At 69.3% G+C, this 109,274-nt stretch carries 116 protein-coding genes, 1 pseudogene and 1 riboswitch (1 of these 118 cut by a window edge); of the genes and pseudogenes, 51 read left to right on the top strand and 66 right to left on the bottom strand.

From position 1 onward, the window contains the following. Positions 1 to 650: the beginning of a serine hydrolase domain-containing protein gene (locus ABZX12_RS17355; protein ID WP_355694143.1), read on the bottom strand. It extends 721 nt beyond the left edge of the window; the window shows 650 of its 1,371 coding nt (coding positions 1–650); its start codon is at positions 648 to 650; its stop codon lies off the left edge, out of view. Positions 651 to 830: 180 nt separating this feature from the next. Beyond that, positions 831 to 2,504 carry a phenylacetic acid degradation protein PaaN gene (gene paaN, locus ABZX12_RS17350; RefSeq protein ID WP_355694142.1) on the bottom strand — a complete coding sequence of 558 codons (1,674 nt, stop codon included), beginning with the start codon at positions 2,502 to 2,504 and terminating at the stop codon, positions 831 to 833. Positions 2,505 to 2,575: 71 nt separating this feature from the next. Here paaN and paaI point away from each other — a divergent pair, with 71 nt between their 5' ends. From paaI to ABZX12_RS17325, 5 genes and pseudogenes are all read left to right on the top strand, one after another. Next, complete coding sequence (paaI, locus tag ABZX12_RS17345; protein WP_355694140.1) at positions 2,576 to 3,007, top strand: hydroxyphenylacetyl-CoA thioesterase PaaI; 432 nt, start codon at positions 2,576 to 2,578, stop codon at positions 3,005 to 3,007. Further along, positions 2,997 to 4,094 (top strand): annotated as a pseudogene (pcaF, locus tag ABZX12_RS17340) (3-oxoadipyl-CoA thiolase); the annotation flags it as partial. The gene paaI and the pseudogene pcaF, both read left to right, overlap by 11 nt. 67 nt (positions 4,095 to 4,161) lie before the next feature. Further along, on the top strand, positions 4,162 to 4,488 hold the full coding sequence (locus ABZX12_RS17335) for a hypothetical protein (protein WP_355694303.1): 327 nt from the start codon (positions 4,162 to 4,164) through the stop codon (positions 4,486 to 4,488). A gap of 111 nt (positions 4,489 to 4,599) precedes the next feature. Then, complete coding sequence (locus ABZX12_RS17330; RefSeq protein WP_355694138.1) at positions 4,600 to 5,121, top strand: DinB family protein; 522 nt, start codon at positions 4,600 to 4,602, stop codon at positions 5,119 to 5,121. Positions 5,122 to 5,197: 76 nt separating this feature from the next. After that, complete coding sequence (locus ABZX12_RS17325; RefSeq protein WP_355694137.1) at positions 5,198 to 5,824, top strand: TetR/AcrR family transcriptional regulator; 627 nt, start codon at positions 5,198 to 5,200, stop codon at positions 5,822 to 5,824. Between the two features lie 3 nt (positions 5,825 to 5,827). On the opposite strand, the gene ABZX12_RS17320 is transcribed toward ABZX12_RS17325, so the two are convergent. Then, positions 5,828 to 9,070 (bottom strand): BTAD domain-containing putative transcriptional regulator, encoded by a 3,243-nt coding sequence (locus ABZX12_RS17320; RefSeq protein ID WP_355694135.1) that lies wholly within the window; start codon positions 9,068 to 9,070, stop codon positions 5,828 to 5,830. Between the two features lie 85 nt (positions 9,071 to 9,155). On the opposite strand from ABZX12_RS17320, the gene ABZX12_RS17315 reads away from it, so the two are divergent. Continuing rightward, positions 9,156 to 10,508 carry a serine hydrolase domain-containing protein gene (locus ABZX12_RS17315; protein ID WP_355694134.1) on the top strand — a complete coding sequence of 451 codons (1,353 nt, stop codon included), beginning with the start codon at positions 9,156 to 9,158 and terminating at the stop codon, positions 10,506 to 10,508. Here the strand turns inward: ABZX12_RS17315 and ABZX12_RS17310 are convergent. From ABZX12_RS17310 to ABZX12_RS17290, 5 genes are all read right to left on the bottom strand, one after another. Next, a complete protein-coding gene (locus tag ABZX12_RS17310) occupies positions 10,505 to 10,948 on the bottom strand; it encodes a VOC family protein (protein ID WP_355694133.1) in 444 nt (147 codons plus the stop codon). The genes ABZX12_RS17315 and ABZX12_RS17310 overlap by 4 nt on opposite strands. A 51-nt stretch (positions 10,949 to 10,999) precedes the next feature. Continuing rightward, positions 11,000 to 11,812 (bottom strand): ABC transporter permease, encoded by an 813-nt coding sequence (locus tag ABZX12_RS17305; protein ID WP_355694132.1) that lies wholly within the window; start codon positions 11,810 to 11,812, stop codon positions 11,000 to 11,002. Next, positions 11,809 to 12,789, bottom strand: a complete 981-nt coding sequence (locus tag ABZX12_RS17300) for an ATP-binding cassette domain-containing protein (RefSeq protein ID WP_355694130.1) — start codon at positions 12,787 to 12,789, stop codon at positions 11,809 to 11,811. Before ABZX12_RS17300 ends, ABZX12_RS17305 begins: the two co-directional genes overlap by 4 nt. A gap of 88 nt (positions 12,790 to 12,877) precedes the next feature. Further along, entirely contained in the window at positions 12,878 to 14,194 is a 1,317-nt protein-coding gene (locus tag ABZX12_RS17295; protein ID WP_355694128.1) for an MFS transporter, read from the bottom strand. Continuing rightward, positions 14,191 to 14,922 (bottom strand): GntR family transcriptional regulator, encoded by a 732-nt coding sequence (locus ABZX12_RS17290; protein WP_355694126.1) that lies wholly within the window; start codon positions 14,920 to 14,922, stop codon positions 14,191 to 14,193. Before ABZX12_RS17290 ends, ABZX12_RS17295 begins: the two co-directional genes overlap by 4 nt. 255 nt (positions 14,923 to 15,177) lie before the next feature. Between ABZX12_RS17290 and ABZX12_RS17285 the strand changes: the two genes are divergently transcribed. Further along, positions 15,178 to 16,587 carry a S8 family serine peptidase gene (locus ABZX12_RS17285; RefSeq protein WP_355694125.1) on the top strand — a complete coding sequence of 470 codons (1,410 nt, stop codon included), beginning with the start codon at positions 15,178 to 15,180 and terminating at the stop codon, positions 16,585 to 16,587. A gap of 553 nt (positions 16,588 to 17,140) precedes the next feature. Here ABZX12_RS17285 and ABZX12_RS17280 read toward each other — a convergent pair. Continuing rightward, positions 17,141 to 17,971, bottom strand: a complete 831-nt coding sequence (locus tag ABZX12_RS17280) for a DMT family transporter (protein ID WP_355694123.1) — start codon at positions 17,969 to 17,971, stop codon at positions 17,141 to 17,143. Positions 17,972 to 18,096: 125 nt separating this feature from the next. Between ABZX12_RS17280 and ABZX12_RS17275 the strand changes: the two genes are divergently transcribed. Next, positions 18,097 to 18,507 (top strand): hypothetical protein, encoded by a 411-nt coding sequence (locus ABZX12_RS17275; RefSeq protein ID WP_355694121.1) that lies wholly within the window; start codon positions 18,097 to 18,099, stop codon positions 18,505 to 18,507. Here the strand turns inward: ABZX12_RS17275 and ABZX12_RS17270 are convergent. Both ABZX12_RS17270 and ABZX12_RS17265 read right to left on the bottom strand, forming a co-directional pair. Continuing rightward, positions 18,490 to 19,446, bottom strand: coding sequence for an NAD-dependent epimerase/dehydratase family protein (locus ABZX12_RS17270; RefSeq protein WP_355694119.1), 957 nt, complete (start codon positions 19,444 to 19,446; stop codon positions 18,490 to 18,492). The genes ABZX12_RS17275 and ABZX12_RS17270 overlap by 18 nt on opposite strands. Then, positions 19,443 to 19,871 carry a MerR family transcriptional regulator gene (locus ABZX12_RS17265; RefSeq protein ID WP_355694117.1) on the bottom strand — a complete coding sequence of 143 codons (429 nt, stop codon included), beginning with the start codon at positions 19,869 to 19,871 and terminating at the stop codon, positions 19,443 to 19,445. Before ABZX12_RS17265 ends, ABZX12_RS17270 begins: the two co-directional genes overlap by 4 nt. Positions 19,872 to 20,021: 150 nt before the next feature. Between ABZX12_RS17265 and ABZX12_RS17260 the strand changes: the two genes are divergently transcribed. Then, positions 20,022 to 20,855: an SDR family NAD(P)-dependent oxidoreductase gene (locus ABZX12_RS17260; protein WP_355694116.1), complete on the top strand. Its 834-nt coding sequence runs from the start codon at positions 20,022 to 20,024 to the stop codon at positions 20,853 to 20,855. Positions 20,856 to 20,930: 75 nt separating this feature from the next. Here the strand turns inward: ABZX12_RS17260 and ABZX12_RS17255 are convergent, their stop codons facing one another. The 3 genes from ABZX12_RS17255 to pdhA are packed head-to-tail and all read right to left on the bottom strand — an operon-like array spanning position 20,931 to position 24,370. Beyond that, positions 20,931 to 22,328: a dihydrolipoamide acetyltransferase family protein gene (locus ABZX12_RS17255; RefSeq protein ID WP_355694114.1), complete on the bottom strand. Its 1,398-nt coding sequence runs from the start codon at positions 22,326 to 22,328 to the stop codon at positions 20,931 to 20,933. Further along, the gene (locus ABZX12_RS17250; RefSeq protein WP_355694112.1) at positions 22,328 to 23,305 is read right to left on the bottom strand and encodes an alpha-ketoacid dehydrogenase subunit beta; all 978 of its coding nucleotides are present in this window, start codon (positions 23,303 to 23,305) and stop codon (positions 22,328 to 22,330) included. The genes ABZX12_RS17255 and ABZX12_RS17250 overlap by 1 nt, the downstream gene beginning before the upstream one ends. A 3-nt stretch (positions 23,306 to 23,308) precedes the next feature. Continuing rightward, positions 23,309 to 24,370: a pyruvate dehydrogenase (acetyl-transferring) E1 component subunit alpha gene (gene pdhA / locus ABZX12_RS17245; protein WP_355694301.1), complete on the bottom strand. Its 1,062-nt coding sequence runs from the start codon at positions 24,368 to 24,370 to the stop codon at positions 23,309 to 23,311. A gap of 552 nt (positions 24,371 to 24,922) precedes the next feature. On the opposite strand from pdhA, the gene ABZX12_RS17240 reads away from it, so the two are divergent. Beyond that, positions 24,923 to 25,861 (top strand): EamA family transporter, encoded by a 939-nt coding sequence (locus tag ABZX12_RS17240; protein WP_355694110.1) that lies wholly within the window; start codon positions 24,923 to 24,925, stop codon positions 25,859 to 25,861. A gap of 507 nt (positions 25,862 to 26,368) precedes the next feature. Continuing rightward, a complete protein-coding gene (locus ABZX12_RS17235) occupies positions 26,369 to 26,962 on the top strand; it encodes a hypothetical protein (protein WP_355694108.1) in 594 nt (197 codons plus the stop codon). 127 nt (positions 26,963 to 27,089) lie between these two features. On the opposite strand, the gene ABZX12_RS17230 is transcribed toward ABZX12_RS17235, so the two are convergent. After that, entirely contained in the window at positions 27,090 to 27,800 is a 711-nt protein-coding gene (locus ABZX12_RS17230; protein ID WP_355694107.1) for an SDR family NAD(P)-dependent oxidoreductase, read from the bottom strand. Between the two features lie 3 nt (positions 27,801 to 27,803). Next, entirely contained in the window at positions 27,804 to 28,883 is a 1,080-nt protein-coding gene (gene hisC / locus ABZX12_RS17225) for a histidinol-phosphate transaminase (protein WP_355694105.1), read from the bottom strand. Positions 28,884 to 29,039: 156 nt separating this feature from the next. Here hisC and ABZX12_RS17220 point away from each other — a divergent pair, with 156 nt between their 5' ends. After that, positions 29,040 to 29,912: an arginine deiminase-related protein gene (locus ABZX12_RS17220; protein WP_355694103.1), complete on the top strand. Its 873-nt coding sequence runs from the start codon at positions 29,040 to 29,042 to the stop codon at positions 29,910 to 29,912. 596 nt (positions 29,913 to 30,508) lie between these two features. Here ABZX12_RS17220 and ABZX12_RS17215 read toward each other — a convergent pair. Together ABZX12_RS17215 and ABZX12_RS17210 are read right to left on the bottom strand one after the other, a co-directional pair. Beyond that, positions 30,509 to 31,126 carry an S-layer protein gene (locus ABZX12_RS17215; protein WP_355694101.1) on the bottom strand — a complete coding sequence of 206 codons (618 nt, stop codon included), beginning with the start codon at positions 31,124 to 31,126 and terminating at the stop codon, positions 30,509 to 30,511. Positions 31,127 to 31,145: 19 nt separating this feature from the next. Next, positions 31,146 to 32,798: a phage tail tip lysozyme gene (locus ABZX12_RS17210; RefSeq protein WP_355694099.1), complete on the bottom strand. Its 1,653-nt coding sequence runs from the start codon at positions 32,796 to 32,798 to the stop codon at positions 31,146 to 31,148. A 173-nt stretch (positions 32,799 to 32,971) separates the two neighbouring features. On the opposite strand from ABZX12_RS17210, the gene ABZX12_RS17205 reads away from it, so the two are divergent. Then, on the top strand, positions 32,972 to 33,640 hold the full coding sequence (locus ABZX12_RS17205) for a GntR family transcriptional regulator (protein ID WP_355694097.1): 669 nt from the start codon (positions 32,972 to 32,974) through the stop codon (positions 33,638 to 33,640). 100 nt (positions 33,641 to 33,740) lie between these two features. Here the strand turns inward: ABZX12_RS17205 and ABZX12_RS17200 are convergent, their stop codons facing one another. The 8 genes from ABZX12_RS17200 to ABZX12_RS17165 form a co-directional block, all read right to left on the bottom strand. Beyond that, positions 33,741 to 35,789, bottom strand: coding sequence for a hypothetical protein (locus tag ABZX12_RS17200; RefSeq protein WP_355694096.1), 2,049 nt, complete (start codon positions 35,787 to 35,789; stop codon positions 33,741 to 33,743). A gap of 115 nt (positions 35,790 to 35,904) precedes the next feature. Next, positions 35,905 to 37,119: an enolase C-terminal domain-like protein gene (locus tag ABZX12_RS17195; protein WP_355694094.1), complete on the bottom strand. Its 1,215-nt coding sequence runs from the start codon at positions 37,117 to 37,119 to the stop codon at positions 35,905 to 35,907. Continuing rightward, positions 37,116 to 37,862, bottom strand: coding sequence for an SDR family oxidoreductase (locus tag ABZX12_RS17190; RefSeq protein WP_355694092.1), 747 nt, complete (start codon positions 37,860 to 37,862; stop codon positions 37,116 to 37,118). The genes ABZX12_RS17195 and ABZX12_RS17190 overlap by 4 nt, the downstream gene beginning before the upstream one ends. Positions 37,863 to 37,878: 16 nt before the next feature. Next, entirely contained in the window at positions 37,879 to 38,688 is an 810-nt protein-coding gene (locus tag ABZX12_RS17185; protein ID WP_355694090.1) for a carbohydrate ABC transporter permease, read from the bottom strand. Next, entirely contained in the window at positions 38,675 to 39,601 is a 927-nt protein-coding gene (locus ABZX12_RS17180) for a sugar ABC transporter permease (RefSeq protein WP_355694088.1), read from the bottom strand. Before ABZX12_RS17180 ends, ABZX12_RS17185 begins: the two co-directional genes overlap by 14 nt. Continuing rightward, positions 39,598 to 40,872, bottom strand: a complete 1,275-nt coding sequence (locus ABZX12_RS17175; RefSeq protein WP_355694086.1) for an extracellular solute-binding protein — start codon at positions 40,870 to 40,872, stop codon at positions 39,598 to 39,600. Before ABZX12_RS17175 ends, ABZX12_RS17180 begins: the two co-directional genes overlap by 4 nt. A gap of 18 nt (positions 40,873 to 40,890) precedes the next feature. Further along, complete coding sequence (locus tag ABZX12_RS17170; RefSeq protein WP_355694084.1) at positions 40,891 to 41,598, bottom strand: FCD domain-containing protein; 708 nt, start codon at positions 41,596 to 41,598, stop codon at positions 40,891 to 40,893. Further along, a complete protein-coding gene (locus ABZX12_RS17165; protein ID WP_355694082.1) occupies positions 41,595 to 42,698 on the bottom strand; it encodes a DUF4185 domain-containing protein in 1,104 nt (367 codons plus the stop codon). Before ABZX12_RS17165 ends, ABZX12_RS17170 begins: the two co-directional genes overlap by 4 nt. A gap of 103 nt (positions 42,699 to 42,801) precedes the next feature. Here ABZX12_RS17165 and ABZX12_RS17160 point away from each other — a divergent pair, with 103 nt between their 5' ends. Both ABZX12_RS17160 and ABZX12_RS17155 read left to right on the top strand, forming a co-directional pair. After that, the gene (locus tag ABZX12_RS17160; protein WP_355694080.1) at positions 42,802 to 43,188 is read left to right on the top strand and encodes a phage holin family protein; all 387 of its coding nucleotides are present in this window, start codon (positions 42,802 to 42,804) and stop codon (positions 43,186 to 43,188) included. Next, on the top strand, positions 43,188 to 43,610 hold the full coding sequence (locus tag ABZX12_RS17155; RefSeq protein WP_355694079.1) for a low molecular weight protein-tyrosine-phosphatase: 423 nt from the start codon (positions 43,188 to 43,190) through the stop codon (positions 43,608 to 43,610). The genes ABZX12_RS17160 and ABZX12_RS17155 overlap by 1 nt, the downstream gene beginning before the upstream one ends. Here the strand turns inward: ABZX12_RS17155 and ABZX12_RS17150 are convergent. Both ABZX12_RS17150 and ABZX12_RS17145 read right to left on the bottom strand, forming a co-directional pair. Beyond that, on the bottom strand, positions 43,601 to 44,800 hold the full coding sequence (locus ABZX12_RS17150; RefSeq protein WP_355694077.1) for a pyrophosphate--fructose-6-phosphate 1-phosphotransferase: 1,200 nt from the start codon (positions 44,798 to 44,800) through the stop codon (positions 43,601 to 43,603). The two genes, ABZX12_RS17155 and ABZX12_RS17150, sit on opposite strands and share 10 nt — an antisense overlap. Before the next feature lie 76 nt (positions 44,801 to 44,876). Then, entirely contained in the window at positions 44,877 to 45,320 is a 444-nt protein-coding gene (locus ABZX12_RS17145; RefSeq protein ID WP_355694075.1) for an Lrp/AsnC family transcriptional regulator, read from the bottom strand. A gap of 87 nt (positions 45,321 to 45,407) precedes the next feature. Between ABZX12_RS17145 and ABZX12_RS17140 the strand changes: the two genes are divergently transcribed. Continuing rightward, the gene (locus tag ABZX12_RS17140; RefSeq protein WP_355694074.1) at positions 45,408 to 46,301 is read left to right on the top strand and encodes an EamA family transporter; all 894 of its coding nucleotides are present in this window, start codon (positions 45,408 to 45,410) and stop codon (positions 46,299 to 46,301) included. Next, complete coding sequence (locus tag ABZX12_RS17135; RefSeq protein ID WP_355694072.1) at positions 46,298 to 47,272, top strand: TIGR03560 family F420-dependent LLM class oxidoreductase; 975 nt, start codon at positions 46,298 to 46,300, stop codon at positions 47,270 to 47,272. Before ABZX12_RS17140 ends, ABZX12_RS17135 begins: the two co-directional genes overlap by 4 nt. On the opposite strand, the gene ABZX12_RS17130 is transcribed toward ABZX12_RS17135, so the two are convergent. Continuing rightward, entirely contained in the window at positions 47,231 to 48,244 is a 1,014-nt protein-coding gene (locus tag ABZX12_RS17130) for an acetamidase/formamidase family protein (protein WP_355694071.1), read from the bottom strand. The two genes, ABZX12_RS17135 and ABZX12_RS17130, sit on opposite strands and share 42 nt — an antisense overlap. Before the next feature lie 99 nt (positions 48,245 to 48,343). Between ABZX12_RS17130 and ABZX12_RS17125 the strand changes: the two genes are divergently transcribed. Together ABZX12_RS17125 and ABZX12_RS17120 are read left to right on the top strand one after the other, a co-directional pair. Further along, positions 48,344 to 49,036 (top strand): response regulator transcription factor, encoded by a 693-nt coding sequence (locus tag ABZX12_RS17125; RefSeq protein ID WP_355694070.1) that lies wholly within the window; start codon positions 48,344 to 48,346, stop codon positions 49,034 to 49,036. Further along, positions 49,033 to 50,613 (top strand): HAMP domain-containing sensor histidine kinase, encoded by a 1,581-nt coding sequence (locus ABZX12_RS17120; protein WP_355694068.1) that lies wholly within the window; start codon positions 49,033 to 49,035, stop codon positions 50,611 to 50,613. Before ABZX12_RS17125 ends, ABZX12_RS17120 begins: the two co-directional genes overlap by 4 nt. A 33-nt stretch (positions 50,614 to 50,646) precedes the next feature. On the opposite strand, the gene ABZX12_RS17115 is transcribed toward ABZX12_RS17120, so the two are convergent. Continuing rightward, the gene (locus ABZX12_RS17115) at positions 50,647 to 50,973 is read right to left on the bottom strand and encodes a MerR family transcriptional regulator (protein WP_355694067.1); all 327 of its coding nucleotides are present in this window, start codon (positions 50,971 to 50,973) and stop codon (positions 50,647 to 50,649) included. Between the two features lie 613 nt (positions 50,974 to 51,586). Between ABZX12_RS17115 and ABZX12_RS17110 the strand changes: the two genes are divergently transcribed. Continuing rightward, positions 51,587 to 52,990, top strand: coding sequence for a trypsin-like peptidase domain-containing protein (locus ABZX12_RS17110; protein ID WP_355694065.1), 1,404 nt, complete (start codon positions 51,587 to 51,589; stop codon positions 52,988 to 52,990). A 66-nt stretch (positions 52,991 to 53,056) separates the two neighbouring features. Here ABZX12_RS17110 and ABZX12_RS17105 read toward each other — a convergent pair whose 3' ends face one another. After that, positions 53,057 to 53,926, bottom strand: coding sequence for an alpha/beta hydrolase (locus ABZX12_RS17105; RefSeq protein WP_355694064.1), 870 nt, complete (start codon positions 53,924 to 53,926; stop codon positions 53,057 to 53,059). A gap of 259 nt (positions 53,927 to 54,185) precedes the next feature. Here ABZX12_RS17105 and ABZX12_RS17100 point away from each other — a divergent pair, with 259 nt between their 5' ends. Further along, positions 54,186 to 54,887, top strand: a complete 702-nt coding sequence (locus ABZX12_RS17100) for a pirin family protein (protein ID WP_355694063.1) — start codon at positions 54,186 to 54,188, stop codon at positions 54,885 to 54,887. 117 nt (positions 54,888 to 55,004) lie between these two features. Here the strand turns inward: ABZX12_RS17100 and ABZX12_RS17095 are convergent, their stop codons facing one another. The 3 genes from ABZX12_RS17095 to ABZX12_RS17085 form a co-directional block, all read right to left on the bottom strand. Beyond that, positions 55,005 to 56,498, bottom strand: coding sequence for an FAD-dependent monooxygenase (locus ABZX12_RS17095; protein ID WP_355694061.1), 1,494 nt, complete (start codon positions 56,496 to 56,498; stop codon positions 55,005 to 55,007). Then, complete coding sequence (locus ABZX12_RS17090; protein WP_355694059.1) at positions 56,495 to 57,049, bottom strand: hypothetical protein; 555 nt, start codon at positions 57,047 to 57,049, stop codon at positions 56,495 to 56,497. The genes ABZX12_RS17095 and ABZX12_RS17090 overlap by 4 nt, the downstream gene beginning before the upstream one ends. Before the next feature lie 70 nt (positions 57,050 to 57,119). Beyond that, entirely contained in the window at positions 57,120 to 57,449 is a 330-nt protein-coding gene (locus ABZX12_RS17085; RefSeq protein ID WP_355694057.1) for an L-rhamnose mutarotase, read from the bottom strand. Between the two features lie 229 nt (positions 57,450 to 57,678). Between ABZX12_RS17085 and ABZX12_RS17080 the strand changes: the two genes are divergently transcribed. Both ABZX12_RS17080 and ABZX12_RS17075 read left to right on the top strand, forming a co-directional pair. After that, positions 57,679 to 59,580 carry a penicillin-binding transpeptidase domain-containing protein gene (locus ABZX12_RS17080; protein WP_355694056.1) on the top strand — a complete coding sequence of 634 codons (1,902 nt, stop codon included), beginning with the start codon at positions 57,679 to 57,681 and terminating at the stop codon, positions 59,578 to 59,580. Positions 59,581 to 59,643: 63 nt separating this feature from the next. Then, complete coding sequence (locus ABZX12_RS17075; protein WP_355694054.1) at positions 59,644 to 59,979, top strand: zf-TFIIB domain-containing protein; 336 nt, start codon at positions 59,644 to 59,646, stop codon at positions 59,977 to 59,979. Positions 59,980 to 60,009: 30 nt separating this feature from the next. Here ABZX12_RS17075 and ABZX12_RS17070 read toward each other — a convergent pair whose 3' ends face one another. After that, positions 60,010 to 60,420 (bottom strand): PaaI family thioesterase, encoded by a 411-nt coding sequence (locus ABZX12_RS17070; protein WP_355694052.1) that lies wholly within the window; start codon positions 60,418 to 60,420, stop codon positions 60,010 to 60,012. Between the two features lie 31 nt (positions 60,421 to 60,451). On the opposite strand from ABZX12_RS17070, the gene ABZX12_RS17065 reads away from it, so the two are divergent. From ABZX12_RS17065 to ABZX12_RS17040, 6 genes are all read left to right on the top strand, one after another. Further along, positions 60,452 to 60,916 carry a GNAT family N-acetyltransferase gene (locus tag ABZX12_RS17065; RefSeq protein ID WP_355694051.1) on the top strand — a complete coding sequence of 155 codons (465 nt, stop codon included), beginning with the start codon at positions 60,452 to 60,454 and terminating at the stop codon, positions 60,914 to 60,916. 277 nt (positions 60,917 to 61,193) lie between these two features. Further along, entirely contained in the window at positions 61,194 to 62,198 is a 1,005-nt protein-coding gene (locus ABZX12_RS17060; protein WP_355694049.1) for an ATP-binding cassette domain-containing protein, read from the top strand. Further along, on the top strand, positions 62,195 to 63,007 hold the full coding sequence (locus ABZX12_RS17055) for an ABC-2 family transporter protein (protein ID WP_355694048.1): 813 nt from the start codon (positions 62,195 to 62,197) through the stop codon (positions 63,005 to 63,007). Before ABZX12_RS17060 ends, ABZX12_RS17055 begins: the two co-directional genes overlap by 4 nt. Next, positions 63,004 to 63,825, top strand: a complete 822-nt coding sequence (locus ABZX12_RS17050; protein WP_355694046.1) for an ABC-2 family transporter protein — start codon at positions 63,004 to 63,006, stop codon at positions 63,823 to 63,825. Before ABZX12_RS17055 ends, ABZX12_RS17050 begins: the two co-directional genes overlap by 4 nt. Positions 63,826 to 63,843: 18 nt before the next feature. Next, complete coding sequence (locus ABZX12_RS17045) at positions 63,844 to 64,923, top strand: DNA polymerase IV (RefSeq protein WP_355694045.1); 1,080 nt, start codon at positions 63,844 to 63,846, stop codon at positions 64,921 to 64,923. A 121-nt stretch (positions 64,924 to 65,044) separates the two neighbouring features. Further along, positions 65,045 to 66,046, top strand: a complete 1,002-nt coding sequence (locus tag ABZX12_RS17040; RefSeq protein WP_355694044.1) for an Abi family protein — start codon at positions 65,045 to 65,047, stop codon at positions 66,044 to 66,046. Between the two features lie 24 nt (positions 66,047 to 66,070). Here ABZX12_RS17040 and ABZX12_RS17035 read toward each other — a convergent pair whose 3' ends face one another. Continuing rightward, on the bottom strand, positions 66,071 to 66,949 hold the full coding sequence (locus ABZX12_RS17035; RefSeq protein ID WP_355694043.1) for an aminoglycoside phosphotransferase family protein: 879 nt from the start codon (positions 66,947 to 66,949) through the stop codon (positions 66,071 to 66,073). A 346-nt stretch (positions 66,950 to 67,295) separates the two neighbouring features. Here ABZX12_RS17035 and ABZX12_RS17030 point away from each other — a divergent pair, with 346 nt between their 5' ends. Further along, positions 67,296 to 68,312, top strand: coding sequence for a Fic family protein (locus ABZX12_RS17030; protein ID WP_355694041.1), 1,017 nt, complete (start codon positions 67,296 to 67,298; stop codon positions 68,310 to 68,312). Between the two features lie 55 nt (positions 68,313 to 68,367). Here ABZX12_RS17030 and ABZX12_RS17025 read toward each other — a convergent pair whose 3' ends face one another. Both ABZX12_RS17025 and ABZX12_RS17020 read right to left on the bottom strand, forming a co-directional pair. Further along, the gene (locus tag ABZX12_RS17025) at positions 68,368 to 69,210 is read right to left on the bottom strand and encodes an amidohydrolase family protein (protein ID WP_355694040.1); all 843 of its coding nucleotides are present in this window, start codon (positions 69,208 to 69,210) and stop codon (positions 68,368 to 68,370) included. Positions 69,211 to 69,223: 13 nt separating this feature from the next. Next, positions 69,224 to 70,315: a mandelate racemase/muconate lactonizing enzyme family protein gene (locus tag ABZX12_RS17020; protein WP_355694038.1), complete on the bottom strand. Its 1,092-nt coding sequence runs from the start codon at positions 70,313 to 70,315 to the stop codon at positions 69,224 to 69,226. A gap of 111 nt (positions 70,316 to 70,426) precedes the next feature. Here ABZX12_RS17020 and ABZX12_RS17015 point away from each other — a divergent pair, with 111 nt between their 5' ends. From ABZX12_RS17015 to ABZX12_RS17000, 4 genes are read left to right on the top strand one after another with little or no spacing between them, the layout of a single operon-like run. Beyond that, the gene (locus tag ABZX12_RS17015) at positions 70,427 to 71,134 is read left to right on the top strand and encodes a GntR family transcriptional regulator (RefSeq protein WP_355694036.1); all 708 of its coding nucleotides are present in this window, start codon (positions 70,427 to 70,429) and stop codon (positions 71,132 to 71,134) included. A 15-nt stretch (positions 71,135 to 71,149) separates the two neighbouring features. After that, positions 71,150 to 71,998 (top strand): fumarylacetoacetate hydrolase family protein, encoded by an 849-nt coding sequence (locus ABZX12_RS17010; RefSeq protein ID WP_355694034.1) that lies wholly within the window; start codon positions 71,150 to 71,152, stop codon positions 71,996 to 71,998. Positions 71,999 to 72,035: 37 nt separating this feature from the next. Further along, the gene (locus ABZX12_RS17005; RefSeq protein ID WP_355694033.1) at positions 72,036 to 72,647 is read left to right on the top strand and encodes a class I SAM-dependent methyltransferase; all 612 of its coding nucleotides are present in this window, start codon (positions 72,036 to 72,038) and stop codon (positions 72,645 to 72,647) included. Beyond that, positions 72,644 to 73,021 (top strand): VOC family protein, encoded by a 378-nt coding sequence (locus tag ABZX12_RS17000; RefSeq protein WP_355694031.1) that lies wholly within the window; start codon positions 72,644 to 72,646, stop codon positions 73,019 to 73,021. The genes ABZX12_RS17005 and ABZX12_RS17000 overlap by 4 nt, the downstream gene beginning before the upstream one ends. A 6-nt stretch (positions 73,022 to 73,027) precedes the next feature. Here ABZX12_RS17000 and ABZX12_RS16995 read toward each other — a convergent pair whose 3' ends face one another. From ABZX12_RS16995 to ABZX12_RS16960, 8 genes are all read right to left on the bottom strand, one after another. Beyond that, complete coding sequence (locus ABZX12_RS16995) at positions 73,028 to 73,408, bottom strand: hypothetical protein (RefSeq protein ID WP_355694030.1); 381 nt, start codon at positions 73,406 to 73,408, stop codon at positions 73,028 to 73,030. Continuing rightward, the gene (locus ABZX12_RS16990; RefSeq protein ID WP_355694029.1) at positions 73,405 to 74,646 is read right to left on the bottom strand and encodes an alpha/beta hydrolase; all 1,242 of its coding nucleotides are present in this window, start codon (positions 74,644 to 74,646) and stop codon (positions 73,405 to 73,407) included. Before ABZX12_RS16990 ends, ABZX12_RS16995 begins: the two co-directional genes overlap by 4 nt. Positions 74,647 to 74,712: 66 nt before the next feature. After that, the gene (locus ABZX12_RS16985; RefSeq protein WP_355485200.1) at positions 74,713 to 75,102 is read right to left on the bottom strand and encodes a hypothetical protein; all 390 of its coding nucleotides are present in this window, start codon (positions 75,100 to 75,102) and stop codon (positions 74,713 to 74,715) included. Positions 75,103 to 75,158: 56 nt separating this feature from the next. Next, positions 75,159 to 75,530: a hypothetical protein gene (locus ABZX12_RS16980; protein WP_355694027.1), complete on the bottom strand. Its 372-nt coding sequence runs from the start codon at positions 75,528 to 75,530 to the stop codon at positions 75,159 to 75,161. Further along, positions 75,527 to 76,633 (bottom strand): alpha/beta hydrolase, encoded by a 1,107-nt coding sequence (locus tag ABZX12_RS16975; RefSeq protein ID WP_355694025.1) that lies wholly within the window; start codon positions 76,631 to 76,633, stop codon positions 75,527 to 75,529. Before ABZX12_RS16975 ends, ABZX12_RS16980 begins: the two co-directional genes overlap by 4 nt. A 57-nt stretch (positions 76,634 to 76,690) precedes the next feature. Then, positions 76,691 to 77,245, bottom strand: a complete 555-nt coding sequence (locus ABZX12_RS16970; RefSeq protein ID WP_355694023.1) for a histidine phosphatase family protein — start codon at positions 77,243 to 77,245, stop codon at positions 76,691 to 76,693. After that, positions 77,242 to 77,994 carry a CbtA family protein gene (locus ABZX12_RS16965; RefSeq protein WP_355694021.1) on the bottom strand — a complete coding sequence of 251 codons (753 nt, stop codon included), beginning with the start codon at positions 77,992 to 77,994 and terminating at the stop codon, positions 77,242 to 77,244. The genes ABZX12_RS16970 and ABZX12_RS16965 overlap by 4 nt, the downstream gene beginning before the upstream one ends. Positions 77,995 to 77,999: 5 nt before the next feature. Next, the gene (locus ABZX12_RS16960) at positions 78,000 to 78,197 is read right to left on the bottom strand and encodes a CbtB domain-containing protein (protein ID WP_355694019.1); all 198 of its coding nucleotides are present in this window, start codon (positions 78,195 to 78,197) and stop codon (positions 78,000 to 78,002) included. 56 nt (positions 78,198 to 78,253) lie between these two features. Then, positions 78,254 to 78,320: riboswitch (cobalamin riboswitch) on the bottom strand. Positions 78,321 to 78,631: 311 nt separating this feature from the next. Here ABZX12_RS16960 and ABZX12_RS16955 point away from each other — a divergent pair. Next, positions 78,632 to 79,273 carry a LysE family translocator gene (locus ABZX12_RS16955; RefSeq protein ID WP_355694018.1) on the top strand — a complete coding sequence of 214 codons (642 nt, stop codon included), beginning with the start codon at positions 78,632 to 78,634 and terminating at the stop codon, positions 79,271 to 79,273. Here the strand turns inward: ABZX12_RS16955 and ABZX12_RS16950 are convergent. From ABZX12_RS16950 to ABZX12_RS16935, 4 genes are all read right to left on the bottom strand, one after another. Then, positions 79,254 to 80,627: an MFS transporter gene (locus tag ABZX12_RS16950; protein WP_355694016.1), complete on the bottom strand. Its 1,374-nt coding sequence runs from the start codon at positions 80,625 to 80,627 to the stop codon at positions 79,254 to 79,256. The genes ABZX12_RS16955 and ABZX12_RS16950 overlap by 20 nt on opposite strands. Before the next feature lie 38 nt (positions 80,628 to 80,665). Further along, positions 80,666 to 81,031: a DUF1304 domain-containing protein gene (locus ABZX12_RS16945; RefSeq protein ID WP_355694014.1), complete on the bottom strand. Its 366-nt coding sequence runs from the start codon at positions 81,029 to 81,031 to the stop codon at positions 80,666 to 80,668. Positions 81,032 to 81,126: 95 nt separating this feature from the next. After that, a complete protein-coding gene (locus tag ABZX12_RS16940) occupies positions 81,127 to 82,035 on the bottom strand; it encodes a hypothetical protein (RefSeq protein WP_355694013.1) in 909 nt (302 codons plus the stop codon). A gap of 63 nt (positions 82,036 to 82,098) precedes the next feature. After that, the gene (locus ABZX12_RS16935) at positions 82,099 to 83,490 is read right to left on the bottom strand and encodes a DEAD/DEAH box helicase (protein WP_355694011.1); all 1,392 of its coding nucleotides are present in this window, start codon (positions 83,488 to 83,490) and stop codon (positions 82,099 to 82,101) included. A 379-nt stretch (positions 83,491 to 83,869) separates the two neighbouring features. Here ABZX12_RS16935 and ABZX12_RS16930 point away from each other — a divergent pair, with 379 nt between their 5' ends. Beyond that, positions 83,870 to 84,379: a DinB family protein gene (locus tag ABZX12_RS16930; protein ID WP_355694009.1), complete on the top strand. Its 510-nt coding sequence runs from the start codon at positions 83,870 to 83,872 to the stop codon at positions 84,377 to 84,379. A gap of 11 nt (positions 84,380 to 84,390) precedes the next feature. Here ABZX12_RS16930 and ABZX12_RS16925 read toward each other — a convergent pair whose 3' ends face one another. Genes ABZX12_RS16925 through ABZX12_RS16915 form a run of 3 tightly spaced genes read right to left on the bottom strand, consistent with a single transcriptional unit; the run spans position 84,391 to position 85,889 of the window. Continuing rightward, entirely contained in the window at positions 84,391 to 85,059 is a 669-nt protein-coding gene (locus ABZX12_RS16925) for a TetR family transcriptional regulator (protein WP_355694007.1), read from the bottom strand. Next, the gene (locus tag ABZX12_RS16920; RefSeq protein ID WP_355694005.1) at positions 85,019 to 85,441 is read right to left on the bottom strand and encodes a DCC1-like thiol-disulfide oxidoreductase family protein; all 423 of its coding nucleotides are present in this window, start codon (positions 85,439 to 85,441) and stop codon (positions 85,019 to 85,021) included. Before ABZX12_RS16920 ends, ABZX12_RS16925 begins: the two co-directional genes overlap by 41 nt. Next, positions 85,434 to 85,889 (bottom strand): hypothetical protein, encoded by a 456-nt coding sequence (locus ABZX12_RS16915; RefSeq protein ID WP_355694004.1) that lies wholly within the window; start codon positions 85,887 to 85,889, stop codon positions 85,434 to 85,436. The genes ABZX12_RS16920 and ABZX12_RS16915 overlap by 8 nt, the downstream gene beginning before the upstream one ends. A gap of 110 nt (positions 85,890 to 85,999) precedes the next feature. Here ABZX12_RS16915 and ABZX12_RS16910 point away from each other — a divergent pair, with 110 nt between their 5' ends. The 3 genes from ABZX12_RS16910 to ABZX12_RS16900 all read left to right on the top strand — a co-directional run bounded on the left by ABZX12_RS16910 (position 86,000) and on the right by ABZX12_RS16900 (position 88,972). Beyond that, positions 86,000 to 87,037, top strand: coding sequence for an amidohydrolase family protein (locus tag ABZX12_RS16910; RefSeq protein ID WP_355694003.1), 1,038 nt, complete (start codon positions 86,000 to 86,002; stop codon positions 87,035 to 87,037). Beyond that, the gene (locus tag ABZX12_RS16905; protein ID WP_355694001.1) at positions 87,034 to 87,393 is read left to right on the top strand and encodes a nuclear transport factor 2 family protein; all 360 of its coding nucleotides are present in this window, start codon (positions 87,034 to 87,036) and stop codon (positions 87,391 to 87,393) included. The genes ABZX12_RS16910 and ABZX12_RS16905 overlap by 4 nt, the downstream gene beginning before the upstream one ends. A gap of 142 nt (positions 87,394 to 87,535) precedes the next feature. Next, the gene (locus tag ABZX12_RS16900) at positions 87,536 to 88,972 is read left to right on the top strand and encodes an ankyrin repeat domain-containing protein (protein ID WP_355694000.1); all 1,437 of its coding nucleotides are present in this window, start codon (positions 87,536 to 87,538) and stop codon (positions 88,970 to 88,972) included. On the opposite strand, the gene ABZX12_RS16895 is transcribed toward ABZX12_RS16900, so the two are convergent. Further along, entirely contained in the window at positions 88,938 to 90,041 is a 1,104-nt protein-coding gene (locus tag ABZX12_RS16895) for an ionic transporter y4hA (protein WP_355693998.1), read from the bottom strand. The genes ABZX12_RS16900 and ABZX12_RS16895 overlap by 35 nt on opposite strands. Before the next feature lie 64 nt (positions 90,042 to 90,105). Here ABZX12_RS16895 and ABZX12_RS16890 point away from each other — a divergent pair, with 64 nt between their 5' ends. Continuing rightward, positions 90,106 to 90,612 carry a GNAT family N-acetyltransferase gene (locus ABZX12_RS16890; RefSeq protein WP_355693996.1) on the top strand — a complete coding sequence of 169 codons (507 nt, stop codon included), beginning with the start codon at positions 90,106 to 90,108 and terminating at the stop codon, positions 90,610 to 90,612. Continuing rightward, positions 90,609 to 91,448 (top strand): hypothetical protein, encoded by an 840-nt coding sequence (locus tag ABZX12_RS16885; RefSeq protein WP_355693995.1) that lies wholly within the window; start codon positions 90,609 to 90,611, stop codon positions 91,446 to 91,448. Before ABZX12_RS16890 ends, ABZX12_RS16885 begins: the two co-directional genes overlap by 4 nt. 3 nt (positions 91,449 to 91,451) lie before the next feature. Here the strand turns inward: ABZX12_RS16885 and ABZX12_RS16880 are convergent, their stop codons facing one another. Next, positions 91,452 to 92,339 (bottom strand): LysR family transcriptional regulator ArgP, encoded by an 888-nt coding sequence (locus tag ABZX12_RS16880; protein ID WP_355693993.1) that lies wholly within the window; start codon positions 92,337 to 92,339, stop codon positions 91,452 to 91,454. Between the two features lie 73 nt (positions 92,340 to 92,412). Here ABZX12_RS16880 and ABZX12_RS16875 point away from each other — a divergent pair, with 73 nt between their 5' ends. Together ABZX12_RS16875 and ABZX12_RS16870 are read left to right on the top strand one after the other, a co-directional pair. Continuing rightward, positions 92,413 to 93,009, top strand: coding sequence for a LysE/ArgO family amino acid transporter (locus ABZX12_RS16875; RefSeq protein WP_355693992.1), 597 nt, complete (start codon positions 92,413 to 92,415; stop codon positions 93,007 to 93,009). A 15-nt stretch (positions 93,010 to 93,024) separates the two neighbouring features. Continuing rightward, the gene (locus tag ABZX12_RS16870; RefSeq protein WP_355693990.1) at positions 93,025 to 93,828 is read left to right on the top strand and encodes an MBL fold metallo-hydrolase; all 804 of its coding nucleotides are present in this window, start codon (positions 93,025 to 93,027) and stop codon (positions 93,826 to 93,828) included. Positions 93,829 to 93,935: 107 nt separating this feature from the next. On the opposite strand, the gene ABZX12_RS16865 is transcribed toward ABZX12_RS16870, so the two are convergent. Then, complete coding sequence (locus ABZX12_RS16865) at positions 93,936 to 94,847, bottom strand: SDR family oxidoreductase (RefSeq protein WP_355693989.1); 912 nt, start codon at positions 94,845 to 94,847, stop codon at positions 93,936 to 93,938. Between the two features lie 47 nt (positions 94,848 to 94,894). Between ABZX12_RS16865 and ABZX12_RS16860 the strand changes: the two genes are divergently transcribed. Then, the gene (locus ABZX12_RS16860; RefSeq protein WP_355693987.1) at positions 94,895 to 95,572 is read left to right on the top strand and encodes a TetR/AcrR family transcriptional regulator C-terminal domain-containing protein; all 678 of its coding nucleotides are present in this window, start codon (positions 94,895 to 94,897) and stop codon (positions 95,570 to 95,572) included. Here ABZX12_RS16860 and ABZX12_RS16855 read toward each other — a convergent pair. Then, a complete protein-coding gene (locus ABZX12_RS16855; protein WP_355693986.1) occupies positions 95,509 to 96,423 on the bottom strand; it encodes a DMT family transporter in 915 nt (304 codons plus the stop codon). The genes ABZX12_RS16860 and ABZX12_RS16855 overlap by 64 nt on opposite strands. Positions 96,424 to 96,458: 35 nt before the next feature. Beyond that, positions 96,459 to 97,661, bottom strand: coding sequence for an MFS transporter (locus ABZX12_RS16850; RefSeq protein ID WP_355693984.1), 1,203 nt, complete (start codon positions 97,659 to 97,661; stop codon positions 96,459 to 96,461). A gap of 107 nt (positions 97,662 to 97,768) precedes the next feature. Between ABZX12_RS16850 and ABZX12_RS16845 the strand changes: the two genes are divergently transcribed. Continuing rightward, the gene (locus ABZX12_RS16845; RefSeq protein WP_355693983.1) at positions 97,769 to 98,644 is read left to right on the top strand and encodes a hypothetical protein; all 876 of its coding nucleotides are present in this window, start codon (positions 97,769 to 97,771) and stop codon (positions 98,642 to 98,644) included. Here the strand turns inward: ABZX12_RS16845 and ABZX12_RS16840 are convergent. From ABZX12_RS16840 to ABZX12_RS16825, 4 genes are all read right to left on the bottom strand, one after another. After that, positions 98,631 to 99,023 (bottom strand): GNAT family N-acetyltransferase, encoded by a 393-nt coding sequence (locus ABZX12_RS16840; protein WP_355693981.1) that lies wholly within the window; start codon positions 99,021 to 99,023, stop codon positions 98,631 to 98,633. The genes ABZX12_RS16845 and ABZX12_RS16840 overlap by 14 nt on opposite strands. Then, positions 99,020 to 99,772 (bottom strand): phosphotransferase, encoded by a 753-nt coding sequence (locus ABZX12_RS16835; protein WP_355693979.1) that lies wholly within the window; start codon positions 99,770 to 99,772, stop codon positions 99,020 to 99,022. Before ABZX12_RS16835 ends, ABZX12_RS16840 begins: the two co-directional genes overlap by 4 nt. A gap of 45 nt (positions 99,773 to 99,817) precedes the next feature. Next, positions 99,818 to 100,174 carry a helix-turn-helix transcriptional regulator gene (locus ABZX12_RS16830; protein WP_355693978.1) on the bottom strand — a complete coding sequence of 119 codons (357 nt, stop codon included), beginning with the start codon at positions 100,172 to 100,174 and terminating at the stop codon, positions 99,818 to 99,820. A 169-nt stretch (positions 100,175 to 100,343) separates the two neighbouring features. Next, entirely contained in the window at positions 100,344 to 101,492 is a 1,149-nt protein-coding gene (locus ABZX12_RS16825) for a PLP-dependent aspartate aminotransferase family protein (protein ID WP_355693976.1), read from the bottom strand. 132 nt (positions 101,493 to 101,624) lie between these two features. On the opposite strand from ABZX12_RS16825, the gene ABZX12_RS16820 reads away from it, so the two are divergent. Continuing rightward, on the top strand, positions 101,625 to 102,116 hold the full coding sequence (locus ABZX12_RS16820; RefSeq protein ID WP_355693974.1) for an Lrp/AsnC family transcriptional regulator: 492 nt from the start codon (positions 101,625 to 101,627) through the stop codon (positions 102,114 to 102,116). 3 nt (positions 102,117 to 102,119) lie between these two features. On the opposite strand, the gene ABZX12_RS16815 is transcribed toward ABZX12_RS16820, so the two are convergent. Together ABZX12_RS16815 and ABZX12_RS16810 are read right to left on the bottom strand one after the other, a co-directional pair. Further along, positions 102,120 to 103,139, bottom strand: a complete 1,020-nt coding sequence (locus ABZX12_RS16815) for an LLM class flavin-dependent oxidoreductase (protein ID WP_355693972.1) — start codon at positions 103,137 to 103,139, stop codon at positions 102,120 to 102,122. A 30-nt stretch (positions 103,140 to 103,169) separates the two neighbouring features. Beyond that, a complete protein-coding gene (locus ABZX12_RS16810; protein WP_355693970.1) occupies positions 103,170 to 103,697 on the bottom strand; it encodes an NAD(P)H-dependent oxidoreductase in 528 nt (175 codons plus the stop codon). Positions 103,698 to 103,879: 182 nt separating this feature from the next. On the opposite strand from ABZX12_RS16810, the gene ABZX12_RS16805 reads away from it, so the two are divergent. The 4 genes from ABZX12_RS16805 to ABZX12_RS16790 all read left to right on the top strand — a co-directional run bounded on the left by ABZX12_RS16805 (position 103,880) and on the right by ABZX12_RS16790 (position 107,856). Then, entirely contained in the window at positions 103,880 to 106,126 is a 2,247-nt protein-coding gene (locus ABZX12_RS16805) for a helicase (RefSeq protein ID WP_355693968.1), read from the top strand. A gap of 41 nt (positions 106,127 to 106,167) precedes the next feature. Then, positions 106,168 to 106,311 (top strand): hypothetical protein, encoded by a 144-nt coding sequence (locus ABZX12_RS16800; RefSeq protein WP_355693966.1) that lies wholly within the window; start codon positions 106,168 to 106,170, stop codon positions 106,309 to 106,311. Positions 106,312 to 106,390: 79 nt separating this feature from the next. Continuing rightward, positions 106,391 to 107,056 carry a hypothetical protein gene (locus tag ABZX12_RS16795; RefSeq protein WP_355693964.1) on the top strand — a complete coding sequence of 222 codons (666 nt, stop codon included), beginning with the start codon at positions 106,391 to 106,393 and terminating at the stop codon, positions 107,054 to 107,056. 257 nt (positions 107,057 to 107,313) lie between these two features. Continuing rightward, complete coding sequence (locus ABZX12_RS16790; protein WP_355693963.1) at positions 107,314 to 107,856, top strand: M23 family metallopeptidase; 543 nt, start codon at positions 107,314 to 107,316, stop codon at positions 107,854 to 107,856. A 2-nt stretch (positions 107,857 to 107,858) separates the two neighbouring features. On the opposite strand, the gene ABZX12_RS16785 is transcribed toward ABZX12_RS16790, so the two are convergent. Next, positions 107,859 to 108,308, bottom strand: a complete 450-nt coding sequence (locus ABZX12_RS16785) for a YdeI/OmpD-associated family protein (protein WP_355693961.1) — start codon at positions 108,306 to 108,308, stop codon at positions 107,859 to 107,861. Between the two features lie 89 nt (positions 108,309 to 108,397). Between ABZX12_RS16785 and ABZX12_RS16780 the strand changes: the two genes are divergently transcribed. Next, complete coding sequence (locus tag ABZX12_RS16780) at positions 108,398 to 108,754, top strand: VOC family protein (RefSeq protein ID WP_355693960.1); 357 nt, start codon at positions 108,398 to 108,400, stop codon at positions 108,752 to 108,754. Between the two features lie 241 nt (positions 108,755 to 108,995). On the opposite strand, the gene ABZX12_RS16775 is transcribed toward ABZX12_RS16780, so the two are convergent. Beyond that, entirely contained in the window at positions 108,996 to 109,226 is a 231-nt protein-coding gene (locus tag ABZX12_RS16775; RefSeq protein ID WP_355485124.1) for a hypothetical protein, read from the bottom strand. Positions 109,227 to 109,274: the final 48 nt, after the last annotated feature.

Below are 109,274 nucleotides of genomic sequence, written 5' to 3'. Positions count from 1 at the left end.
TACGACAACGCGCTGTACCCGGCGGCGTACTCGGCCAGCCGGGACGGGTCCAGCTCCGGGCCGAGGCCCGCCAGCCCGAGCTTGCCGACGATCGCGCTCTGGACGTAGGCGTTGTACGACGTACCGCTCGCGGCCTCGATCACGAGACCGAGCAGGCCGTAGCCGATGTTCGAGTACTTGAAGCGGTCGTTCTCCGGGATCACGGCCGACGACGCCTGCCGCAGTACGTCGAGCAGCTGGTCGCGGTCCGGGAAGCTCCGGGACAGCTGCCACCAGTCGGCGTCCAGGCCGTCGCGCGTGACACCGCCCGCGTGCGCGAGCAGCTCCCGGACCGTCCGCTGGCCGAGCGGCGTACCGACGATCTCGGTGACGTGCTGCTCCGCCTTGTCGTCCAGCCGCAGCCGGCCCTGTTCGACCAGTTGCAGCACGGCCGTCCCGGTGAACGTCTTGGAGTGCGACGCGATCCGGAACAGGTGCTGCTCGGTCAGCGGTACGTCGTTCTCCACGTCGGCGAGACCGTACGCGCCGGAGAACGCGACGGCGTCTCCGGCGTACACCGCGGCCTGGACCCCAGGGACCCGCTGGTAGTGCTGGTTGAACGCCAGCCAGCTGTCGTAGTAGGCGAGCACCTCGGTCAAGCTCTGGGTCACGACGGTCTCCTGGACGGATCGGCGGATGGAGATCAGAACGGCGGTTCAGTCATACCTTCCGCCTCAGGGTCAGCTCAACGACGCTTCGCCAGCAACTCGAGCACCGCGAGTCCCGCGAAGCGGAGGGCCAACCCGGCGACCAGCAGGGCGAGGGTCGTGCCTGATCATCCCGCGAGGCGATCACCCAACGTGGCGGCGTGACTGAATGACGCGGAACCGTCCCGCGACGTAGGCGCCGTCGGTGTAGGTCGCGTTCGCGGCCGGGTTCGCGCCGGTGCCGTGGAAGTCGCTGAAGGCGGCCGACTGGTTCACGAAGACCTGGCCGGTGAGGTTCTCCGAGAGGGCGACACCGGCGTCGAGCGCGGCCTCGCGGGCCTCCTCGAGAACCTTCTCGTCGGTCGAGTAGATCCCGGCCGTCATCGCGCCGTCCTCGGTGACGGTCGAGCGGAACACGTCGATCGACTGCGCGGTGTCGGCGGTCTTGACCAGGAAGGACACCGGACCGAAGCACTCGCGGGAGTACACCTCGGCGTCCTTGGCGTCGATCGCGACGAGCAGCGGCGTCCGGACGACCGCATCCGGGAAGGCCGGGTGCTCGATCGCGCGGGACGCCAGCACGACGTCGCCGTACTCGTCGGCGAGCTCGAGGCGGCTGATCACGGCCTGGTTGACGATGCCGCCGAGGATCTCGACCGCGCGGGCGTCGTCGCCGAGCAGCTTGGAGATCGCCGTCGCGATCCCGGCGCCGACCTCCTCGAAGGACTTGTGGCCCTCGTCGGTCTCGATCCCGCCGGCCGGGACGAACAGGTTCTGGGTGGTGGTGCACATCTGCCCGGAGTACAGGCTCAGGGTGAAGGCGAGGTTGTTGCAGAGTGCCTTGAAGGAGTCGGTGGAGTCGATGACGACCGCGTTCACGCCGGCCTTCTCGGTGAACACCGTCGCCTGGGTGGCGTTCTGCTCCAGCCATTCGCCGAACTCGCTGCCGCCGGTGAAGTCGATCAGCTTCACCTCGGGCCGGGTCGCCAGCGGCTTGGCCAGGCCGTCACCGGCCCGCTCGGCGGCCAGGGTGACCAGGTTCGGGTCGAAGCCGGCCTCGGCCAGCACCTCGCGGCACACGTCGACGGTGATCGCCAGCGGCAGCACGGCCAGCGGATGCGGCTTCACGACCACCGCGTTGCCGGTGACGAGGGACGCGAACAGGCCGGGCCACGAGTTCCAGGTCGGGAACGTGTTGCAGCCGATCACCAGCGCGACACCGCGGCCGGTGACTGTGAACGTCTTCTCCATCCGGATCGGGTCGCCCTTGGCAGGCTTCTCCCAGGTCGCGGTGGCCGGGTAGCGGCTCATCTCCTCGTACGCGTACGCGACCGCCTCCAGCGCGCGGTCCAGCGCGTGCGCGCCGCCAGCCTGGAATGCCATCACGAATGCCTGACCACTGGTGTGCTGCACCGCGTTGGCCAGCTCGAACACCCGCTTGTGCAGCCGGTCGAGGATCTCCAGCGTGACTCCGGTCCGCCCGTCGATCCCGGCCCGGCGCCAGTCCGCGAGACCCTGCTGCGCAGCGGTCAGCAGTTCGTCCAGGCCGTCCTCGACCATCCGGGGGTACGAGACGTCCATGCTGATGCCGTACGGCGACTGCTCGGTCACGACCGTGCCGCGCGCGCCGGGGATGTCGAGCGCGTACGTCGTCCCCAGGTGGGCCTCGAAGGCCGCCTTGCCGTCGGCCGCCGCGGTCTCGCCGTACACGCGGGGGCTGGGCGACTCCGGGAACGCGGAGTGGTACCCGCGGTCGTGGATCGCCTTCAGCGCGCCGTTCAGGCGGTCGCGATGGGTTGAGAGCAGGTCGGTGGTCATGGCTGCGATGTTACAGTCGTTGACGCGATTCGGACACCGGTGTCACAAGGCTCTTCTCGATTGGGCGGCGTATGGACGACTTGGCGGCGCGCGTGGCCGCGGCGATGTGGGCGGAGGACACGGCCAGCGCCGGGCTGGGGATGCGCCTGGTCGCGGTCGGCGAGGGCACCGCGCGGCTCGAGATGACGGTCCGCGAGGACATGGTCAACGGGCACGGGATCGCGCATGGTGGATTCGTGTTCACGCTGGCCGACTCGGCGTTCGCGTTCGCCTGCAACTCCCGCAACCGGGTGACGGTCGCGCAGGCCTGCGACATCGTGTTCGTGGCCCCGGCCCGCCGCGGCGACCTGCTGGTCGCCGACGCCCGGGAGCGCACCGCGTTCGGCCGGAACGGGATCTACGACATCACCGTCACCCGCGGCGACGAGGTGATCGCCGAGTTCCGCGGCCGCAGCCGCCAACTGTCCGGAACGATCCTTTCGGAGGAAGCAAATGAGTCGTGAGGCCTTTCTCGTCGACGGCGTCCGGACGCCGATCGGACGGTACGGCGGCGCGCTGTCGGCGGTCCGCCCCGACGACCTGGCGGCGCACGCGATCTCGTCGCTGCTGAACCGGACCGCGCTCGACCCCGCACTGATCGACGACGTGATCCTCGGCTGCGCGAACCAGGCCGGCGAGGACAACCGCAACGTCGCGCGGATGGCGGTGCTGCTCGCCGGGCTGCCGGACTCGGTCCCGGGCACGACGATCAACCGGCTCTGCGGATCGGGCCTGGACGCGGTCGCGGCCGCCGCCCGGTCGATCATTGCCGGGGACAACGAGATCGTGGTGGCCGGCGGGGTGGAGTCGATGTCGCGGGCGCCGTTCGTGATGCCGAAGGCGACGACCGCGTTCTCGCGGCAGGCCGAGGTGTTCGACACCACGATCGGGTGGCGCTTCGTGAACCCGGCGCTCAAGGCGCAATACGGGATCGACTCGATGCCGGAGACGGCCGAGAACGTCGCGGCCGAGTTCGGGATCAGTCGTGCGGACCAGGATCTCTTCGCCCTGCGGTCGCAGCAGCGGGCCGCCAAGGCGCAGGCCAACGGGCGGCTTGCCGAGGAGATCGTCGCGGTCGACGTGCCGGGGAAGCGGGGTGCGGTGACCGTTGTCGATGTCGATGAGCATCCGCGGGAGACCTCGCTCGAAGCTCTGGCCGGTCTGAAGACTCCGTTCCGATCGCCTGGGACTGTGACGGCCGGGAATGCTTCGGGGGTGAACGACGGGGCGGCGGCTTTGCTGGTGATGAGCGGGGAGGCCGTGGAGGAGCACGGGGTCACGCCGATTGCCCGTGTGGTGGGGACGGCGGCGGCCGGCGTACCGCCTCGGATCATGGGGATCGGGCCGGCGCCCGCGACGCGGAAGGTGCTCGATCGCACCGGCGTCGCGCTGTCGGATGTCGAGGTGATCGAGCTGAACGAGGCCTTCGCGTCGCAGTCGCTCGCCGTACTGCGGGAGCTCGGCCTTCCCGACGACGCCGACCACGTCAACCCGAACGGCGGCGCGATCGCCCTGGGCCACCCGCTCGGGATGTCCGGCGCCCGCCTCGCCCTCACCGCGGCCCTGGAGCGACCTCACCCGCCTGCTCCCCGGCACCGCGCGCCCCGGCCTGCGCCGGATGGAGAAGATCACCGGCCGCACCGACGACATGATGATCGTCCGCGGTGTGAACGTCTTCCCCACCCAGATCGAGGAGCAGATCCTCCTGGTCGAAGGCCTCACCCCGCACTACCTCTGCGTCCTGACCCGCCCCCACCGCCTCGACGAACTCACGGTCCAGGTGGAAGCGGCCCCCGACCTCACCGACCGCACCACCGCCGCCACAGCCCTCGCTCGCCGCATCAAGGATCGAGTAGGGGTCACCGCCGCCGTCGAGGTCGTCGACCCGCACGCCCTCGAACGCTCCCTGGGCAAGGCCAAGCGCATCCGGGACGACCGCCACTAGCGGCGGGTCAGCCGAGCATCCCCGCAAGCCGACCTTGAGCCCTCACCGACCATTCCGGGCCGCCGTAAATGGTTGGTCGGTGCACAAAGTCCAGCGGTACGGTGCGCACATATGACTCGAGTAGAACGGCCGCCGCTGACTGCGGACGAGCGCACACAGTTGATCGGATGGCTCGACCTGCAGCGGTCCTTCGTCCGGATGAAATGCACCGGGCTCAGCGCGGAAGATGCCCACCGCAAAGTCCTGCCGACCTCGCCGCTGATGACACCGGCCGGACTGGTCGCGCACCTGCGCTGGGTCGAGTACACCTGGTTCCAGATGGGGATCGCCGGCGTCCCGGACACCGGCCAGACGCCGTGGACCGAGGACGGGCACGTCGACGCGGAGATGTTCGTCGACGACGTACCGATCGCGCAGTTGCTGGACGAGTACGACGAGGAGTGCCGTCGCTCGAACGCCACCATCGCCGACCTCTCCCTCGACGTCGTCGAGCGCGGCCGCCCCGCGGAGGAGGCCGCGTCACTGCGGTTCGCGCTGTGCCACATGATCGAGGAGACCGCGCGGCACGTCGGCCACCTGGACATCATCCGGGAGCTGATCGACGGGGTGAAGGGCTACACCGAACCGGAGTGACGCAACCCGGTTACGCCCGCGCCGAGGGGTGGATAGGATGTCCGGCATCTGGCACGGGGTAGCGACAAGAGGTGTGATGAGGGAACCCTCCGTACGCCGTTATTCCGGGCGGTCAGTCGAGGAGTGGAAGGCCGCGCGCCGGGAACGGCTACTGGCCGCCGCGCTCGAACTCTTCGGGACCGAAGGATATCCGGCGACATCCGTGGAACGCCTGTGCACACAGGCGAAAGTGTCCACCCGGCACTTCTACCACGAGTTCCAGAACAAGGAGGCCGTGCTGCTCGCGGTGCACGCGCAGGTGATCGAGCTGGCGGTCCGGAGCACCGGCGACGCACTCCGCCGGACCGCGGACCGGCCCGTCCGAGAGCGGATCGCGGCGGCCGTCGACTCGTACCTGCGGACGATCATGAGCGACCTCCGGCGGGCCCGGATCTCGTTCGTCGAGGTGGTCGGCGCGAGCCCCGCAGTCGAGGAGCAGCGGATCGCGTTCCGCGACCTGCTGATCAGGAACGTCCGGGACCTCGGCGACACCGCGGTCGAGCGCGGCGAGATCAAGCGCAAGGACTTCCGGTTCCTCGCACTGGCATTCTTCGGCGCCGTCAACGCGGTCGTCCACGACTGGATGCTCACCGAGCCCCGGCCGCCGGAGCAGAAGGTCCAGAACTCACTGCGCGACCTCGCGGTTCAGCTCATCACTGCTTAGGGCCTAGTCGGTGTAACGCTTTCGCAGTTCGGCGATCGCGTCGGCGCGGGTCAGGGCGGCGCCGTCGCCGTACGCCGTCTCGTACTGTTCGTTGCCGAGGGCATCACGCAGGCCGTCGACGAGTCGCCGGACGTCGGCGTCGGGGATCGCGCGCGTGCCCTTCAGAGCAGCGGCGAGACCGAGAGCGCGAGCGGCCGCCGTCAGCTCGACGGTGCGGGTGCCGGCGGCCAGCACCAACGCGTCCACCGTGTTCTCGAGGACGCCCGCCACGACCGGCATGTCGTCCGTGGTGAGTGCCAGCTGGACCGCCTCGCGACCGCGCCTCAGCGCCCCCTCGATGTCGCCGGTCGACGCGTAGATCCGGCTCAGCTGCGAGAGCAGCGCGGCCTGACCGTGCGGTGCGACCCGCTCCGCAGCAATGTCGAGCATCGAATAGCCGCGCTCCGCGAGCTCCTTCGCCTCGTCGAAGCGGCCGGTGCGGTGCGCGAGTCGCGCGAGTCCCATCAGCGCCATCGACTGGCTGCCGCGCGAGCCGGTCTCCTCGGACAGCTGCATGGCACGCTCCAGATCGGCCCGCGCGTCGTCGTACTCGCCGAGCTCGATCCGGCTCATTGCGCTACTGCCGAGCAGTTGGGCAACGCCTTCCGTCGTACCGAGCTCCTCGACGAGCCGCAGCGCCTCGGTCAGCGACTCCAGCGCCTCGGCGTGCTCCCCGTGGCCGGCCTGGTAGCCCGCGAGGCCGCGCAGCGCCATCGACATACCGAACCGGTCGCCGAGCTCGCGGAAGCCGTCGAGCGCGACGGTCAGGTTGACCGCCATCTCCTCGATCTCGCCTTCGTTCTCGCGGAACATCGCGCCGCACATCACGCCCATGTTCCGGATCCAGGGATCCGGGTGCCGGCCGGCGGCCTCGAGCTCGGCGAAGCAGGTCGCCTTGTCCCGCCGGATCGCCGCCCACACCGCGTTGGTGAACAGGCCGATGCCGGAGTCGACGAGCATCCGGTGCCGACGGGTCATCCAGCGGACCGTCGCGAGTCCACGGATCATCTGCTGGAAGGACGTCGCCGGGTCCTCCTCGGTGGACATCCGGCCGAGCGCGAGCAGGTACAGCGCCTCGGCCCTGTCCAGCGGAACGGTCGGGCCGGGGACGGCGAGGGCGGCCTGCATCCAGCTCACCGCTTCGGCGGGGCGGCCGCTCATCGTCCAGTACTCACCGAGCACGGCGACCATCTGGACGGCGACCCGTGCCGAGCCGACGTCGATCGCCGTCCGCAGGGCGTCGAGCAGGTTCTCGTTGTCGGCGGTCAGGCGGGCAATCCACTCGATCTGCTCACCGGTCCGCAGCTTCGGTCGCGCCTGCCGCAGCATGCGGCTGAAGTAGGTCCGGTGCGCGTGGCGGAAGCGCTCGGACTCACCGGAGGCCTTCAGCTGCTCGGCGCCGTACGCACGGACCGTCTCCAGCATTCGATAGCGCACGGACCGCTCGTCTGCGGCCGCCTCGACCAGTGACTTGTCCACCAGGGACGCGAGCACCCCGAGCACGGACTCGGCGGGGATGCTCTCGTCGCTGCAGATCTGCTCCGCGGCCTCGAGCGTCGCACCGCCCGAGAACAGTGAGAGTCGCCGGGCGACGGCCTGCTCGTCCGGGTCCAGCAGGTCCCAGCTCCATTCCACTACCGCACGCAGGGTCTGGTGGCGCGGCAGGGCGGTCCGGGAGCCGCTGGTCAGGAGCCGGAACCGGTCCGCGAGCCGGTCCACGATCTGCGGCGGGGTCAGCGCCCGCAGCCGGGCCGCCGCGAGCTCGATCGCCAGCGGCATACCGTCCAGCCGCCGGCAGATCTCCGCGACCGCCTCCCGGTTGGCGTCGGTCAGCTGGAAGTCAGGACGTACGGCGCGGGCGCGGTCAACGAACAGCTGCACGGCCGGGTACTCGTCGGCGGCTGCGTCCTCCGGGGGCATCCCGAGGGGACCTACCGGATGCAGGTGCTCGCCGGGGATGCTCAGCGGCTCGCGACTGGTGGTCAGCACCCGTAGCCGCGGGCAGGACGCGAGGAGCGAGTCGACAAGTCCGGCGACCTCGTGAACCAGGTGCTCGCAGTTGTCGAAGACGAGCAGGATGCGCCGGTCACCGATGACCTCGACGAGTCGCAGGGTCGCTGCGCGGCTGGTCGGGATGTGCTTCGGCGCAAGGCGCGCCGGGGCCATGTCGACGTACTCGCTGGCACCCAGCGTGGACAGGACGGTGGGCGCCACATCAGCCGCGTCACCGAGCGGCGCAAGCTCTACGAACCAGATGCCATCGCCGGACTGGCCTACCAGCGAGCGCCCGGTCTCGGTGGCCAGTCTGGTCTTTCCGGCACCCCCTGGTCCGACCATTGTCACCAAGCGGGTCCCGTTGCTCAGCAGACGCGTCAGCTCGGCCACGTCCTCCCGGCGGCCGACAAAGCTGGTCAACGGAGCACGCAGGTTGCTGCGGGGCGCTACGGGCGCCGGCACGGCGGCGGTCTTCGCAGCCGGGTCTACTGCGTCGCCACGTAGTACAGAGACGTGGAGATCGCGCAGACGTGTGCCGGGGTCAGCGCCCAACTCGTCGGCCAGGGTGGTGCGAATACGTTCGTACGCCGCCAGGGCCTCCGCCTGGCGACCGTCGGCGTACAAGGAGCGGATCAGAAGCTCGTGGACGCGCTCGCGGAGCGGATGGGTGACAGCCAGATGCTCCAGGTCGCTGGTCAGGTCGCGGGCACGGCCGGAACTGACCGCAGCCTCGGCCAGGTCCTCCGACGCGGCCAGGCGCAGCTCCGCGAGCCGGTCCGCCTCGACCGCGGCGAACGGCAGGTCACGGAGGTCGGTCAGGGCGTCGCCGCGCCACAGCTTGTCGGCCTGGGTCAGGAGCGTGTGCGCCTGCTCCGGGTCGGACGTGAGCAGCGCGCGCCCTCGCCGTACCAGCTCTTCGAACTGGAGGGCGTCGACGCAGTCCGGTCCCAGCGTCAGGGTGTAGCCGGCGGGGCCGGACTGGACGGAGACGCTCGACTCGGTGGCCGGCAGACTCGCCCGCAGGCGCGACACGAGGGACTGCAGAGCGTTCGCGCTCGGGGCCTCGCTGCCCCACAGTCCGTCGACCAGGGTCTCGACGCTCACCGGCCGTCCGGCGCTCAACGCCAACCGCGCGAGCAGCCCGCGCAGGCGGACGCCGCGGATGTCGAGCGGAGTCCCATCGGCCGCCCACATCGCGAGAGGCCCAAGCACCGCTATGCGCACCCCACCAGCCTCGCACATCCAGCCGACCAAACACCCGTGCCTTTTGTCATCTGGCGGCTTAAGGTCGGGGGTCGTGACTGAAATCGCCGCGCAGACCCAGGTCGCGCTCTCCAGAATCGTCGCTGAACGTCAATCCAAGGGCAGGGTGCCGGGCGTGGTGGGCGCTGTTGCCCGCGCCGGTTCGCTGGCCTGGTCTGCCGGGATCGGATCGGCGGACTTGGACAAGCCCGGTGTTCCGCCGACCGCGGACACCCAGTTCCTGATCGCGTCGCAGAGCAAGACGCTGACCGCGGTGGCGATCATGGCGCTGCGCGACGAGGGCAAGCTCAGCCTCGACGACACGATCGAGAAGCTGATCCCGGACAGCACGCACGAGGGCATCACCGTGCGGCAGATGCTCAGCCACGCCAGCGGCATGCAGCGCGAGCCGGTCGGCGACGTGTGGGACCTGATGAAGTTCCCGTCCCGGGAGGAACTGGTGCCGGGCTGGAACGCGGCGGAGCGGATCGGCAAGCCGCACCACCGCTTCCACTACTCCAACCTGGTGTTCTCGCTGCTCGGCGAGATCGTCGCGCGGCTCGACGGCCGGTCCTGGTACGACGCGGTCAAGGCGCGGATCCTGGACCCGCTGGAGATGCGCCGGACCACGGTCGGGATGGACGGCGGGCCGGCGCAGACCGGGTACTACGTACCGCCGTGGTCCGACGTACCGGTGCGCGAGCCGTTGCTGGACATCGGCGCGATGGACGCCTGCGGCGGGCTGGCGTCGACCGCCGAGGACCTGGCGAAATGGGCCATGTTCGTCGCGAACCCGGTCGACGAGGTGCTGTCGAAGGACACCCTCGACGAGATGTGCCAGGTGCAGATCATGGCCGACGTGGACCGCTGGCAGCTCGCCTTCGGGCTCGGGTTCATGCTGCTGCGCCGCGGCGACCGGCTGTTCGTCGGCCACGACGGTGGCATGCCGGGCCACATCACCTCGACCTTCGTCGACCGCTCGTCCGGTACGGCGGGAATCGCGCTGTTCGGTTCCACGTCGTCGCCGGCGCCAAGCGCGCTGGCCACCGACCTGATCATCAAGGTCCTGGAGGACGACCCGCTGCCGCCGGAGGCCTGGGTCCCCGGCACCTCGGTCCCCGACGAGCTGTCCGGCGTCCTCGGCACCTGGTTCTCCGAGGGCTCGCCGTTCGTGTTCTCGGTGAAGCAGGGCGTCCTGGAGGCGAAATCCCCGGCCGCCGCCGAGTACCAGTCCCCCGCCGTCTTCGAGCGTCTGTCCGAGGACGTCTACCGCACCGTCTCCGGCCGCGAGACCGGCGAGCTGCTGCGGATCACCCGGGATCCGGCCGGCCATCCCACAAAGTTGCACTGGGCAACTTACCTCTGCACCCGTGAGCCGTTGTCCTTCGGCGAACTCAGCGACGTCTAGACCACGCAGAAGTCGTTGCCTTCAGGGTCTGCCATCCAGAGGTGGTCGAGCTCGGTCGAGTTGTCCATCAGGACTTCCCGGACCACGGTGGCGCCGACTTTGGTGAGGGTTTCCGCGGTGGCGCGAATGCGTTGCTCGCGGAGGTCTTGCGGCTCGGCACGGCCGCCGGCCACCTGGAGGTCGAGGTGCAGGCGGTTCTTGACCGTGCGCGGCTCGGGGACCTTGAGGAAGGAGATGGACGGCAGCACACCGTCGGGATCGGAGATCGAGGCGCCGTCGCCCCACTCCTCCTCGGGAACCTTCAGGTCAGTGAACCAGGCCTCCCAGGTGTCCCAGCCCGGCGGCGGATCCGACTCCGTGTAGCCGAGCGCCGTGCACCAGAAGCGCGCGACCAGCGCCGGATCGGCACAGTCGATGGTGAGCGTCCAGTTGGTCGTCATACGACCACTCTGGCGCTCACCACCGACATTCGCTGAGATCAGGTACGGCGATCAGGTACGGCGGCGATAGGCGCGGATCGCCAGCGGGGCGAAGAACGCGACCAGGCCGACCATCCAGGCCAGCGTGATCAGCAGCGGCTTCTCGATCGGGCCGCCGAGCATCAGGCCGCGCATCGTGTCGACCAGGTACTTGACCGGGTTGACCTTCACGAACGCCTGCAGGAAGCCGGGCAGCGTGTCGGTCTGGACGAACACGTTGCTGCCGAAGGTGAGCGGGAACATCACCAGGAACGCGACGCCCTGCACACCCTGGGCGGTCTTCAGCGACAGGCCGAGCCAAACCCAGATCCAGCACATCGACAGCGCGAAGGCCAGGACGACCACCAGCGCGAGGAGGCCGTACCCGACGCCGTTCTGGAACCGGAAGCCGAGCGCGAACCCGGTCCCCATCAGGATCACGATCGACAACGTGTACCGGACCGCGTCGCCGAGCACCGCGCCGACCAGCGGCGCCACGCGGGCGATCGGCAGCGACCGGAACCGGTCGAACACACCCTTCGCGAAGTCGTCGTTCAGCGCGACGCCGGTGCCCATCGTGGAGAACACGACCGTCTGCACCAGCAGACCGGGCAGCAGGAACGGCAGGTAGTCGCGCCAGCCGGCGCCCTGCGCGATCGCCCCGCCGAACACGAACAGGAACAGCACCAGGAAGATGATCGGCTGGAACGTCACGTCCGCCAGCGCTTCGGGGTTCTGCCGGATCCGTACGACGTTCCGCCAGGCCAGCGTCAGGCTCTGCTGCACCCAGGCGAACGGATTGGCGCGCCTGGCGACGTGCGCCGGCTCGAGTGTTGCGGTGGTCATCGGCCCACTCCTTCCAGGATCTTCTGCTCTTCGGCGGTGTGACCGGTCAGCGCCAGGAACACCTCGTCCAGGCTGGGCAGCCGCAGCGACAGCTCGGTCACCGCGATCCCCGCCTCGTCCAGCCGCCGTACGACGACCGGCATCGACGAGCCGTCCGTCACCGGCACGCTCACCAGCGCGTTGACGACGTCGACGGACGGCCGGGTGCCGACCGACTCGGCGACGATGGCCGCGACCCGCTCGAGATGCGCGGGCTCCGCCGGACGGACGTCCAGCGACTGCTTGCCTGCCTGCGCTTTCAGCTCGGCCGGCCGCCCGTTCGCGACCACGGTGCCCTTGTCGAACACCACGATCGAGTCGGCCAGTGCATCGGCCTCTTCCAGGTACTGCGTGGTGAGCAGGACCGTGGTCCCGTCGAGCACCAGGTTGCGGACCGTCTCCCAGACGCCGTTGCGGGCGTGCGGATCAAGACCGGTCGTGGGCTCGTCCAGGTACAGGATGCTCGGGTTTCCGACCAGGCTCGCGGCCAGGTCGAGCCGGCGGCGCATACCGCCGGAGTACGTCTTCGCGATCCGGTCACCGGCGTCGGTCAGCTCGAACCGCTCCAGCAGCTCGTCCGCCTTGGCGCGGGCCTGCGGCCGCGAGTACCCGAGCAGCCGGCCGATCATGATCAGGTTCCGGCGGCCGGACATGTCCTCGTCGACCGACGCGTACTGCCCGGTCAGGCCGATGATGCCGCGGACCTTGCCCGCGTCCCGGACGACGTCGTACCCGCCGACCGTGGCGTGACCGCCGTCCGGCCGGAGCAGGGTGCCGAGGATGCGGACCGCGGTCGTCTTGCCGGCGCCGTTCGGGCCGAGGACCCCGAGAACGGTGCCGGTCGGCACGCTCAGGTCGACGCCGGCAAGCGCGGTCGTATTGCCATATTTCTTGACCAAGCCGACCGCCTCGATGGCGACCTGGTTCGTTGTGGTCATCGGTTCCTCCCAGTGGACTCACTTCACTGGGATTACCGTGCCGCGGTGCTCTGGCACCGGCCTGGCACTCCGCTGTCAGGCCGCTGTCTCAGCCCTTCAGCGGGACGATCTGGTTGGCGAGGAGCGCCTGGTACGCCTCCGGGTTGTAGCGCGCCAGGTGACCGCGGGCCTTGCGCCGGTACTTGAGGATCTGCCGGGTGCCGATCGCCCACAGCACATACTGGAACGCAAGTGCGAACTTGAAGTCGTCGATCGACTGCGGGGCGCCACCGGACGACGCGTCGAGCAGGACGCCGACCATGCCGATGCAGATCAGCGTGGCGATGAAGCCGCCGGTGTTGACCATCCCGTTGGCCGCACCGAACCGTGTCGTCGGGTTGAAGGTCCGGGCGTAGTCGAGCCCGAGCATCGAGCCCGGTCCGCCGGCAGCTTGTACGACGATCAGCAGCAGGAGCACCGGCAGCGGAGCACGCCCCGGCCAGAGCAGTACGACGGTCCACATGACCACGGAGCCGGCGATCACCGCCAGCACGATCCAGGACCGGTAGAACGGGAACTTGGCGGCATACCGTCCGACCAAGGGTCCGTAGCAGAGGCCGGCCAGCACCGGAATGATCAGCATGGCCGCAGCGGTCGTCGGAGCGAGTCCTTGCCCCTGCACCAGGAACGGGAAGCCCCAGAGCAGGCCGAACGTGCTGCCGGAGAAGCTGGTGGTGAAGTGCGTCCACAGGCCGAGCCGCGTGCCCGGCTCCTTCCAGGCGCGGCGCAGGTTGCGCTTCACCTCGTGCAGCGGCTGCTTGGCGCGGCGGAGCGGCTCGTCGTACGGGGTGTTCTTGACGAGGAACAGGACGAGCAGTCCAGTCACCACGCTCAGCAGGCTCGCGGCGGCGAACGTCGGCGTCCAGCCGAAGGCATGGAAAGCAGCAGCCATCGGCACGGTCGACATGATCGCTCCGAGACCACCGAGCATTCCGGTCGCCTGCGACATCACCGGCTGGCGTAGCGCGGGGAACCACGACATGACCACACGCAGCACGCTGATGAAGACCAGGGCGTCACCCACGCCCAGTACTGCGCGTGCGGCGAGCGCGGCGGGGTACGAGTCGACCAGGCTGAAGGCTGACTGCGCTACGAAGAGCAGACCGGACGCAGCGATCAGCAGACGCTTGGAGCCGTACCGATCGAGCAGCACGCCCACCGGCACCTGCATCGCGGCGTACACCGTGAGCTGGACGACCGTGAAGCTGGCCAGGGCGGATGCGGAGATGTCGAAGCGCTCGGCGGCCTGCAGTCCGGCGACGCTCATCGAGCCGCGGTGCAGCACCGTCACGAGGTACGTCAGGACAGCAGTGGCCCACACCGCCCAGGCTCGCCGTCCGCCCAGGGGGAAGAGAAGTTCGGTCACCGAGTGCCCCGCAGATCTGTCGCGGCCTCGGCGATATGAGCGACGACGAGCTCGCGGAAGCGTTTGACGCTGTTGCCGCCGAGCGCGTCGATCATCTCCTGGTGCGCGCTGATCGACTTGTCCATCCGGGCCGGCTGCACCTCGATACCGGGCACGCCCATCCGGACCTGCCGGTCCCGCAGGCTGTTGTAGAGCTTGGCGAGGATCTGGTTGCCGGCGGCACCGACGATGGCCTCGTGGAACGCGCGGTCCGCCTCCAGGAAGCTCTTCGCGTCCCCGGTCCTGCGACAAGCGCGCATCTCGTCGACGCGCTGCGTCAGGGTCTCGATCAGCTGCTTGCGGCGCGGCCACACCTTGGCGGCGGCGTGCGTCTCGATCAGCTCGCGGGCCTCGAGGACGTCCTCGATCTCCTGCGGCAGCACCGGGAGGACGAGCGCGCCCTTCTTCGGGTACAGCTTGACGAGGCCGGACTCCTCCAGGCGCAGCAGCGCCTCGCGCACCGGCGTACGGGAGACGCCGACCGCCGTCGCGAGCTCACCCTCGGTGAGCAACTCGCCGCCGGGATACGCCCGGTCCAGGATCGCGGCCTTCACGTACGCATACACGCGCTCGGCCGCGGGGATCTTCTCCACCCCCGGCGCCGCCTCGACGACCACGCGAGCGATCTCCGCGGTCTCGTCACCCAACACCAACGCGTCCGGCGCCTGCACCGGCTCCCCGCTTGCCACTGAACTCCCACCCATACGACTCGTATCTGTGTTGCATCTATCTTACACACACAGGTAATCCACCGCGGCCGGCCGATATTCCCCAGCTTGTCCACGAGTTATCCACAGGCAGATCCACAGGATGTGGGCAACGGAGCGTCATGCAGGGTTTCCCTAGCGTTGTGGATGAACGACTCCGCCGATCGGCGATTCGTCCTAGAGTCTCGGGTTACCGGCCTGGGCCCGTCCGCCTGGGCGTTGCCCTGAGGAGGCACCTTGTCCCGAACGTCCCGTCCCCGCCGGCTGGCGGCCGGCCTGTCCGCCGCCGCGCTGGCGTGCGTGTCCCTGGCCGCCGCGACCGAAGCCACCGCCGCCACGGCCGGCGCCACCGCGGCCGGTCCGCTGATGAACTACGTGGTCAACACGAAGGCCACGCCGGGTCACGTCCGCAAGGCCGAGGACGCGGTCAAGGACGCCGGCGGCACCGTGCTGACGTCGTACCGGCAATTCGGTGTGGTCGTCGCGCAGTCGACCAACCCCAACTTCCGGACCGACATCCGCGCAACGCACAACGGGCGTGAGGTGCAGTCCGTCGGCGCCACCCGGACCGCCGCGGTCAGCGAAGGCCCCGGCGGGCTGAACGGCATCGACGACGCCGAGGCGACCCCCGTCCTCGACCCGCGCGAGGGCGAGCAGTGGGACATGGTCCAGATCAAGGCGGACCAGGCGCACGCGGTCACCGACGGTTCCCGGAGCGTCCTGGTCGGCATCAACGACAGCGGCGTCGACGACACCCACCCCGACCTCGCGCCGAACTTCGACGCCGCCGACTCGGTCAGCTGCGTGGACAACGGCGTGCCGGACACCACCACCGGCGCGTGGCGGCCGACGACCAGCTCGCACGGCACCCACGTCGCCGGCACGGTCGCGGCGGCCCGCAACGGCGTCGGCATCGTCGGCGTCGCGCCGGGCGTACGGATCGCGTCCGTCAAGGTCGTGAACGACGACGGCTTCATCTACCCCGAGTACTCGATCTGCGGGATCGTGTGGGCCGCGCAGCACAACATGGCCGTGACGAACCACAGCTACTTCATCGACCCGTTCGAGTTCTGGTGCAAGGACAACGGCGACCAGGGCGCCGTACAGGAAGCCGTCCGGCGCGCGTACGCGTGGGCGACCGACCAGGGCACGCTGTCGGTCGCGGCCGCCGGCAACTCGAACTACGACCTGTCCAACAAGACCACGGACAGCAACAGCCCGAACGACACGACCTCCGTCACGCGGACGATCAACAACGACTGCCTCGACATGCCGACCGAGCTGCCCGGCGTCATCACCGTCGCCAGCACCACTCAGGCCCGCGCGAAGAGCAGCTTCTCCAACTTCGGCCTGAACAAGATCGACGTCGCCGCCCCCGGCAGCTCGATCCTGTCCACCCTCCCCGGCAACCGCTACGGCCTCGCCAGCGGTACGTCGATGGCCTCGCCGCACGTCACCGGCGTCGCGGCCCTGATGAAGTCCACCCACCCGTGGTGGGGCCCGCGCGACATCGAACGAGCCCTCCACCACGAAGCCGACGACACTGCCTGCCCCACCACCCCCGACCCCCGCTGCACTGGCACCACCACCAACAACGCCTTCTACGGCGAAGGCATCACCGACGCCCTCGACGCCGTAACCCCCTGATCCGAGCGGGGGTCCCCCGCCCGGGACCCCCGCTCACACTTACCCCGCAGGTGGAATCAGCCCCACGCGCCGACTACGCACGACTCCTTCGTCGCCGCGCTGCGCGCTGCCGCCTGCCTTCTGCTCGCTGGCGCCCGCGGCACGGCTGGATGCTTCGTGAGGTGAATGTAGGTGGCGCCCCGGGGGGACCGCAGAGACTCAGGATCGTCCTAGCGATCGTGGCGGAGGCGGCGGGTCGACCACGCGTTGTGGGCCTCCGCGGTCGCGGGTGTACTTCTCGTAGTCCACGAAGTGGCGGCGTCGGCTGAGATAGTGCGGGTAATGCTCGAAGTGCCAGCGGCACCCTTCAATGAATTCTTGGTGGTCGTCCAAGCCGAGCCGCGTGCACAGGCGGGAGAACTCCTCCAGCCCCGCCAACATCTCGTGACACTCGGAGGCGGTGGCAGCATGTGGCCCGCCGAGAACGCCGGCCGGCAGTTCGTGCACCGCGTAGGTAAGCCAATCGCGGTCACGCCAGTAGCGATCGCGATCAGTCTCTGCGCTCACCGCCTGATCAGCCCGTGGTGATCAGGATGATGCCGGCGACTACTACGGCTGCGGCGGCGGCTCGTTTGGGGCCGAAGCGTTCGTGGAAGAAGAGGGCGCCGATGATGGCGCCGAAGATGATGCTGGTTTCGCGGAGGGCGGCGATGGCGGCTAGGGTGCCGCGGGTTTGGGCCCAGAGGACGAGGCCGTAGGCCGCCATCGAGACGACGCCGCCGGAGAGGCCGGAGAGGATCGCGGGGCGGGGCAGGTCGAAGGCGCGCGGGCCGCGCCAGGCCAGGACCGCGAGCGGGATCGCGAAGCCTTGCAGCATGAAGACCCAGCCCATGTAGGTCGCCACCGGCATCTTGTGGACGGCGACCCCGTCGACGACCGTGTACGACGCGATCATCAGCCCCGTGCCGATGGCCGCGAACAACGCCGGGACCTGACCACGCCCCGGCCGCCCGATGAAGACCAGCGCGATCAGACCTGCCGACACGAGGAGTACGCCGGCCAACTCCAGCACAGCCAGCGTTTGGTGCAGTACGACGATCGACACCACAGCCACGACCCACGGCGACGTACCGCGGGCCAACGGATACATCTGGCTGAACTGCCCCAGCTGGTACGACGCCAGCAGCCCACCCAGATACGCGACGTGCAACAACGCCGACGCGATGATGTATCCCCAAGTCCCGGCCGGCGGCAATCCCATCACCAGCACCGCGACGAGCCCGATCACCCCGGCCGCGAGCTCGAACAACGCCAGCCCGGCCACCCGATCCGGCGCCCCGTGAGCCATCGCGTTCCACGTCGCATGCAGAACCGCCGCCCCGAGCACCACCAGGATCACCAGCACCGCCCCACCTTCTCACCGGCCGGCGGACGAGGTCAGGTGGATTAGGCCCTGCGCGGTACCGAACGACAGGTAGTGCACTCGAATACGCCGTACACACAACCAGCCCTCACGCTCAGGTGCACTAGGTGCCGACCGAGCACGACCTGTCCGCCGGTACCGATGACAGCAGCCAAGGGCAAACCCTTCATCATGGCTGGGTGGAGATCTCGGCCGAGCATCGTCTGTATGACGCGGCGGCGCGTTGCCCCGCGGATCCGCACTGGGCCGACGCCGCACGTCCGATCGAAGCCGCCACGCAGGCGCTTGTGGACGGACTCGACTCGCCCGCCCTGGTGTCGCTGGTCGTCGAAGCCGAGAAGTTCCAGGTCTTCCTCCGCTTCCCGATCAAGGAGCCGGAGCGGCTTGCCGACGAGATACTGCGTACTCTTCGGCAGCCGCCCGGACGCTGGCGGGCAACGTTCCACTCGATGGTGGCCGGTCGCCGCGGCCGCCCGTCCATGGCCGGCCGGCGGTGGCGTTCAGAGGACGTCTGGTGACCACAGGCCGAGGTCGCGCAGGCTCTCAGCGGTTTCGGTGATGGTGGTTTCGACGTCGCGAGGCTGCCAGCCGAGGGCGCGGGCGCGGTCGTTGTGGATGATCGGGCGGGGCAGATCCGGCCCTGGCGCTTCTTCCACAGGAGTCGCGACGCCGAGGCTGCGGTGCAGTATCCGGGCGATCTCGAGGAAGCTGACCGTCGGACCGTTGGCGACGGCGAGGTAGCGGTTGCCTGCGGCGTCGGGTGCGGCCATCGCACGGACGTGCAGGTCGGCCACGTCGCGGACGTCGACCACGCCGAAGCGGGCCCGCGGGACGACGTCCAGTGACCCGTCGAGCATCATCTTGATCAGCTGGGTCGACGAGCGCAGGTCGGCGGTGAGCGTCGGTCCGAAGATGCCGGTCGGGTTGACGACGACCAGTTCGGTGGAACCGTCACGCATCAGGTCCCACGCGACGCGCTCGGCGATCGCCTTCGAGCGCGGGTACGGCGCGAGCCCCGGCGTCTCGGGATCCGTCCAGTCCGCCTCGGTGAATTCGGCCCCGGGCTTCGGCGTGTACCCGACCGCGGCGAACGAGGAGGTCAGCACGACCCGCCGCGCGCCGGCGTCCCGCGCCGCCCGCAGCACGCGCAGCGTCCCCTCGCGCGCCGGGACGATCAGCTCGTCCGGATCCTCGGGCTGGGCGACCGGGATCGGCGAGGCGACGTGATGGATCTCCGCACAGCCGTCGACCGCGGCCTTCCAGCCGTCGTCCGACATCAGGTCCGCCTCGACGAATTCCAGGCCCGCGTCGTCGGCGCCACCACGCCGTACGGCCGCCCGCACCGAGGTGGAGCGGGCCGCCGAGCGCACCGTCGTACGGACCGAGTGCCCGTCACGCAGGAGCCGCGCGATCAGGTGTGTCGCCAGGTATCCGGAACCACCCGTGACCAGGATCATCGCAGCTCACCCACCACGGGCACGAGCCGGCGGATCGCCTCGGCCTCAGCGGATTCGTCGCCGCGATCACGGGCGTCCCAGAGCTCGGCCTTCCCGCGCAGATACGCGAGCCGGACGCGCTGGGCCGCGATCTCGGCCTCGATCCGTTCCGCGTGCCGCAGCAGCAGATCGCGCTGCTCAGCCGCGGCCTCCCGCCCACGCGAGCGATTGGCAAGGTACGTCCGCATGTCCTCGATGCTGACGCCGGCCGCGCGCAGACAGGCCAGTGCTTCGAGCGTGTCGACGTCCGTACTGCGGTAGCGCCGATGCCCGCTGCTCTCGTCCCGGCCGATCGGGCCGACCAGCCCGACGTCCTCGTAGTACCGCAGCGTCGGCTCGCTCAGCCCGCTGCGGCGCGCGACCTCTTGGATGGTGAAGCTCGTCATGCCGTCCACGCTCACACACTTCAAGCGCTTGAGGTCAACACTCCTGGTCCCGCGTCCGCTGTGCCCGGCGTCACGTCCGTCGGCTGTCACAGGGATCGTGTGGCCGGCACCTCATGGTCGAAGGAAGGATCTAGAGAACGGATGGACATCATGAGCAAGGTCTGGTTCGTCACCGGTTCGTCGCGTGGCTTGGGGCGCAACTTCGTCGAGGCTGCGCTGTCCCGAGGCGACAAGGTGGCCGCGACAGCCCGGAACGTCGAAGGTCTCGAGAACCTGGTCGCCGCGTTCGGCGACGCTGTGCTCCCGCTGGAGCTGGACGTGACCGACAGGGACTCGGTGTTCGACGGCGTTCGGCGGGCTGTCGAACACTTCGGGCGGATCGATGTCGTCGTGAACAACGCCGGATATGCACAGATCGGCGCGATCGAAGAGCTGACCGAACAGGACCTCCGCGACCAGATGGAGACCAATCTGTTCGGTGCGGTCTGGGTCGTTCAGGCCGTGCTGCCGCACCTCCGCGCGCAGGGTGCGGGCCACATCGTCCAGTTGTCCTCGGCGGCCGGGATCGTCGCGATGCCGCTCGGCGGCGCGTACCACGCCTCCAAGTGGGCGCTGGAGGGACTCAACGAGGCCCTCGCGGGCGAGGTCGCGGACTTCGGTGTCAAGGTCACCGTGATCGAGCCGGCCGGGTACGCGACCCGCGACGGCAAGAACCCGAACCCGCTCGACAACGGGCACGTGGCCGAGCCCAACCCGGCGTACGACGGGCTCCGTCGGCGTCTCGGTCAGCTCGTGGGGAAGCAGCCGGCCGGGGATCCGGCCGCGGCGGCTCAGGCACTGCTCGAGCTCGTCGACGCCGACAACCCGCCGCTGCGGGTGCTCTTCGGGCAGGGCTTCTACCCGATGATCGAGCAGGCGTACGCCGACCGGCTGAAGACGTGGTCGGACTGGCAGGACTTCTCCGCCCGCGCCCACGCCCGCTGAACGCGGCGCCGCCGGCCTGGGGAGGATCCCGTCCCTGTTCGGGTAGAAGATCCTCCCCAGCTTCGCCGGTCGGGGTCAGAACATCAGTGCGCGGGCCGGGTCCTCGAGGATGCCGGCCACGTCGGCGAGGAAGGTGGAGCCCTTCTCGCCGTCGATCAGGCGGTGGTCGAACGACAGCGCGAGCGTCGTGATCCAGCGCGGGACGATCTCGTCGTCCACCACCCACGGCTGCTTGCGGACCGCGCCGAACGCGAGGATCGCGGCCTCGCCCGGGTTGATGATCGGCGTCCCGGCGTCGACGCCGAACACGCCCACGTTGGTGATCGTGAACGAGCCGCCGGCCTGGTCGGCCGGTTGGGTCTTGCCCTCGCGGGCGGTCGCGACCAGGTCGTTCAGCGCCCGGCACAGGTCCGGCAGGGTGAGCGCGTCGGCGCCCTTGATGTTCGGGACGATCAGGCCGCGCGGGGTGGCCGCGGCGATGCCGAGGTTGACCGCGCCCTTGTAGACGATCTCCTGGGCCTGTTCGTCCCAGGCCGCGTTGACGATCGGCGTACGGCGGGCCGCCAGCGTGACCGCCTTCGCGACGATCAGCAGTGGTGAGACCTTGAGGTCCCGGAACGCCTTGTCGCCCTTCAGTCGCTCGACCAGCTCCATGGTCGCGCTGACGTCGACGGTGATCCACTCGGTCACGTGCGGCGCGGTGAACGCGCTGGCGACCATCGCCTGCGCCATCACCTTCTGCACGCCCTTCACCGGTACGCGTGTGTCCTCGCGCCCGCTGACCACAGGCTCGTACGTCGAGGCAGCCGGCGCCTCGACCGGAGCCGCGGCGTGGGCCTCCACGTCCGCGCGGGTGATCACACCACCCGGCCCGGTCGGGGCAACCGCGGCCAGGTCGATCCCCAGGTCCTTGGCGAGCTTCCGCACCGGCGGCTTCGCCAGCACATGCACAGACCCGTTGCCCCCGGCAACCGGCGCCGGGGCAGGGACGGGGGCAGCCGGTGTGCTGGCGGCCGGCGCTGGGGCAACAGCAGCAGGTGCCGGCTGGACGGCCGGGGTCTGCGGCGCGGCGGGTGCGGCGGCAGGAGCGGCTGCGGGTTTGCGGGCTCGGCGTTTGGCTTCGGTGGTCTTGGGGCCGTAGCCGACCAGGACCGCCGTACGGCCGCCGGATTCCTCCGGTTCCGGGACCGACGGGACCATGTCGTCGGCCAGGGCCTCGGCGGCTTCGGCGGATTCGGTCTGCACGGAGATGATCGGCGTACCGACCGGGACCGTTTCGCCTTCCGGTACGAGGAGCTCGGCCACGACGCCCGCGAACGGGACCGGCAGCTCGACCAGCGACTTCGCGGTCTCGATCTCGACGATGGTGTCGTTGAGCTTGACCGTGTCGCCGGGCTTGACCTTCCAGCTGACGATCTCGGCTTCGACGAGTCCTTCGCCGACGTCGGGGAGACGGAACTGCTGGACGCCCATCAGTACCCCATCACCCGGTCGACGCCGTCCAGCACCCGGTCGAGGTCCGGCAGGTAGTCGTCCTCCATCCGCGACGGCGGGTACGGCGTGTCGTACCCTGTCACCCGGAGCACCGGCGCCTCGAGGTGGTAGAAGCACTCCTCGGTCACCCGCGCCGCGATCTCCGACCCGGGCCCGAACGAGTACGGAGCCTCGTGCACGACGACCGCCCGGCGCGTCTTCTTCACCGACGCGAAGATCGTCGCCAGGTCGAACGGCGCGATCGTCCGCAGGTCGATGACCTCCAGGTTGCGGCCGTCCTCGACCGCGGCCTCGGCCGCCTGCAGGCAGGTCTTCACCATCGGCCCGTAGCAGAGCAGCGTCGCGTCGGTGCCCTCGCGGACCACCTTGGCCTTGTGCAGCGGCAGCGCCGGCGGCACGGATTCGTCCAGCTCGGCCTTCTCGTGGTACCGGCGCTTCGGCTCGAAGAACACCACCGGGTCGTCGGACTCGATCGCCTGCTGGATCATCCAGTACGCGTCGACCGGGTCGCCGCAGGAGATCACCTTGAGCCCCGGCACGTGCGCGAACAGCGTCTCCGGCGACTCCGAGTGGTGCTCGACCGCGCCGATGCCGCCGCCGTACGGGATCCGGATGACGACCGGCATGATGATCTTGCCCATCGACCGGTAGTGCATCTTCGCGACCTGGTTGATGATCTGGTCGTACGCCGGGAACACGAACCCGTCGAACTGGATCTCACACACCGGCCGGTAGCCGCGCAGCGCCAGACCGACCGCGGTGCCGATGATGCCGGACTCGGCCAGCGGGGTGTCGATCACCCGGTCCTCGCCGAAATCCTTCTGCAGCCCTTCGGTCACCCGGAACACGCCGCCGAGCTTGCCGATGTCCTCGCCCATCACGACGACCTTCGGGTCCTTCTCCATCGAGGCCCGGAGCCCGGCGTTGATCGCCTTGCCGAGAGTGATCTTGGTCATCGCTCAGGCCTCGCCTTCGAACGAAGCGGCGTACGCGGCGAACTGCTCCCGCTGCTCGGCCAGTTGCGGCGTCTCGTCGACGTAGACGTTCTGGAAGAAGTCGGTGAGCACCGGGTCGGGCAGCGCGAGGCAGCCGGCCCGCAGTTCGGCCGCGACCTTGTCCGCCTCGGCGTCGACGTCGTCGAAGAAGTCGTTGCCGACACCGGCGTGCCGGGTCAGGTAGGCGTGCACGCGCTCGATCGGGTCCTTGAGCTTCCAGTGCTCGAGGTCCTCGTTCAGCCGGTACTTCGTCGGGTCGTCCGAGGTGGTGTGCGCGCCCATCCGGTACGTGTAGGCCTCGATCAGCGACGGCCCGCTGCCCTCGCGGGCGCGCTTCAGGGCCTGCTGCGTGACGGCGTACGTCGCGAGCACGTCGTTGCCGTCGACGCGGACGCCGGGGAAGCCGAAGCCGGCGGCGCGCTGGTACAGCGGGATCCGGGTCTGCCGGTCGATCGGCTCCGAGATCGCCCACTGGTTGTTCTGGCAGAAGAACACCACCGGCGCGTTGAACACCGAGGACCAGATGAACGCCTCGTTCACGTCGCCCTGGCTGCTGGCGCCGTCACCGAAGTACGCGATCGTGGCCTCGCCGTTGTCCGGGTCGCCGACCGCGTGGTCGCGCTGCTGGCCCATCGCGTACCCGGTCGCGTGCAGCGTCTGCGCGCCGATCACGATCGTGTACAGGTGGAAATTGTTGTCCTTGGGGTCCCACGCGCCCTGGTCGACGCCGCGGAACAGGCCGAGCAGGTTCAGCGGGTTGACGCCCTGGCAGAACGCGACGCCGTGCTCGCGGTACGTCGGGAAGACCATGTCCTTCTTGTTCAGTGCCCGGCCGGAGCCGATCTGGGCGGCCTCCTGGCCGAGCAGCGACGCCCACAGCCCGAGCTCACCCTGGCGTTGCAGGGCGGTCGCCTCGGCGTCGATCCGGCGGACCAGGACCATGTCCCGGTAGAAACCCTCGATCGCCTCGTCGTCCAGGTCGAACGAGTAGTCCGGGTGCTCGACGCGCTCGCCTTCGGGCGTCAGGAGCTGGACGAACTCGACCTCTTCGGAGGCCTGGGGCGGACTGACCGGCGCCTCGTGGGGCGCGAACACTTCCGGGGCAGGGCCCGGGACAGACTCACTCACATGCACTCCTCGGGTTCGAGCGCGGGATCGCCGCGACCGCAACGTTGCACGGGGACCGGCCTCTTCAGCCGGGTGAGGCTACGGCAGGTCCGCGTGGATCCAGGGTTGATGCACTGCTGGCAGTGGACCTCCTCACTGGTCTCACTCCCATCTTGCCGGACACCGTACCGACCGGGTGCCTGATCCGCTAACTGTCTGGACTCCGGCAGGTACGGCGGTACCGAAATCGGTCTCGCGGTGAGACACCAGTCCATCCACTGGTCCGGTCGGCACGCTCATATGACAGCGATCGAGCATCTCGACGAGAAGTGTCACAACTTGGTTGCGGCCCCTCGGCGTGGCGGGAAACCGCTGGCTACTGGCCGGATATCGCCTTGCGGGCACCGCACCCCAGCCGTAGCGTAAGCATCGTTCTTGCAAAACGCCCATGACACTTCGAGGAGTCGCACGATGGCCACATCCGCTCCGGCCAGAGTGGCCGAGACCGGTTCCCGGACGGCCTCGGGCGCGATGATCTGGACCGCGCTCGCCGTCGTCTACGTCGTCTGGGGCTCGACGTACCTGGCGATCCGCGTGGTGGTCGAGGCCGAGATCCCGCCGATGCTCGGGATGGCCGCCCGGTTCCTGACCGCGGCGCTGCTGCTGGCGACCGGGCTGGCCCTGAAGTCCGGCTGGCAGCGGCTGCGGATCACCCGCCGGGAGGCCGTCGGCGCGGCCACGGTCGGTGTCCTCCTGCTTGCCCTGGGCAACGGCGCGGTCGCGGTCGCGGAACAGACCGTGCCCTCCGGGCTCGCGGCGTTGCTGGTCGCGGCGATCCCGTTGTGGCTGATGCTGCTACGGGTCGGCGGCGGTGAGCGGCCGCGGGCGATGACGTGGGTCGGCGTACTGATCGGGTTCGGCGGGGCGGCCCTGCTCGCGTTGTCAGGTGGCAACACGAGCGCGAAGCCGCTCTCGGTGGCGATCCTGGTCGGCGGCACGATCTGCTGGGCGATCGGCTCGCGGTACGCGCCGCGCCTCGGACTGCCGCGGGACCCGCTGGTGACGGCGCTCTACGAGATGGTCTTCGGCGGTACGGCGATGGTGCTGCTCGCCGTACTGCGCGGCGAGCCGGGGCGGCTGCACCTCGACCGGATCCACGGGAGCGGGTGGATCGCGCTCGCGTACCTGGTGGTGTTCGGGTCGCTGCTCGCGTACACGGCGTACTCGTATCTGCTGGCGAACGCGCCGATCTCGCTGGTCGGCACCTATGCCTATGTGAACCCGGCGGTCGCGGTGTTCCTCGGCTGGCTGATCCTGAGCGAGACCCTGACCTGGCAGATCCTGCTCGGCGGCGCGGTGATCATCGTCGGCGTCGCACTCGTCGTCACCGCGGAGCGCCGGCGCCGGTAACGCGCCGGGCCCTCCGGGCCTCGCGGCCCGCGGACAAAGGAAAGACCCGGGCCCAAGGGACCCGGGTCTCCCACCGCTGCCGATGCGCGCGGCAGCGGGTCTGGCCGCCGGTCGCGCCCTGCCCCGAAAAAACACGGCACGAAACTCCGGCAATGCTTCCAACATATTCCGACGAATCGTGCTATTGCCAATTCGGCAGCCACCGAGCCCACCGAAACAATCTTTCCGATTCACCGGGCGTCCGTCACCCGCGCTGACTCAACGACGCACCCGGATCGTGGTTACGGGTCCTTTCGTTTCAACTTCCGCTCACTCTCCCGGCCGCTCCACTAGCAGCAAGTTGCCTGGTCAGCAGCGGGTTTCGCTGTCCCGTCAGGGAACTCATCACCGCGCGGCTATGTACTCCGGCGCCGCCGAAATAGTTGACAAAAAAGTTTGTAACCGGGGCTGCCAGGTGTCGTTACCACTAAGACGAATCCGTCAAAACCCGAAAGGAAACCTGGCATAATGCAGGTAACTCGTAAGATCGTCGCCGCCGCGGCAGTGGCGACCGTTGCCACCCTCGGCCTGGCCACCGTCGTGAGCGCCAACGTTCTCGACGACGCGCAGCAGAAGGCTCAGGTCACGGGCCTGGCCGACGCGGTCTCCTCGGCCAGCAAGGGCTACGACGAGGGCCACGCTCGCTGGTGGGGCATGCACAAGGACGGCTCGCTGGTCGCCATCGACCGCAACGACCTCGGTGCGTTCCAGGCCTGCCACAACCTCGGTTCCGCCACCGGCGTCGGCGGCAACGTGCCGGCGGACAACATCACCGGCATCATCGGCTGGGGCAACGACGGCAACAGCGTGACCGCCGTCAAGACCTGCGAGCAGGACAACGAGCAGAACCGCAAGTGGTACAAGGCTGACGGCAACGGTGTCGTCTCCGTGAGCGACAACAAGCTCGGCCCGTGGCAGGTCTGCCACAACGAGATCTCGGGCACCGGCATCGGCGGCAACGTGCCGCTGACGAACCCGACCGGCATCCTGGGTCTGGACAACGACGGCAACTCCGTCGACTCGCTCAAGACCTGCGAGCAGAGCAACGAGCAGAACAACTGACCCTCCCTGGTCAGTGATGCAGGACCCGAAAGAGCCACCTCGGTGGGGTGACTGATTCGGAGCAACACCGCGGCGCCGGGAGCAAGCCTCACTCCTCCCGGCGCCGCTTCTTCGTCTCTGGCCGCACTCAGAGTTTGCGGAGGTCGACGCAGGAGCCGTTGGGGAGGTCCCGGGTGAGCAGGGACCAGATGCCGGTCGCCGCCGCCTCGGGGGTGGTCAGGGCGCCGGTGCGTTCGAGCTCGAGGAAGCGGCTCACGGCCGGGAAGACGGTCTCGTCGGTCGCGCGGATCTCGGACTGCATGGCGGTGTCGACAACGCCCGGCGCCACGGCGATGACACGGCAGCCGCCGGCGGGCTGTTCCTGACCGACGGTGCGGACCCAGTGCTCCACTGCTGCTTTGCCCGCGTTGTACGACGACCAACCGGCGTACGCCGAGGTCGCGGCACCCGAGGAGAGCATGATCAGGTGGCGCTCGCAGGTGAGGTGCGCAGACGCGCGGAGGAACGCGGCGCCGAGGACCTGCGGCGCGGCCGAGTTCAGCAGGACGGCCCGGTTGTAGGCCCCCGGATCCGCGGCGGCCGCCGGGCCGATGGGCGTGATCGTGCCGGCGTTGTGGATGAAAACCACGCGCTCGCCGTCGTACGCCGCCAGCTCCTCGGCGAACTGCGCCGCGATCCGCGACCAGTCGGCGGGATCCGCGAGATCGGCCTTGAAATGCTCGGCCGGGCCCCCGCTACGGGAGACGTCGATGATCCGGGCGTCCGGGAAAGGCGCCGCGGCGGCCAGCGCGGCACCGATCCCGGCGGAAGCCCCGGAGATCCAGACGAGACTACTCAACGGTCACGCGCGCCAGGCGCGGGCGACCTGCAGGAACAGATCGTTGGCCTCGCGTTCGCCGATGGTGACGCGGACGCCTTCGCCGGGGAACGGGCGGACCGAGACCCCCTCGGCCTGGACCGCCTCGGCGAATCTGACCGTGTCCTCGCCCAGGTCGAGCCAGACGAAGTTCGTCTCCGACTCCGGCACGTCCCAGCCGGCGGCCCGGAGCGCGGCCATGACCCGCTGCCGCTCCTCGACCAGGGCGTCGACGCGCTCCAGCAACTCGTCCTCGACACCGAGGGACGCGATCGCGGCCGCCTGGGCCACGTAGCTGACGCCGAACGGGAGCGCGCACTTCCGGATCGCGGCGACGACGTCCGGGTGACCGATCGCGTACCCGACCCGGAACCCGGCCAGCCCGTACGCCTTCGAGAACGTCCGCAGGACGAGCACGTTCGGCCGGTCGCGGTACAGCTCGACGCCGTCCACGACGTCGGTCTCCCGGACGAATTCGCGGTACGCCTCGTCGATCACGACCAGCACGTTCGACGGTACGGCGTCGAGGAACGCGACCAGCTCGTCGCGACGTACCACCGGGCCGGTCGGGTTGTTCGGCGTACAGACCAGCACGACCTTGGTGCGGTCGGTGATCGCGGCCTCCATCGCCTTGAAGTCGTGGCGGGCCTCGGCGGTCAGCGGGACCTTGACCGATGTCGCGCCGGTCAGCTGCACCGCGATCGGGTACGCCTCGAACGAGCGCCAGGCGTAGATCACCTCGTCACCGTCGGCGACCGTCGCCTGCAGCAGGTGGTACAGCAGCGCGACCGATCCGGTCCCGACCGCGAGATCGCTCACCGGTACGCCGAACCGCGCGGACAGCGCCTCGAGCAGCTCGACCGCGCCCATGTCCGGGTACCGGTTCATGTGCGCCGCGGCCTCGGTCGCGGCGGCGAGCACCCCGGGCAGCGGCGGGTACGGGTTCTCGTTGCTGGACAGCTTGTACGTCGGACGGCCGTCGGAGCGCTCCGGCGGACGGCCGGGCTTGTAAGCCGCGACGTCGTCCAGACAGGCGCGAAAGCGAACCTCGTTGTCAGGGGTCATGCCCGCAGGTTAGTCCTTACCGATTCGGAGAACCACCCTGTCCGGAGCGACCTGCCGCGGGGGTTTGACTCCGGGTACGCCGAGCCTCAAACTGACTGATTGTCGGACAATCAGGGGATCTGGCGATCAGGTCTCAACGGTCGTGGGAGGGTGTTCATGGCACAGCCGCTGGAGTGGGGTCGTCGGTATCTGATGGTTCGGCCGGACCACTTCCGGATCGACTACGTGATCAACCCGTACATGTCGACGCACGACCAGCCGGACCCGGCGCTGGCGCTCAAGCAGTGGGAGTCGCTGCGACAGGCGATTGTGGACGCCGGCGGCGAGGTCGAGGTGCTCGAGCAGCGCGAGGACTCGCCGGACATGGTGTACGCGATGAACCTCGGGCTGACGTCCGCGGACGGGCGCGCGATGCTCTCGCACATGCGGTTCGAGCCGCGCCGGAAGGAGTCGCTGAGCGCGGCCGACTGGTTCACCGGGAACGGGTTCCGGCTCGAGCGGACCGGCGGTGAGGGCGTCGGGGCGCACTTCGAATCCGGCGACGCGTTCGTGTTCGGCGACAGCCTGGTCGTCGGGTACGGACCGCGGACCGAGGTCGAGGCGCTCAAGCAACTGGCGACCGAGTGGAACATCCGGGTGCGCGGGCTGCGGATCGCGCACGAGGGGATGTACCACCTGGACCTGCCGTTCTGCCCGGTCGACAGCACGCACGCGATGGTCTACCCGCCGGCGTTCGACGCCGCGAGTCAGGCCGAGTTGTCCGGGATCGTCCCGGACCCGATCGTGCTGACCGACGAGGAGGCGTTCGCGTTCAGCGGGAACTCGATCGTGGTCGGCGAGACGATCATCATGCCGGCCTGCTCACCACGGCTGCACGAGATCTTCACCGGGCTCGGGTTGCGCGTCGTCGTGCTGGACCTGTCCGAGTTCCACAAGGGCGGCGGCTCGGCCCGCTGCCTCACCAACCCGCTCGACTTCCCGCTCACCCCCATCACCACCTCAGGCGGCGAACTCATCCTCCCCGCCTGACGACGCCAGTGCTCGCCCCCTGTCCTTCCGCTTCGAGGGTATCCGGATCGAGCCCGATGGCCTGCGGGTTTTCCACAGGTTCACTTGGGTCGTTAGGTGGCTGTGCGCGTCAGTGGGGTACTACGTGCTGGTGATCCGTCCGGCCTAGCCCGGCCGATGTCCCGCTCTTTCCGCTCGACGACCAGGTCCGGGCGTCGAGTCGTGGCGAAAGGCTGGGCGGCGGTTCGCCGAGTCGTGGAAAACGGCTGGGCGAATACAGCCGAAACTCACGACTCGGCGAGCCGAAGCCAGGCCGGGGCTGGAGCCGAAGCCGGGCCGGGCGCCGAAGCCGGGCCCGGGCCGAAGCCACGCCGGGGCCGAAGCCAGGCCGGGCGCCGAAGCCACGCCGGGGCCGAAGCCACGCCGGGGCCGAAGCCCAGGCCGGGCGCCGAAGCCAGGCCAGGGCCGGGAGCCGAAGCCGGGGCCGAAGCCCAGGCCGGGGCCGAAGCCAGGCCCGGGCCGGGAGTCGAAGCCAGGCCCGGGCCGGGAGTCGAAGCCAGGCCGGGGCCGGAGCCAGGGCTGGGGCGACGTCGGAGTCGTCGCGGGGGGGCGGGGGGCTATTTGTCGGTCTTCCAGATGATGTCGAGGGTGTTGGGGTCCCAGCCGTAGCCCTTGATCCACTGGAGGGCCTTGGTCTTGGCTTCGGGGGTCCAGGTCTCGATGACGATGGAGATCGCCTCGGGGTTGTTCGGGTCGGACTTGGACTTGGTGTAAGTGGCCTGGAAGCCGGGGCCGATGTACGGCAGCTGGCCGAGGATCGGGTACTTCTCCTTGAGGCGCTGCTGGATCTGGTCGTACTTGCGGCCGGCTTCGGCCTCGAGTTCGCGCTCCTGCTCGGGGTTGTTCTTCGTCCACTCCCGGCCCTCGGCGCTGTTGGCGTACAGGTACATCTTGTAGGTGAGCGGGTCGCTTCCGGACGTGAACTTCTCGGTGTAGCTCTGGAAGCCGCGTCGCGAGCCCACCAGGGTGTGCTCGCCTTCCTTGATCTTGACCTCGCCGTTCGCCGGGATCTGGTGACCGTCGAGCGTCAGGGTGAGGTCGTTCGGGATCGACGTCACGCTCAGCGTCGTCTTCGATCCGCCGCCGCGGAACAGCACGACGCCGCCGATCACGATCAGCACGACGGCCAGCGCCACGACGCCGATCATGAAGGGCCGCCGGTTCTCCTCCAGCATCCGATGCTCCTGTCCTTGCTCAGCTCGCCGGTTGTGGCGCGTTCTTCAGCCGGTAGACCGTGAAGTTGCCGGAGCCTCCGCCGACGTCGTACAGGTAACCCGCCTGCGGCACGTGACCGTGGAGCGAGGCCGATGCGGCGTTGTAGCCGCCGCCCTCCTTGCCCCACGGACCCACGAACAGGTAGGTGTGGCCGGGCCCGTTCAGGATGTCGCCCGGCTTCATGCCGCCCGGGGGCTCGCCGTGCCACCAGTCGTACTTGCCGGAGCCTTGCAGATATGTCCTCTGGACATCGGTTCCGACATTCGGGTAGTCCTTGTCGGCGCCGCTCATGTGCATCACGGTCGCGACGAACCGGCCGCAGTCACTGTACGGGTCTTCGCCGCTGGAGCCGTCGTTGTACTTCTCCATCGCGTCGACGTACTCCTTCTTCGCAATGCTCGCGTCGACACCGTTGTGGCCGTCCTCCGGCCAGGCGAGGTTCTTCGCGACCTCGGCGATGTTGCCGCTGCCGGCGCCGCAACCGCCCCCGGTGCTGGCTGCCGCGTCTCCACCCCCGGCGGGTGCCGAGCCGGCGAACTGGTCGAACACGTGCCGCGCGTTCGCCTTGCGCTCGGCGTACCGCTCGTGGTTCGGGTTCTCACTGCCGGCGAACCGCTCGAACATGTGCCCGAACTGGTACGCGGCGTCCTCGACCGAGGTTGCTCCCTTGATCGCCCGCCCGGCGGCCCCTTCCGCGAGCGGCGGGTCGCCGTTGAGCTGTTTGACCAGGAACTCCAGCTGGTAGCCCAGCGAGGCGATCTTCTCGTCCGGGACACCAGCGTCCCGGGACGGGTTGATCATCTTGCCGGCCGGTGTCCACTGCACGATGCCCCAGCCGAGCGAGGAGTTGACCACCGCGTTCGGCATGCTGACGGTGCCCGGGCTCGTGCCCTGCAGGCGGGCCGGCTCGACGCTCGACTCGCTGATCATGTTCCCGACGATGCCCGCGGCCTGCTCCTTGGAGTAGCCGTTCTGGACGAAGAAGTTGAACGCCTTCTGCTGGTTGTTGGCTCCGGAGAGGTTGCCGTCGACGCAGCTGCAGCCGCCGCCCTTCGAGGTGTCGATCTCGAACAGGTTCTCTTCCGGCTTCGGGACGATCGACCATTTGTTGTTGTTCTCCTGGTCGGCCCACATCTCCCAATGCAGGTGCGCGCCGGCGAGCCCGACCGGAGCCCCCTGGCCGTCCGTCCCCTCGTTGCCGACGCCGGCCGTGCCGATCACGTCGCCGCGCTTGACCTGGGCGCCGTTGGCGACGCTCACGGTCTTCAGGTACTTGTACCGCGTCTCGACGCTCTCGAGGGTGACGGTGTCCCCGTTCTTCGAGGCCATCCGGATCCGGACCTCGTGCGCCGAGGCCGCGACGACGTTGCCGTCGTGCGACGCGTAGACCTTGGCGTCCTCGTCGACCTTGAAGTCGTAGCCCTGGTGGAAGATGGTCCACTCGCCGTCGATCTGGTGCCGATCGGTCGGCCAGCCCATCATGGGTTCGTCCTGGGCGTGCTGGGCGCACTGCGCCTCGGCCGAGTCCAGCCCGCCGAGAACGCTGAGCAGCATCAGCAGGACGATGACCAACGGCAGCAACAACACCAGCCCGATCGCACCGAGGAGCTGAGCCGGACTGATCTTTCCCACGCTCTGCTCCTCGCTGCTCCGAGTGGCTCCCCGCGCCGGTCCGCGGGAAGGGGCGGCCACTAGAGGGAAATGCTGCCCGAAAACCGGGTCATGATGTCGGAAGTTATCCACAGGCAGGTGTCCGGGGCCGGGTCGGGCGCGACAACGCGCCGGGTGTGGACGAGAATCTCGGTATGTACGAACGGCTGCGGGTGGACCGCTCGACCACGGTGGACCGGGTGGTCGACGCGCTGCGGGCCGCCCTGTTCGCCGGTGACCTGCAGCCGGGGACGCCGCTGCGCGAGCAGCCGCTCGCCGAGGCGCTCGGGGTTGCCCGGAGCACCATTCGCGAGGCGATGACCATGCTGGTCACCGAGGGACTCGCGGTCCGGGAGCCGAACAAGGGGGTCAGCGTCGCGATCCTGCACCCCGCGGCGGTGGCCGACATCTGCCGCGCCCGGTTCGTGCTCGAGTCCGCCGGGATCCGAGCCTGGTACGACGCCGACGAGGCGGCCCGGGAGCGGGTCCGGGAGGCGATGCGGGTGTTCGCCGCGACCGCCAAGGACGGCGCGGACCCGGAGGCGATGACCGAGACCCACCTGGCCATCCACCGCAGCCTGGTCGCGCTGACCGGCAGCGAGCGGCTGATCGCGACCGCCGACTCGATCACCGGTGAGGCCAGGCTCGCACTGGCCCGGGTGGACGCGCTGCGGCAGGACGCGCGCCAGCAGGTCGCGTCCCACCGCAAGCTCGTCCGGCTGCTCGAGCGTGGCGAGCTCGACGAGTGCGTCGAGGAGCTCCGCCATCACCTCGCCGGCGCCGAGGAATCGCTGCTCGAAGCCATCGCGATGCCCCCGGGCTGATCCCCCATTTGGCTGGCTGACCCATCAAGTGAGGGGTTCTACACCTCTGTTCAGGGTGTAGAACCCCTCATTTGCCTGGCGAGCCAGGCAAATTGGCTGGCTAGCCAGGCAAATGGGAGGGGGTGAGGCCGTCGGCTGTCACGTCGTACATGTTCGAGCCGACTCGGAGGCCGGTCAGGCGGGCGTCCGGGTCGAGTGCTGCGACCTGCGGGCTGGCGGTCACCGTGCCGTCCAGGGCGACCTCGATGCCGAAGATGCCCTCCAGCACCAGGCTGACCCAGGCGCCGGACGACGAGCAGGACCAGTCGATCAGGTACGGGAACTGCGGCGGCGACTTCCGTGCCCCGCCGGCCATCACCGGCTGCGCCTCCTCGACGAAGTGCGCCTGCCCGCACGGCCCCTGGTTCGCCGTCCGGGCGAGACCTGGCAGCCAGTCCAGCAGTACGTCACCCCGCCCGAGCGCGAACAGTGCGCGCCCAGCATCCGCCGGCCACGCCGGGTACGCCCCGTTCCACTGGTGGTCCGGCCGGACACTGAACGCGGCGTCGGCGTCGTACGGCGACAGCGCGCGCATCCAAGTCGGCGTCTGAAGCTCCCGCTGGAAGAACGAGACCATCTCGGCGCACTGCGACTCGGACAGGTCGTCGGGGATCGTCGTACCGACGATGTTGAAGTCGTAGCAGTGCCGGACCGGGACGAGCGACCCGTCGGGCTGCCGTGCGTGCCAGAAGCCCTTGCCCTCGACGTACAGCTCGTTGACGTGGCCGGCCTGCGCGGAGGCCTCCTTGCGCAGCAGAGCGGCACGGTCCGCGTCACCCGAGCGGTCCGCGATCTCCGCGGCGACCCGCATGCACCACACGTTGGCCGCGTTGAAGCTCGCCACCTCGTGCACGTAGCTGCTGACACACTCCAGCAGGTTGTCGATGCCGCCGTAGTCGGCCAGCGCATGGTCGCCGCGCAGCCCGCGCCAGGCGGTGGCCCACTCGTGCACATGGTCGCCGACCGTCTTCGGCCCGACCGTCGCGTCGAGGAACGCGTCGTCCCCGGTGAAGCGCACATAGTCGCGCACCAGCCGGGTCATGGCGAAGTCGTTGACCGAGTACCAGTAGCCGACCGGTCCTCCGGTCAGCCACTCGGTGCCGAAATGCTTGTGCGTGTCCAGGTCGATCCAGTGCTCGATGTGCTTGCGCATGGGCGCCGGGTCGAGCAGGGCATGCGTGAGCGAAGACAGGCTGTAGTCCCAGATGAACGTCGTGGTCTGCCAGTACCGCGGCATCAACGTGTCGTACGTCCGGCCGAGCACGCTGGCCGGGTTGTCACGCCGGAACCAGATGACCCCGAGCACACCCCACCAGTACAGCTTCCGCAGCGCCTCGTTCGACGTCTCCAGCACCGGCAGCGAGCCGCTGAACCCGTCGCTGGACGGGTCGAAGGCGTCCGCGATCGCCACGTCCCACATGCTCTCCGCGACCGAGATCACCGCAGGTACGTCGGCCACGCAGACGTCGAAGTGCTCCGTCGCCTCCTCCAGCGACCCGGCCAGCACATGCACGTACGACAGCCGGCCGTGCCCACGCTCGTCCAGCACGACAGTTGCCTCGAGCACGGACCTGTCCACGGTGCCGGGCACATCAAGACCTTGCACACTGACAGCAGATCCGGACTCGCCGCTGCCGACAACCCGATTGTCGACAACCGACAGCGTGTTCACCTCGGACGGCGGCTCCGGGCGCAACCAGCCGGCGGACGAGCGCGTCGCGGTGCTGGCCAGCGAGAACCCCAGCTGGACTGACCGTCCCGGTGTGCCCGAGATGTCCAGCTGGACGACCACGGCCGTGCGGCCGGGGGCGCAGGCGGTCGTGGTGCGCAGGTCGAGGCCGTCGACCGAGGTGGAGCGCACGACGCAATCCGGGCGCCACACCACCTCGACCGTGCCGCCGTACGAGCAGGCCAGCCGACCGTCGACGTACAGCTGTCCGGTGATGGTGTCGCCGTGCGAGTACGGCGGGAAGTTCACGCTCCGGATGGCCATCACGTCGTGGTCGACCTGTGCCGTGCCCAGGAAGTTCGTCAGCCCGGGCGGGTTGAACATGTCGTCGTAGGTGTGGGTGAGGACGTCGCTGGCCAAGTCGGCGCTGCGCGGGATCATGGGGCCTCCCGGTCTGGACTGAGGAGTGGAGGGAGCGAAGCGACTGGAACGACGAGGGAAGACCGGGAGTTACAGCCCCATGATCCGCCGAGCGGCAGCGAGGCATTCAATACAGTCATGAAGGATCGGCCCAATCGGTGTTCGGTAGCAGGGGGTACCAGTCCGGGCGGGCCGGATCGCGGTCGTACGGGTACGGGCCGAGCTCGCGGAACAGCTCGGCGTACTCGGCCAGCTTGTCGCGGTCCAGCTCCACGCCCAGGCCGGGCGCGTCCGGGACCGCGATCGCGCCGTCGGCGTACGCGAGCTTGCCGCCGGCAATGATGTCGTCGCGCAGGTGGTGGTAGTGCGCGTCCGCGGCGAACGACAGGTTCGGGACGACGGCGCCGAGGTGCAGCATCGTCGCGAGCTGGATGCCGAGCTCGCCGGAGGAGTGCACGGCGACCCCGAGCTGGAACGTTTCGCAGACGCCGGCCGCCTTGACGCACGGCCGGATGCCGCCCCAGAACGTCGTGTCCAGCAGGATCACGTCGACCGCGGGGTCGCGGACGTTGGCGGCCAACTGCTCGAAGTTCACCACCACGGTGTTGGTGGCGAGCGGGATCGGCGTCTTCTCGCGGACCCGGCGCATCCCGTTCAGGCCCCAGGTCGGGTCCTCGAGGTAGTCGTTGTCGAGGTCCTCGATGCCGCGGGCGAACCGGATCGCCTCCTCGACGCCGAACGCCCCGTTCGGGTCGAACCGCACCCGGTGCCCCGGGAAGGCCTCGGCCAGCGCCCGGAAGCACTCACGCTCGTAGTCCGGCGGAAACACCCCGCCCTTCAGCTTGTGCACGCTGAACCCGTGCGCGTCGACCAATGAGCGGGCATGGGCGACCAGCTGGTCCGGCGTACGGATCTCACCGGTGCCGTCGTCCGCGGCGTGCCGGAAGAACAAGTAGCTCGCGAACGGCACGCGCTCGCGGACCTTTCCGCCGAGCAGGGCGTGCACCGGGACGCCGAGCTCGCGGCCCTGCAGGTCCAGACAGGCGAACTCGATGGCCGCCAGCAACTGGGTCCGGTTGTTGTAGAGGCTCGCGGTCGGGTTGGCGAGCATCCAGCGCAGCGCCTCGGTGCGGGCCGGGTCGTGGCCGACCAGGTACTCCTTCAGCCCGGTGACCGCGGCCTCGGCGCTCTGCCCGCCGCCGCCCATCTCACCGAGACCGATCAGGCCGTTGTCGGCCTCGACCTCCACCACGGTCCGTACGAAGCGTCCCCAGTGCGCTCCGTTGCTGTGCCGCAGCGGCGCCTCCAACGGCATCGTCACCGTGGTCGCGCGGACGTCGACGATCCTCACTTCGCGTCCTCCGGCAGTACGACGGCCAGCCCGGCGGTCAACCCGCCGTCGACCTTCACGTCGGCTCCCGTCACGAACGAGGCCGCGGGCGAGGACAGGAAGTAGATGACCTCGGCAACTTCTCCCTGTGTCGCGACCCGTCCGAGCGGATGCGACCGGCCCCATTCGGCGATCACCTCGTCGGTCGGCCGACCGCCGCTGAACTGCGCGGCCGAGGTGCGCAGCATCGGAGTGTCGACCGAGCCCGGGCAGACCGCGTTCACGCGGATCCCGTCCGGGGCGTGGTCGACCGCCATCGCCCGGACGAGGCTGAGCAGGGCGCCCTTTCCCATGCTGTACGCCGCGACGCTCGTCTGCGCCGCATAGGCCTGCACGGATGCGACCACCACAACACTCCCGCCCCGCGGCAGGTGCGGCACGAACGCCTGGCAGGCGAAGAACACGCCACCGACGTTCACGGCCATCACCTCGTCGTACACGTCGAAGGGCGTGTCGACGACGGTTCCGTAGCGTTGGACGCCCGCCGCACACACCAGCACGTCGATCGCGCCGATCTCCTCCGCGACGGCGGCGAGCGCGGACCGGTCCGCAACATCCACCTGCACGCCAGTGACCTGGTCACCGACAGCTGAGATGTCGCGGTCGAGCACGACGACCCGGTCACCGGCGGCCAGGAACCGTTCCACGGCACCTCGTCCGATGCCGGCGGCGCCGCCGGTTACGACGACTGTGCGGCTACTCATATATGTCCTCCGAAAATCAGAACTGACCGAGGGCGAGGCCCCGGGAGAAGAAGCGTTGAGCGGCGAGGAAGAGGATGACGGTGGGCAGCGAGACGAGCAGGCCGCCGGCCAGCACGGTCGGCAGCGCCGCGCCGCCGTACGTGCTCTGCAGGCCGGTCAGCGCCGGCATGATCGGCCGCACCGACTCCGACTGGCTCAGGGTCAGGCCGAGCAGCAGGTCGTTCCAGACGAAGGTCGCCTGCAGGATGAAGATCGCGGCCAGCGCCGACCCGGCCATCGGCAGGTAGATGCTGCGGAAGATCCGGAACAGCCCGCCGCCGTCGACCACCGCGGCCTCGAACACGCTGCGCGCGATGCCGGTGAAGAAGTTCCGCATCACGAACGCCGAGAACGGCACGCTGATCGCGGTGTACACGACGATCATCCCGGTCCGGGTGTCGTACAGCCCCGAGTTCGCGTACCCGGAGAACAGCGGCATCAGGATCATCTGCAGCGGGAAGATCGTCCCGCCGAAGATGAAAACGAACCAACCGAAGCCGTGCTTCAGCCGCAGGACGACGATCGCGTAGCCGGCCGCCGCACCGATCAGCACCGCGAGCACCGGCGCGACCACGCTGTACATCGTGGTCGCCACCAGCGTGTCGCCGAGCGCCGCCTTGCTCCACGCGTCCCCGAAGTTCGTGAACAACGAGAAGCCGGCCGGTTTCCACACGGTCTTGGCGTCGTACCCGTCGACGGACTTGGACGCGTTGACGATCAGCAGGTAGACCGGCGCCAGCCAGATCAGCCCGAGGAGGACCAGGAACCCCGTCTTAACCTTGCTCACGGGCGTCCCCCAACTGGTAACGCAGATAGAGGACCGAGGCCGCGAAGGTGACCAGGCTCAGGAACAGCGCGATCGCCGCGCCCTGGCCGTAGTCGTTCAGCACGAACGTCTCCTTGTACATCGACAGCGCGAGGGTCTCCGAGGACGTACCCGGACCGCCCTGCGTCATCACCCAGACCACGTCGAAGGTCTTCAGGCTGCCGACGATCGACAGTCCGATGACGACTGTGGTGATGGCTCTGAGCTGTGGCCACAAGTGATGCCGGAAGAGCTTGAAGCCGTCGGCTCCGTCCAGGCGCGCGGCCTCCAGCGGCTCCGTCGGGATGGACTGGAGGCCGACCACGAACAGGAGGGCGTTGACGCCGGCGGCCTGCCAGGTCGTTGCCACGATCATCATCAGGGTGTTGCCGGGGCCGGACTGCAGCCAACCGGTGTGAGCACCAGGGAGCCCGAAGAAGCCGAGTGCCTGGCCCAGTGCGCCGTCCGGCTGCAGTACGAAGCCCCAGATGACGCCGACGGCCACACCGGAGATCGCGTACGGCAGCAGGAACGGCAGCCGCAGCCAGGTGCCCCACTTGTGGCCATAGGTAAGTACAGCCACAAGCAGCCCTAGTACGACCGGCAGGGTGATCATGCCCGCGACCCACAGCAACGTGTTGACGAGTGCCCCGATCAGGTCGGGGTCACTGAACATCGCCTTGTAGTTGGCCAGTCCGGACCACACCGGCGAGGCCAGACCGTCGTAGTCGGTGAAGCTGACGTACGTCGTCCAGAGGAACGGCAAGTAGAGCAGCAGCGCGACCACGCCCGCGGCCGGGAGCCCGAACAGCGGTGCCATTCGGGCTCCGGTCCGCGCGGCGCGGGTGGCGTTCAGCCGTCGGGTCTCCACCGGCCGCTCGGTGACAGCAGTCACTTCTGCTTGGCCCAGTACGCGTCCGCCTCGGCCTGGATCTTCTGCAGGCCCGGCATCGGGTCACCCGGCTTGGTCACGAACGCGCCGAACACCTCGAGCGCCTTGTTCGCGACCGGGACCGGTGTCGCCTCAAACCAGCGGTTGATCAGGCGGTACCCGGTGACGTCCTTGTTCAGCTGGGCCAGCCCCGGGTCCTTGACCTCGGCCTTCGGGTTGAACGACAGGTCGCCGCGGGAGTTCGCCCACGCGGTCTGCGCCTGCGGCGTGACCCACCAGTCGGTCCACTTCTTGACGGTCGACGCGTGGTCCGACGCCGCGGCCGAGCAGACCGGGCCGGTCTCGAAGATCATCGAGGTCTTCGGCAGGTCGGGGTTCACGTTCGGGATCACGAAGAAGTCGTAGTCGGTCCCGGCCTTCATCTTCAGCGTGTTCAGGTTGCCGCTGAACCAGGTGCCGAAGTTGATCATCGCGACGTCGCCGTTCTTCAGTTGCGCCTGCGGCTCGGTCTTCGCGCCCGGGTCGCTGAAGTACCCGGCGTCGATCATCTTCTTCCACTCGTTCATCACCTCGACCACACCCGGGTCGGTGTACTTCGCCTTGCCGGCGGCGAGGTTGTCGTACAGGTCCGGGTCCTTGCCGGCCAGCAGCGTCTCGAACCACACGAACGAGAACAGGATGTTGGTCTGGTAGAACGGCTTCACACCGGCGGCCTTGACCTTGTCGGCCACCTGCGTCAGCTCGGTCCAGGTCTTCGGGGTCTGGGTGATCCCGGCCTTCTTGAAGACGGCCTTGTTGTAGTACATCACCCAGTAGCCGGCGTTCAGCGGGACGCAGTACTGCTTGTCGCCGAACGTGAAGTACTGCTTCAGCTGCTCCGGGATGTTGCCGTCGGCAATCGCCTTGGTCCACTGGTCGGTGGTCTCGGCGACGAGCTTCTGGTCCACCAGGTCCTGGAGCTCCTTGCCGGTGTGCCAGGTGAACAGGTCCGCCTTCTCCTTGGTCCGGAACGAGGACCGGATGAACGCGGTGTAGGTGTTCGAGTCGGAGTACCCGACCGGCTCCATACCGACGCCGACGTCCTTCTTGCTGGCCGCGCCGACCTGGGTGAACGCGTCCTTCCACCCGCCCTTGTCGTTGTAGAACTTGAGCGAGTCGACCGGCTTGTCCTCACCCTTCTTCGGGGCAGCGGCCCCGCCGCCTCCACAGGCGGACAGCGCGAGCGCGCCGGCGATCACCAGAGCCGCCAGCGCCTTGCGGTTGTTGCGTTGCATGTGATGCGTCCTTCCAGCTCAGGGATGCTGAAAACGTTCGTTGATGACGGCCAGTACGCCGTCGAGGTGCTCTCGGGTGAGGAGTTCGGCCAGGTCGGCGTCACCGGAGCGGACCGCGTCGTAGATCGCGCGGTGCTCGTCGAGGTCGGCCTGGCGGTCACCGTGGATGTGCAGGATCTCCAGCTGCTCCCGGGCGTTCACGACCGTGACCGACTCGACCACTTCGGCCAGGGTCGAGTTCCCGGAGGCCTGCGCCAGTGAGCGGTGGAAGTCCATGTTCACCTCGGCCAACTGCGCGTGGTCGCCGGAAGCGATCAGCTCGGCCGCACTCTCCAAGTCCTTGGCCATCTGCTCCAGTGCGGCCTCACCACGGGTCTGTGCCGCCAGCGCGGCAACAGGTGGCTCGATGAGGGCACGGGCCTGTAGCAGCTCCACCAGCCGGTCCGGACTCGGCGCCAGCGCCAGCGGGTTCGCCAGCACCAGCCGGCCGACGTTCGGCCCGACGTACACGCCGGACCCGTGCCGGAGCTCCACTGCTCCGGTCGCCTCCAGTCGGCGCAGCGCCTCCCGGACCGTCGGTACGGCGACCTTGAACCGCTCCGCCAGCGACCGCACCGCCTCGAACTGGTCACCCGGCGCCAGCTTCCGCTCCGCGATCAGCGCGAGCATCGACGTCGCCAGGTCGTCCAGCAGACTGCGCCGTACGACGCCTCCGGTGGCGCTCATCCGGCCGCCGCCAGCGTGACCGAAACGAAGCGCGGGCGGTAGATGCTCACGTCGCCGTACAGCTCGTCGCTGACCAGGCTGTTGACGTTGTAGCTCACCAGCAGCGACGTACCGCGCCGCAGGTCGGGGTGGTCGTGGGAGTTGTACGTGATGATGTTCCCGCCCGTCTCCGGGGTCTGGTACAGCTCGACCGGCTTCACCCACGGACCGGTCGGCGAGCAGGAGAAGTACCCGACGACGCGCTTGCTGAACAGCTCGTTGGTGTCGTGCGTGACCAGCAGATAGCCGTCGCTCCAACGGGTCACACTGTGCTCGTTCGCGACGCCTTGCAGCACTCGGGCCGAGGCGGTCTCGTCGGCCGACCAGCCCGACCCGGTCCAGTACTCCCACGGCTTCGCGGTCAGGTCGTCGCCGCGGACCCGGGCGACGTGCTGGTACTTCGAGGCGCCCAGGTCCTCGACGCCGTAGACGTAGGTGTAGCCGCTGTCGCGGAGCAGCCAGCCGGACCACTGCACGTTCGCACCGGACGGGATCGGCGTGAGGCTCTTCAGCTTGTACGTCGTGCTGTCGAACCGGGCCAGATAGTTGCTGGCCCAGCGCCAGTCCCACTGCCCGGTCCCGGTCTTCTCGAAGCGCAGCGCGACCACGTCGAGGTCACGGCCGGCGTGGCTGGTCTGCGCGGCGCCGAACCAGTACCAGCCGTTGGCCGGCGGCGGGACGAGCGCGGTGGGGCTGGTCGCCGTACCGCCGGTGACCGTCTTCAGTTTCGTGTCCTGCTGGATCACGAACGAGTTGTTGATGAACGGCGCGGTCATCGGACGGCTGCCGTCTGCGTTCACCGGGCCGAGGAACGTGTCGGAGAAGACCCACGCCGTACGCCCGCCGGGCAGCGGCACGGAGTAGGTGCTGTCCGCACCCGTCCAGCCCTTCCCGGTGTCGCTGTACGCGTTGAGGAGGCCTTCGGGCGCCGCGTGCGGCGATGCCTGAGCGGTCCAGTTGGTACTGACAGCGCTGCAGCTCGACGGGGCTGCGGCTGCCGGGACAGCGAGGCCCGCTGCCGTGAGTGACAACGCGACTACCGCGATCAGTGGACGGGACATGAAAATGATCAGATCACTTGGTCATTTTCGGTGTCAAGAGTCAGGGACGGATCAGGGCGCGTGCCGGGAGTGTTGCTACCGCGTGGATGGGAGGATCGACGGCATGAAGAACTTGATCATCAGGCTGCTCGCCAACGCGATCGCGCTGGGCGTGGCGACCTGGCTCGTGTCCGGGATCACGCTCGAGGGCGCGACCACCGGCCGGCGGGTGCTCACACTGCTGATCGTCGCCGCGATCTTCGGCGTCGTGAACGCGATCGTGAAGCCAGTCGTGAAGCTGCTGTCACTGCCGCTGCTGATCCTCACCCTCGGCCTGCTGACCTTCGTGATCAACGCCGTGATGCTGTGGCTGACGTCCTGGATCACCGGGAAGCTCGACGTTCAGTTCCACGTCGACGGGTTCTGGTCGGCACTGTGGGGCGCGCTGATCATCAGCATCGTCGGCATGCTCCTCAACGTCGTGCTGCCGGACAAGGCCGAAGTCCACTAGTGCGCGTCGAGATCGTCTGCACCGGGAACATCTGCCGCTCACCGATGGGCGCGGTGGTGCTGCGCGCCAAGCTCGCCGAGGCTGGTCTCGACGACGTCGAGGTGACCAGCTCGGGCACCGGCGGCTGGCACGTCGGCGACCGGATGGACCCGCGCGCCGCGGCCGCGCTCCGGCGCCGCGGGTACGACGGCAGCGCGCACCGGGCCCGTCAGTTCGACCGGTCGGGGTCGCCCGACCTGATCCTCGCGATGGACACGGGCCACCTCGACACGCTCACCCGGTACGGCGCCACGGCGCAGCTGTTCGCCCGCGACGACGTACCGGATCCGTACTACGGCGAGGACGACGGCTTCGACGAGGTCCTCGCACAGATCGAGAAGGCGGCCGACCAGTGGGTCGACCGCCTCCGCGCTCAGCTCTGACCAATCCCTGCTTTGAGGGCGACGAACCAGTCGACGGCCGGGTCGAAGGCCTTGCCGCCGGCGATCCGCGGGAACTCGATCGCGCGCAGCTCGTCGCCGCGCTCCTCGTCGTGGCCGACGACGCCGGACTCACCGCGCAGCGCGGCGTCGACGGCGTAGTCGGTGCACTCCTTGATCAGCGCCAGGTCGCGGTCGTTGGCCGCGGCCGAGCGGCTGAAGTAGCCGCTCTTCTGCACCATCGTCTTCTCCGCGCCGATCCGCTCCGCGAACTGCTTCGCGAACCAGGCCCCCGGGTTGATGGTGTCGAGCTTCACGTGCCCGAACGGGTCCCGGCCGACCTCCTCGCCGCGCGCCTCCAGCTCGGCCACGATCGACTCCACGCCGGCGCCCTCGGACAGGAAGATGTTGACGCAGTCCTCCTCGTCCATCACCTTGCGCAGCCGCTCGGCCTCGGCGTCCAGGTCGATCGTTGCCTCCGGCACGTACACGGCGTCGACGTCCCAGCCGCCCTTGCGCAGGCCGATGCCCGGGTTCCACTCCTGCTCGTCGACCCACTGCTGGTAGGCCTGCGCCGTGGCCGCGGTCAGCCAGCCGCAGTTGCGCCCCATCACCTCGTGGACGATCAGCATCCGCGGGTTCGAGCTGTGCTCGGCGATGATGTTGCGGGCGAACAGCGCGCCCTGCTCGGCGGCGGTCCAGGCGCCCAGGCTCTGCCGGATCGGGACCACGTCGTTGTCGATGGTCTTCGGCAGCCCGACCACGGTCAGGTTGTAGTCGTGCTCCTGCAGGTACGCCGCGAGGTCGGCGGCGGTGGTGTTGGTGTCGTCACCGCCGATGGTGTGCAGGACGTCGACGCCGTCCGCGACCAGCCGCTCGGCCGCGACCTGCAGCGCGTTCTGCCCGTCCTGGATCAGGCCGCGCTTCACCAGGTCCGCGGTGTTGGTCAGCTTGACCCGGCTGTTCCCGATCGGGCTGCCGCCGAACTTGTGCAGCAGCGCCGCCTTCTCCCGCACCTCCGGCGTCACTTCGAGAAACTGACCGCTGAGCAGGCCGTGGTACCCGTTCAGGTAGGCGATGATCTCCACGTCGGGCGCTACCTCGGTGTAGCGCTCGATCAGCCCGCCGACGGCGGACGACAGGCAGGGCGCGAGCCCGCCGGCGGTGAGCAGGGCAACTCTGCGGACAGCCATGGTCCAGGGTCCTTCCGAAGCGTGTGAAGTCGGCACCAGACTAGTGATGCAGACCACTCTCGACGGTGGTTGGGGCTCACCCTGCGGACAGCGGCACGCTCCGCGGCGGCACCGGGGTGGAGACGATGAACGAGCTGGTCGTCTGCCCGTGCGGCAGGAACTTGTCCAGCACCTCCTCGAGCGCGGCGATCTCGGCGACCTGGACGCGCATCAGGAAGCAGTCCTCGCCGGAGATCCGGTGGCATTCGACGACCTCCGGGACACGGCCCGCGAGCTCGATGATCTTCGGGATCTGGTTCGGGCCCGGACGCAGCCGCACCCAGGCGGCGACCGGTCGGCCGAGCGCGGCCGGGTCGATGTCGAGCCGGTAGCCGCGGATAACGCCGGACTCCTCCAGCCGCGCCACCCGCTCGCGCACCGTCGGCGTGGACACCCCGAGCCGCCGGGCGAGCTCGGTGGTCCGCAGCCGGGGATCGGCGGTCAACTCGTCCAGAATTCTGGTATTGAGCTCATCCAGCATCTGGCTTCTCGTTTGGGTAAGCACAACCGCCTCCTGGGCTCCGAATCGTCATGGATGGCCGCAGACTTCGTTCCTACTGTAGTGAGCGTGACAACAGTTGCCGAAGCCCCGCCGCGAATCGGTCTCGCGGCCGGTGCTGCCGCCGCCACCGTCGTGCTGTGGGCGTCGTCGTTCGTCGCCATCCGGCACGTCGGCACCCAGATCTCCGCCGGCCCGCTCTCGCTGGCCCGGCTCGGCCTGGGCAGCGTCTTCCTCGGGGCCTTGCTGGTCAAGCGGCAGCAGCCCGCCGTACAGCGCTGGCCGGTGCGCCGCGACTGGTTGCCGCTGATCGCGTGCGGCGTTCTGTGGTTCGGCGTCTACAACCTGGCCCTCAACGAGGCCGAGCGCCGGCTCGACGCCGGTACGGCGGCCATGCTCGTCCACATCGCCCCGCTGCTGATCGCAGTGCTCGCCGGACTGGGTCTGGGCGAGGGGTTCCCGCGGCAGTTGGTGATCGGAGGCCTGGTCGCGTTCGCCGGCATCGTCGTCATCGGTACGTCGACCTCCAGCGGCCGCGCCGAGACGTGGGGTGTGGTGCTGTGCGTGGTCGCCGCCATCTCGTACGCCGTCGGCGTGGTGACGCAGAAGCCGCTGCTCAGCCGTCTGCCCGCCGCTGAGGTCACCTGGCTCGCCTGCACGATCGGCGCGGTCGTCTGTCTGCCGTTCGCGCCGACCCTGGTCGAGGAGGTCCGGGCTGCCGACGCGGCGACCATCTGGTGGGTCGTGTACCTGGCAGCGTTCCCGACCGCGCTCGGCTTCACCACGTGGGCCTTCGCCCTCCGCCGTACGAGTGCCGGACAGATGGGCGTCACCGTCTACGCCGTACCGGTTGTCGCGATCGTCCTGGCCTGGCTGTCGCTGGGCGAGGCTCCCACCGCACTGGCCCTCGCCGGCGGCGCACTGTGCCTGGCCGGCGTGGCCATCTCCAGGAGGACAGCATGAAGTTCGGTGTGTTCGTTCCGCAGGGCTGGCGGATGGACCTGGTCGAACTGGCGGACCCGGTCGAGCAGTGGGAGGCAATGACCGCGGTGGCCAAGGCGGCCGACGCAGGCCCCTGGGACTCGATCTGGCTCTTCGACCACTTCCACACCGTCCCGGAGCCCGCCCGCGAGACCGTCTTCGAGATGTGGACGACCACAGCCGCCCTGGCCCGGGACACATCGCGGGTCAACCTGGGCCAGCTGGTGGGCTGCAACGGGTACCGCAACCCTGCCCTGCTCGCCAAGATGGCGGCCACCGTGGACGTGGCCAGTCACGGCCGGATGTACGCGGGACTCGGGGCGGGCTGGTCGGAGCACGAGTGGAAGGCGTACGGCTACCCCTGGACGAGCCAGAAGGAGCGGATGGGCTCGTTCACCGAGTCGGTCGAGCTGCTGCACCGGCTGTGGACCGAGGACGACGTGGTCTTTCACGGGCAGTACCACTCCGTCGACAAGCCGTACGTCGTCCCGCGGCGCCGCCCCAAGCTCTGGATCGGCGGCGGCGGTGAGCGGGTCACCCTGCGGCTGGTGGCGAAGTACGGCGATGCCTGCAACTTCGGGACCGGAAGGGTCGACGTCATCCAACGGAAGCTGGCGATTCTCCGCAAGCACTGCGACGAGGTCGGCCGCGACTACGACGAGATCATCAAGTCCACCAGCCTGAACGTGTTTCCGGTCGAGGCGGCTGCTGACCCTGTGGCCGCGACAGCCAGGGCCCGAGGGCGGTACAGCCTGGAGGAGTTCCTGGAGATCGGCTCTGGCGGGACGTCACATGTGCTGGCGGAGATCGTCACGACGAAGCAGCTGAGCGAGCACGTCGAGCGGCTGGCGGAGGCCGGTATCGACTACGTGATCTCGTACATTCCCGGCGTCGCCTACGACCACGAGCCGCTACAGCGGTTCGCCGAGGAGGTCGTTCCGCAGTTCGGCTAGCCGCTGGTGGATCCCGTCGTACGCCGTGGCGTCCGGGAGGAGGCGCTTCGGGACCTTCGTGACCACGCTGTAGTTGGCATCGACCACGTTGGCGAGTGGGACCTCGCTGACCTGGCTGAGCAGCTGGTACGCGTCCAGCTTGTCCAGCCCGTACAGCTCGCCGAGCCAGCGCACCATGTCGACCTGACCGGCGCGCCACGCGTCCTCGAGCGGCCGGCTCGAGCCGACGACGGACAGGTAGTCGTCACTCTCCAACCGCGGCCAGACCGGTCCGGGCGTCTTGAGCAGATCCACGATCAGGACGACATTCATCGCGCCCTCGACCGCGGTGCCGCAGGACTCGCCCTCACCCTGCCGGTAGTGACCGTCACCGACCGAGAACAGCGCGCCTTCGACGTTCACGTTCAGGTAGCAGGTGGTCCCGGAGCGCATCTCCGGCGTGTCCATGTTCCCGCCGAACGTGTCCGGCACCAGCGCCGAGCGGACCTCACCGCCCGCCGGGGCCACCCCGACGGTGCCGAGCATCGGCTCGAGCGGCAGCGCGACCTCCAGATCACTGCCCTGCGCCTGGAAGCCGACCGTCCGGCGAGCGCTGTCCACCTCGTAGATCCAGGTCCGCTCCGGCAGCGGGTCCTGCAGCGTCGCGGTCCGGTCCGTGCTGGTCAGGCCGCCGAAGAACGGGATCGTCGCGGACGCGCCCCAGCTCCGCGCCGGGGTCAGCTCGACGAAGTGCAGGACGAGCGTGTCGCCCGGCTCGGCGCCCTCGACGTAGAACGGCCCGGTCTGCGGGTTCACGAACGGCATCGTCAGCGAGGCGCTGGCGAGGTCCGTCGTACTGCGGAGACTGCCCGCGAAGGCGTCCTCGGTCCACAGGCGCAGAGCGGTACCGGGCCGCACCCGGCGTACCGGAGGCACCCCGCCGAACGTCCAGGCGAAGTCGGCGGGCTCAGGTGTGAATTCGACAATGTCCACGTCTGGCAACCTATTGGTGAGGATCAGCGGGTTCTCAGGCGATTCTCACAGAAGCGACCTACTCTCGGTCACGGAACTTCGAGTGGAGCGGGGCAGACGATGCGGGTACTGGTGGTGGACGACGACCGGGCGGTCCGGGACTCGCTGCGCCGTTCGCTGGAGTTCAACGACTTCGAGGTGGTGACCGCGTCCGACGGCGCCGAGGCGCTCGCGGTGATCGGCAACGTCGAGCCGGACGTCGTCGTGATGGACGTGATGATGCCGCGGCTGGACGGGCTGGAGACCACCAAGGCCTTGCGGGCCGCGGGCAACAACGTGCCGATCCTGGTGCTCACCGCGCGGGACGCGGTCGCGGACCGGGTGGACGGCCTGGACGCCGGCGGCGACGACTACCTGACCAAGCCGTTCGCGCTGGAGGAGTTGCTGGCCCGGCTGCGCGCGCTGCTGCGCCGCAGCACCACGCCGGGCGAGGGCGGCCAGCGCGGCGAGGTGTTGCAGTACGCCGATCTCGTGGTCGACGTCGACGCGCACGAGGTGCACCGCGGCGAGGTGCCGATCCAGCTCACCCGCACCGAGTTCTCGCTGCTCGAGCTGCTGATCCGCAACCCGCGCCGGGTGCTGGAGCGTGCGGTCATCCTGGACGCGGTCTGGGGCTACGACTTCCCCACCACGGCGAACTCCCTCGAGGTCTACATCGGCTACCTGCGCCGCAAGACCGAGGTCGACGGCCTGCCCCGCCTGATCCACACCGTCCGCGGTATCGGGTATGTGCTGAGAGACACCCCGCCGTGAGCCAGCAACACCCCGAGGGCTTTCCGTCGTACACCGACCGGCCGCCACCGCAACCCGCACCACCTGTTGCCAAGAGCAATGGAAACCGCGTGGCGGCGACCGCCGCCCGCACCCAGAGCTGGTGGAACGAGACACTCCACAAGCTGACCCTGCACGCCCGCGTGACTCTGCTCGCGGCGGTTGCGGTCGGCCTGGCGGTGGCGATCGTCAGCGTCGCTGCGTACGTCACGGTACGTCAGCAGATGTACCAGAACCTGGACGACAGCCTGATCCAGCGCGCCAGCCAGGCCTCCCAGAAGGGCGTCCTGACCAACCTCTACAACCTGCAGAACGCCTCGGCCGACGCCTTGGGTCTGAGCGACATCCGCGTCGGCGTCCTGAGCGCCGACGGCCAGAAGTGGGCGCCACGGAACAGTCCGCTCCCGCCGATGGGGCCGGACGAGCTGCAGATCGCCCAGAACCAGGGCAACGAGGCCAGTCTGCGCACTGTCGGTCTACGCAACGGCGGCTCCCACTTCCGGGTGGTTGCCGTGCCGGCCCGCTACTGTCCCGCCAACGCACCCTGCGACGAGGAGCCCGGGCTGTACCAGCCGGGTGCCCTGGTCGTCGCGCAGTCGCTGGGAGCGATCGACCAGACACTGCACAACCTGGGCATCGTGCTGTGGGCGTTCGGGTTGATCGGCGTCATCGGCGCCGCGCTTGCGGGCAACGCGGTGGCGCGGTCCGGTCTGCGGCCACTGGCGCGGCTGACGGGCGCGGCGGAGCACGTCGCGCGCACCGAGGACCTGAAACCGATCCCGGTCGCCGGGACCGACGAGATCTCCCGGCTGGCGATGGCGTTCAACGCGATGCTCGGCGCGCTTGCACAGTCCCGCGACCGGCAGCGCCGGCTGGTCGGTGACGCGGGCCACGAGCTGCGTACGCCGCTCACCAGCGTCCGGACGAACCTGGATCTGCTCGCGCAGGCCGACAAGCGCGGCGGCCTTCGCCCCGAGGACCGGCGGCAACTGCTGGACGACGTACGCGCCCAGATGGACGAGCTGACCACACTGATCGGCGACCTGACCGAGCTGGCCCGCGACACCCCGCAGGTGCGGAACGCGGAGCTGATCGAGCTGTCCAACGTGGTCGAGGACGCGGTCATCAAGGTCCGGCGGCGTGCGCCCGGACTGGAGTGGGACGTCCAGCTCACGCCGTTCCCGGTGTGGGGTGACGAGCGGCTGCTCGGGCGCGCGGTCACGAACCTGCTCGACAACGCCGCGAAGTACAGCGTTCCCGAAGGTGCGGCGCAGCACAGCGACGGGCAGCCCGTCGGGCATGTCACGGTCCGGCTCGTGGACGGCGTACTGACGGTCACCGACTCCGGGCCGGGGATCGCCGAGGCGGACCTGCCGCACGTGTTCGACCGGTTCTACCGGTCCAGCGAGGCGCGCAGCCGCCCCGGCTCCGGGCTGGGCCTGGCGATCGTGAAGCACGCGGCCGAGCAGCACGGCGGGATGATCTACGCACGGAACGTGCCAGGGGCCGGCGCCCAGTTCACGCTGTGGCTGCCGCACGCGGCGACCCAGACCCGCTGATGTGGCCGTGGTGTGCGGGCGCGAGTCCCTTGGTCAGCCTTCTTCGTCCGCCGCGTTGAGCTCGGCGTTGATCCGCAGCGCTTCGGCCAGCTGATCTTCCAAGACGATGATCCGGCAGGCGGCCTCCAGCGACGTTCCGTTGTCGACCAGCTCGCGAGCGCGGGCGGCCAGGCGGAGCTGGTACCGGGAATAGCGGCGATGTCCACCCTCGGAGCGCTGCGGGGTGATCAGTTTCGCCTCGTCCAGACTGCGCAGGAACCCAGGGGTGGCGCCGAGCAACTCGGCGGCCCGCCCCATCGTGTAGGCGGGAAAGTTCTCGTCGTCGAGGTTGGTCGCTGGTGTTTCGGGGTCTTCTGACATCGTCTGCTCCGCTGGCCGGCCTGGGGTCATCGCACCTCCGTGTCGAGGGCCCCGGTGCCGAAGCACCGGGGCCCTGGGGTCGGATTGTCACCATCTGCTGACCCTTGAGTCAGCCTCTACTTCCGCGGTCCGCCGTGCAGGCCGGACTCCGCTGGGATCGCACTGTGTGTAACCGAGAACCACCTTCCAATCACGATGGGACTGCGGTACCCGCCCGGCGAAACGCAGCCATGGCGGGCGATCCTGATGACGTAATCCACTCCTCTTCTTCAGTGTTCCGACTGCTTACTGCTTACTGCACCGGCCGATTACTGCGACTGCCACATCACTTGGTACTGCACTGCGAATTCCTCGGCCGGGTCCTGCTGATACTGCGCGTACTGCCTGGGCGGTCTGTGGCCGCCCGCGTCAGCTTCTTTGTTCTCTCTTGGCAACACCAGAGACTCTAGCCAGTCGATCGACGAATGTCTACTTTCGCCAGCACAGGTTTTCGTACGCGATGAGTTAAGAGTTTCGGCGCGGCGGGTCTTCTTCAGAGGATCTTCATGGAGTTCTTCGGTCACTCCGAGCGGATCTTCAGGGCCCTCTCAGGTCCGGCCGGGACAGTATTGCCATGACCGAGAACCAGCCGCAGCAGCCGCAGAACCAGCCCGGCCACGACGTACAGGGACCGCAGGGGCCGGAGCGGACGCAGCAGCTGCCGATGTACGGGCAGCATCAGCAGCAGCAGTTCGCGCCGCAGGGCGGGCAGCCGCGGCTGGACTCGGGGCCGCAGGGGCAGCGGCCGGGACAGTACTCCACAGGTGGGAGTGCGTATCCGCAGTTCGGCGCACCGGGGACGCATCAGGGGACGTCTCCGGGCCCGAACTGGCCCCTCGGCCCGCAGCAGGCCACGGCCACCGCGCCGAAGCCGAAGCGCCGGGCCGGTCTGGCCGTGGTGGCGCTGACCGCGCTGCTGGTCGGCACCGCAGGCGGTGTCGGCGGCGCGGCCGTCTACTCGGCCACCACCGACCACACCGCGAACACCCCGTCCGTGACCGCCCCGCTGAACGGCAACCAGGCGGCACCCGCGTCGGCGCCCGACGGCTCCGTGCAGAGCGCCGCCTCGAAGGTCCTGCCGAGCGTGGTGAAGATCGCGGTCGCGACCCAGCAGGGTCAGGCGACCGGGTCCGGCATCGTGATCAGCAAGGACGGGCTGATCGTCACGAACAACCACGTCGTGTCCGGCGCCGGGCAGGGCGCCCAGCTCAGCGTGATCCTGAACGACGGCCGGACCGTGTCGGCCACGGTCAAGGGCACCGACCCTCTCACCGACCTGGCGGTTATCCAGGCGAACGCCACCGGTCTCACGCCGGCCACCCTCGGTCAGAGCGGGAAGCTCGCCGTTGGGCAGGGCGTGGTCGCGATCGGCTCGCCGTTCGGCCTGGAGGCGACCGTGACCAGCGGGATCGTCTCGGCGCTGAACCGGCCGGTGACGTCCGGCGACGAGCAACAGGACAGCACGACAGTCTTCCCAGCAATCCAGACGGACGCCGCGATCAACCCGGGCAACTCCGGCGGCGCCCTCATCGACCTCGCCGGCCAGGTGGTCGGTATCAACAGCGCGATCAAGACCGCCGGCGGATCGGGACAATCCGAGGGCGGGAACATCGGCCTGGGGTTCGCCATCCCGATCGACCAGGCCAAGCCGATCATCGACGAGCTGGTGGCCAAGGGCAAGGCCACGCATGCGCGGCTCGGTGTGACGGTCGGCGACGCGCAGTCCTCCGACGGGCTCACGAACGGAGCACGCCTCGGCGAGGTTACGTCCGGCGGTGCGGCGGACAAGGCCGGTCTGCAGTCGGGTGATGTGGTGACCGCTGTAGACGGCAAGGCGATCGCGTCAGGGGACGCGTTGGTCGCCGCAGTCCGTTCGCACCGCCCGGGCGATGAAGTGAAACTCTCCATCACCCGCAACGGCAAACCCCAGACCGTCAACGCCACCCTCGGCTCCGACAACGGGAACCCCACCGGCTGACCAACCGTCCAACCAAGACCGGACTGCGCCGCCCACCGAGCGGCGCAGTCCGCTTGTCGCGGTCGCTCAGGTCGCCGACAGGAAGTCCCGCAGAGCGCGCCTGGTCTCGGTGGGCTGCTCGGAATGCGGACTGTGACCTGCGTGGTCGATGATCCGAAGGCGCGCATGCGGTATGCCCGCCGCGAGTTCCTCCTGACACTCCGGCGGAAACACGAAGTCGTCACGCCCGGACATGACCAGCGTCGGCACCGCGATCTCGCCGAGCCGGTCCATGACGGTCCAGTCCTTCAGCAGGTGGCGACCGGCGAAGATGTGCGCCTCCGGCCGCACCTTTCCACGCCACCCGCCGTCCGCCAGGTCGCGGGCCACCCCCAGCACGGGATTCCGGGAGTAGTACGCGGAGCCGATGCTCGTCAGGATCCGGTAGTACTCGCTGCGCTCGAAGTCACCGGTGAACCAGCGCCGCACCAATTGCGCCTTCTCCGCGCTGTAGCCGCGCTTCTCCATGACCTCGGCCGCGTTCTGCCGCGCCCAGTGAGCATCGCCACCGGTGTCCAGCAGTATCAGGTGCGAGAGCTTGCCGGGGAAGCGCAGCGCGTACTCGAGCGCCACATGACCGCCGAAGGAATGGCCGAGAACCGCCCACTGCTCGAAGCCGAGTTTCTCCCGCAACGCGTCCGCATCCGCGGTCAGGTTGTCCCAGGTCATGGACGACACCGGAACGCCGACCGAGCGCCCGTTGCAGCGGTGATCGTAGAGGATCATCGTGAACTGGTCGGCACAGCGCCGCAACGGCGCCAACGTCCAGTGATCTGCGCTGGGTCCGCCGTGCATCAGCACCACCGGATGCCCCTGCCCGACGATCTCGGCGTACAGCGACACGTCCCGGATCGGGAATCTCCCGGACACCGCCCAGCGACCGCTTGCCGTCGTCATCGCCATCGTCTCCCTTCACTCCGGTCTTCCGTGCGCGTCGATCCGGCCCGGCGCCATGGACGATGTCATCGTCACCTCGATGTGAAACGTCGCATTCAGCGACCGGTCGCGCTGGGGTCATCGGACCCCGGATGCACGGGCCGAACGGCTCTGTCTCAGGGTCGCGGCACGCTGCCGACGCTTGTTGCAGGGTGGGACTGACTCGTCCACGCAACGGTGAGCCGCAACTCGAAGGGCAGAAGGGGTATTACTGGACCTCGTGGAGATCCATCGGGCGGACGATCGGTTCCGCACCCTCGACAGCTGGCTGGACTCGCGGCATTCGTTCTCGTTCGGCGCGCATTACGATCCGGCGAACGTGGGGTTCGGGTTTCTGGTGGCGCACAATGACGAGACGGTCGCTGCGGGCACCGGGTTCGAGGAGCATCCGCATCAGGATCTGGAGATCGTGACCTGGGTACTGCGGGGTGCTCTGGCGCACCGGGACTCGCAGGGAAACAGCGGGAGTGTGCATCCGGGGCTGGCGCAGCGGATGAGTGCCGGTAGCGGGATCCGGCACTCCGAGTGGAACGACGGCGCCGAGCCCGTGCACTACGTGCAGATGTGGGTCCGGCCCGACCGGCTCGATCTTCCGCCGTCGTACGAGCAGGCGGAGCTCGATCTGACGACGGGTGAACTGATCCCGGTGGCCTCAGGTCTCGCCAAGCACTCCTCGGACACCGCGATCCACATCAACCAGCCCGCGGCTGGGATGTCCGTCGCGCGGCTCGGCCCGGGCGGGGCGATCGAGCTGCCCGCAGCGCCCTACCTGCACCTCTTCGTCGCGGCAGGTGCGGCGACCCTTGAAAGCGCCGGCGAGTTGGGCACCGGGGACGCCGTACGGTTCACCGGCTCCGACGGCGAACGCGTCACCGCGGCCCCCACCGGAGCCGAACTCCTCCTCTGGGAAATGCACAACTAGCGACCACCAGCCCGCCCGCCCCGCCCAGAGGCCGACTTTGTGCACCACATCCGCGTTTCTCGGCACCCGCCGTACGGATCCGGTGCACACAGTGCGCGAAGGCGGGGCGCGCGGGGGCTAGGTGGCGCCGGTGAGGTCGAGCCAGCGCGCGACCTCGGGAGACGACGCCTCCGTCGTGCGGAGGCCGATGTACCCGTCCGGGCGTACGGCGATCAGGCCGCGACCGTCACAGTCCAGCAGCCGATGCACGTGGATCGAGGCATCGGTCACTGCGACCGTCGGCGCATCACGGAGCAGGAGGAGATGCGTCCCGGGGCACGCCGTGAGGGTCTGCAGCCGAGTGCGCCCCCCAGCGACGGTGACGGGTAAGTCAGGCAACCGGTCACCGACGCGGAGCGGCAGCGACTCGGGCCGGCCGTCGTCGATCGACAGCCGGCTGGTCGGATACCCGACGCGGAACTGTGCGAGGACGCGGAAGCCCGCGGCCGTCAGGTGCCGCCGGCGCAGAACGGTGGGCAGCACCAACGGCGCGCCGACCGGCAGCACCACGGTGCGGAGCAGCGACGCCACCGGATCCAGACCGGATTCGGCCCAGAAGACGAGGTTCGTCCAGGCAGTCGTGGCCCGCGCGACGGGCCGGCGCTCGAGCTCGTACGAGTCGAGCAGCGTCTGCGGATCTGTGGCTTGTGCGACCCGGGCCAGCTTCCAGCCGAGGTTGATCGCGTCCTGGATCCCCGTGTTCATCCCCTGCCCGCCGGCCGGGGAGTGGACATGCGCGGCATCGCCGGCGAGGAACACCCGGTCGTGGCGGTAGCGATCGGCCAGCCGGTGGCGCATCGGCACCACCTCCGACCAGGCAACCCGGTTGACCCGCGTCTGCAGCCGGGCCGCGTCGAGCATCTCTTGCACGTCCCGCGGCGATATCGGGCCACCACCGACCGGCCTGGTCGCCAGCAGCCGCCACGCCGCCTGATCGCCGTGCGGGAACAGAAAAATCAGGCCGGCGCGAGTGGTCGACACGTGCGCGGTGTCCGTACCGAGGCTGCCGTCCAGCTCCAGATCGGCCTGCACGATCTCCCGGTCGTAGACTCCGCCGCTCGTCCCGATACCAACCGCCTGGCGAACTGTGCTGTCGGCACCGTCACACCCGACCAGATAGTCACAAGTCGCCTCGCCACGCCCACGCAACTGCACCTGCACACCGCTCCTCCGCGCCGACCTGAGAGACGCGAGCTCGACTCCCCGCTCGATCGGGACGCCCCGGCTCTCCAGCGCGGTCGCGAGAACCGACTCGACCCGAGCCTGAGGGAGCAGCGTCAGGTGCGGGTACGCCGTGTCCGGCACCGCGAGCTCCGCGATCCGCACCGGGAGCACACGCCCGCGCAGGTGGAGCCGTACGGTCGGCGCGCTGTCGGCGTACCTCAGCAGGGAGTCGACAACGCCGAGCGGACGCAGTACCTCGAGCGATCGCGCGTGCAGCATCATCGCCCGCGAGGGCCTGGCCGCTTCGGTACGCCGGTCGATGACGCGGACCGCGGCACCCAGCGCGTGGGCCTGCAGCGCAAGAGCGAGGCCGGTCGGCCCCGCGCCCACCACCAGGACACGTGTCACCAGGACTCCTGCGGCCGCCACCACTGGTCGGGGGCTGCAGGGCCGTCGACGCAGGTCGGGTCGGCGAGCACGTCGTCGCGCCGGAGGCCTGGCAGCACTCGGTGGTGGATCGAGTCGAGTTCGGAGACGAGGGCGAGCGGCCACCAGAGGGCGCGGACGTACGCGTCGGCCTGGTCGGGGCCGTCCCAGTCGTACAGGCCGCGGTACACGCCGGACTCGTCAGCCGCGAACCAGAGCTTCGACACGAAGCCTGGGAAACCGGCGAACAACGGGGTGTTCAGCCAGCTCTCGGCGCGGAACAGCCGGTGTCCGACTCCTCTGACGCGCCGCAGCCGGAACTGGACGATCAACACGCACGGGTTCAGCGGCGCCGCCGGCAGCTCCATCACCGTCTCGCGGTAGATGGACGCCGTCGACCCGTCGGCGAACCGCACCCGCCGACCGACCTGACCGCGCGGGAAGCGGATGCGTCTGCGGGCAAACTGTACGGCGGTCCGCCCCGCGCAGGCCGCCAACCGCGGCAGGGCCGCGCGCAATCGCAAATGCTCCACGTCACCACCGTCGCGCGGCGGCGGTCGCCCGGTTACGACACAAGGTCCCGACCGACCAGGGACCTTGGTACTAGTCGGTTTGTTCGCTCATCGTCCAGACGTGGCGCAGGGACTGGCCGGCGACGCCTTCGGGGTTCTGGGCGAAGCCTTCGACGAACTGACTCATGTGCTGCTGCCAGCGCTGGTCGACCGGGTCGTCCTTGAGCTGCGCGACGGCGGCCTCGAAATCGTCGGAGACGACCAGGTGGAACAGGTCGCGGCCACTGCGCCAGATCGACCAGTCGCTGATCCCGGCGGCGCGCATCACCGTGATCAGTTCCGGCCAGACGCGGGCGTGCTCGATCTCGTAGGCCTCTTCGGTACCGGGAAGCAGGCGGCTGTGCAGAGCAAGGCGGGTCACAAAGGAGCAGAATACGCTCGGTACGGCGACCGTGGAACGCGGTTCCAGAATCCGGCCGGGCCGATACGCACAGCGTCTCGGTCCCGATTCGGCCGCCGTCTGGCGCCAACTCCCGAGCGGGTGCGCGCGTCGTAGTTGGGTGAGTTGAGTAGTTTCGCCCTCGTGGCCAGGAGCCACACGCCGAAGACTGTGCCCGGTGTCCATCCGTCGTCGTGCGAGAGTTGGGAACGTGAAGCGAACCACTGCCATCGTCTGCCTGAGTAGTCTGCTGATCACCGCTGGTTGTTCGGACAGCAAGTCCGGCGGCGGGAAGTCCGGGAGCGACGAGCAGCAGGCGTCCGGCGCGGTCATCAAGCAGTTCGCCGACGCCTGGGTGAAGGCCTGGGCCCCGGACGGCAAGCCGGACGCCGCCGGTGCGCTCACCGACAACCCGACGGTGTTCGGCAAGCGGCTCGACGACGTCGACACCGCACTGGTCGCGAGCACCGTCACGGTGACCCCGCAGGGCGACCCGAAGTGCACCGACGGCACGAGCTGCACCCAGGAGCTCGCCGTCGAGGCGCAGCTGCGCGGGATCGGCGCGATGAAGTGGACCAGTACGGCGACCGCGGTGAAGACCGGCGACGCGTGGAAGATCAAGGCGTCGGGCGACACGATCTACCCGGGGCTGGGCGACAGCAACTACCTGAAGCGGGTCCGCGCGCTGCCGGCCCGGGCCTCGATCCTGGACCGCAACGGCGTCGCCCTGACCGCGAACCGGCCGGTCGTGATCGTCGGTGTCGCGTCGGGCAGCAAGGCGACGGCAGCGACGTACGCCGCGTTCACGAAGTACCTGGACGTGGACGGCGCGAAGCTCGCCGCGCGGGCGAAGGCGGCGCCGGCCGGGCAGTTCGTCGACGCGATCACGATCCGCGCCGAGGAGTGGGAGGCGCTGCGGCCGACGATGAGCAAGCTGCCCGGCGTGCTCACCATGGGCGGTACGCAGTCGCTGCCGCCGACCGCGACGTTCGCCCGCTCGATCATCGGCACCATGAAGACGGCGAACGAGGACACGCTGAAGAACGCCGGGCCGACCGCGTCGGCGCAGGACCAGGTCGGCACCACCGGCCTGCAGTACGCGTTCCAGCAGCAGCTCGCCGGGACGCCGGGCGGCACGGTCGCGCTGCGGGACGGCAAGACCAAGCTGACGATCAAGACGGTCTTCACCCAGAAGGGCACCGCCGGCAAGCCGGTGAAGACCACGCTGGACACGAACCTGCAGAAGGCCGCCGAGGCCGCGCTGGCGACCAGCAAGCTGCCCGCGTCGCTGGTCGCGGTCCAGGCCTCGACCGGCCAGATCCTGGCCGCGGCGAACGGCCCGCAGGTGGCGAGCTACAACCGCGCCTTCCAGGGCCGGTACGCGCCGGGCTCGACGTTCAAGATCGTGACCTCGGCCGCGCTGCTGGGCAGTGGTGAGACCGCGGCGACGCCGTTGCCGTGCACAGACACGATCAACGTGTTCGGCAAGACGTTCAAGAACTACGACGCGCTCGCGGCGTACGGCAACGGCACCATGCAGACGGCGTTCAACAAGTCCTGCAACACCGCGTTCATCTCGCAGCACGCCCGGCTGCCGAAGGACGGGATGACGAAGGCCGCCGCGATGTTCGGTATCGGGCGGGACCTGAACCTGTCGCTCTCGGCGTACGGCGGCCAGGTCCCGGCGCCGAAGGACGACGTCGAGGAGGCCGCGTCGATGATCGGTCAGGGCACGGTCACCGCCAGCCCGCTGGCGATCGCGCTGGTCGCCGCGACGGTCGATCACGGTACGGCCATGAAGCCGGTGCTCGTGCCGGGCAAGGACGCCGCCGGCGCGGCCGCCTCTCCGTTGCCAGCAGCAACTGTTGCGGCGCTGCGGACGTTCATGCGGACCACGGTCACCGGCGGCACCGCCAGCGTGCTCGCCGGGAACGGCGCGGTCGCCGCCAAGACCGGTACGGCCGAGGTCGTGGTGAAGGGCAAGGTCACCACCAACGCCTGGATGGCGGGCTACCGCGGCGACGTCGCGTTCGCGGTGATCGTCGAGGGCGGCGAGTCCGGCTCACACACCGCCGGGCCGATCCTGAAGACGTTCCTGTCGAGCTTCAAGTAGGAAGTTGCTGAGAGTTGGCTGAGAGGGCGGGCTGACGGGGATTTCGTCACTTACCGTTGCCGGATGGAGAGCCTGATCTGTCCCAAGTGCCGGGGCGCGATGCGGACGTACGAGCGCAGCGGCATCACCGTCGACCAGTGCGGTGAGTGCCGCGGCATCTTCCTCGACCGGGGTGAGCTCGAGCACCTGGTGGACGCCGAGCTGCGGTTCAACGCACCGCAGGAGCCGCGACGCGAGGAGAAGCGCTACGAGGAGCAGCGCTACGACGACAAGCGCCGTTACGACGACCGGCGCGACGACCGCCGGTACGACGACGACCGGCGCTACGACCCGCGGTACGGGAACCAGCACCAGTACAAGAAAAAGAAGAAGTCGTTCCTCGAGGAGCTCTTCGACTGAGAGGGCATCTGGGAACCCTGCGCCCTCCAATTACCGACGGCCGACGACGGTGCCCTGGGCGATCGCGCACAGGGTGCCGTCGCCGTTCTCGTCGAGGGTGACGAGCTCACAGGTGCACGCGGCTTGCCGGCTGCCCGCGTGCACGACCCGGGCCTCGGCCCGCAGTACGACGCCCTGTGCCGGGCGGAGATAGCTGATCGTGAAGCCACCGGTCAGCACGTCCGGGCCGAGCGCGGATCCGCCGGCGAAGGTGATCGCGTTGTCGGCCGCGTAGCTGAGCACGCCTCCGTGCAGGAACCCGTTCTGCTGGCGGAGCTCGTCACGGATCGTGAGCTCGAGAGTCGCCGCGCCCGCGCCGAACGCGGTGAGCCGCGTCCCCAGCAGCACGCTGAACGGCTGTTCGGCGAGCACCTTCTCCGCCAGTTCGAAAGTCAGCTCCATAGCTTCAAGCTAACCGACCTAAGGTGAGCACGTGACGACATCTCCGGTGCTCCTGCGCCCAATCACCGACGACGAGTACCCGAGCTGGATGGAGCGCGCCGCGGCGTCGTTCGCGGCCGGTGTCGGACCGGCCCGCAGCCTGACGCCGGACGAGGCGCTCGCCGTCGCGTACGAGCAGACCGAGCAACTGCTGCCCGAAGGCCCGGCCACCGATCAGCAACTGATCTGGATCGCGGTCGCCGGCGACGAGCCGGTGGGCAGCCTGTGGATCAGCACCAAGGCGAAGGTGCCGTTCATCTACGGCATCGAGGTGGATCACGCGCACCGCGGCAAGGGGTACGGCCGGGCCATCATGCTCGCCGCCGAGGAGGAGTGCCGGCGGCTCGGATACACGCAACTGGACCTGAACGTCTTCGGGGACAACAACACCGCGATCGCTCTGTACGACTCGCTCGGCTACGCGGTCATCTCACAGCAGATGCGCAAGGACCTCTGAAAAAGCCGCTGGACGGCGCTTTCCGGGACGGCTTACCGTGGTCGGTGGCAGCCGCACGTCGGAAGGACCCACAGGGAGCGATGTCGACACCTCGTCGAGATAACGGTTGATTTGACGTCGACCCGCGCGATCGCACCGGATCGCGGAGCCGGGACGGACCTCGGAGTCCACCCGGCCGATCTCACTCGCCGAAGTGCTCGTCCTGCGCTCTGCGCGTTTGCGCGTTGACGCTGCCCGGTCCGTCGTTTACCGACTCCTGTGGAAAGCGGTGCATTACGTGACGCCTGTTATCGCGGCACACGATCTGACCAAGACCTACACCTTTCATCAGCAGCGCGCTGGGCTCGGCGGTGCGCTGAAGAGCCTGGTGAAACGCAAGTACGAGACCCGGCTCGCCGTCGACCGGGTGACGTTCTCCATCGGACAGGGCGAGGTCGTCGGCCTGCTCGGCCCGAACGGCGCAGGCAAGACGACCACGCTGAAGATGCTGTCCGGCCTGCTGTACACGACCTCCGGCGACCTGCAGGTGCTCGGCCACACGCCGTCGGACCGCAAGCACGACTACCTGCGCCGGATCGCGCTCGTCATGGGCCAGAAGACCATGCTGTGGTGGGACGTCCCGGCCATGGAGAGCCTGCTGCTGCACAAGGACATGTACGGCCTGTCCACCGCCGAGTTCGACCGCAACGTCGCGGAACTCGCCGAGCTGCTCGAGGTCGAGCACCTGCTGAACGTGCAAGTCCGCAAGACCTCGCTGGGCGAACGCATGAAGCTGGAGCTGATGGCCGCACTCGTCCACGGCCCGGAGATCCTGTTCCTGGACGAGCCGACGATCGGCCTGGACGTGGTCGCGAAGGCCAGGGTCCGGTCGTTCCTCGCCGACGTGAACCGCGTCCGCGGTACGACGATCCTGATCACCAGCCACGACATGGACGACATCGAGGCGCTCTGCTCGCGGGTGATGATCATCGACCACGGCCGGCTGCAGTTCGACGGCGGGCTCGACGAGCTCGTTCGTACGGCGCGTCCGCGCAAGCTCGTCCGGGCGACGTACGCGACGACCGTCGACGCCGTGCGGCTGAGCGGGCTGGACGGCGTGACCGCGGTCGAGGTGTCCGGGCAGCAGGTCGCGCTCGAGGCGGATCGGGAGCAGGCCGGTGCGGTGATGGAGCACCTGACCCGGCTCGGCCCGCTGGTCGACCTCGACGTGTCCGACGCGGACATCGAGGACATCATGCGCGACCTCTTCCTGCGCCGCAGCACGCTGGGAGACGTGTCATGAGCACGCTGGTGCGCAACCTCCGCGTCGTACGCCGGATGACCGCGGCGGACATCGCCCAGCAGTCCGTGTACCGCGGCGCGTGGATCATCTTCATGCTGGCGAACATCACGATGCCGATCATCTCGCTGCTGATCTGGCGGACGGCGCTCGCGAGCGGAGCCCAACTGCCGGTCGACGAGCGCTACATCACGACGTACTTCGTGCTGCTCGGCTTCGTCACGATGGCGACGTCGTCGTGGATGGCGGGGTTCCTCGCCCAGGACATCCGGCTCGGGAAGCTGTCCAGCTGGATGGTCCGGCCGGCGTCGTTGCTGACCGGGTTCGTCGCGAACAACCTGTCGGAGAAGTTCCTGAAGCTGTTCGCGCTGATGCCGATGATCGGCATCGTGTGGTGGATCTTCCGCGACTCGATGAACATCCCGGCCGGCCCGGGACGCTGGGCGCTGTTCGCGATCAGCATCCTGCTCGGGGCGATGCTGGTGTTCACGATCGACATCCTGATCGCGTCGCTGGCGTTCTGGATGGACGACGTGAGCGCGCTCGTGCAGGCCCGGGTGATCGTCGCGAGCGTGCTGTCCGGCGCCGTCGTTCCGCTGGCGCTGATGCCGTCGTGGTCGACGGGCTTCGTCGACCACCAGCCGTTCCGGTACACGGTGTCGTTCCCGGTCGAGATCGTCGCGGGTCAGCTGACCGGGCACGAACTGCTGGTGGGACTGGGGATCCAGCTCGGGTACGTCGTGGTGTTCGCGGCGATCGCCCGGCTGGTGTGGTCCGCGGGCATCCGCGCGTACTCGGCGGTGGGCGCATGAGCACGCTGGACCGGACCTGGTGGCACAAGCAGTGGCGGCATCTTCGGCTGTGGCGGCGGTTCTTCGCGCAGGCGGTGGTGCGGGAAACACATTTCCGTGCGCACTTCCTGACCACGCTGCTCGTCGGCCTCGTGCAGCTCGGGCTCGGCATCGTGCCGACCTTGCTGCTGTTCGGGTTCACCAGCGAGGTGCACGGCTGGTCGCGGGCCGAGGTGATCGCGCTGGTCGGGGTGTTCCAGATCGTCACCGGGCTGCTGGCGACCTTCGTCGCGCCGAACCTGAACCGGATGACGACTTACCTGACCGAGGGCGAGCTGGACGGCGTGCTGCTCCGGCCGGTGTCGAGCCAGTTCTACCTGACCCTGCGGTGGATCAACGTCGCGGAGCTGACGAACGTTGCCAGCGGCATCGTTGTGCTGGTGATCGGGCTGGTGCAGGCGGACATCACGTTCGGCGCCGGTCAGGTCGTGCAGGCCGTCGTCCTGGTCGCCTGCGGTCTGGTGCTGCTGACCGCGGTCTGGTCGGCGATGTCGTTCCTGGCGTTCTGGCTGCAGTCGGTGAACCCGATCGGGTTCGTGTTCCTGAACCTGATGGAGGCCGGGCGGTATCCGCTGGTCTTCTTCCCGGTCGCGGTCCGGACGTTCCTCACGTTCGCCTTCCCGGTCGCGTTCGCGACGACGTTCCCGGTCCGGGCGCTCGCGGGAGATCTCGGATGGGGGCCGGTTGCTCTGGGTGTCGCGCTCGCGGTCGTGGCTCAGGGGCTGGTACGGCTGGTGTGGCGGCGCGGGCTGCTGACGTACTCCAGCGCGTCGAGCTGATGTGGTTACCTGTCAGCTATGAGCTGGTGGCTCCTGCACGTGGACATGGATCAGTTCATCGCTGCTGTCGAGATCCGGCGGCGGCCTGAACTCCGTGGCCTGCCGGTCGTGGTGGGCGGGTCCGGCGACCCGACCCAGCCTCGGCAGGTGGTCGCCACCGCGTCGTACGAGGCGCGGGCCTTCGGCGTACATTCCGGGATGCCGGTGCGGGCGGCGTACAAGAAGTGCCCCGAGGCGGTGTTCCTTCCATCCGACCCGGCCGCGTACGAGGCCGCGTCGACCGAGGTGATGGACACCCTGCGGTCCTTCCCCGTCGTCGTCGAGGTCTGGGGCTGGGACGAGTGCTTCGTCGGCGCCGAGACCGACGATCCGGAAGCGCTGGCGCTCGAACTGCGCGCCGCCGTCGCCGCGCGCACCGGGCTGACCTGCTCGGTCGGTATCGGCGACAACAAGACCCGCGCCAAACTCGCGACCGGCTTCGCCAAGCACGAACGCTCCCACGCCGAACCCTTCAAAGGCGCCGCGGGCGGCGCCGGCGTCTACCGCCTGACCGCGGACAACTGGCGGTCGGTGATGGACCACCGCCCGGTCCGCGACCTGTGGGGCATCGGCCCCCGGATGGAACGCAACCTCGCGGAACTCGCCATCACCACCGTCGCCGAACTCGCCGCCGCCGACCTCGACGTCCTGAAGAAGCGCTTCGGCCCCAAGATGGGCACCTGGTACGCCGCCCTGGGCCGCGGCCTGGGCGACACCCAGGTCACCGACGTACCCCGCGAACCCGTCTCCCGCAGCCACGAGGAGACCTTCACGACCGACCTGGTCGAACGAACCGACGTGGAGCGCGAACTCCGCCGCATCGCCACCGAAGTCACCCAGGAAGTCGTCGCCGAAGGCCGCACCATCCAACGCGTGTCCGTCAAGGTCCGCTTCATCAGCTTCTACACCCCCATCAAGAGCCGCAAACTCCCCGAACCCACCCAAGACCCCGAGGTCATCGCCACCACAGCCCTTACCCTCTTGGAGAAATTCGAACTCCGCCGCCCGATCCGACTGCTGGGCGTCCGCGTCGAGTTTGTTCCTGGCTCCACATCGTGAACCGCCCGCTCACTTTGCGTCAGCAAGTCACGCCCTGTAAGATCTGGAACATCAACACCGGCCCCGCTGTTGGCTTCATGCCAACAAGGGTCGGTTTTCATGTTCCGGGGGTAGCTTTTGCATGGCGGAGTACGCCAAACCGCACTTGACGCATCAACAGCAGCTGGCCCAGCTGGTCGATCGCGGCCTTTCCTGTCATGACGAAGCGGCCGCGATCGAACTGTTGAAGACAGTCGGGTACTACCGGCTGAGCGCGTACATCTACCCGTTTCGTGAATTGCTCCCATCCGGATCGGACAGGCACAGCTCTGGACCGCGCCGTTCCGACAGCATTCGGGACGGCATCAGCTTCGAACATATCGAGGCGTTATGGAGATTCGATCGGAAACTTCGGCTGGTCTGCCTCGACGCGATCGAGACTGTGGAGACCGGGCTCCGCAGTCGACTGGCCTACGTCCTCGGCCTTCGGGACCACCTCGGTCATGTCCACCGTGAGAGCCTCGACGCAGACGCGTGCTCCCGCCCGGTTGGGCCAGGCGGCCGGCACAGGGACCAGGATGCGTTCGAGCACTGGCTCACGAAGTACGAGGCCCTCGAGTACGAGGCGCGCAACGAGGACTACGTCGTCCATCACAAGCGGAAGTACGACGGTCACATGCCGATCTGGATCGCCGTCGAGTTCTTCGACTTCGGAGCCTTGAGCCGCCTGTTCGCTCTGCTGAACAAGCACGATCAGAACGCGATCGCAAAGGATGTCGGCGTCCGCGGCGGTCCGCTCCTGGCTGCCTGGCTGCGAGACGTGAACTACGTTCGGAACCTTTGCGCCCATCACTCGAGGTTCTGGAATCGGCAACCGACCTACAAACCTGGAAAGTTCAATCCTGCGCAGGTGGGCAGCGCTCTGGTCCACGCCGCTCAGATGGAGCCGCGTCACAAGATCTACGTCCACCTGGCCGTACTCGGATACCTGGTGCGAGGTCTCGATCCGCGCCAGAACTGGCCCCTGACGCTCCGCACGCTTATCAAGAAGTTCCCCAGCGTCCCTGACATCTCTCCGGAAAGGGACATGGGCTTCCCGCGCGGATGGTCGGATCTGCCGCTGTGGACGATGAAGTCCCCGTAGTATCCCGGCTGATCAGCCGCTCTTTCAGGTGAGCTCAGCCAGGACCTTCGCCATCGCGGTATAGCTCTCGCGTACTGCCGTGGGCCTGGCGAGGCGGTGCCGTTCGAGGCGGAGAGCCGCGAGGTGTCGCGCCTCGTAGATCGCCGCTCGCCAGGTGGCGGCAGGTGAGTGGTCCAGGTCGCCGTACGACTCCCAGAACGCCTTCCGCTCGTCGTCCTTCGCCTGCGCCATCCGGATCGTCCAGTCCGCCGCGGGATCACCGAACTCGGTCCGGTCGAAGTCGAGCACCCCCGAGATCAGCGGCTCGGGCGCGTCGGCGTCCAGCAGACAGTTCACCGTCCACAGGTCACCCGTCAACAACCGCGGCTCCTGCACCTCGTCCAGCGTCGCCCGCCCCCGCTCCGCGAGCGCGGCAGCCCGCCGTACGTCGGCGGCGTCAAGGCCTGCTCGTTGCAGGTCGTCCGCGATCTGCGTGAACGACCCGATGACGACTTCGCTCCAGGACGTGTGCGGCGGCCCGTCCACACGACCGAAGTAGGGCCCGCGGACGTCGTGCACGGTCCGCGCGATCGCCCCGAGCTGCCGGAAGAACGTCGTCCGCCCGGCCCGCGGATACCGCCCGAGCTGCTTCGGCGCCGGAACGCCCGGCAAACAGCTCTGGATCATCCAGTCCCGATCCACAACCTCGTGCGACCAATCCACAGCCAGCACCCGCGGCATCAGAGTCGCGATCCCCGCCAGCCAGGGCACGCTCGCGTACTCATTCCGCATCAACCACCGCTCAGACCCGAACTGCGCCCCGTCGGCCGGCGCGACGCGCAACACCACCGCCTCGTCCCACCCCGCGAGCTCGATCCGGTAGACGCTGTTGTACGCCCCGAACCCCAACTCAACAGCCCGCACCGGCACAACGCCCTCCCCGAACGCCCGCCGGCAAACCGCCTCGATCTCCGTCCCCGTCGGCCCACGCTGAAACGCCGCCGGCTCTCGCTCGGTAGCCTGGAATTCCATCTCCACCTCTTCACTTCGAGCCTCTTATATAACTTTATCCTGAGAAAGTTATATAGTGGAGTGCGTGAGCCAACTATCGGTCGGCTGGGAACGCTGCGACTGGAACGAACCCGAGATCCCCATGTCCCGTCGCGAGCGCGCCGTTGCCACGGGCTCGTACCTTGCGTCCGTCTCGCCGGAAATCTCCCGCATGGCCTTCGACATCCCGTCCGAGGTTGCCGCGGCGGCCGAGGACGCGTTGGTCGAGATCTCCCGGTTCGATGCGGAACTGGCCGCGTCACTCCCGCGAGCCGACGGTGAGCTCGCGCCGCTCGCAGTCGTCCTGCTCCGCACCGAGTCAGCGTCTTCCTCGCAGATCGAGGGCGTGACTGCCGGAGCGAAAGCGCTGGCCATTGCGGCCCTGAACCAGTCCTCGGGCCAGAACGCCAGAATGGTCGCCGCCAACGTCGAGGCCATGCAGAAGGCGATCGACATGGCCGACGACCTCAGCATTGATTCGATCCTGGCCGCACACCGCGCCTTGATGCACGACCAGGTCTACGCCCAACCCGGCCGGCTTCGGGACGCGCAGGTCTGGATCGGAGGCGGAGCGACGCCACACACCGCCACGTTCGTCCCACCCAGGCACGAGCGGGTGCCCGCGTTGATGGATGACCTGGTCGCCTTTTGCACACGTACTGACATCCCAGTCCTCAGCCAGGTGTCCATCGCGCACGCCCAGTTCGAAACCATCCACCCGTTCAACGACGGAAACGGCCGCACCGGCCGGACCCTGGTACACGCGATGCTGCGTCGATCCGGCGTGACGCGACGACTGACCGTCCCGGTATCGGCCGGGCTCCTCGTCGACACCGAGGCGTACTTCGCGGCGCTGGGCTCGTACCGCGATGGCGACCCAGCCCCGATCATCACGCAGTTCAGCCGCGCCTCGTTCGCTGCCGTTGGCAACGGCCGAAGACTGGTCGCCGACCTCACCGGGATCTTCGCCGAGTGGCAGGACACGCTGCCGTCGCGCAGGGGATCTGCCGCGCGGCGGCTCCTGCCACACCTACTCAGCCAGCCGGCAGTCACCGTCAGGCATGTCCAGCAGTACCTCAATGTCTCGCAGCCCGCTGCACAGCGCGCGATCGACCAGCTTGTCGAGGTCGCGATTCTGAAGCAGGTCTCGACCGGGAAGCGCGATCGTGCGTGGATTGCCCGCGACGTGATCAACGCCCTCGACAAGTTCGCAACCCGCGCCGGCCGCCGCGGCTGATACCTGCCCACGGGACACTCGAGTTCCGCCCCTGCCCGGTGGCACGAGCCGGGGGTTACCTCAGGTTGTAGATGCGGGTGGCAGTGCCCGCGAAGACGGCTTCCTGTTCGGTGGGTGAGAGGGCAGCCGTGAGTGTTTGGGCGGTTTCGATTACCTCGGCGTACGTCGCGGCCAGTAGGCAGACCGGCCAGTCGGAGCCGAACATGACGCGGTCGGGGCCGAAGGACTCCAGGACGACGTCGGCGTACGGCTGGAGGTCTGACGGTTTCCAGGTGGTCCACGGGGCCTCGGTGACCATGCCTGACAGTTTGCAGGTCACGTTGGGGAGGGACGCCAGCTCGCGAAGGTGCGAAGCCCAAGGGGACAGAGGCTCGCCGATGACGGGCTTGGAGATGTGGTCGACGACGAAGGTCAGCTCTGGCAGATTGCGCGCGGTTTGGATCGCGGCGGAAAGGTGCGGGGTTTGGGTGAGCAAGTCGTACGCAAGACCAGCCGAAGCAACAGCCGCCAAACCCCGCTGTACGTCGGGACGCAGCAACCAGTCGACGTCCGGCTCGTCATGGACCTGGTGCCGGATCGCCTTCAGATACGCGCCGTCGGGGCGCGCCAGCAGACCGTCCAGCACGTCCCCGATGTCGTCCGCGGTGAGGTCGACCCACCCCACCACGCCTGCCACCAGATCGTTGCCAGCGGCAAGCTCCAGGAGCTCGACGGTCTCCTCGACCAGGCCGACGGTCTGCACGAGCACCGTGGCCGACACGTCTGCCGCCGCGGCCAGCGGCGCCAGGTCTTCCAGGGAGAAGTTCCGCCGGATCGGATCCAGCTCCGGCCCGACCATCCACGACTGTTCCCGGACGGTCAGGTCCCAGACGTGGTGATGTGCGTCGACCCTGCTCATCGGCAGTCTCTCCTCATCCGACCCGGCGGTCGTCGATGGCGTCCTGGTTCCAGTCGATTCCGAGACCGGGGGTGTCCGGAGCGACCGCGTGCCCGTCGACGATATCCATCTCGGTCGACGTGATCGCCCGCAGTTGCGGAATGTGTTCGACGTACCGGCCGTTGGGCACGGCGGCCGTCAGGCTGACGTGCAGCTCCATCAGAAAATGCGGGCACACCGCCAGGTTGAACGTCTCCGCCAGGTGCGCGACCTTCAGCCACGGCGTGATGCCGCCGATCCGCGCCACGTCCACCTGGACGATCCCCGCGCCACCGGCCGCGACGTACTCCCGGAACTGCGACACGGAGTACAGCGACTCACCGACCGCGATCGGGATCGAGGTCCCCGCCGAGAGTCGCACGTGCCCGGTCACGTCGTCGGCCGGCAGCGGCTCCTCGAACCAGGACAGATCCACGGACTCGAAGGCAGCCGCTCGGCGGCGCGCCTCGGGGTACGTCATGGACTGGTTCGCGTCGACCATGATGTCCATCGCGGGTCCGACGGCGTCCCGGACGGCCCGCAGCCGCTCCAGGTCTTCGTGGACCCGCGGTTTCCCGACCTTGAGCTTCACCCCGGGCCAGCCCGCCTTCTGCGAGGCCAGCGCACCGGCGACCAGTTCATCGGTAGTCAGGTGCAACCAACCGCCTTCGGTGTCGTACAGCGGCACGCGCTGCCGATACCCGCCCGCCAGCCGCCACAGCGGCTCTCCGGCCCGCAGGCACCGCAGGTCCCAGAGTGCTGTGTCCACGGCGGCCAGTGCCAAGGACGTGATCGCTCCGACGGTCGTCGCGTGGGTGGACCAGAACAGGTCCGACCAGAGCGCCTCGACGTTGCGGGCGTCCGCGCCGGCCAGGCGGGGCAGCAGGTGGTCCCGGAGCAGCGCGAGTACGGCGGTGCCGCCGGTGCCGATCGTGTACGAGTAGCCGAGCCCGGTCAGCCCGTCCGCCGTGGTGAGCGAGACGAAGATCGTCTCCTGTTTGAGGAACGACTGAACGGCGTCGGTCCGGACGGTCTCGACCTCGAGGTCGACGAGATAGGCCTCGGCCCGGACAATCGCCGTACTCACATTGCCTCCCAGATCCTATAGGATATTGCGCATCCTGATGCTGCCGCTTCACACTGGACGCGTCAAGACGGTCTTCGAATCGGGCAGAATGCATTTCAGGGAGGAGCGAAGGTGACGGATGCGCATGTAGGTCTGGCCGGGCAGCTCACCCGCCTGCCCCAGCGTCAGGTGCTCAGCGACGACGTCTACGAGACGGTCAAGGGCCTGATCATGGACAGCGTGGTCGAGCCCGGGACCCGGTTGAACATCGATGCACTGACCCGTGAGCTGGGCATTTCGCAGACCCCGATCCGGGAATCGCTGGCCCGGCTGGAGTCCGACGGCCTGGTGATCAAGGAGCCGCTGCGCGGGTACCGGGTGTCGTCCCGGCTGACCCGCGCGGAGTTCGAGGACCTCTTCGAGTACCGGTTGCACATCGAGCCGTGGGCGGCCGGGCGCGCCGCCGAGCGATCCGGCACCGACGACCTGGCCCGGCTGAAGGCGGAGATGCTCAGCTACACCGACGTGCCGGACCGTCCGTCGTACGAGAGCTACCGGGCGATGGCCGCGCACGACCAGCGGTTCCACGACCTGGTGCTGGAGCTGTCCGGGAACGAAACGGCCCGGCTGTCCTTCCAGCGGACACACTGCCACCTGCACCTGTTCCGGCTGTACTACGGTGGCGGCATCGCGACGAAGGCGTTGCGAGAGCACAAGGCAGTGGTGACCGCCGTCCGCAAGGGCGATCCGGAGGAGGCGTCCGCGGCGATGCGGTCCCACATCGAGGCCTCCCGCGCCCGTCTGCGGCCCATGTTCGACGCCTCGACCAAGACTGACTGATCCAGGGAGACACCTGTGGAACTGCTCCGCCTCGGCGCGGTCGGCGAGGAGCGCCCGTACGTGCGCGCCGCCGACGGCACCGTTCACGACCTCACCCCCTTGACCGCTGACATCGACGGCGCGTTCCTGGCCGCCGACGGCGTCGCCCGGACCCGCGCCGCGCTCGAGGCCGGCGAGCTGCCGGTCGCCGAAACCGAGGGCCTGCGGGTCGGCGCCCCGGTCGCGCGGCCGGGCGCCGTCGTCTGCATCGGCCAGAACTACGCGGCGCACGCCGCCGAGTCCGGCGCCGAGCCGCCGAAGCAGCCGATCGTCTTCTTCAAGCACCCGAACACCGTCGTCGGTCCGTACGACGAGGTGCTGGTGCCGCGCGGCTCCGCGAAGACCGACTGGGAGGTCGAGCTCGCGGTGGTGATCGGCAAGCAGGCGCGCTACGTCGCGACCGACGAGGACGCGCTCGCGTGCATCGCCGGCTACACGGTGTCGAACGACGTGTCCGAGCGTGCGTTCCAGATCGAGGTCTCCGGCGGCCAGTGGTCGAAGGGCAAGTGCTGCGAGACGTTCAACCCGCTCGGCCCGGCGCTGGTACCGGCCGACGAGGTCGACCCGACCAACCTGAACCTGCGCTCCTGGGTGAACGGCGAGCCGCGCCAGGACTCGAACACCTCGGACATGATCTTCTCGGTGGCCGCGCTGATCCGCGACCTCTCGCAGTACATGGTGCTCAGCCCCGGCGACATCGTGAACACCGGTACGCCGGAGGGCGTGGCGCTGTCCGGCCGGTTCCCGTACCTGTCGCCGGGTGACGAGATGGAGATGGAGATCGAGGGTCTCGGCCGCCAGAAGCAGTCGCTCGGCAAGGCCTGACGACAAACTGTCCCCGGCCGGTCCTAGGGTCGGCCGGGTGACCTACCTGGACGACATCAGCAGCTCGTACGACAACGTCGCGGTCTCGTACGCCGAGCTCGTGGTGGACGGCGCCGACGGCGAGGAGGCGGCGTTCGACCTGCTCGCCAAGCTCGTCGCGGGGAGCGGACGGCCGGTGCTCGATGCCGGGTGCGGACCCGGCCGGACCAGCGCTCTACTGGCCGAGCGTGACCTGCGGGTCGTCGGGATCGACCTGTCGCCGGGCATGATCGAGGTCGCCCGCCGCGACCACCCGGAGCTCGACTTCCGGGTCGGTTCGATGACCGCGCTCGACCTCCCGGACGGCTCGGTCGCGGGCATCGTGTCGTGGTGGTCGATCATCCACCTGCCGCGCGACGTCGTGCCGCAGGCGTTCGCCGAGTTCCACCGGGTTCTGGCGCCCGGCGGCGTGCTGCTGCTCGGATTCCACGTCGGCACCGAGTCCACCCACAAGACCTCCGGATACGGCGGGCATCCGATGAACATCCACGTCCACCGATGGACGGCACCTGCTCTGACCGAGCTGGCGGTCGCCGCGGGCTTCACGCCGTACCCGTCGGAGCTTCCCGAGGACCGGTTGCTCTTCCGGAAAGTAGCCTCTGCGGCATGACTTCTCGCGTGCGAACGGTGACGTTCGATGCCCACGACCCGTATGAGCTCGCCGGTTTCTGGCTGCAGGTCCTGCGCGCCGAACGTCCCGACGACGACCAGCCCGGCGACCCGTACGCCTCCGTGCCCACCGACGGCCTCACGGTCCTGTTCGAGCAGAACAACGACGAGAAGTCGGTGAAGAACCGGGCCCACCTGGACCTCGAGCCGGACACCACCCGCGACGAGGAGGTCGCCTGGCTGCTCACTCTCGGTGCCACAATCGCCCACGACCGCCGCGAGGCCGACGGCACCGGCTGGGTCGTGATGCAGGACCCCGAAGGAAATGAGTTCTGCGTCCTCCGCAGCGCCGCCGAGCGCGCGGCAACCAGCTGACCGGCTCTACTCCGGGATCGACGGCGTCTCGCCGGAGAGGGTGAGGCGCCAGTCGTCGTCCCAGCCGTGGACGGTGACCTGGAAGCCGCCGTACTGCGCGGTGGCCCGGTGGTGACCGTTCTCCACCGGCGCCACGGTGGTCTGCCAGCCGCGCTCGGCCAGGGCGGCGACGGCCGCGGCGACCTGGCCGGCGGGGTCGACCACTGACGGATTGCCGTTCTCGACCGTGATCGAGCAGACGGTGTCCGGTCCGCTGCCGTCCGACATCACGCCCGGATCCACCGGCCCGACGTCATGGGCGACGATGCCCTCGAAGCCCGGTACGGCGGCCGCGGCGACCGTGAGCAGCTCGGCGCGGAGGAAGTCGCGGGCCTCGGTCAACGTCATCGTTCAGGTCCTTCCTGCTGCCGCGAACGCGGGGTTCCGTCGAGGACAGTCTTCCTCGACGGCGTCGACGCGACCGTTCGCAGCATCGCGAGTCCGTCGAACGCCTTCGAGATCGGCACCACCACCGGCGACTGCCCGAGCGTACGCAACGGCCCGGCCCAGGACATTCCCAGCATCCGGGTCTCCTCGGCAGGCGTCGTCCGGGCCGCGAGCGTCACCGCGCCCAGCTCGCCGCGGACGATCCGTCCGACGTTCTTCATCGACTCGCTGTTCTTCGCGAAGTAGGCCATGTGCCCGGTGATCTGCACCTGCTCGTTGTCGGTCTCGATCCGTACGGCGTCGGTGAACGACGCGGGATCGGGGCCGTGCTGTTCGGCGTACGACACGTAGTCGCCGCGCGATCGCGCCACCGCGAAGAACTCGGTACCGGGCGGCGTCAGCTGCGCCGCCGACGTGATGCTCGGGTCGACGCCGGGACTGCCGGTCAACAGGTACCGATGAGCGCGGGCGCCCTGCATCATCGCCCGGGTGACGACCTGCGCACCGTAGCTGTTCCCGATCAACGTGACCTTCGCGCCCGGCGATCGCACCGTCGCGAGCCCTTCCTGGAAGCGGCACAACAACGGCGCCGCCGCCCGGGCGCTCTCGGTGGACCTGCCCTGCGTCAGCCCGAGCGGTGCGTGATACCCGAGCCAGACGATCGTCGCCGTCCCCCGGCCGGCCTCCTCACCGATCTCCTTCGCCCGCACCGACTGCGCGCGCACGCGCTCCAGGTCGTTGTTCATCCCCGGCACCAGGACGGCGATGTTCTCGGCGGTCCGCAGATCGCCCTGGACCTCGATCATCCGGCCCTGACCCTCCGGGTCGACGAGCAGGAACTGCCGGGGAACCTCCACCTCGACACGATTGCCGTCGGCGTCGACGTCCAGGCGCTTCCCGGCCGGCTCGAGCATCTCGTTGAGCATCACCAGCCGCCGGCGCTGCGCGAGGGTCGCCTGCCGGTTCTCGACGAGTGTGTGCAACCGCTGCCGCGCGGCGACCAGGATCAGATGATTGGCGCGGTACCGCAGCTCGGGCGGCGCGCCCTCCAGCGGCCCGACCTGCTCCGGCCGGCTTTCCGCCAGGGCGATCGCCTGTTCGGCGGGCAGTGACCGGAAGAACGCATCCACTTCCGCGACCACCCGGTCGTCCGGCAGGTTCCGCACCCGGAGGAGCAGCGCATCGAGGTCCTCGGACATCCCTCACCTCACCAGACACGGCGACAAACGCTTGCCGGTGCATCCTAGGTGAGGCTGGAGGTCGTCTTACAGTTCGTCGACGTACGGTGTCTGGCCGGTGAACGTCAGGCGCCAGTCCGTGGTCCGGGCGGTGGCGGTGAGGTCGTAGCCCTGGCGGCGGGCGGTGAGTTCGTGGCGGCCTTCGCTGGGCTCGGACACGGTCACCTTCCAGCCGCGGGACTCCAGGGTCTCGGCGGCGAAGCCGATCTGGGCCTCGGGATCGGGGGCGGCGGTGGTCGGATCGCCGGTTTCGACGGTGATCGTGCAGACCGACTCGGGTCCGCTCTCGTCGGACAGCGCACCTTGGTCGACGGGGCCGACGTCCTGCGTCACCGTCGGCTTCTGGTCAGGGACGACAGTGGCCGCCACCGCGAGGAGTTCCGAGCGGAGGAAGTTGCGGGCTTCGGTCAGGGTCACGCTTCCGTGATACACCGTGCGGCCAAGGCTCGCGAGGACACGCCGCGTTTCGGCCGTCAAGAAACGACCGGTGTCTCCCCGGTGAACGTTATCCGCCAGTCCGTCGCCCAGGCGTGGACGGCGACGTCGAAGCCGTCGCGGCTGGCGACGACGCGATGGTGTCCGTCCTCCTCGGGTACGACGTCCGCGGTCCAGCCCCGCGCGCGAAGTGTCGCGGCCGCGGCGTCGACCGTCGCGGACGGGTCGGGCGCCTTCGGGTTGCCGGTCTCGACGGTGACCCGGCAGACCGTGGCGGTGCCGCGACCGTCGAACAGGACGCCGGGATTCACCGGCCCCGGGTCGTGCGTGACGACCGGACGCTGATCCGGTACGACGGCTGCCGCCACCGCGAGCAACTCGCTGCGCAGGAACTCCCGGTCGCTCGTCATCGCTGCTGCCCTCCCGAGCCTCGTGCCGCGCCGTTCGTCCGGTGCGCCGCGGTCTGCCCGGCTGCGGATCCGGCCGACTGCTTCGACGGCTTGGTGAGCGCCACGATTCCGTCGTACACCTTCGACGCCGCCCCCGCGACACCGTTCAGCGCACCGCCCCACGACGTACCGAGGAAGAGTTCGGTCTCGGTCGCCCGGCTGGTGTTCGTGGTGGTGATGTGCCCCAGATCGCCCCGAACCACGCGGCCGATGTTGCGCAGCGCTTCGCTGTTCGGCCGGTAGTACTCGTTGTGCCAGTGCACCGACACCGGGTCGTCGCCACCCCGCGGATCGGCGGTCGCCATTCGGATAGCGTCCGGGAAGGTCGCCGGATCGGGCCCGTGCCACTCCGAGTACGACACGTAGTCGCCCGGCGCGCGCTCGGTGTACAACCGGGTCGGCGGTTGCACGAAATCCGCGGCCTCGTCGACGTACTTCGCGATCCCCGGCGATCCCGTCATCACCAGCCGTTTCGGCCGGGCGCCCGCCATCACCGCCTGCGCGGCCACGTCCGTGCCGTACGAGTGCGCGACCAGCGTGACCTCGGCATCCTCCGCCTTCAGCTCGTCGAGTTCGGTCAGGAGCCCCGCGAGCCGCGGGCCGCCCTCGATCGCCGCGTCCTTGCTCGCCGCCTCCACCAGGCCCTGCGGCGAGTCGTAGTCCAGCCACACCACGACCGCCGTACCCGGGCCGGCTTCCTGCTTGATCAGGTCGCCGCGGTCCGACTGTCCGCGGAACGTGTCGAGGCTGTTCCCCATGCCGGGCACCAGCACCGCGACGTTCTGCGCCTGCTGGAGGTCGCCGAGCACCTCGACCGCACGCCCCTGACCGTCGGGGTCCACCGAGTAGAACTGCCGCGGCCGCTGCACCTCGATGACGTTGCCGTCGGCATCCAGCTCGGACACCGTGACCGGGGTGAGCAGCTCCTCGATCGTCGCCAGCCGCTTCTTGTCCGCATCGCTCGCGGTGTCGGCGTCGACCGCACTCTGCAGGCGATCGCGGGCGGCGACGAGCAGGGCATGATTCGCACGGAACCGCTCGGCAAGCTGGTCGGACTCAGCCATCATGACTCCCCGTGACTGCCGGTCACCTGGGCGTGTAACCGGGCCAACCGCAGTTTGTCAGCTCCAGGGGGCCAGCGAAAGTGACCAGTTGCCGGAGTGGTGCGAGAGGTTGACCGCCGCGAGCGGGCGTACGTCGACGTGGCGCAGGGACTCGGCCGGCGCGTCCACGACGTACAGGACGATCGCGCGGACGATCGCCGGGTGGACGACCGCGACCGCCGAGCCGTGCTCGCGGGCCGCGACGTCGCCCAGCCAGTCGGCGACCCGGGCGATCACGTCGTTCTCGGTTTCGCCGCCGGGTGTCGCGGTGTGCGGCCGGTCCAGCCACGCGGCGACGCCTGACGGATCGGACGCGAGCAGGTCCTCCAGCCCGCGTCCGGCCCAGTCGCCGTACTCGCGATCGCGCAACGCCGGCTCCACCACCGGGTCGAGCCCGAGCGCCGCGGCCGTGCGGACGGCGGCCCGCTCCGGACCGGCGTACGCCGCATCCGCGGACAGCTTCAACTCGCGCGCCGTCTCGACACTCGCCCGGTCCGGCTCGGCGTCACCACCGAGCACGAGTCCACGCAGCGCAGGCGTCAAGGCGTGCGCGACCAAGGTCAACCCCGTCACATCGCTACCTTTTCTCGGGCCGGCCGGCGGTCCACGGCGACCGCATACCCGAATCCGAGCAGGAGCCACAGCGTCGCCTGCGTACCGAGCGAGGCGAACCGGAACTGCCACAGCAGCGTAGCGGGGAACGACTCGGGAACCTCGTTGATCCGCGGCAGAATCAGGTACGCCGCCACCACGGTGGCGACCAGCCCGACGACACCACCCGCGAGCCGGGCCACCTCGCCGTACCGCGCCGCCCACCGGGACAGCGCGACACCGGCCCAGACCGCGAGCAGGCCGATCACCAGCGTCAGCAGATACGTGACGGTCCGCTTGGTGATCGTCTCCGGATCACCGACCGCGGGCGGGTTCGGCGGGTACTTGAGGAACGGGACGAGTACCACGCCGACGAAACCGGCCGCGGCGAGTCCGAGCGCGGCGTGCGCGTCGTTGCCGGTGCCGAGCTTGCGACGCAGCAGCGTGTACGCGACGGCGAACAGGCCGCCGAGCGCCACGCCGTACAAGCTGGTCGCGAGGAACAGGCCGGCCTTCTGGCCTTCACGGCTGACCAGCGGTTCTTCCTCGTGGTCGTCGCCGTGGTCATGGGCCTGGCCATGGTCATGGGAGTGCACGGCACCGGCCTCTTCGATCGCGATCGCCGCGTCGACACGCGACTCGCCCAGCACGTAGGCGAACGTTCCGGCCAGCAGGCCGGCGAAGAGTCCGACGATCAGTCCGCGCACCAGGAGCTGTCCGAAGGTGCGCATCTGATCTAGTGGCAGGGCACGCCGAGCAGATGCCGACCATCGTGCATCAGCTCGTGCAGGAACATCCCCGAACGAGACACCGCACCCTGGTCGAACCCGACCAGATACGCGAGCAGCACCATCAGGCCGACGCTGAGCAGCGCGACGGCGAGGAGCCTGGGAGAAAGAGCCGGTACGGCGACCGAGCGGGCAGGAGCTGCCATCTGAACTGAACCTCCTGGGGAAGTGCGCGTCCCCTTCGAAAGGCTGCGATGCCCGAGCGTCCTGACTTACGAGCCGAAACTCGATCACAGTGGCGCGGCCGCGCCGGATTCTCACCGGCTTCCCTCATGGCACCGCAGGTTGACCCTCGAACCGTAAGGTCCCCACCAACCCCCGGTCAACGCACCCCGGCGCGCCGGTGACCAATCCCACCTACGCACGCCCGCGCCACGAGCACGACCGCCCCACGCCCGCGGTACGACCGGTGCGTGTAGAGCCAGCCCACGCGCGGGACGCAGGTGCCTACTTCGGCGCCAGACTTGCGGGCCGGCGCCGGGTGATTGTGGCGTGACGTCGCCCGTCAGCGCAGCGCGCGGGAGCTCCGGGACGAAGTAGGCACCTGCGGAGTGCGCGTGGGCGGCCTATCCTGAGCGACATGCCGTCCGCTCATCATCTGGTCGCGTTTGCGATCACCGCGCTGATCATCATCGTCGTGCCGGGTCCCAGTGTGCTGTTCATCGTCGGTCGCGCCTTGGCGGTCGGGCGGCGGGAGGCCGTGCTGACGATGGTGGGGAACACGCTCGGCGCCGCGATTCTGCTCGGGGCGGTGTCGCTCGGGCTGGGGACGTTGATTGCGGCCAGTGCGGTCGCGCTCACGGTGGTGAAGCTGGCGGGTGCGGCGTACCTGATCTATCTCGGCGTGCAGGCGTTCCGCTCGCGGAAGTCGCTGGTCGAGGCGATGCGGGGGACGGCGAAGCCGAGTACGACGCGGCGGACGATCCGGCAGGGGTTCCTGGTCGGGGTGACGAACGCGAAGACGGCGGTGTTCTTCGCGGCAGTGCTGCCGCAGTTCGTGGACAAGGGCGCGGCTGCGCCGGCGTGGGCGCAGATCCTGGTGCTCGGGACGATCTTCATCCTGATCGCGCTCTGCTCGGACAGTGTCTGGGCGTTCGTGGCCGGTACGGCGCGGGAGTGGTTCGCGCGGTCGCCGCGCCGGCTCGAGCTGGTCGGCGGCACCGGCGGCCTGATGATCATCGGCCTCGGCGCCAGCATCGCGGTCACCGGCTCGAAGGAATAGCCGTACGCCGTCCCGCCGGAACGCCGAGCAGTGCGAGCAACGCCGGGAGACCGAACGCGACCAGGTACGCCGTCATCGCGGAATGCGGCTCGAGCGCCGCGAACAACGACCCGCCGATCGCGAGGATCGTTGCGGTCGACAACGAGTCACTGAGCTGCAGGGCCGAGCTGTTGGCGCCCTGCTCGTCCCGCTCGGAGTACTCCAGCACCAGTACGGACAGAGTCGGGAACACGGTCCCCATCCCGAGGCCGGTCAGACTCCAGCCGAGGATGCCAACCAGGACCGGTACGTGCGGGTCGAGCGTCAGCGCCGCGGTCACGATGCCGAGCAGGATCGCGAGCATGCCCGCCTGCAGGAAGACCGCGTGTGAGAACGGCTGGTTCGGCCGGCCGCGGTACCACGACGCAGCGCTCCAGCTCAGCGCGCTGACCGTCAGGACCAGTCCGGCGAGTGCCGGCGACAGGCCGCGTTCGCGGGTGAGCATCAACGGCAGGAACACCTCGGCACCGAACCCGGCCGCCGCGACCAGCCCGCGCAGCGCGACCACCGACGGCAGCCCGCGCCCGAAGGCGAAGGTCCCGGACGGCAGCAGCCGCGGACCGAACGCGATCACCCCGGCCAGACCGATCGCCAGCAGCGCCAGCTGTACGGCGCCCCTCTGCTGCCCGCCGTAGTGCAGCAGGCCGACACCCACCGCGGCCGCGATCGCCCACAGTGCCCGCTTGTCCCACAGCTTCCCCTGCCGTACGTCGTACGCGCTGCCGCGGGCGAGACCGGGACGCATCACGAGTGCGGCCGGGACCGCGATCGCCGGGACGGCCAGGAAGACGAGCCGCCAGTTGGTGTGTTCGACGATCAGCCCGGCGATCGCGGGCCCGACGAGCGACGGTACGACCCAACCGGTCGCGAACGCGGCGAAGATCCGCGGGCGGAGGCGCGCCGGGTACAGCTGCCCGACGACGACGTACAGCGCGACGGTGAGCAGGCCGGAGCCGAAGCCCTGGATGATCCGACCCGCGACCAGGATCTCCATCGAGGGTGCCAGGCCGGCGATCAGCAGTCCGGCCAGGAACCACGCCGTTCCGTGCCAGAGCGGCCGGGTCGGGCCTTTCAGGTCGCTCCAGGTGCCGGAGACGACCATCGCTACCACGCCGGAGGCGAGCGGTCCGCCGAACGCGAGCGCGTACAGGCTGAGGCCGTCCAGCTCCTGCGCGACGGTCGGCATCGCGGTCGCGACCGCCAGCGACTCGAACGCGACCAGGGTGATCAGCGCGACCATCCCGACGGTCAGGGCGCGGTACCGCGGTGCAAGGACGCCGCCGGTCTCAACGGCCGGCTCGGCAGTGATGGTCATGACGACGACCATCGCTGCTCAAGTGCACTTTAAGTCAACTAGAGAATCGCGGCGAGCACGAGCGCGAGGATCGGCGGCACGGCCTGGGTCGCGGCGGCGCGCAGCATCCGCCGGTCGGAGGCGAGCAGGACGATGCCGGCGCCGGCCATGCACGCGCACGCGAAGAGTGCGATGGCGTGCCCCTTGTCGCCGCCCCAGATCAGGCCGCCGAGCGCGCCGATCGCCAGGAACAGGTTGTAGAAGCCCTGGTTGAAGGCCCACGGCCGGGCCGCCTCCACCTCGGTGTCCTTCACCAGGAACCGGCGGTAGGTGCTGGGATTGCGGAACAGCACGCTCTCCAGGACGAACACGACCACGTGGAACACACCGGCCACGACCACGAAGACCTGCGCAGCGAAACTCATCCACGTCCTCGCTTCGCTGCGGGCGCGGATGAGGCACGAGACGCCCTGTGCTTGATGATGAATTCGCTTCGCTCATTCATGGCGGGAAAGTACCGCTACGCCCGCCAATCCGTGGCGAAGGCGCGCGCTGGGTTGGTCCGGAACACGGCGTCCGCGACGTCAGCGCCGAAGTACCGCGTGATCCGCGGCCTGAGGTGGGTCAGCAGGTACGGCATCCCCGGGCCCTCGGCGGTCGACCGGGCGCGCGCCGTGGTGGTGTCGCCGCCGAGCAGGAGGCGGTCCGCGTACCCGGCGTCGATCAGCGCGGCCAGGCAGTCGGTCAGCCGCGGATCGGTCGCGTTGTTGGCCCGTGACGGCCCGTCGAACGCCAGCCACGCGCCGCGCTCCGCCAGCTCGAGATGCACGCGATGATCGGGGAACCGGTTGAGATGCCCGAGGATCACCGCACCCGGATGGACGCCGAGCGTGTCGACGAGCAGATCGAGTACGGCGTCCGCGGCCGAGCCCAGCTCGTGGTGAACGGCGATCGGCGCGTTGGTCGCGTGCTGCGCCTCCGCCGCGGCTCGCAGCACGAGTTCGGCGTGCGCGTCGAGCACGTGGAAACCGCCGGCCACCTTGATCAGGCCGGCCCGGACCGCGGTGTCGCCGATCCCGTCGGTCAGCTCGCGGACGAAGATCTCGGCCAGCTGGTCGCGGACCTTGTCGACGTACCCGTCCGGGTAGTGCTCGCGGCGGTGCAGGCCGGTCGCGGCGACGATCGAAACCCCGGTCGCGGTGGAGATCCCGGGCAGGAGGCCGGCCCGGCGGTTCAGCCCGTGCGGCGTCCATTGCACGATCGCCTGGCCGCCGGCGTCCGCGAACGCGCGCACCTCGGCGATCGCCGCCGCCTCGTCGTCCAGCTCCTGGCCCGGGATCACGGCCGAGCGAAAGAACAGGTGGTCGTGCGAATCGGTCACGCCGAGCGCTTCCGGCACAAGGTCGTTCAGGACCGTACGGATCCGCATCATGGCCTCTCTGTCAGGTCACGGCACCAGCAGTGGAACCGTAACCCGACAGTCGGCTCGACCTCAGGCTGCCTGCTGACCGGCGGGGCGACGACGCCCACGGCGAGAAGACCGACGCCCTGGACCGGCCGCCCGGCCGTTCCCCGCCCGTGAGCCCGCAGAGTCCTTGGCCTGCGCACCCTTGGCGGACGCGCGCTGGGCCGACTCCGCCTTGCGCGACGGACGCCTGGCGGACTGCCGCGGAGCCGGCTCCTGCTTCGCCGGCGGTTCGACGTACGTGCGTTCGCCGGGCGCCAACTCGGACAGCAGCGCATCGCCGGCGGCCAGCTTGGTGACCGTGGGGGCGATGCCGGCCTTGCGGGTCAGGTCCCGGACGTCGCGGACCTGCTCGTCGGTCATCAGCGTGACGACCGTGCCCTCGGCGCCGGCGCGGGCAGTCCGGCCCGAGCGGTGCAGGTAGGCCTTGTGCTCGATCGGCGGGTCGGCGTGGATCACCAGCGTGACGCCGTCGACGTGGATCCCGCGCGCCGCGATGTCGGTCGCGACCAGGGTCCGCGCCGAACCGTCCGCGAACGCCTCGAGGTTGCGGGTGCGGGCGCCCTGGGACAGGTTGCCGTGCAGCTCGACAGCCGGGACGCCCTGGGCGATCAGCTTCTTCGTCAGCGCCTTGGCGCCGTACTTCGTCCTGGTGAACACCAGCGTGCGTCCGGGCGCCGCGGTCAGGTCGACGAGCACCGGCAGGCGCGTGTCGGGCTGCACGTGCAGGACGTGGTGCGTCATCCGCGCGACCGGCGACCGGGCCGAGTCCACACTGTGCGTGACCGGGTCGGTCATGAAGCGGCGGACGAGGACGTCGACGCCGGCGTCCAGCGTGGCGGAGAACAGCAGCCGCTGAGCTGTGGCCGGGGTGGCCTCGAGGATTCGGCGGACCGCGGGCAGGAACCCGAGATCGGCCATGTGGTCGGCCTCGTCGAGCACGGTGATCTCGACCGCGCCGAGCTTCGCGTGACCGGCCTGGACGTGGTCCTCGAGCCGTCCCGGGCAGGCAACGACGATGTCGGCGCCCTTGCGCAGGCCGTTGATCTGCGGGCCGTGGCCGACGCCGCCGAAGATCGTCATCGAGCGCAGGCCGAGGGTTTCGGCGAGCGGGCTGATCGAGGCCTGGATCTGGGTCGCGAGCTCGCGGGTCGGGGCCAGGATCAGCGCCCGCGGATGATTCGCGCGACGCTTCGTGTCACTGGCCGCGAGCCGTGCCAGGACCGGCAGGACGAACGCGTACGTCTTGCCGGAGCCGGTCCGGCCGCGACCGAGCACGTCCTTGCCGGCCAGCGAATCCGGCAATGTGGCGGCCTGGATCGGGAACGGCTTGGTCACACCGGCCGTGGCCAGGGCGGCGACCAGCCGGTCGGGGACGCCGAGCTCCGCGAACGTTCGGTTGTCAGGGGCAACCGTCACCTCATCGTTGCTGACAGCAACTTCGACGTGACGATCGGCTCCGGCGGACTGACTGCGGCCGGCGCTCGAACGGCGCCGGCGACGCGGTCGGGACTGCCCGTCGCGCGAGGTCTTCGCGGACCGGTCGCCGGAGGACTGCTGGGCTTGGTTGGGCGTGGTTGTAGACGTGGGGCGGCGGGCCGCCATAGAAGTACTCCAAAGATCGGGGGGTCGTCCTGCCCGGCGCGGCCGGGGGCCGCGGCGCGTGGTGGTCGACTGCTGGCGCACTGTAGTTGCGCTCACCGGCCCGAGGCAGAACTGGGCGGGCCGTCGGAACCAGTCTACGGCACCGACAGGCCGTTACTCGCGGGATGCTCCTCACACAGGCTAGGTTCGGCACGTGACGGAACAGTTCCGGGCGGCCCCACCCACGGTCGCCGACGAGCGTGCGCTCCTGCAGGGATTCCTCGACTTCCACCGCGGCACCCTGCTGTGGAAGCTCTCCGGGCTGACGGACGAACAACTCGTCCAGCGCGCCGTGGAGCCGGCCAGCCTGTCGCTGATCGGACTCGTGCGGCACCTGAGCGAGGTCGAGAAGTACTGGTTCCACCGCGCGCTGGCCGACCACGACTCGCCGCCGAAGTACTGGAGCGCCGAGTTCCCCGACGGCGACTTCGACCACGTCGATCCGGCGATCGTCGCGGAGGACCTCGAGGACTTCCGCCAGATCATCAAGACCTCGGACGCGCTGGCCGCGAACTACTCGCTGGACGACACGTTCCTGCGTCCGGGCCAGGAGCCGCTGCACTCGGTGCGCTACCTCTACCTGCACATGATCGAGGAGTACTCGCGCCACAACGGCCACGCGGACCTGCTCCGCCAGGCCATCGACGGCGCCACCGGCGAATAGCTAGGCCCTGTCTACGGCTTGATCGAGCGGATCAGGGCGACCACGTCGTTCGTGACGCCGCGGACGCCGGGGATGCGGGTCAGCCGCAGCAGGCGGTCCACCAGCGGGACCGCCCGGTCGACGAGGGCGCGCGTACGGCGGACGTCGTCGGTCTGGTCGTACACCCAGAACAGGACCACGCCCATCTGCAGGAGCCAAAGGAGCTCGGGCAGCTCGGACTTCAGGTCCGCCGGGAGCTTGAGATCGGACCCGTCGATCACCCGGCGGAACACGTCGATGCTCGCGTCCCGCGCCGGCCGTGACTCGTCGCTGAACGGCGACAGCGGGCTGCGCGGATCAGCCGCCGTCTTGAAGAACGTGCCGGCGAACTCGTGGTACGGCGCGGCCACGTCCAGCCAGGCTCGCAGTACGCCGGCCAGCCGTGGCACGAACGCCTGCTCCGCGGCGAGGATCGGCTCGACGACCTCGCGATGCTGGTCCTGCAGCAGGTCGTAGTACGCCTGCATCAGGTGGTCCTTGGAGCCGTAGTAGTAGTAAGCGTTCCCCACCGACACGCCCGCCTCGTTGGCGATCGCACGCATCGTGGTCTTCCCGTACCCCTGCTCCCGGAACAACCGCAATGCGGTCGACAGGATCAGCTCACGCGTCTGCTCGCCCTTCGCGGTCGCACTGTCCGTCACACCCGTCAGGGTAATCACCTCCACTCACCCGCCGCAGTCCAGCCGCCGCCTGCACGATCGCCCGCGCGACCGGCCGCATCGCCGGGCTCGCCAGCCGGACTGCGGTGTGCCTGTGCTCCCCCGTGGCCCACAGACACACGATCCAGGCGCGATCACCGATGTACACCGCGCCGTCGTCGGCGACCACCGTCACGTCCCGCAGCGTCGCCGCATGGTCGAGGGTCGGGTAGAGCGCCCGCGCGTCCGCCGACCCCGCCGCGACGAACCGCAGACGCACCACCCCACCGTGCCCGTCCGGCGCCGGCCGCTGCGCTGCCAGCCAGTCCTTGAACCGCCGGCACAGTCCGCAGCGGGCGTCGTACAGCACGGTGAGCTCACGCATTCTCGATGGGCCACATCTGCGGCTGGCCGCCGACGAACCCGGGACCCTGGAGGTTGTCGTTCGGCGGCACCGGCGGGCGGGTCATGCTGTCGATCCGGCTGCGCGTCCGGATCTTGTTGAAGATCCACACGTTCGTCAGGTGCACCACCCCGAGCACCAGCATCACGATCCCGAGCTTCACGCTGAGCTGCTCGAACACCCCGCTCGCGTCCAGCACCGGGTTCCGGCTGCGCAGGAACAGCGTCACGAACCCGAGGTTGATCAGGTAGAACCCGACCACCAGCAGCCGGTTCACCGCGTCCGCGAACTCCGCGTTGCCGTGGAACACGTCGACCAGGAAGATCCGCCCGTTCCGGCTCAGCGTGCGCGCCACCCAGATCGTCAGCGGCACCGCGATCAGCAGGTAGACCAGGTACGTCGTGACCGTCATGTCCATCGTTCTCCCCATTTCTTGAACATGTTCAAATTGTCGATGCCCTGACCGTACGCCGCTGTTTTGAACATGTTCAAGTCGAGTGTCACGTGATCTGGATCTCGCCCGGGGCGAGAATGGCCCGCATGACGACCTGGGTCTTCGAAGGAACCGTGCTGCCCTCCGGCGACACCGCCCGCCTGACGTTCGGACCGGACCCGGCGGGCGAGCAGCTGCCCGGCAGGTACGCCGTACCTGGCCTGGTCGACTCGCACTGCCACCTGACGATGGCCCCCGGCGCGAACGGGCCGGTCCTGCGCGGCGCGGACTACGCCGGCGAGCGACTCGACGAACTCGCCGGCGCCGGGGTGGGCGCGGTCCGCGACGTCGGCGGCAATCGGGACGTCACGCTCCAGCTCGCCCGGACCGCGGACGACGGCCGCCCACTCGTCCTCGCGGCCGGCCGGTTCCTCGCCCCGGACGGCTGCTACTTCCCCCAGGCGTACGAGCCGGTCGCGCCGGAGGATCTGCTCGCCGCGGTCGAGGCTGAGATCGCCGACGGCGCGACCTGGCTGAAGCTGGTCGGCGACTTCCCCGAGGTCGGCCCGGACGGCCCGATCCGCGGCAGCAAGGTGAGTCCGTCGTACGACGTCGAGCTGGTCGCCGCGATGGTCGAGCTGGCCCACGCCCGGAACGCCCGGGTCGCCGCACATGTGAACACCGACCACGTGAGCGAGCTGATCCGGGTCGGCATCGACTCGGTCGAGCACGGTACGGCGCTCACCGAGCGGGACCTGCAGGCGCTCGGCGCCCGCGGCGGCGCGTGGACGCCGACGCTGTGCGCCTCGGTCGGGCCGAGCCCGGACGAGACCCCCGAGCGCAAGGCCCGCCGCGAGGAGCGATCGGCGTACCTCGCGTCGATCCTCCCGCTGGCCGACCGGTACGGCGTCCGCGTGCTGACCGGATCCGACGTCGTCGGCACGGTCGCCGGCGAGATCGACCTGCTCGTCAAACACGGACTGACGGTCGAGCAGGCGCTCACGGCGGCCTCGACCGGCGCGCAGGACTTCCTCGGCCTGACCGGCGCCGGCAACCTCGTCACGTACGACGCCGACCCGCGCGAGCACCCCGGCGTACTGGCACGGCCCGCGGCCGTCGTCCTGAACGGCAGGCGGATCGGATGAAGGAGAAGGACCTCGACCGCTGGGTCGAGAAGTACCGGAAGGCGTGGGAGAGCAACGATCCGAAGGACATCGCCGCGCTCTGGACCGCGGACGCCGCCTGGTACCGGCGGCCGGACGAGGCGCCGGTGACCGGCCGGGAGGCGATCGTCGCGGCGTGGCTGGAGGTCTCCGACGCGCCGGGCGAGACGACCTTCGAGTACGAGGTGCTCGGCTTCGGGGACGGCGTCGGCTTCGTCCGCGGCTGGACGACGTACCTGACGAACCCGCCGGGCGAGTTCAGCAACCTCTGGGTGATCCGGCTGGAGAAGGACCGCGCGTTCGAGTTCACCGAGTGGTGGATGGAGAAGCCGCGCTGAGCTACGCTGCCGGTTAGGCGCTTCAGGGCGCCACCGGTCCGCGGGAAGGGCTCAGCCCACCTGAGAATCAAGGCGTAGTACCGCTTGACCTCCTTTCTCGCCTGACGATGCGGACAGCAGGCTCGTAGAGAGGAGGTCGGCGATGCCGACCCGGAATCTTCCGAACGACCCGCACCTCGACCACCTGCGCGGTCAGGCCAAGACCCTGCTCAGACAGGTCCGCGCCGGTGACAGCGCCGCTGTCGCACTGGCCACCGAGTTCCATCCCGTGCAGACGTTGGCGGACGCCCAACTGGTGATCGCGCGCAGCTACGGGTTCCCCAGCTGGCCGCGGATCGTGCGGCATCTGGAGCTGGTCGACCGCTACAGCCGCTCACCGCACCGGCAACCGGTCGGCGGCCCACTGGACACCCCCGCGGAGCGTGCCGACGAGTTCCTCCGGCTCGCGACACTGCACTACGGGGAGGACGATCCGGCCCGGCAACGGTCCGCCCGCGACCTTCTCGAGCGTTACCCGGAGATTGCCCAGAGCAACATCTATACGCAGGTGGTGGCCGGCGACCTGGACGGGATCGACTTCGCCCAGGCGGGCTCGGAAGGCGGACCCTACCGCTGGGAGCCGCTCCTCTACCTCACCTACAGCCGACTCGACGCACCGAACCAGGTCGAGATCGCCCGGCTCCTGCTCGAGCACGGCGCCGACCCGAACGCCGGGTACCTGTGGCAGGGCCTGCCGTCACCGTTCACCGCGCTCACCGGCGTCTTCGGCCGCGGTGAGGGCGACCAGCCGCCGCACCGGCATCGCGTCGAGTTGGCTCGGCTCCTGCTCGACGCCGGCGCCGACCCGAACGACAGCCAGACGATGTACAACTGCGGCCCCGGGTGTCCCCCGCCGTACGACGACGTACACCTGGAGCTGCTGCTGGAGTACGGGCTGGGGCGCGGCGACGGCGGTCCCTGGCACGCCCGGCTGACCGCCGCACACCCGACGCCGCGGCAACTGCTCGAGGACGAACTGGTCTTCGCGTCATGGGCCGGCCTGACCCACCGGGCCGAACTGGTACTTGCCCAGGGCACCGATCCGGAGGGCGTCGGCACCCGGCATCCGGTCTTCGGCGGACATCGACCGTACGAACTGGCCGCCGTCCAGGGGCATACCGAGATCGCCGACCTGCTCCGGGCGCGCGGCGCGGCGCCGCTGGACGAGATCCACGAGGTGTACGCCGCCGCGATGCGCGGTGAGCTGCCCGACGTCGATCCGGGGCTCGCCGCCCGCGCGGTGGCCCGGACACCGCAGCTGCCCGTTCGCGCCGCCGAGGTCGGTCGTACCGTGGCGATGGAACCGTTGCAGCGACTGGGGTACGACCTCAGCCGGATCTCCGGCGGTGCCGCACCGATCCACCGGGCCGCGCTCAACGGCCACCTGGAGACGGTCCGGAAACTGGTCGAACTCGGCGCCGACCCGACTCTGCGCGATCCGACCTACCACGGCGACGCTCTGAGCTGGGCCGAGCACAGTCACCAGCAATCGGTGATCGACTACCTCAGGGGCTTACGGCGAGGAACAGGAACGCGCTGAACACCGCGAGGTGAATGGCGCCCTGCAACAGCGTCGCCCGGCCGGTCGAAAGGGTGAACAGCCCGGTCACGACGGTCAACGCGAACAGCACCATCTCCTTGCCGCCGAGCCCGAGGACGAGCGGACCGCTCAGCCAGATCGACGCGACGGCGATCGCCGGGATGGTCAGGCCGATGCTGGCCAGCGCTGACCCGAGCGCCAGGTTGACGCTGGTCTGGAGACGGTTGCGCAGTGCGGCACGCACAGCGGCAACCGTCTCCGGCAGCAGGACGAGCAGCGCGATCACCACACCGACGACGGCCAGCGGCGCGCCGGCCGACTCCACAGCGGACTCCAGCCTCGGCGACACGGTCTTGGCCAGCCCGACCACCGAGATCAAGCAGACGAACAGCAACCCGAGGCTCAGCAGCGCGGTCTTCCCGCTCGGCGCGGCCGCGTGATGGTCCTCGTCCTCGTCGACCGCGCCGTCCGCCGCCACCGGCAGGAAGTAGTCACGATGCCGGATGGTCTGGATGAACACGAACACGCCGTACAGCACCAGCGACGTCACGCCCGCGAACGCCAGCTGCGCCGCGCTGAACCTCGGCCCCTCCGCGCTCGTCGTGAACGTCGGCAGCACCAGGCTCAGCGTCACCAGGGCGGTCGTCACCGACAGCGCGGAGTACGACGCCTGCACCCGGAACTCCTGCACGCGGTGCCGCAGCGAACCGACGACCAGCGCGAGCCCGAGGATCCCGTTGCAGGTGATCATGACCGCGGCGAACACCGTGTCACGGGCCAGTGACGCGGCCTTCTCGCCGCCGGACGCCATCAGCGTGACGATCAGCGCGACCTCGATGATCGTCACCGCGAGCGCGAGGATCAGCGTGCCGAACGGCTCCCCGACCCGGTGTGCGACGACCTCGGCGTGGTGCACGGCGGCGATCACCGCGGCGCCGAGACCGAGACAGACCAGGATCAGCAGGACCGCGCCAAGGTTGCGGTGCCAGGTCCCGATCAGGTCGACGAAGGCGAGCAGCGGCACGGCCAGGGTCCAGCGCGGCAGTCCTTGGGTCACGGAATTTCTCATCCTCAGACAGCCTATCGGGAATCCCCTTGGCATCCGGCGCGCCGCGGGTGATGCTTCTCCCAATATGACTGTTGACATCAGGGAAGCGACCGCCGAGGACTGGCCGGCCATCTGGCCGTTCTTCCGGGAGATCGTCACCGCGCGCGAGACGTACACCTACGATCCGGACCTCACCGAGGAGCAGGCCCGGGCGCTGTGGATGACGCCGTCCAGTTCGCCGCTGGCCCGGACGACGGTCGCGGTCGATGCCGACGGCACCGTTCTCGGCAGCGCCAACATGTACCCGAACCGCCCGGGTCCCGGCGCCCACGTCGCCAGTGCCAGCTTCATGGTCGACGGCAAGGCCCGCGGCAAGGGCGTCGGCCGGCTGCTCTGCGAGGACATGATCGCCTGGGCCGGCCGGTCCGGGTTCCGCTCGATCCAGTTCAACGCGGTCGTCGAGACGAACGAGCCCGCTGTCCACCTGTGGCAGTCCCTCGGCTTCCGGATCGCCGGCACCGTCCCGGAAGCCTTCGACCACCCCAAACTCGGCTACGTCGGCCTGCACGTCATGTACCGCCCGCTCCCATGACGAGGGCGCGCCGGATGTGGAAGGCGCTCGAGCCGTACCACGCGATCACCTACTTCGCGCCCGAGACGCGGAAGGCGACCGATGCGCTCGGGCTGAAGGGCGGGTGGATGAGCTACTTCGGTTGCCGCTCAGCGCCCCTCGGCGCCGTCGGGCCGGAGTTCGCGGCCGCGGTCTTCTACAACTTCCACCCTGCGATGGTCGCGCGCTCACTCCCGGACGCCTGGAGCTACGCCACGCCGGCCCAGCTTCTCGACGCCCGGCTGGCCGCGGTCGACGCCGCCGTACGACGGTTGTTCCCGGACGCGTCGTTCAACCGGGCGGCTGAGCTCGGGCGCCGCGCCGCCGAGCTCGCTCCGATCGCCGGGCGGCCGATCGGGGCCGCCAACGCGGCGCTGGACTGGCCGGACGAGCCGCACCTGGTGCTGTGGCAGGCGAGCACGATCCTGCGCGAATCACGCGGCGACGGGCACGTGGCGACCCTCGTCGCCGCCGGTCTCACTCCGTGTCAGGCCCTGGTGACGATCTCGGCGGCGGGCGGCCCCTCGAAGGAGGTCTTCCAGCTCAACCGCCGCTGGAGCGACGACGAGTGGGCGGCCGCCTCGGACGACCTCCGAAGCCGGGGACTGCTCGACGCCGACGGGGCTCTCACCGAACGCGGCCGGGCGCTGCGGCAGCAGGTCGAGGACACCACGGACTCGTTGGCCGACCAGGGGTGGCAGGCACTCGGCGACGAACTGGCCACCGAGCTGCACGACCTCGTCCGTCCGCTGAGCGCGATCCTGATGTCGGACGGCCTGATCCCCGCCGACAACCCGATGGCCCTGCGCTGGGACTGATCTCTACGAGGTCCGGAGGCCCGCGTCGGCCGCCCGGAGAACCGCGGCGGTGAGTGCGTCGAGGATGCCGGACTCGAGTTTCCAGTGCTGCCAGTAGAGCGGTACGTCGATGTACTTGCCCGGAGCGACCTCCACCAACCGGCCGGCCGCCAGCTCGGGGCCGGCCACCTGATCCTCGATCATTCCCCAGCCGAGCCCGATCCGGACCGCCTCGTGGAACGGCGCGGACGCCGGGATCGCGTGCGACGGCGGGTCCAGTCTGCGCCGGGTCACCTTGCGGACCAGCCGGTGCTGCAGGACGTCCTTCTCGTTGAACACCACCATCGGCGCCTCGGCCAGGGCCTCCGGCAGCGGCTTGCCGTGCAGCCAGCGTTCGGCGTAGTCCGGGGTGGCGAGCGGGAGGTAGCGCATCTTCCCGAGCCGGACGACGCGGCAGCCCTGGACCGGACGCGGATCCGCCGTCACCGCGGCCAGGACCGTCCCGTTGCGGAGGTACTGCGCCGAGTGTTCCTCGTCCTCCTGGTGGACCAGGAACCGGGCGTCGTGCGTCCGGGACAGGTCGAGCATCGCGGGCAGGAACCAGTTGTTCAGCGAGTCCGCGTTCACCGCGATCGGGATCCGCTGCGCGTCGATCGTGCCGCGGACGGCGGCGATCGCCTCCAGTTCGAGCAGCGAAACTTGGCGGGCTAGTCGCAGCAGCGCGGCGCCCGCCGCGGTCGCCCGGGCCGGCCGGCCGCGCATCACCACGACCCGGCCGAGCCGGCTCTCCAACGCCTTGATCCGTTGACTGACCGCGGACGGCGTGACGCGCAACCGCCGCGCTGCGGCGTCGAAGCTGCCCTCGTCGACAACGGCAACGAACGTCTCGAGCTGTGCGGAATCGAATTGCATGATGAAGCAATCCTAAAGGTACGTGAAAATCTTTAGCTGGTTTGAACCGAGTCAACTGCTTACGGTCGAAGACATGCCCCTCCTCGCCGGTTTCGCCACGGCACTGTCGCTGATCGTGGCGATCGGCGCCCAGAACGCGTTCGTCCTGCGCCAAGGACTCCGGCGCGAACACGTCCTTCCGGTGGTCCTGACCTGTGCGCTCTCGGACGCGTTGCTGATCTCCAGCGGCATCCTCGGCCTCGGCGCACTCCTCACCCGCAACCACCTGGCCCTCGACATCGCCAAGTTCGGCGGTGCCGCTTTCCTTTACGCGTATGCGTTCCTGGCCGCGAAACGCGCCCTCAGGCCCGGCTCGATCGCTCCCGCCGACCACGCCCCCGCCGCCCTGCGCAGCGTCGTACTGACGTGTCTGGCCTTCACCTACCTGAATCCACACGTCTACCTGGACACGGTCGTCCTGCTGGGCTCGCTGGCCAACCAGCGAGGCACCGACGGCCGGTGGCTCTACGGCCTCGGCGCCGTCACCGCCAGCTTCACCTGGTTCTTCTCCCTGGGCTTCTTCTCCCGCAAGCTCTCCGCCCTCTTCGCCCGCCCCCGGGCCTGGCAACTCCTCGACTCCACGATCGCCCTCCTGATGACCACGCTCGCCACCTGGATGCTCCTGTCCTGATCACACAATGGGGCGGTGGACGTGACTGTGCTGTGTGACGCGGTGGCGGTTTTCCCCGAAGAGGTTTCGACGGCATTGCCGGAGTGGGGCGAAGAGGCGGCTGCTTGGACGGAGCTGGTGATGCCGGGGAACGTTCGTGACGGTGGGTGGTTCCTGCATTTCCACAGCTATCTCGTGGTCGGGGACGCCGGGGTGGTGCTGGTTGATGCGGGTGTCGGACCGGCGGGAGGGGAAGCGGCTGAATGGCTGGGGGTCGCCGGCCGACTGCCCGGGTTGCTGGCGCAGGTCGGTGTCGAAGCGGCGGATGTGGATGCGGTCGTGTTGACGCATGTGCATCTAGATCACGTGGGGTGGGCGTCCGACGGGGTGCGGGCAGCGTTTCCCCGGGCGGAGTACGTCGTCCAGCGGGCCGAACTCGAGCACGTCCGCGGCGGATCGACGCACTCGAACCGGATCCGGCCGATCGAAGAGGCCGGCCAGCTGCGCGTGGTCGACGGCGAGGTCGCGCTGCGGGGTATGCGGCTGGTGCCGACTCCGGGCCACACGCCCGGGCATCAGTCGGTGGTGACTGAGCGGGCGATCCTCGGCGGTGACCTCCTGGTGCATCCGGCGCAGGCGCGGTGGCCGGAGCTGACCTACGTGTACGAGCGCGACCCGGCCGTCGCCGTGACGTCGCGCCGCGAGATCCTCGCGCTGGCAGCGGCAACGGGCGTGCCCATCGCCGCTGCCCACCCGCACGCACCGATGTCTGTCGATCCGGTGCGCGCCCTGCCCGTCCCGACCGCGGGCTACGACGTCTGCCCGCCACACAAGCTCTGACGGGCCATCTCGACAGGACGTGTCCGGCTGGAGGTAGTGCACCTGAGCGTAGATTCGCCCCCGCGTACAGCGTCTCAAGGGTGCACTACCTGTTCTTCGGTCCCGGCCTAGCGATAGCCGGTCGTGTCGGCGGGCTTGCCGGCGTTCTCGACCTCGACGATGTAGCGCCACGCGTCCGGCCGGCTGCCGTCGAGGTCGGTGAAGCCGTAGAGCCGGGCGAGCTCGCCGCTCGACGTGGACTTGCCGTTCCAGCGCCGTACGTCGGGGTCCGCCGCCAGGGCCGCCACCGCGCGGCCGACGTACGACGGGCTCTCGGAGATCGCGAAGTGCGGGATCCGCTCGGTCGCGTCCCGCCAGTTCTCCTCCCGGACGCCGAAGCCTTCGAGCATCGCCTCCGACCGCAGCCAGCCGGGTGTCAGCAGGACGGCGGTCGCCTCGTACTTGTCCAGCTCGTGCGCCAACGCGAACGCGACCCGGCTGACCGCGCCCTTCGCGACGTCGTAGAAGAACGAGACCCGGTAGTTGTCCGCGTTGTACTCGTCGGTGCCGTCGGTCATCTCGATCACCAGGCCACCGGGTGACCTGATCAGCAACGGCAGCGCGTAGTGGCTGGTGATCACATGCGTGTGCACGCCAAGCTGCAGCAACCGGAGACCGCCTTCGAGGTCGCTCTCCCAGACCGTCTTGTCCCACTCGGGCTCGCCGTGCTGGCCCCAGATGTCGTTCACCAGGATGTGCAGCGCGCCCTGCTCCCGCTCGATCCGCTCGACGAGCTCCCGGACCTGCACCGGATCCAGATGATCCACCGGTACGGCGATGCCGTGGCCGCCGGCCCGGTCGACGAGCTCCGCGGTCTCCTCGATCGTCTCGGGCCGGCCCATCTCCGACCGCCGCCCCCGGGTGCTCCGCCCGGTCACGTACACGGTCGCGCCGGCCGCACCGAGCTCGACCGCGATCCCCCGTCCGGCTGCCCGGGTCGCCCCGGCGACCAGCGCCACCTTCCCCGCCAACGGCTGCATGCCGCCCTCCTTATCCATACGTTGTATGATTATGTACCATACGGCGTATGGTTAACGACGGCAAGCGCTCCGGGCGGCCGCGCGCCGGGGAGGAGCGGCTGAGCCGGGAGGCGATCCTGACCGCCGCGCTGCGGATCGTCGACGACGACGGCATCGACGCGCTGACCATGCGGCGGCTCGCGGCCACGCTGAAGGTCAACCCGATGTCGCTGTACCACCACCTGCCGAACAAGGCCGCCGTCCTGGCCGGCCTGGCGGAGCTGGTGTTCGCCGGCCTGGAGCTCCCGGATCCGGGCGACACCGTGCCGTGGGACGAGCAACTGAAGGCGGCTGCCCGCGCCTACCGCGACGGTCTGCGGCAGCACCCCAATCTCGCGCTGCAGGTGCTGTCGGACACCTCCGCGGTGTCAGACGTCGTCGTGGTCACGATGGAGCCGTTCTATCGGGCCCTCGACCGCGCCGGTCTCGCGCCCCGCGAGGTCTTCGAGGCCGCCAACACCCTGATCGACTTCATCCACGGCTTCAGCCTCGGCGAGGCGTCCGTCCGCGCGGAGACCTTCGAACTCGCCCCCGACCTGCTCACCCGCGTCCGTGCGCTGCCCGCGGACAAGGCTCCGACCCTGACCCGGATCGTCACGGAGCTCGGCCCGGACGGACTCGCCTACGACTTCGACAGCGGATTCGAGTCGGGGCTGTCCACCTTGGTCGCCGGCCTCCGCCGGTAGCGCGAGATCGCGACCCCACCGAGGCACAGCAGGCCTCCGGCGTACGCCGGCAGCACCGGACTCTCACCGAGAAGCAGCCAGCCGAGGAAGATCGTGATCGGCGGCACGAGGTACGTCGTGGCGCCCATCCGGCCGGCCGTCGTCCGGGCGAGCGCGTAAGCCCAGGTGGTGAACGCGATGGCGGTCGGAAACGCACCGAGGAACACCACCCACCACACGGTGGACGGGCGCGCGCCGGACACCTCGCGCAGCAGTGTCGGCCCGAACGGCAGGCAGGCGACGGCGCCGATCACGCAGGACAACCAGGTCACCTCGAGCGCGGGCAGACGGCCCAGCAACGGCTTCTGCGCCACGACACCGATCGCATAGGCCGCCGCGGCCACCACGCAGAGCATCACGCCCCAGGCATCGGCGCCGCCGTGCGAGGAGGACAGGCCGATCACCACCACTCCGCCGAACGCGACCAGACTGCCGATCACCAGCTGCCGCGGGAATCCCTCACCCAGCACCATCCCGGCCAGCAGGGCGATCAGCAGCGGCCCGGTGTTCACCAGCATCGACGTGGTCCCGGCGTCGAGGTGCCGCTCGGCCGCGTTCAGCGCGACGTTGTAAACGCCGAACCAGAGCAGCCCGCACACCAGCAGGTACTTCCCATCGGACCGGGCCGGCCAACGCCGCGGCCGACTGAACACGAAGCTCCCCAGCAAGACGCTTCCGACCAGGAGGCGGCCGAGGGTCAGCGCACCGGCCGAGATCTCCTGCCCGACGTGGCGGATCGCCACGAACGCCGACGCCCACAACAGCACCGTGACCGCGGCTGCACCGGCAGCGGCGAGACCCTCTTTCCTCATGCTTGTAGAACGCTCTGTGTGTTCATGATGTGAAGCTAGGTGTCGGTCACTTCGGCGCTCGCCGAACTCCGCGGCGCCGGCAGCGTGAGCGGTACGACAAACGCCGTCAGCAGCACCGGGATCGTCAGCGCCGCCACAAGGACCGACATCGTGAACCACAGCGATCCGAGCGCGAATCCGCCGTACACCGCGATCGCGGAGACCTCCGCGAACAGGCCGGACACCGACGTCACGGTCGCCCGCGCCGGCCCCGTGATCGCGTCCTGCAACCGCGACTCGGCCACCACGATGACCAGCTGCATCACGCCGTACCCGAGCGCGATCGGCAGGAAGCCCCAGGCCGATCCGCTCAGCGCACCGGACGCGATCAGCACCGCCGTCGCCGCCATGCCCGTTGCCAAGGTTGCTGCTGGCAACTTGTAGGCCGGTCCGGCGAGTGCGCCGCCGATCGCCTGCGCGGCAACGGTTCCGGCGATCAGCAACGGGATCACGCCGGTCGCCGCTCCGGTCTCGCGGGCGAGCAGCGGGAAGTACTCGTCGAACGCCAGGAATCCGCCCAGCAGCGCGACCAGAAGAACCGCCCGCCGCACCAGTCGCCCCGTGAGCACCTCGGCCACACCGGACTTCACCATGGCCAGGTAAGCGGCGAACGCCGCCCGGACGCCTGGTTCGTCCGACTCCCGCGCGGCCTCGACCGCGCGCGCCTCGGGCAACGACCACGCGACGGCGGCCTGGGTCAGGCAGCTCAGCACGCTCACCACTCCGGCCAAGGCGTATCCGCCGAGGTCGAACAGCGGTGTCGCCAGCGCGGTCGCCGCCAGGTTCATCACGAACGACGCGGAACGCGCGCGGCCGAGGATCGTCGGGAAGTGCTCGGTCCGGTCCCGCGCCGCCAGCTCGTCGTACACGAACGCCTCGTAGGTCCCGGAGATCAGCGCGGACGACGTTCCCCAGAGCACGAAGCCGAGCGCGAAGCCGGCGTACGACGGCAGCGAGATCCACGCGGCGTACCCGACGGCGCTGAGCAGGGCGCCGAGAATCAGCAGCTTGCGCCGCGAATACGTGTCGGCCCAGGCGCCGGACGGCACCTCGAGCACGAACCCGGTCGCCGACCAGATGACGAACAGTGTCGAGATCTGGGCAGCCGACAGCCCGTGGTCGGCGAACAGCAGCTGATACAGCGGGTAGAGCGGGATGAAGTCCTGCAACGCCTCGAAGGCGATCATCCGGACCGACATTCCTCGGTCGGTACGGCGGTCAGTGCGTCAACGTGGAGGGCTCATGGATCCGACGATACGGCAAAAATGGCGCGCGGATCATCCGGATTGTCCGTCAGAGTAGAGCGATGGGAGACGTCAGCGAACGATTCTGGGCGAAGCTGCCAGCGGGCAGCCGGGATGCCCTCGTCGACGGGTTGAGCCAGTCCGAGCTGCAATCGGTCCTGCTGGACGTGACGCGCGAGCGCGCCGCCAAGGTGACGCCGGCCCGGCTCCTGCAGCGCTGGCAGCAGGACCGGTTCGTGCGGCCGTCCACCATCGATCCGCGGGAGCTGGTGAAGACCCAGCAGCGGCTGTGGGATCTGCTGCCGGAGAAGTTCGACGGCGTGCAGCTGTCCCCGATCACGCCGCTGGGCACGTGTTCGGCGATCGCGACCATCAACCAGCACCAGGTGGTCAGCACCATCCGCGGCACCGAGGTCGCCAGCGATCCGACCAACGAGCTGGCCCTCGAGGCCGCCGTACGGCGTCGTGCCGGGCAGGACCGCGTCCACCTGGCGACGTGTCAGCGGGTCGTCCGCGCGCAACCTTTCGACGGTCCGGGCATGTCGGCGCACTTCGAGCTGTTCGTGCTGGTGTCGAGCGCGCGGGACACCGGGTCGTGCCGGACCGAGGCGGAGCTGCTGATCGACCACCTGCGCTTCTGGCACGCCGTACTCGGCGAGAAGGCCGAGCTCACCTTCACGGCGTTCACGGAGTCCGCGCTGCGCGACCGGATCGAGGACACCGTCCGTCCTGCGCTCGGCGTCGCGTTCACCGAGGACGCCGGGCGGACCAAGAGCGCCGGCTATTACGCGGGCACCGCGCTCGGCATCGACCGCGGCGGCGAGGGCCTGGGCGACGGCGGGTTCACCACCTGGACCGCCGATCTGCTCGGCGACGCGAAGGAGCGCTGCCTGACGTCCTGCATCTCCACCGAGCGGCTGACCCTCATCGGAGCTTGAGCAGCCCCGCGTCGGTCGGGCGGAAGCCGCAGGCGTCCTCGTAGAAGGGTTTGAGGTGTGGCTCGTAGTCGACGTGCAGCCACTCGCACCCGGCCCGACGGGCCTCCTCGGCCGCGGTCAGCACGAGCTGCTTGCCGATGCCCTGCCGGCCGTGGTCGGGGTGAACGGCGGTGTCCAGCACGAACGCGTGCGATCCGCCGTCCCAGCACACCTGGACGAACCCGACCAGCTGATCGTTGCTGAAGGCTCCGACCCAGGTCAGCGCCCACCGCTCCAGCTGCGCGCCCCAGGGCTGCACGTTCACTGCGCTGTCGAACGCGGCCGCGTGCAGCGCGGACAATTCGCGATCGTCGACCGGGAACCGTACGACGTACCTCACAGCATCCCCACCGCCGCTTCCAGGCGAGCGTTCCACTCGACGGCCCAACCGTCCGGCAGATCCGACAGGCTCAGATACCCCTGGATTGCGACCGACGGGAGGACCGCGCTCAGGCCGTCCAGATCGCCGTACGCCGCCAGCGCCTCGTTCCACCTCGCCGGCTCCGCCGACGAAACCAGGAACCAGGCCAGATCGAGCACGCCGGGCGCCGCCGACACGTCCTCCCAGTCGAGCAGCGCGACAGTGCCGTCCGGTCCGGTCCGCAGGTTCGCCGCCGACGCGTCGCCGTGCACCAACGTCGGCTCACCCGCCCAAGCCACCTCGGCCTCCGCGTCGAGCACCCTGCCCACCATCCGCTCGCCGAACGCACGAACAGGGGCAGACAGGTCCGACCGCTTCGCCAACGCCGGCCACGTGCGGTCGTACAGCTCGGCCACCAACACATCCCCGGCGCCGGGCTGTCGTAGCCAGGCCCACTGGGTGTGTGCCCGGCCCCGCCACCGGTCGTGTAGTTCACGGAGGGTGCGGGCACCGGCTTCCGGCTCCGCGCCGGGCGTCCAGCCGGACAGATCCTCCAGCTCCAGGCGCGTTCCGTCCGGACCGGACTCGGCCTGGTAGCACTCGGGTACGCGCACGCCGACGACCGGCGCGATCTCCTGGTAGAACCGGACCTCGTTCTGGAACATGTTCAGGACGGCCGGGACCGAGCCCGGCGCAGCGGGCTCCCGGCGCTTCACATAGTTCGGCACCAGATCAGGCTAGGGACCCCGGCCCGCCCGACGTGACTGATTTTTCTAGGCAACCAGCGTGTACGCCGTGGCCGGGGCGGAGTAGGCGCGCGGACCGGACGGGATGCGCTGCGCACCGCGATCCTCGACCCGGATCGCGGCGGTCTGCAGCCGAACCGGCAGCGTCTTCCGGACCGCGACGGCCAGGTCGAACTGCACCTCGGACAGCAGGTCGGACAGCTCCAGCCCCAGGGCCCGGCAGATCGCGGCGAGGATCTCCGAGGACGGCTCCTTGCGGCCGCGCTCGATCTCGGACAGGTACGGCACCGACACCTGGGCCAGCTCGGCGAGCTCACGCAGGGTGATTCCCCGCTCGTGCCGCAGCCGGCGGAACACGTTCCCGATCACCTGGCGTAGCAACACGTCTGGCCCTCCTCGCGTCCGGATCTCCTGTACCGAGTGTGCCACCCCCCGCGGTCCTCCCGCCCCGAATCTGCCCTGAGCAGACTTTCTGCCCTCCGCAGAATCCACTCTGTGCACGCACCAACCAGTCTCGAGGGCGGAAAGTGGTTGGTGGGTGCCCAAAGTGTGGTCAGGCGAGGGCCTCGGAGAGGTCGCTGGTGAGGTCCTCGGGGTCCTCTAGGCCGAGGCTCAGGCGGAGGAGGCCTGGTGACGGCTTGGCGTCGGGGGCTACGAGGCGGTGGGTCAGCGCGGCGGGGTGTTGGATCAGCGTGTCCACACCGCCTAGCGAGACGGCGTGGGTGATCAGCTTCAAGCGGCTCGCCACCTGGGACGCCGCTGCGTAACCGCCGCTGAGCGTGAAAGCGAGGACCGCGCCCGGGCCCGCCTGCTGGCGGCCGATCAAGCCGGACGGGTCGGTCAGTCCGGGATAGTGGACGCGCTCGACGGCGGGTTGCGCGGAGAGCCAGTCCGCGACCTTGATCGCGGTCGCCTGCTGCGCCCGTACTCGCACCGGCAGCGTCTGCAGTCCCCTGTGCAGTTCGTACGCCGCCAACGGGTGCAGCAGGCCACCTGTTACAGCGCGGACCTGCCGGAGCCGGCTGATCCACTCCACGCCGGCCGCGACGACGCCTCCCATGACGTCGCCGTGACCGCCGAGGTACTTGGTTGCCGAGTGCAACACCAGGCTCGCCCCGTGCCGGGCCGGCTGCTGCAGCACGGGTGTCGCGAAGGTGTTGTCCACCAGGACAGCTACGTCACCCGCGGCCGCGGCGACGGCCGCGATGTCGACGAGGTCGACGGTCGGGTTCGCCGGCGTCTCCACGATCACCAGCCCTGTGTCCGGCCGCACCGCGGCCGCAACGCCGGCCGGATCCACATACGTGACGGTTGTCCCCAGGAGGCCTGTGGATAACAAGTGGTCGCTGCCGCCGTACAGCGGGCGTACGGCGACCACGTGCGGGCGGCCCGCGGCGACGGTGGCGAGCAGGCACGCGGTGAGCGCGGCCATTCCCGAACCGAACGCAACAGCGCCGTCGGTCTGCTCGAGCTCGGCGAGCGCGTCCTCGAAGCGAGCGACGGTCGGGTTCCACAGGCGCTGGTAGACGAGGCTCCCGCCGTCAGGCCCGCGGCCCTCGGCGAGTTCGTCGTACGACGCTCCGCCGGCATCGACGCCGGGAAGCGGGTAGGTGGTGGACAGGTCGATCGGGGGGACGTGAACGCCGAGAGCGGCCAGGTCGTCGCGGCCGGCGTGCACCGACCGGGTGTCGAGCTGGGTCATCGCTGCCTCCTCACCGGGGTTGTGGAGGAGGATGGAATCTTCTGCGCACAAGCCGCAATAGTTCCGAAGAAAATTCGTCCACAGGGTCATCCACACGCTGTGGATTCTGTGGACGAGCTCTACAGTGGTGGCATGCCGAAGGATCGTCGGAGCCCGGGACCGGCGCCGCGGCCGGTGCCGGAAGGGCTCGACGAGATCGACCGGACGCTCGTCGGCCTGCTGGCCGCGGACGGCCGGATGCCGAACAACGCGCTCGCCGAGGCGGCCGGCATCGCGCCGTCGACCTGCCTGACCCGGGTGCGGTCGTTACGCGAGCGCGGCGTGATCCGCGGGTTCCACGCCGACGTGGACCTGGCCGCGCTGGGGCAGCCGCTGCAGGCGCTGATCGCGATCCGTATCGGGGCGCACTCCCGCGACGAGATCGACCGGTTCCGCGCGAAGGTGCCCGGCCTGCCGGGTGTGCTCTCGCTGTTCCATGTCAGCGGCGCCAACGACTATCTGTTGCACGTCAGCGCGGCGACCCCGGACGCGCTCCGGGAGTTCGTCCTCGACCACCTGACCGCCGACGCGGCGGTCAGTCACGCGGAGACGAGCCTGATCTTCGAACACGTCCGCGGAGGGTGAACCTTACCGGGGCTTCAGGCCCCAGGCCTCGGCGAGCAGCTGGAACGAGCGGCGGCGTTCGGCCGGGTTGTGGATGTTGGTGGTGATGATCAGCTCGTCGGCACCGGCGGCGTCGGCCCGGCGGCGGAGGTCGCCGGCCACCTGGTCAGGCGTGCCGACGGAGACCAGGCCGGCCCACTCCTCGACAGCAGCCTCTTCCGCCTCGGACCACGGGTAGGCCTCGGCCTCCTCCGGGGACGGGAGCGGACCCGGCCGGCCGGAGCGCAGGCGGAGCATGGACAGTGCGTTGGCGCGGGCGAGCTGCTGCGCGCGCTCCTCGGTCTCGGCGACGATCGCGGCCAGCGCCAGGATCGCGTGCGGGCCGCCGTCGTGCTCGAAGCGCTGGAAGTTCGTCTTGTACGCCGAGATCACGCCGGCCGGGTCGAGCGTCCCGAAGTGGCCCGCGTACGCGAACCCGGTGCCGAGCGCGGCGGCCGCGTGACCGCCGTACGTGCTGGAGCCGAGAATCCACACCGGCGGCAGCGGTACGTCGTCGGGCTGGGCGCTGATCGGCTCGAACGGATGCCCCGCCGGGAACCCTTCGGCGTACGCGCGGAGTTCGGCGTACTGCTCCGTGAAGTCGTCGGCGCCGAGCGCCTCGCGGCTGCGGCGCAACGCCAGTGCCGTGCGCTGGTCGGTGCCCGGCGCACGGCCGATGCCGAGGTCGATGCGGTCCGGGTACAGCCCGCCGAGGACGCGGAAGGTCTCGGCGACCTTGAGCGGCGAGTGGTTCGGCAGCATGATGCCGCCGGATCCGACCCGGATCGTCGACGTCGCCGCCGCGACCGCCGCGATCATCACCTCGGGGGTCGAGCTCGCGACGCTCGGGATGTTGTGGTGTTCCGCCAGCCAGTACCGGTGGTAGCCGGCCGCCTCCGCGGTGCGGGCCAGTTCCAGCGTCTCGTGCAACGCCTCCGACGGCCGCGTACCTGTCGGCACCGGCGAGAGGTCGAGCACGGACAGGGGCATCGCTTCAGCACTCACGTCCAACTGCCAACCGCGGCCCGCGGCCGCCTATTCCGGGTACGGCGTGTCCGCGCGGGCGTCGCGCAGGCAGCGGGCCCACCAGGCGAGCTGACGCAGCAGCGCGGCCGCGGCGGCGGAGGTGGTCGGGTCGAGGGGCTCGCCGTCCGCGGTGAAGTCCTCTTCGCGGAAGCCCAGGCTGTCGCGGATCGTGACCGCGTGCAGCTCACCGAAGACCAGCCGGAGCTGCTCGGCCGCCCGCAGCCCGCCCGAGCGTCCGCCGTACACCACGAAGCCGACCGGCTTGGCGTACCAGGGCCGGCGTACGGCGTCGATCGCGGTCTTCACGTCGCCCGGATAGGCGTGGTTGTACTCGGCGGTGACGATCAGCACCGCGTCCGCGTCGTCGATCCGCGCGGGTAGCTCGGTCAGCGGCAGCACGCTCAGGTCGATCAGGTCGAGCTTGAACTCGTCGGACCGGTCGACCTCCCGCACGAACCACCGCGTGACCGCCGTCCCGAACCGGCCCACCTGGAGATTGCGCGCCAGCACGACGAGCCGCAGCGGATGAACAGTCACGTCGAACGACGCTAATACCTCAACAAGACTTGAGGTCAAGCCGTCTCAGCCGGCAGTCCCGGAGCAGCACTTCAGGAAAAGCCGGTCACGGGATAAACTCAAGGATTTGTGGCTGCCGCCGGAGAATTCCAGAAATGCGGCCTGAAAACCAACGGGACGTATTTTAGCACAAGGGACAGGAATTGCCGAATCCAGTCGATGCCGAACAGGCACACCTGACCACTTTCTACGCCGCGCTCGACGCCGAGCGCGCGCGGACCGACGCGCGGACCGACGACGAGCAACTCGTCCGCACCCGCAACGCGCAGGCGCTGCACCAGCGCGACGGCCGGATCCGTGACCTCAAACTCCGGCAGGCGCGCCTGAACGCCGCCGAGGAGGGGCTGTACTTCGGCCGCCTGGACGCCGCCGACGGCGAGGTCCTGCACCTCGGCCGGATCGGCTTGCACGACGACGAGTACGAGCCGCTGCTGGTGGACTGGCGCGCCCCGGCCGCGCGGCCGTTCTACATCGCGACCGCGGTCGCGAACCACGGCATCGTCCGCCGCCGGCACATCCAGACCCGGCTGCGCCGCGTGATCGACGTCCAGGACGAGCAGCTCGACCTCGGCCGGGAGGCCGCCGACGCGTCCAAACCCGGCACCGGCGTGATCGGCGAGGCCGTGCTGATGAAGGCGCTGGAGGCTCGCCGGACCGGCCGGATGGAGTCGATCGTCCAGACCATCCAGGCCGACCAGGACCGGATCATCCGCTCGGAACTCCCCGGGATCCTCGTCGTCCAGGGCGGGCCGGGCACCGGGAAGACCGCCATCGCGCTGCACCGCGCGGCCTTTCTGCTGTACACCCACCGCGAACAACTGGAAAAGCGCGGAATTCTCGTCGTCGGGCCGAATGCGGCATTCCTGCGATTCATCGGCCAGGTGCTGCCGTCACTCGGTGAGGACGGCGTCCGGCTGGTCACGATCGCCGAGTTGTTCCCGGGACTGACCGCGACCCGGCCGGAGACGCCGGAAAGCGCGGAGGTCAAGGGCCGGACGGTGATGGCCGACGTGATCGCGCGGGCGGTCGCCGACCGGCAGTGGTTGCCGGAGCACCCGGTGCGGGTCTCGGTGGAGCGGACCGAGCTCACGCTCGACCCGGCCTTCGTCGGCGCCGCCCACGAGCGCGTGCGCAACCGCAACCTCACCCACAACCAGGCGCGACCCTTCGTGCTGAACGAGATCACCGACCACCTCACCAACCAGTACGCCGAGCTGATTGGCACCGACCCGCTCGACGGCGAGCAGCTCCTCGACGACTACGAGCTGTCCGAGCTGCGCAAGGAAGTCCTCTCCGAGCCCGCGGTGGTCGCGTTGCTGGAGCAGCTGTGGCCGTTGCTCAGCCCGCAGCGGCTGCTCGAGGACCTGTACGGCGACGAGGCCCGGCTCGCGTCGGCGGCGCCGCAGCTGTCGGAGCTCGAGCGCGAGCACCTGCTGCGGTACGGCGACGACTGGAGCCCGTCCGACGTACCGCTGCTGGACGAGGCGGCGGAGCTGCTCGGTGACGACGGGTCCGAGGCCGCGCGGGAGCGTGCGGCGCGGGCGCGGGCCGTTGCTTATGCACAAGGGGCGCTGGACGTGCTGTCCGGTTCGGGTTCGACGGACTGGGACGAGGACGACGAGGCCGAGATCCTGACCGCGAAGGACATTCTCGACGCCGAGGCGCTGGCCGAGCGCTACGAGGCGGGCGACGACCGGACGCTCGCCGACCGAGCCGCGGCGGACCGGCGGTGGACGTACGGTCACGTCATCGTCGACGAGGCGCAGGAGCTGTCGCCGATGGCGTGGCGGGCGATCGCGCGGCGGTGCCCTTTGCGGTCGATGACGGTAGTCGGCGACGTGGCGCAGACGAGCTCGATCGGCGGCGGTACGACGTGGTCGTCCGCGCTCGGCGAGACGTTCGGCGACCGGTGGCGGCTGGCCGAGCTGACGCTGAACTACCGCACCCCGGCCGAGGTGATGGAGCTCGCGCAGGCCGTCCTGCTGGCCGTCGATCCGTCGGCGCGGGCGCCGCGGTCGGTCCGCTCCACCGGCGTGCGGCCGTGGCACATCGACGTACCCGCGGCCGAGCAGGCGCTGTACGTGTACAAGATGGCGGCCGAGGAGACGGCGTACGGCGAGGTCGGCGTGATCACGTCGCGCAGCCGGCTCGAGCTGATCCAGGAGGCGGTCGACGGCCTGTCCGGCGTCACCGTCCTCACTGCCCGCGAAGCCAAGGGCCTGGAGTTCGACTCGGTCCTGGTCGTCGACCCCGACGGCATCGTGATCGAGTCGCCACGCGGCCTCCGCGACCTGTACGTCGCCCTCACGCGCTGCACACAACGCCTGGGTGTCGTCGGCGCGCTACCCGACGTACTCGAAGGCCTGCAGGCCTGGGAAAACCGCGGCTGAGGGGCCTGTTCGATACCGGTCTAGCGGCCTACGGTCGAAAGATGGACAAGCCGCTTCGGTGTCGACTCCACCTGCACAAGTGGAAGAACGAGCGCAATGACGAAGGGCAGCGCTACCAACGCTGTCTGGGGTGCGGCACGACCCGCGACAAGCTCACGCTGAACGACTTCGGCGCAGGTCAGTGAAAGCCCACGACGAGCACAGTCCCCGCTGAAGCATGGACAACAGAAAGTGACGAGGCTTCAATAGCTGGCGGGGGGAATCATGAATGGAGAACTGTATTCACACACGTCTTGGCATCGGCACAACGATCGCGGGAACGCGACCTTGGCAGCTCTCGGCGGAGTGGCTGTCGGCATCATCCTCGTCCTGTTGGCGTGGCTCGTCGTCCTGATGACGAAGGATGACCCGTCGCGCACGGCCGCCACACAGCCGACCACTCCGGCCGCAGCGGCGCCGGCTACATCCGCCCCGGCCCCGACAGTGACGAAGACTGTCGCACCACCACCGGCGGCCAAGAAGACGTCGAACTCCGCGCCGGCCGTCAGCGATGTCCGGTCACTGCCGGCCGGGCTGTTCTGCCGGGACCTGAACGCGAAGGGTTACAGCTACGTCGCCGCGGTGGACTACTGGCGACTGCACGGGCAGCCGGATCGCATGGACGCCGATCTCAACGGGATCCCGTGCGAGACCGTGTACTCCCGGAGCGCCGTCGCCGCGTACTGGAACGGGCGCGAGATCAGCGGAGTCACGTTCTGGTCCGCCGGGCTGTACTGCCGGGATCTCGTCGCGCGGGGCGCTTCGTACGGCGAGGCCGTTCGGTACTGGTGGTACTACGGGATGCCGGACCGGATGGATGCCGACAAGAACGGCATTCCGTGCGAAACGGTGTATCCCGCGGCGACGGTCAACGCGTTCTGGTACCCGTGAGGCGGCAAGCTTGGGCTGCCTTTCTGGTGGCGGTGGTGATCGTGGGCGGCGGCGGCCTGTTCGGGCTTTCGGCGGCGGGCGTCTTCGACAAGGCGCAATCCGGAGCACGGGACGCACCGCGCCCGGCACCACCGTCGACCCCACCATCGACCCCGGCATCGACCCCACCATCGACAACAGCCTCGACTGCGCCGCGAACTACGACCGCCGCACCGCGCGCACGACTGACGACCCCGTCGGCCCGGCCCAGTAGGCCGATGCGGCCGGATCCGGTGCACCGGTACGTGTTCCCCGTGGCCGGCTGCCGCGCGGATGCCTCGCAGACCCACCACGACTACCCGGCGTCGGACATCTTCGCGGATGCCGGGTGTCTCTTCGTCGCTCCGGTCGACGGACGGGTCGACGAGGTGACGCGGGTCGACTCGTGGAATCCGAAGACCAACCGGGGCGCCGACAGGGGAGGTTTGTCGGTGTCCGTGCTGGGTGTGGACGGTGTCCGGTACTACGGCTCACACCTCTCGGCGATTCAACGCGGGATCGCACCCGGCGTGACGGTGCGGGCCGGGCAGACTCTGGGGCGAACCGGTAAGACCGGAAGCGCCCGGGCCACGCCACCACACCTGCATTTCGGAATCAGTTGGCCGACCGGGCCCGGCGTCTGGTGGATCCGACGTGGAGCAGTCCTACCGCAGCAGTTCCTGAACAGCTGGCATCACGGCGGCCAGCTGTCGCCCGTCGCGATGGTCGCGGCGGCTCACCGGAAGTACGGCGTGGATCGCGGCTGCCGCTCGTACTGCTGACTTCAGCGGGCGCGGCCTTCGCAGAGGGCGGTGAGCGACTTCTCGATCCGGCGGTCGCGAGTCGCGTCGGTCTTCGCCGACGTGACCTGGAGGGTGTGCCACTGCCGGTTGCTGTAGCTGAGGGTGTCCCAGAAGGCTTTGGCTTCGGGATCCGCGGCCAGGGCGGTCGCCAGGGGTTCGGGGATTTCCAGCTCGCGCGGCGCGGTGTCGAGTTCGACCTCGACCTCCAGGACCTCGCCGGGGGTGACGCCGGCCTCGGTACGGCGGTCCGCGCTGAATCCGAGGAGGTAGCGGCCGCCCATCCGCGCGATCGACGTACGGAACGTGTAGCCGTTGACCGTGACGCTGACCTTCGGGCGGCCGCCGCCACCGAGCGACTCGACGACGCTGTCGGGCACCTCGAATCCGGCGGTGTTCTTCCCGGTGGCGAGCAGTTCGGCGGTGAACTTCATCCACCCATCATCCGAACCGGCCGGGTCATGTCGAGACCGGGCGGGCGACTCCGACGTACCGGCGTCAGCGTCAGGCGGAAGGGACGATCGTGATTCTGAACAGCATGTTGCTCGGCAGTACGGACGCCGAGCGGTTGAAGGCGTGGTACCGCGACGGGTTCCGGGCGGAGGTCGACGGCTACGGGAACCTCGACCTCGGCGGGTTCGGGCTGGTGATCGAGCAGCGCGACGACGTGGCGGCGAAGAACCCCGAGCCAGGGCGGCACATCGTGAACTTCGCGGTGGACGACATCGAGGCGGCGGCCGCGCACCTGCGGACCCTCGGCGTCGAATGGCTGGTGCCGCCGGAGGATCGCGGCATCGGCTGGTTCGCGACGCTGGTGGACCCGGACGGGAACTACGTGCAGCTCATCCAGATGAAGCCGGAGTACTACGCACAGAAGTGAAAAACGTTCGCACCGGATCTTGGGGATCCGGTGCGAACGGTTCTTCGTCTTTGTCAGGCGCATTTGCAGGGGAGAAAAGGCGGCAAGCGAGGGGCAGAGCGCCCACGCTCGCTTGCCGCCGAATCACCGGTGCCTTTGGTTGGTCGAGGTGAGGCGACTCGACCTGGCGACGTTCCGCGTGGGTTGTCTGGTGAGTTCGGAACGCGAAAGGCATCGGAGCCCAGTTTCAGGCGAGCACCGCTCAGCGGGGTGCTACGTCCCACATGCGCTCGCCGGGCAGGGGGTCGGGGAGCTTGTCGACGGTCGGCATCGGGTCGTTCGTGACCCGGAGACCGGCGAATCGACGGCTCATGGCGTCTGCATACCGCTCGGCCAACGCCGGCTCGGCGTTGTAGTCGGCGATCACGTGCTCACCGAACCAGACACGCACGCGTCGGCGCTCAACGGTCTGGGTGGCGGTGGCGGTTGTCACTGGTCCTCCTGGCTGTACTTCGAGGGTGGACGGCCTGGAAAACGCGGG

Source organism: Kribbella sp. NPDC003505, assembly GCF_040610875.1.
In the GTDB taxonomy this organism is placed as follows: Bacteria; Actinomycetota; Actinomycetes; order Propionibacteriales; family Kribbellaceae; genus Kribbella.
This window is presented reverse-complemented; position numbering and strand designations above follow the sequence as displayed.

Excerpts from the sequence above, each read along its gene's own strand:
- ABZX12_RS17045 (WP_355694045.1), top strand. The coding sequence starts at position 63,844 with ATGAGCTGGTGGCTCCTGCACGTGGACATGGATCAGTTCATCGCTGCT.
- ABZX12_RS16915 (WP_355694004.1), bottom strand. The coding sequence starts at position 85,889 with ATGGGGAGAACGATGGACATGACGGTCACGACGTACCTGGTCTACCTG.
- ABZX12_RS17055 (WP_355694048.1), top strand. The coding sequence starts at position 62,195 with ATGAGCACGCTGGTGCGCAACCTCCGCGTCGTACGCCGGATGACCGCG.
- ABZX12_RS16820 (WP_355693974.1), top strand. The coding sequence starts at position 101,625 with ATGCCGAAGGATCGTCGGAGCCCGGGACCGGCGCCGCGGCCGGTGCCG.
- ABZX12_RS17105 (WP_355694064.1), bottom strand. The coding sequence starts at position 53,926 with ATGACGACGGCAAGCGGTCGCTGGGCGGTGTCCGGGAGATTCCCGATC.
- ABZX12_RS16975 (WP_355694025.1), bottom strand. The coding sequence starts at position 76,633 with ATGGCTGAGTCCGACCAGCTTGCCGAGCGGTTCCGTGCGAATCATGCC.
- ABZX12_RS16950 (WP_355694016.1), bottom strand. The coding sequence starts at position 80,627 with ATGACCATCACTGCCGAGCCGGCCGTTGAGACCGGCGGCGTCCTTGCA.
- ABZX12_RS17040 (WP_355694044.1), top strand. The coding sequence starts at position 65,045 with ATGGCGGAGTACGCCAAACCGCACTTGACGCATCAACAGCAGCTGGCC.
- ABZX12_RS16785 (WP_355693961.1), bottom strand. The coding sequence starts at position 108,308 with ATGAAGTTCACCGCCGAACTGCTCGCCACCGGGAAGAACACCGCCGGA.
- ABZX12_RS17235 (WP_355694108.1), top strand. The coding sequence starts at position 26,369 with ATGCAGGTAACTCGTAAGATCGTCGCCGCCGCGGCAGTGGCGACCGTT.
- ABZX12_RS16795 (WP_355693964.1), top strand. The coding sequence starts at position 106,391 with ATGAATGGAGAACTGTATTCACACACGTCTTGGCATCGGCACAACGAT.
- ABZX12_RS17305 (WP_355694132.1), bottom strand. The coding sequence starts at position 11,812 with ATGACCACCGCAACACTCGAGCCGGCGCACGTCGCCAGGCGCGCCAAT.
- ABZX12_RS17135 (WP_355694072.1), top strand. The coding sequence starts at position 46,298 with ATGAAGTTCGGTGTGTTCGTTCCGCAGGGCTGGCGGATGGACCTGGTC.
- ABZX12_RS17205 (WP_355694097.1), top strand. The coding sequence starts at position 32,972 with ATGTACGAACGGCTGCGGGTGGACCGCTCGACCACGGTGGACCGGGTG.
- ABZX12_RS17150 (WP_355694077.1), bottom strand. The coding sequence starts at position 44,800 with ATGGCTGTCCGCAGAGTTGCCCTGCTCACCGCCGGCGGGCTCGCGCCC.
- ABZX12_RS17160 (WP_355694080.1), top strand. The coding sequence starts at position 42,802 with ATGAAGAACTTGATCATCAGGCTGCTCGCCAACGCGATCGCGCTGGGC.
- ABZX12_RS17220 (WP_355694103.1), top strand. The coding sequence starts at position 29,040 with ATGGCACAGCCGCTGGAGTGGGGTCGTCGGTATCTGATGGTTCGGCCG.
- ABZX12_RS17110 (WP_355694065.1), top strand. The coding sequence starts at position 51,587 with ATGACCGAGAACCAGCCGCAGCAGCCGCAGAACCAGCCCGGCCACGAC.
- ABZX12_RS16790 (WP_355693963.1), top strand. The coding sequence starts at position 107,314 with ATGCGGCCGGATCCGGTGCACCGGTACGTGTTCCCCGTGGCCGGCTGC.
- ABZX12_RS16900 (WP_355694000.1), top strand. The coding sequence starts at position 87,536 with ATGCCGACCCGGAATCTTCCGAACGACCCGCACCTCGACCACCTGCGC.
- ABZX12_RS16910 (WP_355694003.1), top strand. The coding sequence starts at position 86,000 with ATGACGACCTGGGTCTTCGAAGGAACCGTGCTGCCCTCCGGCGACACC.
- paaI (WP_355694140.1), top strand. The coding sequence starts at position 2,576 with ATGGACGACTTGGCGGCGCGCGTGGCCGCGGCGATGTGGGCGGAGGAC.
- ABZX12_RS17175 (WP_355694086.1), bottom strand. The coding sequence starts at position 40,872 with ATGCAACGCAACAACCGCAAGGCGCTGGCGGCTCTGGTGATCGCCGGC.
- ABZX12_RS17070 (WP_355694052.1), bottom strand. The coding sequence starts at position 60,420 with ATGGAGCTGACTTTCGAACTGGCGGAGAAGGTGCTCGCCGAACAGCCG.
- ABZX12_RS16895 (WP_355693998.1), bottom strand. The coding sequence starts at position 90,041 with ATGAGAAATTCCGTGACCCAAGGACTGCCGCGCTGGACCCTGGCCGTG.
- ABZX12_RS16865 (WP_355693989.1), bottom strand. The coding sequence starts at position 94,847 with ATGCAGCCGTTGGCGGGGAAGGTGGCGCTGGTCGCCGGGGCGACCCGG.
- ABZX12_RS17255 (WP_355694114.1), bottom strand. The coding sequence starts at position 22,328 with ATGGGCGTCCAGCAGTTCCGTCTCCCCGACGTCGGCGAAGGACTCGTC.
- ABZX12_RS17250 (WP_355694112.1), bottom strand. The coding sequence starts at position 23,305 with ATGACCAAGATCACTCTCGGCAAGGCGATCAACGCCGGGCTCCGGGCC.
- ABZX12_RS16965 (WP_355694021.1), bottom strand. The coding sequence starts at position 77,994 with ATGCGCACCTTCGGACAGCTCCTGGTGCGCGGACTGATCGTCGGACTC.
- ABZX12_RS16800 (WP_355693966.1), top strand. The coding sequence starts at position 106,168 with ATGGACAAGCCGCTTCGGTGTCGACTCCACCTGCACAAGTGGAAGAAC.
- ABZX12_RS16825 (WP_355693976.1), bottom strand. The coding sequence starts at position 101,492 with ATGACCCAGCTCGACACCCGGTCGGTGCACGCCGGCCGCGACGACCTG.
- ABZX12_RS17270 (WP_355694119.1), bottom strand. The coding sequence starts at position 19,446 with ATGATCCTGGTCACGGGTGGTTCCGGATACCTGGCGACACACCTGATC.
- ABZX12_RS16875 (WP_355693992.1), top strand. The coding sequence starts at position 92,413 with ATGCCCCTCCTCGCCGGTTTCGCCACGGCACTGTCGCTGATCGTGGCG.
- ABZX12_RS17215 (WP_355694101.1), bottom strand. The coding sequence starts at position 31,126 with ATGCTGGAGGAGAACCGGCGGCCCTTCATGATCGGCGTCGTGGCGCTG.
- ABZX12_RS16995 (WP_355694030.1), bottom strand. The coding sequence starts at position 73,408 with ATGACGTTGACCGAGGCCCGCGACTTCCTCCGCGCCGAGCTGCTCACG.
- ABZX12_RS17240 (WP_355694110.1), top strand. The coding sequence starts at position 24,923 with ATGGCCACATCCGCTCCGGCCAGAGTGGCCGAGACCGGTTCCCGGACG.
- ABZX12_RS17125 (WP_355694070.1), top strand. The coding sequence starts at position 48,344 with ATGCGGGTACTGGTGGTGGACGACGACCGGGCGGTCCGGGACTCGCTG.
- ABZX12_RS16945 (WP_355694014.1), bottom strand. The coding sequence starts at position 81,031 with ATGAGTTTCGCTGCGCAGGTCTTCGTGGTCGTGGCCGGTGTGTTCCAC.
- hisC (WP_355694105.1), bottom strand. The coding sequence starts at position 28,883 with ATGACCCCTGACAACGAGGTTCGCTTTCGCGCCTGTCTGGACGACGTC.
- ABZX12_RS16845 (WP_355693983.1), top strand. The coding sequence starts at position 97,769 with ATGGGAGACGTCAGCGAACGATTCTGGGCGAAGCTGCCAGCGGGCAGC.
- ABZX12_RS16885 (WP_355693995.1), top strand. The coding sequence starts at position 90,609 with ATGACGAGGGCGCGCCGGATGTGGAAGGCGCTCGAGCCGTACCACGCG.
- ABZX12_RS17330 (WP_355694138.1), top strand. The coding sequence starts at position 4,600 with ATGACTCGAGTAGAACGGCCGCCGCTGACTGCGGACGAGCGCACACAG.
- ABZX12_RS16955 (WP_355694018.1), top strand. The coding sequence starts at position 78,632 with ATGCCGTCCGCTCATCATCTGGTCGCGTTTGCGATCACCGCGCTGATC.
- ABZX12_RS16940 (WP_355694013.1), bottom strand. The coding sequence starts at position 82,035 with ATGCGGATCCGTACGGTCCTGAACGACCTTGTGCCGGAAGCGCTCGGC.
- ABZX12_RS16990 (WP_355694029.1), bottom strand. The coding sequence starts at position 74,646 with ATGTCCGAGGACCTCGATGCGCTGCTCCTCCGGGTGCGGAACCTGCCG.
- ABZX12_RS17145 (WP_355694075.1), bottom strand. The coding sequence starts at position 45,320 with ATGCTGGATGAGCTCAATACCAGAATTCTGGACGAGTTGACCGCCGAT.
- ABZX12_RS17115 (WP_355694067.1), bottom strand. The coding sequence starts at position 50,973 with ATGTCAGAAGACCCCGAAACACCAGCGACCAACCTCGACGACGAGAAC.
- ABZX12_RS17265 (WP_355694117.1), bottom strand. The coding sequence starts at position 19,871 with ATGACGAGCTTCACCATCCAAGAGGTCGCGCGCCGCAGCGGGCTGAGC.
- ABZX12_RS16860 (WP_355693987.1), top strand. The coding sequence starts at position 94,895 with ATGGTTAACGACGGCAAGCGCTCCGGGCGGCCGCGCGCCGGGGAGGAG.
- ABZX12_RS16960 (WP_355694019.1), bottom strand. The coding sequence starts at position 78,197 with ATGGCAGCTCCTGCCCGCTCGGTCGCCGTACCGGCTCTTTCTCCCAGG.
- ABZX12_RS17335 (WP_355694303.1), top strand. The coding sequence starts at position 4,162 with ATGGAGAAGATCACCGGCCGCACCGACGACATGATGATCGTCCGCGGT.
- ABZX12_RS16855 (WP_355693986.1), bottom strand. The coding sequence starts at position 96,423 with ATGAGGAAAGAGGGTCTCGCCGCTGCCGGTGCAGCCGCGGTCACGGTG.
- ABZX12_RS16890 (WP_355693996.1), top strand. The coding sequence starts at position 90,106 with ATGACTGTTGACATCAGGGAAGCGACCGCCGAGGACTGGCCGGCCATC.
- ABZX12_RS17025 (WP_355694040.1), bottom strand. The coding sequence starts at position 69,210 with ATGAGCAGGGTCGACGCACATCACCACGTCTGGGACCTGACCGTCCGG.
- ABZX12_RS17200 (WP_355694096.1), bottom strand. The coding sequence starts at position 35,789 with ATGATCCCGCGCAGCGCCGACTTGGCCAGCGACGTCCTCACCCACACC.
- ABZX12_RS17050 (WP_355694046.1), top strand. The coding sequence starts at position 63,004 with ATGAGCACGCTGGACCGGACCTGGTGGCACAAGCAGTGGCGGCATCTT.
- ABZX12_RS16980 (WP_355694027.1), bottom strand. The coding sequence starts at position 75,530 with ATGACGAGCGACCGGGAGTTCCTGCGCAGCGAGTTGCTCGCGGTGGCG.
- ABZX12_RS16880 (WP_355693993.1), bottom strand. The coding sequence starts at position 92,339 with ATGCAATTCGATTCCGCACAGCTCGAGACGTTCGTTGCCGTTGTCGAC.
- ABZX12_RS17190 (WP_355694092.1), bottom strand. The coding sequence starts at position 37,862 with ATGAGTAGCCGCACAGTCGTCGTAACCGGCGGCGCCGCCGGCATCGGA.
- ABZX12_RS17165 (WP_355694082.1), bottom strand. The coding sequence starts at position 42,698 with ATGTCCCGTCCACTGATCGCGGTAGTCGCGTTGTCACTCACGGCAGCG.
- ABZX12_RS16850 (WP_355693984.1), bottom strand. The coding sequence starts at position 97,661 with ATGTCGGTCCGGATGATCGCCTTCGAGGCGTTGCAGGACTTCATCCCG.
- ABZX12_RS17000 (WP_355694031.1), top strand. The coding sequence starts at position 72,644 with ATGACTTCTCGCGTGCGAACGGTGACGTTCGATGCCCACGACCCGTAT.
- ABZX12_RS17170 (WP_355694084.1), bottom strand. The coding sequence starts at position 41,598 with ATGAGCGCCACCGGAGGCGTCGTACGGCGCAGTCTGCTGGACGACCTG.
- ABZX12_RS17310 (WP_355694133.1), bottom strand. The coding sequence starts at position 10,948 with ATGACGACCAACTGGACGCTCACCATCGACTGTGCCGATCCGGCGCTG.
- ABZX12_RS17075 (WP_355694054.1), top strand. The coding sequence starts at position 59,644 with ATGGAGAGCCTGATCTGTCCCAAGTGCCGGGGCGCGATGCGGACGTAC.
- ABZX12_RS17300 (WP_355694130.1), bottom strand. The coding sequence starts at position 12,789 with ATGACCACAACGAACCAGGTCGCCATCGAGGCGGTCGGCTTGGTCAAG.
- paaN (WP_355694142.1), bottom strand. The coding sequence starts at position 2,504 with ATGACCACCGACCTGCTCTCAACCCATCGCGACCGCCTGAACGGCGCG.
- ABZX12_RS17325 (WP_355694137.1), top strand. The coding sequence starts at position 5,198 with ATGAGGGAACCCTCCGTACGCCGTTATTCCGGGCGGTCAGTCGAGGAG.
- ABZX12_RS16920 (WP_355694005.1), bottom strand. The coding sequence starts at position 85,441 with ATGCGTGAGCTCACCGTGCTGTACGACGCCCGCTGCGGACTGTGCCGG.
- ABZX12_RS16905 (WP_355694001.1), top strand. The coding sequence starts at position 87,034 with ATGAAGGAGAAGGACCTCGACCGCTGGGTCGAGAAGTACCGGAAGGCG.
- ABZX12_RS17260 (WP_355694116.1), top strand. The coding sequence starts at position 20,022 with ATGAGCAAGGTCTGGTTCGTCACCGGTTCGTCGCGTGGCTTGGGGCGC.